Origin of the sequence: Aurantimonas sp. DM33-3, from assembly GCF_014334315.1 — a bacterium.
Lineage (GTDB): Bacteria > Pseudomonadota > Alphaproteobacteria > Rhizobiales > Rhizobiaceae > Aurantimonas > Aurantimonas coralicida.
Map to the genome: position 1 here is coordinate 165,034 of NZ_JACSGS010000002.1, position 113,280 is coordinate 278,313.

Annotated in this window: 105 protein-coding genes (2 of these 105 cut by a window edge); 46 read left to right on the top strand and 59 right to left on the bottom strand. The window is 68.1% G+C overall.

All coding sequences use genetic code 11. The features are described 5' to 3' along the window. The 18 genes from metK to mutS all read right to left on the bottom strand — a co-directional run. Nucleotides 1-230 carry the start of a methionine adenosyltransferase gene (gene metK, locus H9Q09_RS03545; protein WP_024349509.1) on the bottom strand. The gene continues 1,027 nt to the left of window position 1, outside the view, so only the first 230 of its 1,257 coding nucleotides appear in the window; the start codon lies at nucleotides 228-230; the stop codon falls past the left edge of the window. Between the two features lie 184 nt (nucleotides 231-414). Continuing rightward, on the bottom strand, nucleotides 415-834 hold the full coding sequence (locus tag H9Q09_RS03550; protein ID WP_009211039.1) for a helix-turn-helix domain-containing protein: 420 nt from the start codon (nucleotides 832-834) through the stop codon (nucleotides 415-417). Nucleotides 835-983: 149 nt separating this feature from the next. Continuing rightward, a complete protein-coding gene (lnt, locus tag H9Q09_RS03555) occupies nucleotides 984-2,579 on the bottom strand; it encodes an apolipoprotein N-acyltransferase (RefSeq protein WP_187390136.1) in 1,596 nt (531 codons plus the stop codon). 209 nt (nucleotides 2,580-2,788) lie between these two features. Then, complete coding sequence (locus H9Q09_RS03560; RefSeq protein ID WP_228239303.1) at nucleotides 2,789-3,685, bottom strand: hemolysin family protein; 897 nt, start codon at nucleotides 3,683-3,685, stop codon at nucleotides 2,789-2,791. Between the two features lie 139 nt (nucleotides 3,686-3,824). After that, a complete protein-coding gene (gene ybeY, locus H9Q09_RS03565; protein ID WP_187389919.1) occupies nucleotides 3,825-4,436 on the bottom strand; it encodes an rRNA maturation RNase YbeY in 612 nt (203 codons plus the stop codon). Then, the gene (locus H9Q09_RS03570; RefSeq protein ID WP_024349505.1) at nucleotides 4,436-5,434 is read right to left on the bottom strand and encodes a PhoH family protein; all 999 of its coding nucleotides are present in this window, start codon (nucleotides 5,432-5,434) and stop codon (nucleotides 4,436-4,438) included. Before H9Q09_RS03570 ends, ybeY begins: the two co-directional genes overlap by 1 nt. A gap of 44 nt (nucleotides 5,435-5,478) precedes the next feature. Then, nucleotides 5,479-6,930, bottom strand: a complete 1,452-nt coding sequence (gene miaB / locus H9Q09_RS03575; RefSeq protein ID WP_024349504.1) for a tRNA (N6-isopentenyl adenosine(37)-C2)-methylthiotransferase MiaB — start codon at nucleotides 6,928-6,930, stop codon at nucleotides 5,479-5,481. Between the two features lie 57 nt (nucleotides 6,931-6,987). Then, complete coding sequence (locus H9Q09_RS03580; protein ID WP_187390137.1) at nucleotides 6,988-7,860, bottom strand: lysophospholipid acyltransferase family protein; 873 nt, start codon at nucleotides 7,858-7,860, stop codon at nucleotides 6,988-6,990. Nucleotides 7,861-7,917: 57 nt separating this feature from the next. After that, nucleotides 7,918-8,376 carry a GNAT family N-acetyltransferase gene (locus H9Q09_RS03585; RefSeq protein WP_348646269.1) on the bottom strand — a complete coding sequence of 153 codons (459 nt, stop codon included), beginning with the start codon at nucleotides 8,374-8,376 and terminating at the stop codon, nucleotides 7,918-7,920. Nucleotides 8,377-8,534: 158 nt separating this feature from the next. Continuing rightward, entirely contained in the window at nucleotides 8,535-9,245 is a 711-nt protein-coding gene (gene tsaB, locus H9Q09_RS03590; protein ID WP_187389920.1) for a tRNA (adenosine(37)-N6)-threonylcarbamoyltransferase complex dimerization subunit type 1 TsaB, read from the bottom strand. Nucleotides 9,246-9,275: 30 nt separating this feature from the next. Further along, nucleotides 9,276-9,851, bottom strand: a complete 576-nt coding sequence (locus H9Q09_RS03595) for a NifU family protein (RefSeq protein ID WP_024349500.1) — start codon at nucleotides 9,849-9,851, stop codon at nucleotides 9,276-9,278. Between the two features lie 138 nt (nucleotides 9,852-9,989). Next, complete coding sequence (locus H9Q09_RS03600) at nucleotides 9,990-10,481, bottom strand: universal stress protein (RefSeq protein WP_024349499.1); 492 nt, start codon at nucleotides 10,479-10,481, stop codon at nucleotides 9,990-9,992. 84 nt (nucleotides 10,482-10,565) lie between these two features. Beyond that, nucleotides 10,566-11,633, bottom strand: coding sequence for a tryptophan--tRNA ligase (trpS, locus tag H9Q09_RS03605; RefSeq protein ID WP_187389921.1), 1,068 nt, complete (start codon nucleotides 11,631-11,633; stop codon nucleotides 10,566-10,568). Between the two features lie 89 nt (nucleotides 11,634-11,722). Then, entirely contained in the window at nucleotides 11,723-13,348 is a 1,626-nt protein-coding gene (gene murJ / locus H9Q09_RS03610) for a murein biosynthesis integral membrane protein MurJ (protein ID WP_187389922.1), read from the bottom strand. Then, the gene (locus tag H9Q09_RS03615) at nucleotides 13,345-16,203 is read right to left on the bottom strand and encodes a [protein-PII] uridylyltransferase (protein WP_246715985.1); all 2,859 of its coding nucleotides are present in this window, start codon (nucleotides 16,201-16,203) and stop codon (nucleotides 13,345-13,347) included. Before H9Q09_RS03615 ends, murJ begins: the two co-directional genes overlap by 4 nt. A 187-nt stretch (nucleotides 16,204-16,390) precedes the next feature. Continuing rightward, complete coding sequence (locus H9Q09_RS03620; RefSeq protein WP_187389923.1) at nucleotides 16,391-16,687, bottom strand: hypothetical protein; 297 nt, start codon at nucleotides 16,685-16,687, stop codon at nucleotides 16,391-16,393. A 281-nt stretch (nucleotides 16,688-16,968) separates the two neighbouring features. Then, nucleotides 16,969-17,388, bottom strand: a complete 420-nt coding sequence (locus H9Q09_RS03625) for a hypothetical protein (RefSeq protein WP_024349494.1) — start codon at nucleotides 17,386-17,388, stop codon at nucleotides 16,969-16,971. A gap of 292 nt (nucleotides 17,389-17,680) precedes the next feature. Next, on the bottom strand, nucleotides 17,681-20,380 hold the full coding sequence (gene mutS, locus H9Q09_RS03630; protein WP_187389924.1) for a DNA mismatch repair protein MutS: 2,700 nt from the start codon (nucleotides 20,378-20,380) through the stop codon (nucleotides 17,681-17,683). 166 nt (nucleotides 20,381-20,546) lie between these two features. Between mutS and H9Q09_RS03635 the strand changes: the two genes are divergently transcribed. Beyond that, nucleotides 20,547-22,826 carry an NADP-dependent malic enzyme gene (locus tag H9Q09_RS03635; protein WP_187389925.1) on the top strand — a complete coding sequence of 760 codons (2,280 nt, stop codon included), beginning with the start codon at nucleotides 20,547-20,549 and terminating at the stop codon, nucleotides 22,824-22,826. Nucleotides 22,827-23,108: 282 nt separating this feature from the next. Then, nucleotides 23,109-23,390: a hypothetical protein gene (locus H9Q09_RS03640; protein WP_024349491.1), complete on the top strand. Its 282-nt coding sequence runs from the start codon at nucleotides 23,109-23,111 to the stop codon at nucleotides 23,388-23,390. Between the two features lie 54 nt (nucleotides 23,391-23,444). Here the strand turns inward: H9Q09_RS03640 and H9Q09_RS03645 are convergent, their stop codons facing one another. The 5 genes from H9Q09_RS03645 to H9Q09_RS03665 all read right to left on the bottom strand — a co-directional run bounded on the left by H9Q09_RS03645 (nucleotide 23,445) and on the right by H9Q09_RS03665 (nucleotide 28,110). Further along, nucleotides 23,445-24,275, bottom strand: coding sequence for a GNAT family N-acetyltransferase (locus H9Q09_RS03645; protein ID WP_246716002.1), 831 nt, complete (start codon nucleotides 24,273-24,275; stop codon nucleotides 23,445-23,447). A 316-nt stretch (nucleotides 24,276-24,591) separates the two neighbouring features. Continuing rightward, nucleotides 24,592-25,584: an MDR family oxidoreductase gene (locus tag H9Q09_RS03650; RefSeq protein WP_187389927.1), complete on the bottom strand. Its 993-nt coding sequence runs from the start codon at nucleotides 25,582-25,584 to the stop codon at nucleotides 24,592-24,594. 69 nt (nucleotides 25,585-25,653) lie between these two features. Then, the gene (gene lspA, locus H9Q09_RS03655) at nucleotides 25,654-26,160 is read right to left on the bottom strand and encodes a signal peptidase II (protein ID WP_024349488.1); all 507 of its coding nucleotides are present in this window, start codon (nucleotides 26,158-26,160) and stop codon (nucleotides 25,654-25,656) included. Next, nucleotides 26,157-27,032, bottom strand: coding sequence for an RNA methyltransferase (locus H9Q09_RS03660; protein ID WP_187389928.1), 876 nt, complete (start codon nucleotides 27,030-27,032; stop codon nucleotides 26,157-26,159). The genes lspA and H9Q09_RS03660 overlap by 4 nt, the downstream gene beginning before the upstream one ends. Beyond that, nucleotides 27,025-28,110 carry a class I SAM-dependent methyltransferase gene (locus H9Q09_RS03665; RefSeq protein WP_187390139.1) on the bottom strand — a complete coding sequence of 362 codons (1,086 nt, stop codon included), beginning with the start codon at nucleotides 28,108-28,110 and terminating at the stop codon, nucleotides 27,025-27,027. The genes H9Q09_RS03660 and H9Q09_RS03665 overlap by 8 nt, the downstream gene beginning before the upstream one ends. Before the next feature lie 162 nt (nucleotides 28,111-28,272). Between H9Q09_RS03665 and H9Q09_RS03670 the strand changes: the two genes are divergently transcribed. Beyond that, complete coding sequence (locus H9Q09_RS03670) at nucleotides 28,273-28,749, top strand: carbon monoxide dehydrogenase subunit G (RefSeq protein WP_187390140.1); 477 nt, start codon at nucleotides 28,273-28,275, stop codon at nucleotides 28,747-28,749. 83 nt (nucleotides 28,750-28,832) lie between these two features. Here the strand turns inward: H9Q09_RS03670 and H9Q09_RS03675 are convergent, their stop codons facing one another. The 3 genes from H9Q09_RS03675 to sppA all read right to left on the bottom strand — a co-directional run bounded on the left by H9Q09_RS03675 (nucleotide 28,833) and on the right by sppA (nucleotide 30,819). Next, nucleotides 28,833-29,201: a LapA family protein gene (locus H9Q09_RS03675; protein WP_187389929.1), complete on the bottom strand. Its 369-nt coding sequence runs from the start codon at nucleotides 29,199-29,201 to the stop codon at nucleotides 28,833-28,835. 261 nt (nucleotides 29,202-29,462) lie between these two features. Beyond that, nucleotides 29,463-29,744, bottom strand: coding sequence for an integration host factor subunit beta (locus tag H9Q09_RS03680; RefSeq protein ID WP_009211062.1), 282 nt, complete (start codon nucleotides 29,742-29,744; stop codon nucleotides 29,463-29,465). Nucleotides 29,745-29,841: 97 nt separating this feature from the next. Next, nucleotides 29,842-30,819 carry a signal peptide peptidase SppA gene (sppA, locus tag H9Q09_RS03685; protein ID WP_187389930.1) on the bottom strand — a complete coding sequence of 326 codons (978 nt, stop codon included), beginning with the start codon at nucleotides 30,817-30,819 and terminating at the stop codon, nucleotides 29,842-29,844. A 66-nt stretch (nucleotides 30,820-30,885) separates the two neighbouring features. On the opposite strand from sppA, the gene lptC reads away from it, so the two are divergent. The 6 genes from lptC (at nucleotide 30,886) to ptsN (ending at nucleotide 36,438) form a co-directional block, all read left to right on the top strand. Further along, complete coding sequence (gene lptC / locus H9Q09_RS03690) at nucleotides 30,886-31,839, top strand: LPS export ABC transporter periplasmic protein LptC (protein ID WP_246715986.1); 954 nt, start codon at nucleotides 30,886-30,888, stop codon at nucleotides 31,837-31,839. A gap of 3 nt (nucleotides 31,840-31,842) precedes the next feature. Then, the gene (locus H9Q09_RS03695; RefSeq protein WP_187389931.1) at nucleotides 31,843-32,460 is read left to right on the top strand and encodes an LptA/OstA family protein; all 618 of its coding nucleotides are present in this window, start codon (nucleotides 31,843-31,845) and stop codon (nucleotides 32,458-32,460) included. Between the two features lie 95 nt (nucleotides 32,461-32,555). Further along, complete coding sequence (gene lptB / locus H9Q09_RS03700; protein WP_024349481.1) at nucleotides 32,556-33,314, top strand: LPS export ABC transporter ATP-binding protein; 759 nt, start codon at nucleotides 32,556-32,558, stop codon at nucleotides 33,312-33,314. Nucleotides 33,315-33,576: 262 nt separating this feature from the next. Next, nucleotides 33,577-35,088, top strand: coding sequence for an RNA polymerase factor sigma-54 (rpoN, locus tag H9Q09_RS03705; RefSeq protein ID WP_187389932.1), 1,512 nt, complete (start codon nucleotides 33,577-33,579; stop codon nucleotides 35,086-35,088). Nucleotides 35,089-35,338: 250 nt separating this feature from the next. Then, nucleotides 35,339-35,914, top strand: coding sequence for a ribosome-associated translation inhibitor RaiA (gene raiA / locus H9Q09_RS03710; RefSeq protein ID WP_024349479.1), 576 nt, complete (start codon nucleotides 35,339-35,341; stop codon nucleotides 35,912-35,914). 59 nt (nucleotides 35,915-35,973) lie between these two features. Next, nucleotides 35,974-36,438 (top strand): PTS IIA-like nitrogen regulatory protein PtsN, encoded by a 465-nt coding sequence (gene ptsN, locus H9Q09_RS03715; protein WP_009211069.1) that lies wholly within the window; start codon nucleotides 35,974-35,976, stop codon nucleotides 36,436-36,438. 92 nt (nucleotides 36,439-36,530) lie between these two features. On the opposite strand, the gene H9Q09_RS03720 is transcribed toward ptsN, so the two are convergent. The 6 genes from H9Q09_RS03720 to H9Q09_RS03745 form a co-directional block, all read right to left on the bottom strand. Continuing rightward, on the bottom strand, nucleotides 36,531-36,785 hold the full coding sequence (locus H9Q09_RS03720) for a DUF1150 domain-containing protein (protein WP_024349478.1): 255 nt from the start codon (nucleotides 36,783-36,785) through the stop codon (nucleotides 36,531-36,533). A gap of 38 nt (nucleotides 36,786-36,823) precedes the next feature. Then, nucleotides 36,824-37,258, bottom strand: coding sequence for an Hsp20 family protein (locus H9Q09_RS03725; protein ID WP_024349477.1), 435 nt, complete (start codon nucleotides 37,256-37,258; stop codon nucleotides 36,824-36,826). Nucleotides 37,259-37,482: 224 nt separating this feature from the next. Next, entirely contained in the window at nucleotides 37,483-37,989 is a 507-nt protein-coding gene (gene msrB, locus H9Q09_RS03730) for a peptide-methionine (R)-S-oxide reductase MsrB (RefSeq protein WP_024349476.1), read from the bottom strand. A 225-nt stretch (nucleotides 37,990-38,214) separates the two neighbouring features. Beyond that, on the bottom strand, nucleotides 38,215-38,787 hold the full coding sequence (locus H9Q09_RS03735; RefSeq protein WP_009211072.1) for a fasciclin domain-containing protein: 573 nt from the start codon (nucleotides 38,785-38,787) through the stop codon (nucleotides 38,215-38,217). A 171-nt stretch (nucleotides 38,788-38,958) separates the two neighbouring features. Continuing rightward, nucleotides 38,959-39,393, bottom strand: a complete 435-nt coding sequence (gene arfB / locus H9Q09_RS03740) for an alternative ribosome rescue aminoacyl-tRNA hydrolase ArfB (protein WP_009211073.1) — start codon at nucleotides 39,391-39,393, stop codon at nucleotides 38,959-38,961. 157 nt (nucleotides 39,394-39,550) lie between these two features. Continuing rightward, entirely contained in the window at nucleotides 39,551-41,161 is a 1,611-nt protein-coding gene (locus tag H9Q09_RS03745; RefSeq protein WP_187389933.1) for a phosphoenolpyruvate carboxykinase, read from the bottom strand. Between the two features lie 363 nt (nucleotides 41,162-41,524). On the opposite strand from H9Q09_RS03745, the gene H9Q09_RS03750 reads away from it, so the two are divergent. The 6 genes from H9Q09_RS03750 (at nucleotide 41,525) to H9Q09_RS03775 (ending at nucleotide 46,245) form a co-directional block, all read left to right on the top strand. Continuing rightward, nucleotides 41,525-42,004, top strand: coding sequence for a pyridoxamine 5'-phosphate oxidase family protein (locus H9Q09_RS03750; RefSeq protein WP_228239135.1), 480 nt, complete (start codon nucleotides 41,525-41,527; stop codon nucleotides 42,002-42,004). A 296-nt stretch (nucleotides 42,005-42,300) separates the two neighbouring features. Continuing rightward, nucleotides 42,301-43,002 (top strand): response regulator transcription factor, encoded by a 702-nt coding sequence (locus H9Q09_RS03755; RefSeq protein ID WP_009211076.1) that lies wholly within the window; start codon nucleotides 42,301-42,303, stop codon nucleotides 43,000-43,002. Nucleotides 43,003-43,021: 19 nt separating this feature from the next. Further along, the gene (locus H9Q09_RS03760) at nucleotides 43,022-44,845 is read left to right on the top strand and encodes a sensor histidine kinase (RefSeq protein ID WP_187389935.1); all 1,824 of its coding nucleotides are present in this window, start codon (nucleotides 43,022-43,024) and stop codon (nucleotides 44,843-44,845) included. Beyond that, nucleotides 44,842-45,300, top strand: coding sequence for an HPr kinase/phosphatase C-terminal domain-containing protein (locus H9Q09_RS03765; RefSeq protein ID WP_187389936.1), 459 nt, complete (start codon nucleotides 44,842-44,844; stop codon nucleotides 45,298-45,300). Before H9Q09_RS03760 ends, H9Q09_RS03765 begins: the two co-directional genes overlap by 4 nt. 187 nt (nucleotides 45,301-45,487) lie before the next feature. Then, nucleotides 45,488-45,889, top strand: coding sequence for a PTS sugar transporter subunit IIA (locus H9Q09_RS03770; RefSeq protein ID WP_009211079.1), 402 nt, complete (start codon nucleotides 45,488-45,490; stop codon nucleotides 45,887-45,889). 68 nt (nucleotides 45,890-45,957) lie between these two features. After that, complete coding sequence (locus H9Q09_RS03775; protein WP_187389937.1) at nucleotides 45,958-46,245, top strand: HPr family phosphocarrier protein; 288 nt, start codon at nucleotides 45,958-45,960, stop codon at nucleotides 46,243-46,245. Between the two features lie 21 nt (nucleotides 46,246-46,266). Here H9Q09_RS03775 and H9Q09_RS03780 read toward each other — a convergent pair whose 3' ends face one another. Beyond that, nucleotides 46,267-48,090: a hypothetical protein gene (locus H9Q09_RS03780; RefSeq protein WP_187389938.1), complete on the bottom strand. Its 1,824-nt coding sequence runs from the start codon at nucleotides 48,088-48,090 to the stop codon at nucleotides 46,267-46,269. A 201-nt stretch (nucleotides 48,091-48,291) separates the two neighbouring features. Between H9Q09_RS03780 and ahcY the strand changes: the two genes are divergently transcribed. From ahcY to trxA, 8 genes are all read left to right on the top strand, one after another. Then, on the top strand, nucleotides 48,292-49,692 hold the full coding sequence (gene ahcY / locus H9Q09_RS03785; RefSeq protein WP_024349467.1) for an adenosylhomocysteinase: 1,401 nt from the start codon (nucleotides 48,292-48,294) through the stop codon (nucleotides 49,690-49,692). 393 nt (nucleotides 49,693-50,085) lie between these two features. Beyond that, nucleotides 50,086-52,680 carry a PAS domain-containing sensor histidine kinase gene (locus H9Q09_RS03790; RefSeq protein ID WP_246715987.1) on the top strand — a complete coding sequence of 865 codons (2,595 nt, stop codon included), beginning with the start codon at nucleotides 50,086-50,088 and terminating at the stop codon, nucleotides 52,678-52,680. Next, a complete protein-coding gene (gene tsaE / locus H9Q09_RS03795; protein WP_187389939.1) occupies nucleotides 52,677-54,245 on the top strand; it encodes a tRNA (adenosine(37)-N6)-threonylcarbamoyltransferase complex ATPase subunit type 1 TsaE in 1,569 nt (522 codons plus the stop codon). The genes H9Q09_RS03790 and tsaE overlap by 4 nt, the downstream gene beginning before the upstream one ends. Nucleotides 54,246-54,262: 17 nt before the next feature. Then, nucleotides 54,263-55,006, top strand: a complete 744-nt coding sequence (locus H9Q09_RS03800) for a nucleotidyltransferase family protein (RefSeq protein WP_187389940.1) — start codon at nucleotides 54,263-54,265, stop codon at nucleotides 55,004-55,006. Between the two features lie 153 nt (nucleotides 55,007-55,159). Next, nucleotides 55,160-57,025 carry an EAL domain-containing protein gene (locus H9Q09_RS03805; RefSeq protein ID WP_187389941.1) on the top strand — a complete coding sequence of 622 codons (1,866 nt, stop codon included), beginning with the start codon at nucleotides 55,160-55,162 and terminating at the stop codon, nucleotides 57,023-57,025. Between the two features lie 129 nt (nucleotides 57,026-57,154). Then, the gene (addB, locus tag H9Q09_RS03810; RefSeq protein ID WP_187389942.1) at nucleotides 57,155-60,286 is read left to right on the top strand and encodes a double-strand break repair protein AddB; all 3,132 of its coding nucleotides are present in this window, start codon (nucleotides 57,155-57,157) and stop codon (nucleotides 60,284-60,286) included. Then, on the top strand, nucleotides 60,283-63,912 hold the full coding sequence (addA, locus tag H9Q09_RS03815) for a double-strand break repair helicase AddA (RefSeq protein ID WP_187389943.1): 3,630 nt from the start codon (nucleotides 60,283-60,285) through the stop codon (nucleotides 63,910-63,912). The genes addB and addA overlap by 4 nt, the downstream gene beginning before the upstream one ends. A 54-nt stretch (nucleotides 63,913-63,966) precedes the next feature. Continuing rightward, nucleotides 63,967-64,287: a thioredoxin gene (gene trxA / locus H9Q09_RS03820; protein ID WP_009211089.1), complete on the top strand. Its 321-nt coding sequence runs from the start codon at nucleotides 63,967-63,969 to the stop codon at nucleotides 64,285-64,287. Nucleotides 64,288-64,384: 97 nt separating this feature from the next. Here trxA and H9Q09_RS03825 read toward each other — a convergent pair whose 3' ends face one another. The 8 genes from H9Q09_RS03825 to H9Q09_RS03860 form a co-directional block, all read right to left on the bottom strand. Beyond that, complete coding sequence (locus H9Q09_RS03825; protein ID WP_187389944.1) at nucleotides 64,385-65,719, bottom strand: folylpolyglutamate synthase/dihydrofolate synthase family protein; 1,335 nt, start codon at nucleotides 65,717-65,719, stop codon at nucleotides 64,385-64,387. Between the two features lie 44 nt (nucleotides 65,720-65,763). Then, nucleotides 65,764-66,708 carry an acetyl-CoA carboxylase, carboxyltransferase subunit beta gene (gene accD, locus H9Q09_RS03830; protein ID WP_187389945.1) on the bottom strand — a complete coding sequence of 315 codons (945 nt, stop codon included), beginning with the start codon at nucleotides 66,706-66,708 and terminating at the stop codon, nucleotides 65,764-65,766. A 135-nt stretch (nucleotides 66,709-66,843) separates the two neighbouring features. After that, on the bottom strand, nucleotides 66,844-67,677 hold the full coding sequence (trpA, locus tag H9Q09_RS03835) for a tryptophan synthase subunit alpha (RefSeq protein ID WP_187389946.1): 834 nt from the start codon (nucleotides 67,675-67,677) through the stop codon (nucleotides 66,844-66,846). Between the two features lies 1 nt (nucleotide 67,678). Then, nucleotides 67,679-67,999, bottom strand: a complete 321-nt coding sequence (cutA, locus tag H9Q09_RS03840; protein WP_187389947.1) for a divalent-cation tolerance protein CutA — start codon at nucleotides 67,997-67,999, stop codon at nucleotides 67,679-67,681. Between the two features lie 99 nt (nucleotides 68,000-68,098). After that, complete coding sequence (trpB, locus tag H9Q09_RS03845) at nucleotides 68,099-69,319, bottom strand: tryptophan synthase subunit beta (RefSeq protein WP_187389948.1); 1,221 nt, start codon at nucleotides 69,317-69,319, stop codon at nucleotides 68,099-68,101. Continuing rightward, nucleotides 69,316-70,002, bottom strand: a complete 687-nt coding sequence (locus tag H9Q09_RS03850; RefSeq protein WP_187389949.1) for a phosphoribosylanthranilate isomerase — start codon at nucleotides 70,000-70,002, stop codon at nucleotides 69,316-69,318. The genes trpB and H9Q09_RS03850 overlap by 4 nt, the downstream gene beginning before the upstream one ends. Nucleotides 70,003-70,091: 89 nt before the next feature. Continuing rightward, nucleotides 70,092-70,844, bottom strand: a complete 753-nt coding sequence (locus H9Q09_RS03855) for a SprT family zinc-dependent metalloprotease (RefSeq protein ID WP_187389950.1) — start codon at nucleotides 70,842-70,844, stop codon at nucleotides 70,092-70,094. Between the two features lie 142 nt (nucleotides 70,845-70,986). Continuing rightward, the gene (locus H9Q09_RS03860) at nucleotides 70,987-71,418 is read right to left on the bottom strand and encodes a DUF2852 domain-containing protein (protein ID WP_187389951.1); all 432 of its coding nucleotides are present in this window, start codon (nucleotides 71,416-71,418) and stop codon (nucleotides 70,987-70,989) included. Here H9Q09_RS03860 and H9Q09_RS03865 point away from each other — a divergent pair. The 4 genes from H9Q09_RS03865 to H9Q09_RS03880 all read left to right on the top strand — a co-directional run bounded on the left by H9Q09_RS03865 (nucleotide 71,348) and on the right by H9Q09_RS03880 (nucleotide 73,238). Beyond that, nucleotides 71,348-71,590, top strand: coding sequence for a hypothetical protein (locus H9Q09_RS03865; RefSeq protein ID WP_187390159.1), 243 nt, complete (start codon nucleotides 71,348-71,350; stop codon nucleotides 71,588-71,590). The genes H9Q09_RS03860 and H9Q09_RS03865 overlap by 71 nt on opposite strands. Then, a complete protein-coding gene (locus tag H9Q09_RS03870; RefSeq protein WP_187389952.1) occupies nucleotides 71,587-72,030 on the top strand; it encodes a YqaA family protein in 444 nt (147 codons plus the stop codon). Before H9Q09_RS03865 ends, H9Q09_RS03870 begins: the two co-directional genes overlap by 4 nt. A 106-nt stretch (nucleotides 72,031-72,136) precedes the next feature. Next, complete coding sequence (locus H9Q09_RS03875; protein ID WP_024349451.1) at nucleotides 72,137-72,547, top strand: VOC family protein; 411 nt, start codon at nucleotides 72,137-72,139, stop codon at nucleotides 72,545-72,547. 22 nt (nucleotides 72,548-72,569) lie between these two features. Next, complete coding sequence (locus tag H9Q09_RS03880) at nucleotides 72,570-73,238, top strand: ceramidase domain-containing protein (RefSeq protein ID WP_187389953.1); 669 nt, start codon at nucleotides 72,570-72,572, stop codon at nucleotides 73,236-73,238. A gap of 139 nt (nucleotides 73,239-73,377) precedes the next feature. Here the strand turns inward: H9Q09_RS03880 and H9Q09_RS03885 are convergent, their stop codons facing one another. After that, nucleotides 73,378-74,115 carry a L,D-transpeptidase gene (locus tag H9Q09_RS03885; RefSeq protein WP_187389954.1) on the bottom strand — a complete coding sequence of 246 codons (738 nt, stop codon included), beginning with the start codon at nucleotides 74,113-74,115 and terminating at the stop codon, nucleotides 73,378-73,380. Between the two features lie 234 nt (nucleotides 74,116-74,349). On the opposite strand from H9Q09_RS03885, the gene cueR reads away from it, so the two are divergent. Beyond that, entirely contained in the window at nucleotides 74,350-74,748 is a 399-nt protein-coding gene (gene cueR / locus H9Q09_RS03890) for a Cu(I)-responsive transcriptional regulator (protein WP_187390143.1), read from the top strand. Nucleotides 74,749-74,870: 122 nt separating this feature from the next. After that, a complete protein-coding gene (locus H9Q09_RS03895) occupies nucleotides 74,871-75,380 on the top strand; it encodes an MmcB family DNA repair protein (RefSeq protein ID WP_187389955.1) in 510 nt (169 codons plus the stop codon). A gap of 22 nt (nucleotides 75,381-75,402) precedes the next feature. On the opposite strand, the gene H9Q09_RS03900 is transcribed toward H9Q09_RS03895, so the two are convergent. Together H9Q09_RS03900 and H9Q09_RS03905 are read right to left on the bottom strand one after the other, a co-directional pair. After that, complete coding sequence (locus tag H9Q09_RS03900) at nucleotides 75,403-75,978, bottom strand: ActR/PrrA/RegA family redox response regulator transcription factor (RefSeq protein ID WP_187389956.1); 576 nt, start codon at nucleotides 75,976-75,978, stop codon at nucleotides 75,403-75,405. A 134-nt stretch (nucleotides 75,979-76,112) separates the two neighbouring features. After that, the gene (locus tag H9Q09_RS03905; RefSeq protein ID WP_187390144.1) at nucleotides 76,113-77,468 is read right to left on the bottom strand and encodes an ActS/PrrB/RegB family redox-sensitive histidine kinase; all 1,356 of its coding nucleotides are present in this window, start codon (nucleotides 77,466-77,468) and stop codon (nucleotides 76,113-76,115) included. 210 nt (nucleotides 77,469-77,678) lie between these two features. Here H9Q09_RS03905 and H9Q09_RS03910 point away from each other — a divergent pair, with 210 nt between their 5' ends. Beyond that, a complete protein-coding gene (locus H9Q09_RS03910) occupies nucleotides 77,679-78,173 on the top strand; it encodes a DUF892 family protein (protein ID WP_024349445.1) in 495 nt (164 codons plus the stop codon). Between the two features lie 73 nt (nucleotides 78,174-78,246). On the opposite strand, the gene H9Q09_RS03915 is transcribed toward H9Q09_RS03910, so the two are convergent. The 3 genes from H9Q09_RS03915 to H9Q09_RS03925 form a co-directional block, all read right to left on the bottom strand. Further along, a complete protein-coding gene (locus tag H9Q09_RS03915) occupies nucleotides 78,247-79,248 on the bottom strand; it encodes a 4-hydroxyproline epimerase (protein WP_187389957.1) in 1,002 nt (333 codons plus the stop codon). Nucleotides 79,249-79,267: 19 nt separating this feature from the next. Then, the gene (locus H9Q09_RS03920; protein WP_187389958.1) at nucleotides 79,268-80,536 is read right to left on the bottom strand and encodes an FAD-binding oxidoreductase; all 1,269 of its coding nucleotides are present in this window, start codon (nucleotides 80,534-80,536) and stop codon (nucleotides 79,268-79,270) included. Nucleotides 80,537-80,651: 115 nt separating this feature from the next. Next, nucleotides 80,652-80,945, bottom strand: coding sequence for a hypothetical protein (locus H9Q09_RS03925; RefSeq protein ID WP_187389959.1), 294 nt, complete (start codon nucleotides 80,943-80,945; stop codon nucleotides 80,652-80,654). 160 nt (nucleotides 80,946-81,105) lie between these two features. On the opposite strand from H9Q09_RS03925, the gene pabB reads away from it, so the two are divergent. From pabB to H9Q09_RS03940, 3 genes are read left to right on the top strand one after another with little or no spacing between them, the layout of a single operon-like run. Continuing rightward, nucleotides 81,106-82,509 carry an aminodeoxychorismate synthase component I gene (gene pabB, locus H9Q09_RS03930; protein WP_187389960.1) on the top strand — a complete coding sequence of 468 codons (1,404 nt, stop codon included), beginning with the start codon at nucleotides 81,106-81,108 and terminating at the stop codon, nucleotides 82,507-82,509. Beyond that, nucleotides 82,506-83,102, top strand: a complete 597-nt coding sequence (locus H9Q09_RS03935) for an aminodeoxychorismate/anthranilate synthase component II (protein WP_187389961.1) — start codon at nucleotides 82,506-82,508, stop codon at nucleotides 83,100-83,102. The genes pabB and H9Q09_RS03935 overlap by 4 nt, the downstream gene beginning before the upstream one ends. Continuing rightward, nucleotides 83,083-83,943 carry an aminotransferase class IV gene (locus H9Q09_RS03940; protein WP_348646270.1) on the top strand — a complete coding sequence of 287 codons (861 nt, stop codon included), beginning with the start codon at nucleotides 83,083-83,085 and terminating at the stop codon, nucleotides 83,941-83,943. The genes H9Q09_RS03935 and H9Q09_RS03940 overlap by 20 nt, the downstream gene beginning before the upstream one ends. A gap of 15 nt (nucleotides 83,944-83,958) precedes the next feature. Here the strand turns inward: H9Q09_RS03940 and H9Q09_RS03945 are convergent, their stop codons facing one another. Then, entirely contained in the window at nucleotides 83,959-84,369 is a 411-nt protein-coding gene (locus H9Q09_RS03945; RefSeq protein WP_187389962.1) for a dihydrofolate reductase, read from the bottom strand. Nucleotides 84,370-84,649: 280 nt separating this feature from the next. On the opposite strand from H9Q09_RS03945, the gene H9Q09_RS03950 reads away from it, so the two are divergent. The 6 genes from H9Q09_RS03950 to H9Q09_RS03975 all read left to right on the top strand — a co-directional run bounded on the left by H9Q09_RS03950 (nucleotide 84,650) and on the right by H9Q09_RS03975 (nucleotide 91,336). Then, the gene (locus H9Q09_RS03950) at nucleotides 84,650-85,138 is read left to right on the top strand and encodes a MarR family winged helix-turn-helix transcriptional regulator (RefSeq protein WP_029702777.1); all 489 of its coding nucleotides are present in this window, start codon (nucleotides 84,650-84,652) and stop codon (nucleotides 85,136-85,138) included. A gap of 94 nt (nucleotides 85,139-85,232) precedes the next feature. Next, a complete protein-coding gene (locus H9Q09_RS03955; RefSeq protein ID WP_187389963.1) occupies nucleotides 85,233-86,195 on the top strand; it encodes an aldose epimerase family protein in 963 nt (320 codons plus the stop codon). 178 nt (nucleotides 86,196-86,373) lie between these two features. Next, the gene (locus tag H9Q09_RS03960; protein WP_348646271.1) at nucleotides 86,374-87,936 is read left to right on the top strand and encodes a glucan biosynthesis protein G; all 1,563 of its coding nucleotides are present in this window, start codon (nucleotides 86,374-86,376) and stop codon (nucleotides 87,934-87,936) included. After that, the gene (locus H9Q09_RS03965; RefSeq protein ID WP_187389965.1) at nucleotides 87,933-88,250 is read left to right on the top strand and encodes a hypothetical protein; all 318 of its coding nucleotides are present in this window, start codon (nucleotides 87,933-87,935) and stop codon (nucleotides 88,248-88,250) included. Before H9Q09_RS03960 ends, H9Q09_RS03965 begins: the two co-directional genes overlap by 4 nt. Before the next feature lie 64 nt (nucleotides 88,251-88,314). Next, complete coding sequence (gene mdoH, locus H9Q09_RS03970) at nucleotides 88,315-90,108, top strand: glucans biosynthesis glucosyltransferase MdoH (protein WP_187389966.1); 1,794 nt, start codon at nucleotides 88,315-88,317, stop codon at nucleotides 90,106-90,108. Nucleotides 90,109-90,148: 40 nt separating this feature from the next. Then, a complete protein-coding gene (locus H9Q09_RS03975; RefSeq protein ID WP_246715988.1) occupies nucleotides 90,149-91,336 on the top strand; it encodes an OpgC domain-containing protein in 1,188 nt (395 codons plus the stop codon). Nucleotides 91,337-91,406: 70 nt separating this feature from the next. Here H9Q09_RS03975 and H9Q09_RS03980 read toward each other — a convergent pair whose 3' ends face one another. Beyond that, on the bottom strand, nucleotides 91,407-92,906 hold the full coding sequence (locus H9Q09_RS03980) for a CoA-acylating methylmalonate-semialdehyde dehydrogenase (protein WP_024349431.1): 1,500 nt from the start codon (nucleotides 92,904-92,906) through the stop codon (nucleotides 91,407-91,409). Nucleotides 92,907-93,033: 127 nt separating this feature from the next. Here H9Q09_RS03980 and H9Q09_RS03985 point away from each other — a divergent pair, with 127 nt between their 5' ends. The 3 genes from H9Q09_RS03985 (at nucleotide 93,034) to H9Q09_RS03995 (ending at nucleotide 97,204) form a co-directional block, all read left to right on the top strand. Beyond that, the gene (locus H9Q09_RS03985; RefSeq protein ID WP_187389968.1) at nucleotides 93,034-93,921 is read left to right on the top strand and encodes a LysR family transcriptional regulator; all 888 of its coding nucleotides are present in this window, start codon (nucleotides 93,034-93,036) and stop codon (nucleotides 93,919-93,921) included. Nucleotides 93,922-94,098: 177 nt separating this feature from the next. After that, complete coding sequence (locus H9Q09_RS03990; RefSeq protein ID WP_187389969.1) at nucleotides 94,099-94,512, top strand: universal stress protein; 414 nt, start codon at nucleotides 94,099-94,101, stop codon at nucleotides 94,510-94,512. 265 nt (nucleotides 94,513-94,777) lie between these two features. Then, on the top strand, nucleotides 94,778-97,204 hold the full coding sequence (locus H9Q09_RS03995) for an EAL domain-containing protein (protein WP_187389970.1): 2,427 nt from the start codon (nucleotides 94,778-94,780) through the stop codon (nucleotides 97,202-97,204). Here H9Q09_RS03995 and cobT read toward each other — a convergent pair. After that, entirely contained in the window at nucleotides 97,201-98,217 is a 1,017-nt protein-coding gene (gene cobT / locus H9Q09_RS04000) for a nicotinate-nucleotide--dimethylbenzimidazole phosphoribosyltransferase (protein ID WP_187389971.1), read from the bottom strand. The two genes, H9Q09_RS03995 and cobT, sit on opposite strands and share 4 nt — an antisense overlap. Nucleotides 98,218-98,325: 108 nt before the next feature. On the opposite strand from cobT, the gene H9Q09_RS04005 reads away from it, so the two are divergent. Continuing rightward, nucleotides 98,326-99,102, top strand: coding sequence for an adenosylcobinamide-GDP ribazoletransferase (locus tag H9Q09_RS04005; protein WP_187389972.1), 777 nt, complete (start codon nucleotides 98,326-98,328; stop codon nucleotides 99,100-99,102). Between the two features lie 5 nt (nucleotides 99,103-99,107). Here the strand turns inward: H9Q09_RS04005 and cbiB are convergent, their stop codons facing one another. Genes cbiB through H9Q09_RS04020 form a run of 3 tightly spaced genes read right to left on the bottom strand, consistent with a single transcriptional unit; the run spans nucleotide 99,108 to nucleotide 102,423 of the window. Beyond that, complete coding sequence (gene cbiB / locus H9Q09_RS04010) at nucleotides 99,108-100,097, bottom strand: adenosylcobinamide-phosphate synthase CbiB (protein WP_187389973.1); 990 nt, start codon at nucleotides 100,095-100,097, stop codon at nucleotides 99,108-99,110. Next, entirely contained in the window at nucleotides 100,094-101,128 is a 1,035-nt protein-coding gene (gene cobD, locus H9Q09_RS04015) for a threonine-phosphate decarboxylase CobD (protein WP_187389974.1), read from the bottom strand. Before cobD ends, cbiB begins: the two co-directional genes overlap by 4 nt. Further along, nucleotides 101,128-102,423 carry a cobyrinate a,c-diamide synthase gene (locus H9Q09_RS04020; RefSeq protein ID WP_187389975.1) on the bottom strand — a complete coding sequence of 432 codons (1,296 nt, stop codon included), beginning with the start codon at nucleotides 102,421-102,423 and terminating at the stop codon, nucleotides 101,128-101,130. Before H9Q09_RS04020 ends, cobD begins: the two co-directional genes overlap by 1 nt. 71 nt (nucleotides 102,424-102,494) lie before the next feature. Here H9Q09_RS04020 and H9Q09_RS04025 point away from each other — a divergent pair, with 71 nt between their 5' ends. Next, nucleotides 102,495-103,622: a cobalt-precorrin-5B (C(1))-methyltransferase gene (locus H9Q09_RS04025; RefSeq protein WP_187389976.1), complete on the top strand. Its 1,128-nt coding sequence runs from the start codon at nucleotides 102,495-102,497 to the stop codon at nucleotides 103,620-103,622. Beyond that, nucleotides 103,606-104,358 (top strand): cobalt-precorrin-6A reductase, encoded by a 753-nt coding sequence (locus H9Q09_RS04030; protein ID WP_187389977.1) that lies wholly within the window; start codon nucleotides 103,606-103,608, stop codon nucleotides 104,356-104,358. Before H9Q09_RS04025 ends, H9Q09_RS04030 begins: the two co-directional genes overlap by 17 nt. Here H9Q09_RS04030 and cobM read toward each other — a convergent pair. From cobM to H9Q09_RS04060, 6 genes are read right to left on the bottom strand one after another with little or no spacing between them, the layout of a single operon-like run. Then, nucleotides 104,355-105,134, bottom strand: a complete 780-nt coding sequence (gene cobM, locus H9Q09_RS04035; protein WP_024349420.1) for a precorrin-4 C(11)-methyltransferase — start codon at nucleotides 105,132-105,134, stop codon at nucleotides 104,355-104,357. The genes H9Q09_RS04030 and cobM overlap by 4 nt on opposite strands. Next, complete coding sequence (gene cobJ / locus H9Q09_RS04040) at nucleotides 105,131-106,975, bottom strand: precorrin-3B C(17)-methyltransferase (protein WP_187389978.1); 1,845 nt, start codon at nucleotides 106,973-106,975, stop codon at nucleotides 105,131-105,133. Before cobJ ends, cobM begins: the two co-directional genes overlap by 4 nt. Then, nucleotides 106,972-107,715 (bottom strand): precorrin-2 C(20)-methyltransferase, encoded by a 744-nt coding sequence (gene cobI, locus H9Q09_RS04045; protein WP_187389979.1) that lies wholly within the window; start codon nucleotides 107,713-107,715, stop codon nucleotides 106,972-106,974. Before cobI ends, cobJ begins: the two co-directional genes overlap by 4 nt. Then, entirely contained in the window at nucleotides 107,712-108,935 is a 1,224-nt protein-coding gene (gene cbiE / locus H9Q09_RS04050; RefSeq protein WP_187389980.1) for a precorrin-6y C5,15-methyltransferase (decarboxylating) subunit CbiE, read from the bottom strand. The genes cobI and cbiE overlap by 4 nt, the downstream gene beginning before the upstream one ends. Nucleotides 108,936-108,938: 3 nt before the next feature. After that, a complete protein-coding gene (locus H9Q09_RS22740) occupies nucleotides 108,939-110,501 on the bottom strand; it encodes a precorrin-8X methylmutase (protein WP_348646272.1) in 1,563 nt (520 codons plus the stop codon). Nucleotides 110,502-110,534: 33 nt separating this feature from the next. After that, nucleotides 110,535-111,728 (bottom strand): sirohydrochlorin chelatase, encoded by a 1,194-nt coding sequence (locus tag H9Q09_RS04060; RefSeq protein WP_246715989.1) that lies wholly within the window; start codon nucleotides 111,726-111,728, stop codon nucleotides 110,535-110,537. Nucleotides 111,729-112,042: 314 nt separating this feature from the next. Between H9Q09_RS04060 and H9Q09_RS04065 the strand changes: the two genes are divergently transcribed. Further along, on the top strand, nucleotides 112,043-113,280 hold the 5' portion of the coding sequence (locus tag H9Q09_RS04065) for a cobyric acid synthase (RefSeq protein WP_187389982.1). 247 nt of this gene lie beyond the right edge of the window; only the first 1,238 of its 1,485 coding nucleotides appear in the window; it begins with the start codon at nucleotides 112,043-112,045; its stop codon lies off the right edge, out of view.

Below are 113,280 nucleotides of genomic sequence, written 5' to 3' on the forward strand. Positions count from 1 at the left end.
TTGTCGGTCTTCATCAGGCTGGCCGGCAGGCGAACCTCGCCGGCGATGACGACGCGATTCGTGGTCGCCAGGGTCTCGCAGGCGATGCGAACCGACCAAGGGTCAACGCCAGTCTTCTTGGCCTCTCGATAGATCAGATCGACGATCTCATCTGAGATCCGGTCGCAGACCTTGTCGGGATGGCCCTCCGACACGCTTTCGCTGGTGAAGACATAGTCAGAACGCGCCATCGATTCCTCTTTCCGTTTCTGGAGAATCCCGCTCGGGGCAGTCAGACGCGAGAGCTTGTCGTGCCGTTGAGCACCACAACAGGAACTTACGCCCGGCTTGAATCTTGCGGAATGCGGTTTGGGGCAATGGCAGCGCGGCGTCAAGTGCGCCCGGGGCTCACGTGTGACGCGAGTCGCTCAGGACCTAGCTGTCGGTCTCGCCGGAGTCGGCCAGGGTGCGGACCAGATCGATGACGCGGCGGCGGACCTTCGGATCGGAGATGCGCACGAAGGCCCGGTTGAGTTGCAGGCCCTCGGAAGAAGAAAGGAAGTCGACGACATAGTCCGGGCTCGACGGCTCCTGCAGACTTTCGCTGCCGGTCATGCCGGTGGGCGCGTCCTCGAAGAAGAAGGACACAGGAACGGTCATCACTTCGGAAATTCGCTGCAACCGGCTGGCGCCGATCCGGTTGGTGCCCTTCTCGTATTTCTGGATCTGCTGAAAGGTGATCCCGAGGCTTTCGCCCAATTTTTCCTGGCTCATGCCGAGCATGGTCCGACGAAGACGAACCCGCGACCCGACGTGGATATCCACCGGATTGGGCTTCTTCTTGTTGTCGACCATGGCGGGTGCCTCTTCTCTCAGCATCATCGACATCGCAACTTCCATCCGATGCGGCGGGCCGTCATCCCCATCGGCGGTGCGCCTCCGGGCCCCAGAAAATTGTCGCAATCAATTTCGGCCTTCGGGTTAGGCAGTGCGTGTCGCGCATGTCAATCAATCAGAGCGCGCATCTTTAACCGCATTGCTATCGGGATCATCCATATTATGAAAAATGCAATCCAGAATGGGGTGTTGCCCCAGCTTGCGTAGATCGTGGCGGGGGCGGCCATGGGCAGCGGCGTTTCGATGCTTCCCGTCGCGCCGAGCGCCAGCCCGTCGAGCTGCCGCCCATAGGCGTCCGTGACGACCGAGATGCCGGTGTTGGCGCTGCGCACGAGCGGCAGTCCGAAGGCGACCGAGGTCAGTTCGGCCAGCCGCAGATGCTGGTAGGGGCCGGGCGTATCGCCATACCATGCGTCATTGGTATCGTTCACGAAAAAGCCCGGACGATCGTCGGGCGCGCCGGCCTCGATCTCGGAAGGAAAGATGATCTCGTAGCAGATCAGCGGCAGGAAAGAGGGCGCGCCTTCGAGAGGAACCGGACTGCGCACGGTACCCGCCGAAAAGCCGCCCGGCATTTCGGCGAGTTGCGACAGACCGAACCCTTCGAGGAATTCCTGGAACGGCAGATATTCGCCGAAGGGGACCAGATGCGTCTTGTCCCGCGCATCCACGATCTGGCCCGCGTCGTCGATGACGTAGACCGAGTTATACACACGAGAAGAGGTGATATCGGCGCCTTCGAGCCGTGCTGCGCCGGCAATCAGCGTTTCGCCGGGCTGCAGCGCCTCAGCGATTCGCGCGATGGCGTCGGGCCGCTCGGTCAACAGGAATGGAAAGGCGGATTCGGGCCAGACGACAAGGGTGCGCGTAGAAGGGTCGGCGGGCCCATCCGAGGCAGCGCCTCCGGCCGCGGCGGGATCGACACTGGCCGCGACAGCGTCGGCTCCGGTCAGCGACAGGTGGCGCTCGAAGATCCGCTCCGCTTCGTTCTCGTCCCATTTCAGCGATTGCAGGATATTGGGCTGCACCACCCGGACCCGAACATTCTCGACCAGTTCGGTCGGATGGGCCTGCAGCCGCCAGGCCCCGTATCCCACATGCAGGACGAGCAGGGTCGCCGCGGCCGCCAGCATCGCGGCCCGGCCCCGCCGGTCGACGATGACGGCCGGGCTGGCAAAGACGACGACGGCCAGGAGGGTCAGCCCGTGCACGCCGACGAGGCTGCTCGTCTGCATCAACAGCGGCAGCGGCGCGGCCATGACGCCGATCTCGTTCCAGGGAAAGCCCGTGAACAGGATTTCGCGCAGATATTCGAACAGCGCCAGCGAGCCGGCCAGCGCCAGGATTCGATACGCGCTGTCGGTCCACACGCAACGCGCCAGCGCGGCCGCCAGCCCGAAATAGATGGCGAGGATCGCCGGCAGGCCGAGCACCGCGAGCGGGATGAAGATCGCAAAGCTCGCCGCGTCGACCATCATGGCGGCGCCCAGCCACCACAGGCCGGCGACGAAATAGCCGAAGCCGAACAGCCAGCCCGTGACGAAGGCCGGCGCCATGCGGCGCAGGGCCGAGCGGCCCGGCTCGGCGGCCGCGCCGTCAAGGAGCCAGACGAGCAGCGGGAAACCGATGAAGCCGACGGCGGGGAAATTGTAGGGCGGCAGGGCGAAGGTACAGATCGCCCCCGCCGACAGCGCCAGCACCATGCGGCGCCAGCCTTCGGCGAGCGACACCCAACCAGCAATCCGGTCGAGAATATTGTCGTCGCGGATGCGGTCGTCGCCGCGGGAAATAACGCTCACAGGGCCCCCTGCAGGATTCGGTCGGGCCGGCATCCTACGCCGGGCGCCGATGATATGCAGAACATTCCCGCGACTGCGGCTGCCGAAGACGGCCAGCGGTCACCGACGCCCCCTCAGGCGTCGGCCAGTCCTTCCACGAAGCGGCGGCGCTTCTCGCCCTGGCGGAAGCGGACAATCCGGACACGGCGAACCCGGCGCGGGTCGGCATCCAGTACCTGGAACTCGAAGCCGGGAACAGCCTGCACCACCTCGCCGCGCGCGGGTACACGGCCCAGCTCGGAGAACAGGAGACCGCCGATCGTGTCGGCCTCGTCCTCGTATTCGCTGATGTCGAAATCCTCGCCGACCAGCTTGCGGACCTCGTCGAGGTCGGCGCGGGCGTCGGCGTAATAGATGCCGTCGCCGCTTTCGGTGATCATCGGGGCGTCGTCGTCGTGCTCGTCCTCGATGTTGCCGACGACCATCTCGATGATGTCCTCCAGCGACACCAGTCCGTCGGTGCCGCCGTATTCGTCGATCACCAGCGCCATCTGGGTGCGGGTGGCCTGCATGCGCGCCATCAGATCGGTCGCGAGCATCGAGGGCGGCACAAAGAGAACCTTTCGGATGATACCGAGGTCGGAAACCTTCCGCGCCAGGTTGATCTGGCGCAGGTCGAGGCCGGCCCGGGTCCGCGCGGCCGGCTCCTTGGCGCCCTGCCCGTTGGCCGGTCGCGCGACGCGGGTGATGTGGCCGACGACGTCGCGGATGTGGATCATGCCGCGCGGGTCGTCGAGGCTTTCGCCATAGACCGGCATGCGCGAATGGCCGCTCGATTCGAACTGCTTCATCAGTTCGCCGAGGGTGGTGGTGATGTCGACGGCCTGGATGTCGGCGCGTGGCACCATCACATCCTCGACGCGCAGTTCGCGCAGCCGCAGGATGTTGTTGAGCATCGCGCGTTCCTCGGGCGAGAAGGCCCCCTCGCCGGGATCGTGATGCAGGAGGGCCTGGGTCAGGTCCTCGCGCATCAGGCGGGGCATGCGCGGACGCACCCGCTGGATCAGGCCGCCAAAGAAGCCGTCACTGCGGTTTGCGCCGCGCCGACTTCGGTCGTCGCCGGCTGCGTGGTCGTCGCCATTCTCGGCGCCGGCCGGTCCGCGGTTGCCGTCAGCCGCCGCGTCTGTGTCGAAGGTCATCGTCTCGCTCTTGGTTCGCCGGAACATCCTGTTCGGCTTCGTTCAAGGGACCGGGTTCGTCGCCATAGGGATCGGCGATACCAAACTCGGCAAGAATGGCGATCTCCGCCGCCTCCATGTCGTCGGCCTCGGTGTCGACCATGTGATCGAGGCCCATCAGATGCAGGAAGCCGTGCACGAGAAGATGGCGGAAATGGTCCGCAAAGGCCTTGGCCTCCTCATCCGCCTCGCGCGCGACCGTTTCGAAGGCGACCAGGAGATCGCCCAGAAGCGGGCCCGGCCGTTCGCCCGGCGCCAGATCGGCCATGGGGAAGGACAGAATGTTGGTCGGCTTGTCCTTGTTCCGCCATTCGGCGTTGACGGCGCGTACCGTCTCGTCGTCGGCCAGCGTCAGGGATATCTCGCTGACGAGATCGCCGGGCAGGCCCAGCCGCGCCGCCGCGACCGAAAAGGTCTCCACCGCCATCGCCGGAATGTCGCCAAGGCCGGCATCGTCCCAGCGCGGATCCTCGACGGTCAGGGCGACGGTCAGGCCATCATAGGTCGGCATGCCGAAGGCGGCACGCGGTTGCGATCCAGACATTACCGGGCCGCGGGGATGCCCGGCGCACGGGCGCGCGTCGCATCCTCCTCATAGGCCTCGACGATCGCCTGGACCAGCGGATGGCGGACGACGTCCTTGGCGGCAAAGCGAACCGTCACGGCCTGCGGCACCGTCTCCAGAATGCGCATCGCCTCGACGAGACCGGATTTCTGACCGGGCGGCAGATCGACTTGGGACGGGTCCCCGGTCACCACCATCCGGGCATTCTCGCCCAGGCGGGTCAGGAACATCTTCATCTGCATGGTGGTGGTGTTCTGCGCCTCGTCGAGGATCACCGCCGCATTCGCCAGCGTCCGGCCACGCATGAAGGCCAGCGGCGCGATCTCGATGGCGCCCGCGGCCAGCGCCCGTTCGACCTTCTCGGCCGGGATCATGTCGTAGAGCGCGTCGTAGAGCGGCCGCAGATAGGGATCGACCTTTTCCTTCATGTCGCCGGGCAGGAAGCCGAGCCGCTCGCCCGCCTCGACGGCCGGGCGCGACAGGATGATCCGCTCGACCTGCCCGCGCTCCAGCAGCATCGCGGCATGGGCAACGGCGAGATAGGTCTTGCCGGTGCCGGCCGGCCCGACGCCGAAGACGAGCTCGGAGCGCTCCAGCGCCCGCATATAGGCGTCCTGCGTCGGCGTGCGGGCATGGATGGTCCGGCGCCGCGTCGAAATCTGCGCGAGCGACATGCGGCCCTTCTTTTCCAGCGTCGGCAGATAGAGCTGGTCGTCCGCCGCGATCGCCATGCGGATGGCGCCCTCGACATCCTTGATGCCGATCTCGGTGCCGGCCTGCAGCCGCTCGTACAGATAGTCCAGCGCCCGCCGGGCCTGCTCGCAGCTCGCCGAATCGCCGCGGATCTCGACTTTGTTGCCGCGCGCCCGCGCGTCGACTTTCAGCTTCTGCTCGAGCAGCGCGAGATGTTCGTCGAACTGGCCGAAGAGCGAGCCGGCCAGGCGGTTATCCTCGAAGGTCAGGACGATATGAGCCATGTCGGATGCACCCGACGCGGGGGCTGCGGTACTGCGCTCCGTCCTCAAGCGATCTTCCTTATCGGTTCGGCAGGCACTGCGTTGCGATGCCGCGCCTCGGCGGCCGGAACGGCACCGCCGGTCGCCAGCAGCGAATTCGGCAGGGTAGATTCGATCCGCACTGTCACGATATCGCCGATCTCACCGGCGGCCGCGTCCAACACAACGGGCTGCAGGAACGGCGAGCGGCCGACCCGCTGGTGGGGATAGCGCCCCGGCTTTTCGACCAGAACGTCGATGTCACGGCCGACGAGACTCTCGGCGAAATCGACCTGATGCTCGCGAAGCAAGGCCTGCAGCCGCTGCAGGCGCTCGGACTTCACCGCTTCGTCCACGTGATCGTCCATCGTCGCGCCCGGCGTGCCCGGACGGGCCGAATACTTGAAGCTGAAGGCCGAAGCGTAGCGCACCTCGGAGACCAGCTTCATCGTGTCCTCGAAATCGGCGTCGGTCTCGCCGGGAAAGCCGACGATGAAGTCGCCGGACAGGGCGATATCGGGGCGTGCCTGACGAATGCGGTCGAGAAGCCGCAGATAGTCAGCTCCCGTGTGGCGACGGTTCATCGCCTTCAGAATGCGGTCGGAGCCCGACTGCACCGGAAGATGCAGATAGGGCATCAGCGCCGGCAGATCGCGATGGGCGGCGATCAGGTCGTCGTCCATGTCGCGGGGATGAGAGGTGGTGTAGCGCAGGCGCGCGAAGCCCGGGATCTCGGCCAGCGCCCGCAACAATCCACCAAGGCCGATGTCGCGGCCCGCCTCGTCCTGCCCCGACCAGGCATTGACGTTCTGGCCGAGCAGGGTGACCTCGCGCACGCCGGCTGCCGCCAGCGCGCGGGCCTCGCCCATGATCTGGGCCAGCGGACGCGAGACTTCGGAGCCGCGCGTATAGGGCACCACGCAGAACGTGCAGAACTTGTCGCAGCCTTCCTGCACGGTGAGGAAGGCGGTCACGCCGCGCGTGCGGATCTGCGGCGCCGTCACCTTCGGCAGATGCCGGAACTTGTCCTCGACGGCGTAGTCCGTCTCCACGACCTTGTCGCCGCGCGCGACCCGGGCCAGCGCCTCGGGCAGCCGGTGATAGGTCTGCGGTCCGATGACGAGATCGACGACCGGCGCGCGGTCGATGATCTCCTGGCCCTCTGCCTGGGCGACGCAGCCGGCCACGGCAACGCGCATCTCAACGCCCCGCTCGGCCTTTTCGGCCTTCAGCAGCTTGATGCGGCCCAGCTCGGAATAAATCTTCTCGGCGGCCCGCTCGCGGATATGGCAGGTGTTGAGCAGAACGAGATCGGCGTCCTCGATCACTTCGGTCGGCTCGTAGCCATCGCGCGCCAAGGCATCGCCCATACGCTGCGAATCGTAGACGTTCATCTGGCAGCCATAGGTCTTGATGAAGACCTTGCGGGTATTGATGCCGGTCTCGTCCGGTCGTGTTGCTGCAGTCGTGTCGGTCATGCGCCCTTCTGATCGGCCCTCGTGTGCTGCCGGCGCGCGCCGCCGGAAACGAGTGACCTATCCCCCTATATCGACAGCATCGTGACGCGGTGCAAGCGTCGGCTCGCGTCGCGATACCACAGCCGCCTGCTTTGCAGGCAGATTGTGGCCGCAAAGGCTCGCCGCCAGCATCGCCCGAACGCTGTTCTCGGCGGCCCGCGCGACATGCTTGCGGTTGGAATCGGCGGCGAAGACGATCGGCTCGCCGAACGAGATCTCGACGTCGATGGCCCCTTCCTTCAGGACGCCGAGCAGATGCGGCCCCAGCGCCACGTCCCCCGGCCAGGCCACCAACGGGCGGAACCGCCGGCCCAGCGGCACGCCGTTGGCATGGGTATAGGCGATCGCCACCGGCTGAACCCGGACCTGCGCCGTATGCGAGGAGACCAGCGCCGCCTGGGCCGCGCCGAACAGTGCCGTCTTGAACGGCAACACCTCGTTACCGTCCGAGGTCGTACCTTCCGCAAACAGCACCATGGCGTCGCCTTCGCTCAACCGACGGGCGATGGCCCCCGCCTGATGACCGGTGCGGTGGCGCGCCCCGCGTTCGACGAAGACCGTGCGCTGCAGCTTTGCCAGAAGCCCGAAAGCAGGCCAGCCCTCGACCTCCGACTTGGCGATGAAGGACAGGGGCATGACCCGGCCGAGCACCATGATGTCCGACCAGGACTGGTGGTTGGCGGCGATCAGCAAGGGGTGGTCGGAGCATGGCTGGCCGACGATGCGGACCCGCAGGCCCGCCACCCGGCAGGCGATCCGGTGCCACAGCACCGGCAAGGTCCTCGCCAGCGACCATCCACGGGCGATGGCGACAGCCTGGACCGGCCACAGGATCAGGGTCAGTGCGACGAGAATGACGCTGACGGCTGCGACGCGCAGCGTTCCGATCATGGCCGCGCCGCGTGCGCCGGGCACGCCTGAGTCTGCTTGCTCTGCATGATCATGCGCCTAGCGGAGCGCCCGCTTCAGCGTCAATGCGCTCGTCCGATGGCCTTCGGGGTGGCGGTAATAGGCCGGCCGCCGGCCGACTTCCTCGAACCGCAGGCGCCCATAGAGCTTGCGCGCCGCCGTGTTCTCCTCATCGACTTCAAGAAAGAGCGACTCGGCCCGGGCTGCGTGAAGGAGTTGCAGGATCTCGTCCATCAGAAGACGGCCGACGCCGGCGCCGCGGGCGCGCTTGGCGACCGCAATGGTCAGGATCTCCGCCTCGCCTTCGGTGTTTCGCGCCAGCACGAAGCCCAGCGGCGGATCATCGGGCAAGCCGATCCGGCGGGCGACCACGCCGAAGGTGCCATCCTGTGCGAGAATCGCGGCCAGTTCGTCGCCCGTCCATGCCTGATCGAAGGCCTGGCTGTGAATCTCGGCCGCGGCGTCGATGTCCCCCTCGGACAACGGCGCAGCGACCACTTCCTGGCCACCGAAGAGGCCTTCGAGAAATGAGACGGTCCAGACCCAGGGCAGAAACCAGTACATGAGCCCTCACTCGCTCCAGCGTGCCGACGATCGGTGTATTCGGCCCTGCGGGAAGACCAGAGCCGACCACCCTCGATCCTAACCCTATTCCGCTAGGCTTGCGGAGCGCTTTCGCCGGGAATGGCAAATAGTCCGGTCGCGGTTGCCGGTTTGGCGTCGGCGCCCCGCAGATAGAGCGGACGCGGAGCCTCGCCGGTCGCGCGGCCGGCGGCCAGACGACACAGCGTCGCAATATCGGGTTCGGCCGTCTCGGACAGGATGGCGACATCGCGCCCCGCCAGCGCCTGGTGGGCGATCCGGGCACCGGTTCCCACGACTGCGAGTGACGCGCCTTCCGGCGCGTGCGCAGCGACGCCGACGAGGTCTTCGGGCGCCAGTGCCGCTGGCTCCTTCAGCGCGGTGCCGTCGGCACCGTAGAGGGCCGCATAGACCTCCCCGCGCTTGGCGTCGAGAACACTGAGGACGGCCCGGTCGGCGGCAAGATGCGGGGCTGCGAGCACCTCCAGCGTCGTGACGCCGATGGCGGGCACCCCGAGCGTCAGCGCCAGACCGCGCACCGCCGACACACCGACCCGGAGGCCGGTGAACGAGCCCGGCCCGACCGTGACGGCGATCCTGCGCAGCGAGCCGTAATCGGCACCGGCTGCGTTCAGGACGTCGTCGATGATGCCGAACAGCTGCTCGGCATGGCCCTTGCCGATCTCCGGCTCGTCCCGCGCCAGCATGACGCCGGCATCCATGTCGAAGAGCCCCACCGAGCATCGCGCAAAGGCGGTGTCGACGGCCAGAAGCAGTGAGGCCATCGGCTCAGACAGGCCCGGCGCTCAGCGGCATCAGGCGGCCTCGACCGCTTCCACCGCCTCGACCTCGGGCACGAAATGGCGCAGCAGGTTCTGGATGCCGTGCTTCAGGGTCGCCGTGGACGACGGGCAACCCGCGCAGGCGCCGCGCATGTTCAGATAGACGGTACCGTCGCGATAGCCGCGGAAGGTGATGTCGCCACCGTCCTGGGCCACGGCCGGGCGGACGCGGGTCTCGAGCAGTTCCTTGATGGTGGCGACAGTGCCCTCATCGCCGGCCTCGAAGAACTCTTCGCCGTCGGGCATCGCGGCGTTGGAGCCCTGCGCCGTCATCACCGGCTCATTGCCCATGAAGTGCTCCATCAGGCCGGCAAGGATCGCCGGCTTGAGGTGCTGCCAGTCCGGGCCGTCCTTGCTGACGGTGACGAAATCATAGCCGAAGAAGACGCCGGTCACGCCCGGCACGTCCATCAGCCGTGCGGCCAGCGGCGAACGGTTGGCGGCGTCTTCCTTGGACAGGAACTCTTCGGTGCCACTCTCCAGCACGACACGGCCGGGCAGAAACTTCAGCGTGGCGGGGTTCGGGGTGACTTCGGTCTGGATGAACATCTCGCATCCTCTCTTGCGACCTCAAGGTCGCGCATAATCTGGAATCGTTCTAAACTTATCTCAGAACGACGATCGGGGCAACATAAGGGGTCTGCCGCCGGGGCGACAGGGCCTGCCATGACGGTCGGTCGTCGCGCGTCAGCAGAGGCTCTGGATATCCTCGTCGGTGAGGGTCGCCGGGACGATGGTCACCGGGATCGGAAAGGCCGCGCCCTTGCCCGCCACCGCGGAGACCAGCGGACCCGGACCTTCATTGGCCTCGCCCGCCGCCAGCACCAGGATCGCGATCTCGCGGTCCGCCTCGATCAGGGCATGGATCTGCTCGATGACAGTACCCTCGCGGACGACGCCCTCGGGCTCGATGCCGACCGCCTCACGCAATTCGTCGGCGACCTTGCCGAGCCGCGCCTCGGCTTCCTCGTTGGCCTCGGCGCGCATGATCTTCTCGACGCCGAGCCAGTGCTGGAAGTCGCCGGGCTCGATGACGTACAAAAGCACGGCGCCGCCGCCGCTCGCCTTGGCGCGCTGCGCCGCATAGGCCGCAGCGCGCATGCACTCCGGCGTGTCGTCGATAATGGCGAGGAACTTGCGTTTGCCGCCGGCGTCCCGACCGATGCGTTTCGATACCATGGCGGCAAGATGGCAGCGGCGATGCCCCGCGACAAGGTGACGGGACGCACTGTCACCGCCGCTTCGCCACAAACCGCTGCAGAATCAGTCCCGCAGCAGGCCGATGATGTCCTTGACGTCGCTCATCGTCGTCGCGGCGATGGCGCCGGCGCGCTCGCCGCCATCCTTCAGAACCGCATCGATGTGATCGGGCGCCGCCAGCAGGCGCCGCATCTCGCCGCTGACCGGGGCCAGCTTCTCCACGGCCAGTTCGGCCATGGCCGGCTTGAACTCGGAGAACTGCCGGCCACCGAACTCGGCGAGGATCTCGGCCTTGGACCGCTCGGCGAGCGCGGCGTAGATGCCGATCAGATTGTCCGCCTCGGGCCGGCCCGTCAGCCCCTCGACCTCGGACGGCAGGGCGTCCGGGTCGGTGCGCGCCTTGCGGATCTTGCGCGAGATCGCGTCGGCGTCGTCGGTCAGATTGATGCGCGACAGGTCCGACGGATCGGATTTCGACATCTTCTTGGAGCCGTCCTTCAGGCTCATCACCCGGGTCGCCGGCCCCTCGATCAGCGGCTCGGTGATCGGGAAATAGCCGTTCACCGTCTCGTCGCCCATCTGGATCGGCTGCCCCAGCCCGGCGGCGGCGATCTTGTCGGAGAAGTCGTTGTTGAACTTGGCGGCGATGTCGCGGGTCAGTTCCAGATGCTGCTTCTGGTCGTCGCCGACGGGGACGTGGGTCGCCCGGTAGAGCAGGATGTCGGCCGCCATGAGGCTCGGATAGGCGAGCAGGCCCAGCGAGGCGTTCTCGCGGTCCTTGCCGGCCTTTTCCTTGAACTGCGTCATGCGGTTCATCCAGCCGATACGCGCGACGCAGTTGAAGACCCAGGCCAGTTCGGCGTGGCCCGACACGCGGCTCTGGTTAAAGACGATGTGCTGCTTCGGGTCGATGCCGGCGGCGAGGAACGCGGCGGTGATCGACCGGGTCTGGCCGCGCAGGTCGTCATGGACGAGCTGCGCCGTGATCGAGTGCAGGTCGACGACGCAGTAGATGCAGTCGTGGCTCTCCTGCAGGGCGACGAACTTGCGGATCGCGCCGAGATAATTGCCCAGATGCAGATTGCCCGTGGGCTGCACGCCGGAAAAGACGCGGGGGGTGATGTCGCTCATGGTCGGCGGCTCCGGAATTGGCAGCGCGGGCGGGAATTGCCGCGCGTTATGACCGAGGGCACGGGCACGATCAAGCGCCCTGCCCCGGCTCAGGATGCAGCGGGTGGTGGCGGCGGTCGCTTGCGCTTCAGGACGGCGAGGAACAGCCTGCGGTCAGCGGCCCCGGTGGCCAGCGCCAAGGCGAAATAGATCGCCATGGCGGAGGCGACGAGGATGCCGATCGCCAGGATCTGCGTCGTCAACGCGCTCGACGGCTGCAGCCAGTCGCCGAGCTCGATCATCTCGAGGATCAGGACGCCGCCCATCAGGAGCGAGCAGACGAGCACCAGCGCGGTCCGCTTCAACAGTTCGCGGTCGATCTGCCACTGGCCCTTGCGATAGAGGCCGGCAAACAGCAGCCCGGCATTCAGCCAGCCGGCCAGCGTCGTCGCCAGCGCGATTCCCCGCTCGGCGATCAGCCAGAACAGGATCAGCGACAGGACGATGTTCGCCCCGGCGGAGGCGAGCGTCGCCTTCATCGGCGTCTTGGTGTCCTCGCGGGCGAAATAGCCGGGCGAGAACACCTTGATCATCACGAAGGCCGGCAGCCCGAGGGCGTAGAGGCCGAGGACGGAGGCGACGACGGGCGTCACCGACGGATCGAAGGCGCCGCGCTCGTAGATCACCCGGATGATCGGCTCGGGGATGATGAACAGGGCGACCGCGGCGGGCAGCGTCAGGAACAGGGCAAATTCCAGGCTGCGGTTCTGGGTGTGCTGGGCCTCGCGCAGATGGCCCGCCTTCAGGGCGCGGGCGAGTTCGGGCAGGAGCACGACGCCGATCGCCACGCCGATCATGCCGAGCGGCAGCTGATAGGGCCGGTCGGCATATTGCAGGATCGACACCGCCCCCGGCTTGAAGGAGGCGATGGCCTGGCCGACGAAGAGGTTGATCTGGGTGATGCCGCCGATCAGGGCGGCAGGCCCGGCCAGCACCAGAAGCCGCTTCAGGCCCTTGGTCCAGCGCGGACGCCTGAGCGCGACGCCGAAGCCGGCCATGCGCATGGCGACGACCACCATGGCGAGCTGCGCCAGCCCGGCGATCATCACGCCCCAGCTCATCAGGAAGCCGATGGTCGGCTTGTCGGCCTCGGTCCACAGGCACCAGGACAGGACGCCGATGAGGATGAAGTTCAGCAGCGTCGGCGCGGCAGCCGCCACGAAGAAGCGGCGGAAGGCGTTGAGGATGCCGCAGACCATCGCCATCAGCGACATGCAGGCGAGATAGGGGAACATGATGCGCGAGAAGGTGACGGTGATGTCGTAGCGCGCCGCGCAGGAGATCACGTCACCGCCCGCCGACGGGTCGTCGACGCACACGGCAAGGCCGGGCGCGATGATCGTCTTGACCAGCACCGGCATGAACACCAGCGCCAGCACCGTCAGGACGACGAGCGCGGTGAACAGCGTCGAGAAGATCTCGTTGGCGAAACGCCGCGCGCCCTCCTCACCCTCCTCTTCCAGCGAGCGCGAGAACAGCGGAATGAAGGCGGCGTTGAAGGCGCCCTCGGCAAAGAGCCGGCGGAACAGGTTCGGAAAGCGGAACGCCAGGTTGAAGGCATCGGCCACCGGTCCGACGCCCAGCGCCGAGGCCATCATCATTTCGCGGCCGAAGCCGAAGATGCGGGAGACCAGCGTCGCCCCGCCGACCGTGGCGAACTTGGACAGAAGGCTCATCGATGGGGAATGCCGAATGCGCGCTGCGAGGACATGACGACAGGTGAGGACATCTCGCCCTCCGGGCTCTCGAAGACGCGCTTCAGCCGGACCTCGATCCGCTCGATGCGGGTCTCGCTGGTGATCTTCGTGCCGATCAGGTCGGTCACGTAGAAGACGTCGACGACCTTCTCGCCATAGGTCGAGATGTGGGCCGAGCGGATGTCGAGATTGAGGTCCGAGATCGCACCGGTGACGTCCGACAAGAGGCCGGGCCGGTCAAGCCCCTCCACCTCGATGACGGTCAGCTGGTTCGACAGGGTGTTGTCGACGCTGACCCGCGGCTTGACGGCGAAGAGTTCGGTACTGCGTGGCGGCCGGCGATTGGCCAGAAGGCTGGCCGGCATCTCGCGGCCCTGCAGCAGCTTGCCGATATTGGCGCAGATGCGCTCGGCGCGGCGGATCTCGTCCTCGTCGGATTCGAACTCGCGGTTGAGCAGCATCACGTCCAGCGCCCGGCCGTCCGACATGGTGAAGATCTGCGCGTCGGCGATGTTGGCGCCGGTGCCGGCGCAGGCCCCGGCGATCAGCGACAGAAGCCGCGGATGGTCGGGCGCCAGCACCATGATCTCCGTCACTTCGCGGAAGCGATCGGTGCGCGTCTGCGTCGCCAGGGCGCCGGCATCGCGCGACTCGCGGATGAACTCGGCATGGCGAAGCTGGTCGTCGAGCGGCGCGGTGAGGAAATAGTTCGGATAATGGAGATCGAGATAGCCCGTGCGTTCCGCCTCCGGCCATGCGCCCAGCCGCTCGGCGAGACGCTCGCGCGCCTGCCCGATCCGCTCGCTGCGCGAGGTCTGGGTGAAGCCGCCGGTCAGGGTCGGCTCGGTCTCCATGTAGAGGGTCCGGATGAGCTGGCCCTTCCAGCCGTTCCAGACGCCGGGGCCGACCGCGCGGATGTCGCAGACGGTCAGGATCGTCAGGAGCTTCAGGCGATCGAGCGTGCGCACGCGTTCAGCGAAGTCGAGAATGGTCTTGCGGTCGGTGAGGTCACGCTGCTGCGCGGTCATCGACATGACGAGATGGTCCTCGACCAGCCATGCGACGAGATCGGTCTCGCGCTCGTCGAGTCCGAAGCGCGGGCACAGTTCGCGGGCGATCTCGGCCCCGGCGATGGAATGGTCCACCGGCCGCCCCTTGGCGATGTCGTGCAGGAGCAGCGCCAGGTAGAGCGGCACCCGGTCCTTCTGAAGCGGCATGAAGCCGCTCGACAGGGGCACCTCCTCGACCAGCTCGCCGTGCTCGATGCGCGACAGGGTCGAGATCGACCGCAGCAGGTGCTCGTCCACCGTGTAGTGGTGGTACATGTTGAACTGCATCATCGCGACGATCCGGCCGAAATCGGGGATGAAGCGACCGAGGACGCCGGCCTCGTTCATCCGCCGCAGATGCAGCTCGGGGTCCTTGCGATCGGTCAGAACGTCGATGAAGAGGCTGTTGGCCTCCGGATTGTCCCGCAATTCGGCATCGACCAGGCGCAGGGACCGGCGGATCAGCTTCAGCGCATCGGGGTGGTATTCCAGCTCGTGCAGCGCGGCGAGGCGGAAGATGCGGATCAGATTGACCGGATCGTCGCGGAAGACGGTGGCACGACTGATATTGATGCGGTTGTTGTCGATGTGGAAATCGAGGGTGCCGGGAATCTTCTTGGCCCGGGCGCGCAGGGTGCGCACGAAGCCGCGGATGCCGGGAGCGTCCTTGGCGTGCTGCTCTTCCAGCGCCGCGCAGAAGATGCGCGTCAGATCGCCGACATCCTTGGCGATCAGGAAGTAGTGCTTCATGAAGCGCTCGACGTCCTTCAGGCCCGGATGGGCATTGTAGCCGAGCCGCTTGGCGATCTCCGGTTGCAGGTCGAAGGACAGCCGCTCCTCGGCCTTGCCGGTGGCGAAATGCATGTGACAGCGCACGGCCCAGAGGAAATCCTCGGCCTTGGCGAAGAGCTTGGCCTCACGCCTGGAGAACACGCCGGCCTCGACCAGCGCCTCGGTCGTGTTCACCCGGTAATGGTACTTGGCGATCCAGAACAGGGTGTTGAGGTCGCGCAGACCGCCCTTGCCTTCCTTGATGTTGGGCTCGACGAGATAGCGCGTGTTGCCGGTCTTGGCGTGGCGCGCGGACCGCTCCTCGAGCTTGGCGGCGATGAAGGCCTCGCTCGTCCCGGCCACAACTTCGGCCTCGAAGCGCGTGTCCAGCTCGGCCAGAAGCTCTTCGTCACCGGCAATGAGCCAGCGTTCGAGAATCGCGGTGCGGATGGTGAAGTCGGCGCGCGCCAGCTTGATGCATTCGTCGACGGTACGGGACGCGTGACCGACCTTGAAGCCCAGATCCCACAGGAGATACAGAAGATATTCCACCACCTGCTCGCCGAGTGCCGACTGCTTGTAGGGGAGGAGAAACAGGAGATCGATGTCGGAGCCGGGCGCCAGCGTGCCGCGGCCATAGCCTCCAACCGCCAGGACTGTCATCCGCTCGCCGGCCGACAGGTTGGCGGCATTGAAAACGAAGCGCAGGGCGTAATCGTGGATCGCGTGGATCACCGCGTCCTGCAGCCGGGCGAGACGACGCGCGCACAGGCTGCCGCTGCCATCCTCGAACAGCATTTCCTCGATGGTGGTGCGGCCGTCGCGGATCACGTCCCGCACCAGCGCCAGAACCTCGCTGCGCGCCGTGTTCGACGCCCCGCCGGCGCTGTCTTTCTCGGCGATCGCGGCCAGCCTCGCGCGCAGGCCATCCACGTCGAGAATGCCGACAAGGCTTTCCCCCTTGGGCAGGGAAGCGGGGCTCGACAAGGCGGCGGAGGCCTCCAGCATCGTCATCGGCAATCCTGATCGATCGAATTCGCGTTCGGCGGCAGGCTATATCCCATTCGCCAGCGCGAAGCGAGAAAGCCCGCAGATCATCACGTCCAGGAAGCGTGCGAGGGGCCAGGCGCACAAAAAAGGGCCGCCCCGCGGGACGACCCTTGATCGGCGGAAGGTGAATTCCGCCCCGTGCAATACCGGATTAGCGCTGGGTGGCGCCACGCTCGGCTTCGTTTGCCTCGGTGCGATAGAAGTCGCTGCCCGGAACAACCGAGGTCTCGTTGGTCGCGGCGGTCGTGTTGCCCTGGGCATAGCCATAGGCACGCGCGTCGGCCTGCTTGGTGGCAGCGGCGACGCCGCCGTCAGCGGTGACCTGGCGCTGGGCTTCCTCGTTGCGGGTCTCGTAGAATTCCGAACCCGGGATGATCGACTGTGCGACAGCCGGAGCGGCGATCGAAAGACCGATGACTGCTGCCGAAATAGCGATTACATTCTTCATTGTATTACCGTTCACTTAGATGATTTCAATTCTCTGCGTCGCCGGATACATGAAATATCCCGTGGCGCCGATTGATCCCGATTTAAGCACTGTATCGCTCGACAAAAGTGCCGGATTGTGAACAGTCCGTGGTCGAAATTCATTCTGGCTGAAATGGAACCCGATTGATGTCACGCCGGTGTGAACGAATGACCCGACGAGCCTGCAGAACGCAGAAAAGGGCCGCCCCTTTCGGGACGACCCTTTCAATGTGCTGCCCGCTAGAGTGCGGACGAAGCAGATTACTTGATGACGTTGGTGTTCGAGCCGTCCTGCAGCGCCTCACCCTTCTGGGTCTTGGCACCTTCCTCGGGCGAGAAGGTCGCGCCCGAACCCGGGATCAGCACGTCATCGCCGTTCTCCGGCGTGGTGGACGACGTGGTCATGCCGTTGTCCTCGGCGACATCGTTGCGCTCCTGCGCTTCGGCCGTCTCGGACTGCGTCTCGCTACCCGGCACGATGGTGGCCTGGGTGTCGTTGGCTTCCGGCGCCATGCCGGTCATGCCGTCGCTCTCGGCGACGTCGTTGCGCTCGGCAGCGTTGTTCTGCTCGATCACGGTTTCCGAACCGGGGATCTTCGGCGTGGCGTCCTGCGCCAGTGCACCAAAGCTGAACACCGAGGTACCAAGAAGGGCGGCGGTAAAGATAGCAGTCGTCTTCATAAGAAATGCCTTTCGTATGAGTATCAGTGTGAACACATCCGACGATGGCGTCGGTAAATTCACGATCGGCACAACAACGGCGCCCATCCCTGCCGGTTCCACACAAATCGACAGACCCGCCCGGGCCCGGATCACGAAGATGAGATGAGGCTGTCATGAGCGACGGGTGCGTGCAGCGGGCCGAACGCCCGCTGGGTCGGGGCGCACGGGGTCTCCCGCAGCTCTGCACCCGAAGGCACGGGAGCTGCCCAAGCCACCGCCCCATGCGTCAATCTGTCATGCAGCGGCGAATTCAGCCTTGCGGCTTCGCCAATCCCTTCAGCCGGTAAAGCTCTTCCAGCGCCTCGCGGGGCGACAGGCTGTCCGGATCGACCTCGGCCAGGGCGTCACGCAGGGCCGTATCGGCCGGCCGCTCCGGCGGCTCGCTCCGGCGCACGACCGCCGAGAACAGCGGCAGGTCGTCGACGAAGGCACTGCGCTTCTCGCCCTGCTCGCCGCGTTCGAGCTGGATCAGCACCTGTCGTGCCCGCTCCACCGCCTGCGTCGGCAGCCCGGCGAGCTTGGCCACCTGGATGCCGTAGGAGCGGTCGGCAACGCCGGGCTTCACCTCGTGCAGGAAGATGACCTCCCCTTCCCACTCCTTCACCCGCATGGTGGCATTCTTCATCCGGCCAAGCCGGGCCGCGAGAGCCGTCATCTCGTGGAAATGGGTGGCGAAGAGCGCCCGGCAGCGATTGACTTCGTGCAGGTGCTCGACGGCGGCAAATGCGATGGACAGGCCGTCATAGGTTGCCGTGCCACGGCCGATCTCGTCGAGGATGACCAGCGCCCGCTCGCCGGACTGGTTGAGGATCGCCGCCGTCTCGACCATCTCGACCATGAAGGTCGAGCGCCCTTCGGCGAGATCGTCGGAAGCCCCCACCCGGCTGAACAGACGGTCGACGATCCCGATATGGGCGCGGGTCGCCGGCACGTAGGAGCCGATCTGGGCGAGAACGGCCACGAGGGCGTTCTGGCGCAGGAAGGTCGACTTGCCGCCCATGTTCGGCCCGGTCAGCAGCCAGATCGCGCCGGCGTCGGCATCGTCGGGCGGCGACAGATCGCAGTCATTGGCGACGAACGGGTCGCCGCTTCCCGCCTTCAGCGCAGCCTCGACCACCGGATGCCGGCCGCATTCGACGTGAAACGCCAGGCTGTCGTCGACGAGCGGCGCGGTCCAGTCTTCGGCCACCGCAAGCTCCGCGAGAGCCGCGGAGACGTCGAGCACCGCCAGCGCCTCGGCGCCGCGCTGGATCGCCTCGGCGCAGCCGACGACGGTGTCGGCCAGACGGTCGAAGGTCGCCAGTTCGATGCGCAGCGCCTCGGAGGCCGCGCCCGCGATCCGGCTTTCGAGTTCGGACAGCTCGGTCGTCGTGAAGCGCATGGCGGAAGCCATGGTCTGGCGATGGATGAAGCGGGCGACGCCCTCGCCTTCGGTGAGGGCCTTCGCCTGTCCGTCGCTGACCTCGACGAAATAGCCGAGCACGTTGTTGTGCTTGATCCGCAGATTGCGAACCCCGGTCTCGGCGGCGTAGCGCCCCTGCAGTTCGGCGATCACCCGGCGGGAATTCTCGCGCAGGGCGCGGGCCTCGTCGAGTTCGGCGATGGCGCCCTCGCGCACGAAGCCACCGTCGCGCTTGAGCAGCGGCATGTCGTCGGCCAGCGTCGCGGCCAGCGGCTCCAGGCAGTGGCGCGGCAGCGCCGCCAGAGCGGCGGTGGCACGGGCGAGTTCGGCCGGCAGATCGCCGTCGAGGCTGGCGGCGATCGCCAGCCCCGCCTGCAGCCCGTCGCGGATCGCGGCAAGGTCGCGCGGACCGCCGCGGCCCAGCGACAGCCGCGACAGCGCCCGCTCCGTGTCCGGCAGTCCGCCCAATGTCGCGCGCAGGCGCTGGCGGGCGGTCATGTCGGCGATGAAATGCGCCACCGAGGCCTGGCGCTCGCGGATCGCCGCCGGATCGGTCAGCGGCCCGGCAAGGCGCCCGGCGAGGAGCCGGCCGCCGGCCCCGGTCACCGTCCGGTCGATGGTGGCGAGGAGACTGCCCTGCCGCTTGCCGGAAATGGTGCGGGTGAGCTCCAGCGAGGCGCGGGTCGCCGGATCGATCTGCATGAGCGAGCCGGGCGCGATGCGCTCGGGCCGCTGCAGGGCGGGGCGCGCCGCCAACTGGGTCTTGCCGAGATAGGCGATCAGTGCCGCGCCGGCGGCCAGCTCGACCCGCGAGAAACCACCGAAGCCTTCCAGCGTCGCCACGCCGAAGAACCGGCACAGTCGCTCTTCAGCGGTGGCGCCGTCGAACAGCGCCTGGGGCTCGGGCCGGGCCGTGCGGCCGAAGCGGCGCAGCAGCGGCTGCAGGGCCTCGTCGTGGAACACGGGATCGGCGACGACCAGTTCGCTCGGCTCGATGGCGGCGATGTCCGTGGACAGCCGCGCCATGTCGGTCTCGGCCAGGCGAAAGCTGCCGGTGGAGAGATCCGCCCAGGCCAGGGCGAAGGTCGCGCCCGGTCCGGAGCCGCCGAGCCGGGCCAGTGCCATCAGGTAATTCGGCCGGCCGGGCTCGAGCAGGGTCTCCTCGGTGATGGTGCCGGGGGTGACCAGCCGCACGACATCGCGCCGGACGACGGACTTGGCGCCGCGCTTGCGCGCCTCGGCCGGGTCCTCGACCTGTTCGCAGACGGCGACCCGGTGGCCGAGGGCAATCAGCTTGTGGAGATAGTCGTCGGCCGAGACCACCGGGACGCCGGCCATCGGAATGTCGTCGCCCAGATGCTTGCCGCGCTTGGTCAGCGTGATGCCGAGGGCGCGCGAGGCCTCGACGGCGTCGTCGAAAAACAGCTCGTAGAAATCGCCCATCCGGTAGAACAGGAGACAGTCGGGATTGGCCGACTTGATCTCGATGTACTGCGCCATCATCGGCGTCGGAGGCGGGGTCGCCGCGGCGTCCGTTTGCGCTGTCATCGCTTCGATCGTTCTCTTGCGTCCTTGTCGTCCGGTCGGTGGCAGAGGGGCCGTATGGGGCGTGGGAACACGTCCCGCGCCGGCCGCCAAGCTTCCCTTGGCATAGCTTTGCGGGTATCGCGATGGAAGAGGAGACACCAACAATCCCAAAGGGAGGGGCACCAGCATGCTTGATAAACCGGGCCAGCGTCCGCCATCCGTGACCGACCAGGAAGCCCTGGACTTCCACTCGCAAGGCCGTCCCGGCAAGCTCGAGATCAACCCGACCAAGCCGATGGCGACCCAGCGTGACCTGTCGCTGGCCTATTCACCGGGCGTCGCGGTTCCGGTCCGCAAGATCGCCGAGGACCCGGAAACGGCCTTCGACTACACCGCCCGCGGCAACATGGTCGCCGTCATCTCCAACGGCACGGCGATTCTCGGCCTCGGCAATCTCGGCGCGCTGGCCTCCAAGCCGGTGATGGAAGGCAAGGCCGTGCTGTTCAAGCGCTTCGCCGACGTCGATTCCATCGACCTGGAGGTCGACACGGAGAATGTCGAGGAGTTCATCAACTGCGTGCGGCTTTTGGGGCCGTCCTTCGGCGGCATCAATCTGGAAGACATCCGGGCGCCCGACTGCTTCGTCATCGAGGAGCGGCTGCGCGAGCTCATGGACATCCCGGTGTTCCATGACGACCAGCACGGTACCGCGATCATCGCCGCCGCCGGCCTGATCAACGCGCTGCACCTGACCGGCCGCGACCTGACCTCGACACGGCTGGTGGTCAACGGCGCCGGCTCGGCGGCGATCGCCTGCGTCGACCTTTTGAAGGCGATGGGCTTTGCCGCCCGCAACATCATCGTCTGCGACACCAAGGGCGTCATCCATCGCGGCCGCGAAAGCGGCATGAACCAGTGGAAATCGGCTCATGCGGTGGACACCGACCTGCGCACCCTCGCCGAGGCGATGGACGGCGCCGACGTGGTTTTCGGCCTGTCGGCCAAGGGCGCGCTGACGCCGGCGATGGTCGCCTCGATGGCCAAGAACCCGGTGATCTTTGCCATGGCCAACCCCGATCCGGAGATCACCCCCGAGGAGGTCGCCGAGATCCGCTCCGACGCGATCATGGCGACGGGCCGGTCGGACTATCCCAACCAGGTCAACAACGTCCTCGGCTTTCCCTACATCTTCCGCGGCGCGCTGGACGTGCGGGCCACGACCATCAACGAGGAGATGAAGGTCGCGGCGGCCGAAGCGCTGGCGGCGCTCGCCCGCGAGGACGTGCCCGACGACGTCGTGGCCGCCTATCGCGGCCAGCGCCCGCAATTCGGGCCGCGCTACATCATCCCGGTGCCGTTCGATCCGCGGCTGATCTCGGCGATCCCGCAGGCCGTGGCGAAGGCCGCCATGGACACCGGCGTCGCCCGCCGCGCGATCGGCGATTTCGAGGCCTATGACAAGGAGCTGCGCTCGCGCCGCGACCCGATCGTCTCGACCCTGCAGCGCATCTATGACGGCGTGCGCCGGGAACCCAAGCGCGTCGTCTTCGCCGAGGGTGAGGAGCCGCAGGTGATGCGGGCTGCCCTCGCCTATGTGAACCAGAATCTGGGCACCGCGATCCTGCTCGGCCGCGAGGCCGAGATGCGCGAGACCGCCCGCGAGGCCGGCATCGACCTCGAACGGCCGGGGCTGGAGATCATCAATGCGCGGCTGTCCAACCGGGTGGAGGCCTATACCGACCTTCTCTACAGCCGGCTACAGCGCAAGGGCTATCTGCATCGCGACTGCGTGCGGATGATGCGCAACGACCGCAACCATTTCGCCAGCGCCATGGTCGCCACCGGCGATGCCGACGCGATGGTGTCGGGCGTGACGCGCAACTACCAGACGGTGCTTGCGGACGTGACCCGCGTTCTCGATGTCGAGCCGGGCCATTGCATGATCGGCGTCTCCATCGCCCTGTGCCGCGGGCGCACCGTGCTGGTCGCCGACACGGCGGTGCACGACATGCCGAATGCCGAGGAACTGGCCGACATCGCGGTGGAGGCCGCGGCCATGGCCCGTAAGATGGGCTACGAGCCGCGGGTGGCGATGCTGGCCTATTCGACCTTCGGCAATCCGCCGGGAGACCGGGCGCAGAAGGTGCAGGATGCGGTCCGCATCCTCGACAGCCGGAATGTCGATTTCGAGTATGATGGCGAAATGAACGCCGACGTGGCGCTGAATGCCGAGATCATGGAGCAGTACCCGTTCTGCCGCCTGTCCGGCCCGGCCAACGTCCTGGTCATGCCGGCCTTCCACTCGGCCTCGATCGCCACCAAGATGCTGCAGGAGCTCGGCGGATCCAAGGTGATCGGACCGCTGCTGGTCGGGCTCGAGCGGCCGGTGCAGATCGTCTCGCTCGGTGCCCGGGATTCCGACATCGTCAACATGGCGGCCATCGCCGCCTATGACGCGATCGGCTGATCGACACGACGGGCCGGGGCGGATCGGATGCGCCCCCGGCACCAATGCGTTCACCCCTCGGTGCGTTGTAGCGCCGACCGGTTCGGGCCATTTGCGGATTGTCAGCCTGCGTTCATCGAAGGCATGCTAGTTCGGGCATCTTGCAGGCGGAGATCACTCGGCCGAAGATGTCACCGTCGGCTGACGGGGCACGGATCGGCGTCTGCGGGCGCTGCCGCTCCGTGACAATGCCGTTCACCTGCCGATCGTACCCGGCAGGCCATCGCCTGAGGAAGTCGAGTCATGCCGAACACCATGCAGATCGCAGTCGCAGCTCTCCTGGCGATGACGCTGGGCGCCGCCGCGCAGGGCAGCGACGAAAAGGTCAATGTGCTGCAATACGCGCTGTCGCATCCGTCGGACAACGCCCAGATGCAGCGCCCCCCGGCGCTCGGCGATTCGGTGCCGGCAAGCGTCAACCTGCAGCAGGCCAACGGCAATACGAGCTTTGCCTATTTCTACTATGCCGGCCAGCCGGTCATCGTCGACCTGAAGACCCGCAGCATCGTGCGGATCGGCGAGTAGCAGCCTCCCGCCGCCGGAACGCGGCGGCAAGACACGAGGGCCCGGGGCCGCCGCTCAGGCGGCGAAGCGGCCCGCATCGGCGCCGTAATGGCCGATATAGCGCGGATTGATCCGTTCGCGCGGCAGCACGACGAGAACGTCGGTGGTGCCGAACTGGTGGTCGACCACTGCCCCTTCCCCGATATAGCCGCCGAGGCGGAGATAGCCCTTCAGGAGCGGCGGCATCTGCGCCAGCGCCGATCGCATGTCGGCGATCTCGCCCATGTCCGGGAAGAACGTGCCGCGATGGGCATGGGCGCGCACGGCCCATTCGGCCGGGGCCGGGGCGTTCTGCTTCAGGAAGGCCAGCGGGAGCGCCAGCGCCTTGGTGTCGGTTCCGGCCAGCGAGGCGCAGCCGAACAACACGTCGATGTCGTGGGCGAGGACATAGCTCCAGATCCCCTGCCAGAGCAGTTCGACGGTGCGCTTGCCGCGATAGTCCTTGAGGACGCAGGAGCGTCCGAGTTCGAGAAAGCGCTTGCCGGAATGGCGGGCAATCATCGGCGCGATGTCGAATTCCTGCGCCGTATAGAATCCACCGGCCAGTTCCGCCATCTCCGCCCGCATCAGGCGGTAGGTGCCGACGATCCGATTGGTCGTCGAGCCGCCGCGCTTGTGATCGATCACCAGAAGATGGTCGCAATAGCGATCGAAACCGTCGCTGTCGCGCCGCGTCATCTTCTGGAATTTCGACGGCTGGGCGCTCATCTCCTCGTAGAAGACGCGATAGCGCAGCTGCTGCGCCGCCTTGACCTCGGCCGAGCTGCGCGCGAGCCGCACCTCGAGTTCGCCGATGCGGCCGAGGATCGGGGTCGCGGGGTCGAAGCTGATCGGCACCCGGCGCATCTTGGCGGGTACGAAGCGAAGGGCGACATTGCCGAAATCGAACGCCGCAGGACGCGGGGTCACGGCGGATACATGTCGGGTCCCGTCCACGGTCATCGCAACTCTCCCTCGATCCCCATGCCATCCACGCGGTACAAAGCTTCGGCGACGTTTTGATGACCGGCGCCCTCGCCCGTCACCTCTCTCGCGCCTTGAGGATACGCCCGAAGGCATCCTCCCGGGACAAACTGCGCGGTTTTGACCACCCGTCGCCTCTGCCGTCGGACCGTCCAACGGCGCGGCGATCCGCCGAAAATGGCGTCGCCGCGGCCCCTTATCAACTCATGTCGACGACGACACGCCCGCGGATCTGGCCGTCGATGATCTTACCCGCGGCCTCCACGATACCATCAAAGTCGATATCGGTCGCGATCGCTCGCAGCTTGGCCGGATCGAGATCCTCGGCCAGCCGCTTCCAGGCCTGCATCCGCCGCAGTTTCGGCGCCATGACGGAATCGATGCCGAGCAGCGAAACCCCGCGCAGGATGAAAGGCGCCACCGATGCCGGCAGATCCATTCCCTGGGCGAGGCCGCAACAGGTGACGACACCGCCGTAACGGGTCGCCGCCAGGACGTTGGCGAGGGTGTGGCTGCCGACCGCATCGACGCCGCCGGCCCAGCGCTCCTTGGCCAGCGGCTTGCCCGGCTCCGACAGTTCGGCACGGTCGATGATCTCGCTCGCGCCCAGATCACGCAACCAGCCGGCTTCCGCCGGGCGACCGGTCGAGGCGATGACGGTCCAGCCAAGCTTCGACAGCAGCGCGACCGCGACCGAGCCGACACCCCCGGAGGCACCGGTGACGACCACCGGTCCGGCCTGGGGGCGCAGGCCAGCATCTTCCAGCGCCATAACCGACAGCATGGCGGTGTAGCCGGCGGTGCCGATCGCCATGGCGTCCTTGGCCGAGAAGTTCTCCGGCAGCGGCACCAGCCAGTCGCCGTTCAGCCGTGCCCGCCCGGCAAAGGCGCCGTGATGGGTTTCTCCGACACCCCAGCCGTTGAGGACGACCTTGTCGCCCTCCTTCCAGTCGGCATGGGTGGAGCGCAGCACAGTCCCGGCGAGGTCGATCCCGGGGATCAGGGGCCAGCGGCGGACCACCGGGCCCCGGCCGGTGATTGCCAGCCCGTCCTTGTAATTGACCGTCGTGGCCTCGACCGCGACGTCCACGTCGCCGTCCATCAGCTCGTCCACCGACATCTCGACGATATCGACCGACTGCTTCTTTGCCTCGTCCCGCGATACGCGGATCGCCCGGAATGTCTCGCTCATCCTGCGCTCTTTCCGTTCCCTGTGATCGCTCGCCCTGCCTTATCTGACAAAGGGCGCACGTCGGGGTTGTCAATCGGCGGCGCCGTCCGTCCCGGCCTTCGCCCGATCGCGGCGCGGCTGCAGCACGAACTCGTCGAAGAGGATCACCATCGCCCCGACGGTGATGCAGGCATCGGCCAGGTTGAAGATGGCGAAGGCCCAGACCGGCGTGTGGAAATAGACGTAGTCGACCACATAGCCGAGCAGGACGCGGTCGATGAGATTGCCGATCGCGCCGCCGACGATGATGGCGAGGCCGAAATGGGTCAGCCGCCGGTCCGCCGGGGTTTTGATCCAGAGGATCATCACCACGACCAGAACCACGCCGGCCAGAGCGGCGAGCCCGACATCGCCCACCCCGGAGAACATCGAGAAGGCGATGCCATCGTTGCGGGCGTGGTAGATCGCCAGGAACGGCAGCAACTCGATCGCCTCGCCGAGGGCCATATTGGCGACCACGAGCGCCTTGATCATCTGGTCCGCCATGACGGCCAGCACGACGATCAGGATGTTGAACAGAACGAGGTTGCGGCTCACAGCGTCAGCGCTCCACGCCGCGCCTCGAACAGCATCACGCCCGTCGCGACCGCCAGATTGAGGCTGTCGGCGCGGCCGGACTGGGGAATGCGCACCAGCACGTCGCAGCTGCGCGCGAGCGACGGCGTCAGGCCGGCCTGCTCGTTGCCCATCAGCAGGATCGTCGGCTGGGCGCCGTATTCGGGTTTGCGGTAGTCGACGACGCCTTCCATGTGGGTGCCGGCGACGAGGCCGGAAAAGCCCTTGCGCCATTCCAGGAACTCGGCCTCGCTCGCCTTGGCCAGCGGCACGGCGAAGATCGAGCCCATGGTCGCCCGCACGGTTTCCAGCGAGAACGGATCGACCGTCTCGCCGATCAGGACGACGCCCGACGCCCCCGCGGCATCGGCAGTTCTGAGGACCGTGCCGAGATTGCCCGGATCGCGGACGCGGTCGAGCGCGACGATGACATTGCGGCCCGACACGTCGAGCTTGGCCAGCGGCGTCAGCCGGCGACGGAACACGCCGACGGCATTCTGCGGATTGTCGCGGCGGGTGATCGCCTCCAGCACCTTGGCGTTGGCTTCAAGGACGTCGCCGCCCAGCGATACGGTCCGCGCGGCGGTCTTCTCCAGGAATTCGTGCCCGGCGGCGGCACGGGCGATGACCAGCGTCTGGATCTCCCAGCCCGCGTCGAGCGCGTCGCCGACGAGCTTCAGCCCTTCCGCGAGGAACAGGCCAGTCTCGTCGCGATGGCGCTTCTGGGCCAGCGCTCGGATGTCCTTGACGATGGGGTTGGAGACGCTGGACACCTCCTTGACCCGACCGGGGGCGCGGGTCGGGGCAAAATGCCGGCCGTCACCGGTCTCGGGCGGGCGCGAGCGGTCAGACATCGGGGGCACTCCAGCGGGAAAACAGGGATGTGGACAGGACCCGCGGCTCGGCGCCGTCCTCGCGAATGACGAGTTCGCCGGATGCGAGGTCGCCGCCGAGACCGCGCATGGTCTCCCCCATCAGCGCCGACAGGGAATAGAACGAGGCGCGGATGGAATAAGCGGTGAGGATCACGAAGAGCGGCTTATCGGACAGCAGCGCCCGGGTCAGCGACAACAGATACGGCAGATCCTCGAAGAGCTGCCAGACCTCGCCCTTGGGACCGCGGCCGAATTTCGGCGGATCGAGCAGGATCGCGTCGTACTGGCTGCCGCGCTTGATCTCGCGCTCGGCATAGCGGACGGCGTCCTCGCAGATCCAGCGGACCGGCCTGTCGCCGAGCCCGGCCATCTCCTGGTTCTCGCGCGCCCAGCCGATCGCCTTCTTGGAGGCGTCGACATGGGTCACATCGGCTCCGGCCCGGGCCGCCACCAGCGAGGCGACACCGGTATAGCCGAACATGTTGAGCAGCCGGACCGGCGTCTGGCGCGCGCGGTTGGCCTTGCGGATCGCGTCCTCGGCGAAGGACCAGTGGGCCGCCTGCTCGGGAAACACGCCGACATGGCGGAACGAGGTGAAGCGACCCTGATAGGACAGCCCGTCATAGGTCAGCGGCCATGTCTCGCCGAGCGGCTCCTTCGGGAAACGCCAGCGGCCGGTGCCTTCCTCGTCCGTGTCGCCGGTGAACTCGGCGTCGGCATCCTGCCACCGGGCCGGATCGCGCGGCTCCCATATCGCCTGGTTCTCCGGACGGCGCACCAGCAGCGGTCCGTAGCGCTCGAGCTTCTCGCCGCGCCCTGAATCCAGCAGCGCATAGTCAGGCGTCGCCGCCACCGTCAGGATCAGCGGGCCGGATTCCGGCGGCCGTTCGCCCGTCGGCGCCGGCAGGTCCAGCCGGGTCACCGCAGGCGGCTCGACGCGCGGGGCCTTAGCCTCGGCCGTCTGACCGGCGGGCGATGGCGCGCGCGTGCGCTGCCGTCCGGCGCCGGTGTCCTTGACCTGCGCGGAGCCCGATTTTGCCGCGGCCTTGCGGCCCATCCGCCGTGCTCGCGCCAAGACGAGCCTCCCTGCCTGTTTGTGTAAACGCGCTCCTTAGCGGTTCCGCCCCATCTTGGCAAAGCGATGCAAAACGTGGTCGTTAAGGACGGCATCAAGCTGACGGGGCCTTCGCACGCCCCACCCACCAGGGAGGAACTGTCGATGGATCTCAAGGGCGAATACCGGCTCCCGGCCCGGCGCGAAGCAGTGTGGGCGGCGCTGAACGACACCGACGTTCTGCGCGACTGCATTCCCGGCTGCCAGAGCCTGGAGATGACCGGCGAGAACGAGATGGCCGCGACGGTGGTGACCAAGATCGGCCCGGTGAAGGCGAAGTTCGAGGGTCAGGTCCGGCTGGAGAACATCGAGGCTCCGCAGAGCTATTCGATCGTCGGCGAAGGCAAGGGCGGGATCGCCGGCTTCGCCAAGGGCGGCGCCGACGTGCATCTCGCCGAAGACGGCGACGAGACGATCCTCACCTACGACGTCAAGGCGCAGGTCGGCGGCAAGATCGCCCAGCTCGGCGGCCGGCTGATCGATTCCACCGCCAAGAAGCTGGCCGGCCAGTTCTTCGACTGCTTCGCCGAGAAGGTGTCGGGGCGAGCCAGTTCCGCGGAAGGCACGACCGAGGCCGTCTGAGGGGCGATCAGGCCCGACTTCGCACGGGACAATGGCGAGGCTGATTTCGATCGGCCTCGCATGCGCCGACGGTCGCCGCCCGATCAGGCGGCGCGGGAGGTGACCAGCGTGGTCGACGTGCCGGAGGCCTTGGCGCGCTCTTCCTGAAGATGACGCAGCTTGGCCTCGTTCTCGCTCGCCTCGCGGCGCAAGCGCTCGACCTCGTATTTCCGCTTCCAGGATTTGCGCCGGTAATGGGACTGGGTCAGCCAGGTGCCGATGCCGCCGAGCACCACGCCGAGGATCACCGCGCCCAGAAGCAGGATGAAGAGCGGCGCCGAGAAGGCGAGCTGCGGCAGGGTGCCGATCGGGTCGAGCGAGACCGGAACCGCCTGCCGGTTGGCCACGCAGAAGACGATCAGCACGATCGCGATCGGCACGAGAATGATGAAGGACAGGATTTTCGAGATCATCAGACGTCGCCCCAGATGCTGTTTTGTCGTGCGCCCGGATCGAACGGAATCGATCTCCCGGTCGATGCAGGCCATTGCCAGTGACTGAAGATGGGCCACCGCCGGTTCGCGTCAATCACCCGGCAGCCTCGGCGCGCGCCGACCGGAGGCGCCGCCCGGCCAGTCGCGGCAGCGAGACACGGATCGCCCCGGTCTAACCTGTACGGTTTCTGTCAGCGGATCGCCCTCGCCCCCACGAGGTTCCGCCGACCGAACGCCGCATCAGTCGGCGTTGAGGCGCTCGCGCAGTTCCTTGCCGGCCTTGAAGAACGGCACCCATTTCTCTTCGACGGCGACCGCCTCGCCGGTGCGCGGATTGCGGCCCGAGCGCGGCGGGCGATGCTTGACCGAGAAGGCGCCGAAGCCGCGCAGCTCGACCCGGTTGGATTCGCACAGCGCGCCGGTGATCTCGTCGAAGATCGCGTTGACGATCGTTTCCACGTCGCGCTGGTAGAGATGTGGATTACGCGTGGCGATGGCCTGCACGAGTTCCGACTTGATCAAGCGACTGCTCCCCCTGAGCACGGTTTGAGATGCCCGTCTCCGCTCGACCCCAATCGGAACGGTGGGCAGTGCGCGACAATCCAGTTGTTTCCGCCACTTAACGCAGCGAGGACGCACCGCCCAAAGGCTGCCAGAGCGACACGAGACCGTCAAGGTGACCGGCCTTGCGAAGCACGGCGGTGGTCAGCGAGCCCGACCGGGGATCGAGGCCGAAAACGCCGTAGATCGCCGCCCGGGCACCGGCGAACATCGAGAAGTCGAAGCCGTCATCCTTGGGCTCGCGGTCGACGATGACCAGATCCCTGGCAATGCCGCGGTCCTCTTCGAACCAGCGGCGCACCTCGTTCTCGCCGCCCAGTGCGTCGACCAGCCGGTTCTTCAGGCCCTGCTGGCCGCTGAAGATCGAACCGTCGGCAAGGGCTTTTGCCTCCGCCATGCTCATGTCGCGACGCTCGGCGACCAGCGCGACGAACCATTCGTAGGTGTCCATCACCAGCCGGTTGATCATCTCCTTGGCCGCCTCCGGGGCGGGTGCGAAGGGCGACGGCTCCGCCTTCAGCGGCGCCGACTTGATGGCATTGACCTCGACCCCGACCGTCTCGAGAAGCTGCGAGGCATCGACATACTGGAAGATGACGCCGATCGAGCCGACGATGGAGGTGCGACGGGCCACGATGTGATCGGCGCCCGAGGCGATCATGTAGCCGGCCGAGGCCGCCAGCGTGCCGACTTCGGCCGCCACGGGCTTCACTTCGGCGATAGCCCGCACCGCCTCGTAGATGGATTCGCCGCCGACCGTCGTGCCGCCCGGGGAATCGATGCGCAGGACCACCGCCTTCACGGCGTCCTCGTCCTTCAGCCGATCGAGAAGGTCGAGCAGCTTCTGGTCCTCGAGGATCATCCCCTCGATCGAGACGCGGGCAATCTGGTCCTTGGAAGTCGCCATGCGGTCGGCCGACAGGGCGTAGGCGCCCGCAGCGATGGCAATGGCGACGATCACGATGGCGGCGACGCGCCAGAAACTGAGCTTGCGGCGCAGCCGGCGACGGTCGATCAGATCCTCGATCGCGGACATGGTGCTCTCCGTGCGAGCGGACGCCCAGTCGCCCGCGCCGCGAGGGTTACAGCATCACTTGTGAAGATGGAATCGGTTTTCCGGGCGCAACGCCGCGATCCGGCGGCCGGTATGCCTCGACGGCCCGCCGGACCGTCCCCATATGGCGGCGACCGGCGTCCCGGCATACGAACAATTCACATTTTACGGATACTGCTGGACGCGTATCTCGGCCGGACGCAAAAACCCCGTATTGCTGTGCAGGATGCGCGAACCGCCCTCGCGGCGCCGCAACGGCAGGCAGGGAGCGATGGCACGCAGAGGACGAAATCGATGGTAGACAGCGACCATCCCCAGTTGCGTGCGGCCCAGCTCGGGGATCGCGCCCGCACACCTCCCGCGTCACGGGCCTCGCACGAATTCGCGCGGGCCCGGCGGCATTCGCGGCTCGTGCGCATTCTGAAGATCGGTTTGCCGGCCCTCGCCGCGATCATCGTCGTCGGCGGCATTGCCGTGACCTGGGTGGCGCGCAGCCTGCCGGAGGATTTCTCCGTCACCGGCACCTCCATCGAGGACGGTCGCATCGTGATGCAGGATCCGCGGATGTCGGGAATCGACGGCAAGAACCGCCCCTATGAGCTGGTCGCGGAACGGGCGATCCAGGCACTGGGTGGCGGCGGCGTCGATCTGGAGACGATCGCCGCCAAGATCGCCATCGACGACGAGACATCGGCCAATATCGAGGCCGCCTCCGGCAAATACGATCCGAACGCGGAAACCCTCGCCCTCGACGGCGGCGTGCGGGTCGAGACCACCAACGGGATTACCATCAGCCTGGCGGCGGCCGACATCGACATTGCCAGCGGCGCCTTGCAAGGCAAGGGTCCGGTCCGGATCGAAACCCCGGAACAGACCATCGAGGCGAGCTCCCTGAACCTGACAAATGGCGGCGACGTCATTACCTTCGGCGGACGGGTGAAGATGTTGCTGCGCCCGGACAAGTCGTCGCAAGCCCTGCAACAAGCGTCAACCAGCGAGTAGTTCATGCCAAGCATCATTCCCCGCAGCGCGAACATCGCCGGCGCCGTCCTCCTCGTCGGGCTTGCGCTCGGTGCGCTGGCGCCTGCCAAGGCGCAGCAGACCGAACCCGGCCTCGGCAAGAGTTTCGGAGGCCTGCAGGTCGACGGCGACCAGCCGATCTCCATCGAATCGAACCAGCTGGTCGTCGACGACGCGAAGGCGGTCGCGACCTTCACCGGCAACGTCCAGGTCGAACAGGGCGAGACGGAGCTGCGCACCGGCCGTCTCGTCGTCACCTACAAGAAGGACGAGACCGGCGGCAGCCAGCCCGCCGGTGGCGGCGGCCTGCCGGGCGGCTCGAACCAGATCGAGCGGCTGGAAGCCAGCGAGAAGGTCTATGTGAAGTCGGCCGATCAGGTCGCCACGGCCGACCAGGCCGATTTCGACATGGGGACCCAGATCGTGGTGATGCGCGGCAATGTCGTTCTCACCCAGGGCCAGAACGTCGCCGAGGGTTGCCGGCTCACCATCCAGATGGACACCGGGCTCGCCCGGCTGGAAAGCGCCTGCGACGGCAGTGCCGAGACCGGCGGCCGCGTGCGGCTGATGCTGACGCCCGGCGCCGGGCAGGCAACGAATTGAGGCTGGCGTTGAAACGTCAGCCCGCCACCGCGGCCATGGCCCATGCCGAGCCGGGCCCGCACCCGGCCGCGCCGACCTATGGCCTGCCGCACGGGATGGGCGACCTTGAAGGTCTCCATCCGGATGCGGCCGAGGGCACGCTGGCGGCCGCCGGCCTGACCAAGAGCTATCGCGGCCGACGGGTCGTCGACGATGTCGGCCTGCTGGTCCGGCGCGGCGAGGCGGTCGGCCTGCTCGGCCCGAACGGCGCGGGCAAGACCACCTGCTTCTACATGATCACCGGGCTCGTGCCCGTCGATCAGGGCCGCATCATGCTCGACGGCCACGACATCACGACCGTGCCGATGTATCGGCGCTCGCGGCTCGGCATCGGCTATCTGCCCCAGGAAGCGTCGATCTTTCGCGGCCTGTCGGTCGAGGACAACATCCGCGCCGTGCTCGAGGTGGTGGAGCCGGATCGCGACGTGCGCGAAGAGGAACTGACGGCGCTGCTCAGCGAGTTCCACATCGATCATCTGCGCAAGCAGGCCTCGACCTCGCTGTCGGGCGGCGAGCGGCGGCGCTGCGAGATCGCCCGGGCCCTCGCCTCGAAACCCACCTTCATGCTGCTGGACGAGCCTTTCGCCGGCGTCGATCCGATCGCCGTCTCCGACATCCAGCAACTGGTCCGGCATCTGACCAAACGCGGCATCGGCGTGCTCGTCACCGACCACAATGTGCGCGAGACGCTGGGTCTGATCGACCGCGCCTACATCATGCATGCCGGCGCGGTGCTGACCCACGGCAAGCCGCAGGAAATCGTCGACAATCCGGATGTGCGCCGGTTCTATCTCGGCGACGAATTCAGCTTCTAGCCGGTCCCTGCACAATCTCTGCGCAACCGCCTCCCGGCGATTGCGCCGGTCGACGGGCCGTCGATTCCGGAACCACCGGGACGCGCGCAATCGCACGCCGCAACCGCGCCGCGCGACGCCGTGGCGCGATCGAACTCACATTGACAACGAATGCGGCAAGCCGCTTTGATGGCCGGTAACGGGCCGCGTGATCGATGCGGTCCCGACCGGGGGCGCCAATCGTCCCCACCAGCAGTCCGCACTGGGGAGTGTCTCGGCGTCCATGGCTCTTTCCGCCAAACTGCAGATGCGGCAATCGCAATCGCTGGTGATGACGCCCCAGCTGCTGCAATCGATTCGGCTGCTGCAGTACTCCAATGTCGAGCTGGCGGCCTATGTCGACGGCGAAATGGAGCGAAATCCGCTGCTTGCCGCGGGCACCGCGGAGGCCTCCGGCCGCCCGGGTGCGGAGATGGACACACCGACCGATTCGCCCGTGCTGCTCCAGCCTCGCGAAGAAGCGGCCGCTGGCACGCAGATCACCGGCTCGGAAAGCGACAGCGCGGCCTTCGAGAGCGGCTTTGCCGGGCGCGAGGACGCCGGCGACCGGCCGGAGCGAACCGCCCCTATTGCCCGCGGCGAAGGCCGCATCGCGGCCTCCGATCATGATTTCAGCGTCGAGGATCTGGCCGAGCGGCGGCCGTCGCTCAACGCCCATGCCCTTTCGGAGGTGCGCGACGCAGTGTCGGCCGGCCCCGCCCAGAAGATCGGCGAAGCGATGGTCGAGCATCTCGACGAGAGCGGCTATCTGCGCCTGTCCTGCGACCAGCTTGCCACCGATCTCGGCGTGACGGTCACCGAGGTCGAGGCGGTGCTGACGACCATCCAGAGCGAAGCGACGCCGGCCGGCCTGTTCGCCCGCGACCTTGCCGAATGCCTCGCCATCCAGCTGCGCCGCCGCAACCGCTTCGACCCGGTCATCGCCGCCGTGATCGACAATCTCGACCTTCTCGCGCGACGGGACTTCGCGGCGCTGAGGCGGCTGACCGGCGAGGACGAATCCGGCTTGATGGACATCCTGGCCGAGATCCGGGGCCTCGACCCCAAGCCCGGCCACGCCTTCGACCACGAGGGCTTCGAGTCGATCGTGCCCGACGTCCTCGTCACCGAAGCGCCGGACGGCGGCTGGCAGGTGGAACTCAATCCCGACGCCCTGCCCCGGGTGCTCGTCGACAACAATTATCTGCGCACCGTGCGCAGCGGCGGCTTGTCCGACGACGACCGCGCCTTCATCGGCGAATGCCAGCAATCGGCCAACTGGCTGGTGCGGGCGCTCGACCAGCGGGCCAAGACCATCGTCAAGGTCGCCAGCGAGATCGTGCGGCGGCAGGACGGCTTCCTGACCCACGGCATCGGCGGATTGAAGCCGATGACGCTGATGGCCGTCGCCGAGGCGATCGGCATGCACGAATCGACCGTCAGCCGGGTGACGGCGACCAAGTTCATCGCCACGCCCCGCGGCACCTTCGAGATGCGCTTCTTCTTCACCGTGGCGATCGCCTCGGCCAATGGCGGCGACGCCCATTCGGCCGAAAGCGTGAAGCACCGCATCAAGCTGCTGATCGATGCAGAAAGCCAGGGCAAGGTGATGTCCGACGACGACATCGCCGCCATCTTGAAGAAGGAAGGCATCGATCTGGCACGCCGCACCGTGGCCAAGTATCGCGAGGCGCTCGGCATTCCCTCTTCGATCCAGCGTCGACGCGAGATGAACGCACGGCGGCTGGCCTCCTGATGGCGGTTCGCCCCACGGACTCACCGGCCCGACGAGACCCCTGCGCAGGTGCCTGCGACGGGTCCGTCGGGGCTGCGTTGACACTCCAGGCGATCCTCCCTAGAAGGCGCCACTTCTCGAGCCCGGAGGGCAAGATGCCCGCTCATCCCGCAATTGCGACGACCGGACGGCATCCAACTCCGGCCCGGCGCGTTTCTGTCGACCGGTTCACGAAACCGGGTCAACTGTCATTGCAAGGGAGTTTCCAGCCATGACACTGCGTATTTCGGGAAAGCACATGGACATCGGCGACGCGTTCCGCACGCGGATCGGTGATCGTCTGAACGAAGCGGTCGACAAATATTTCGACGGAAATTTTTCCGGCACGGTCGTCGTGTCGAAGAACGGTTCGCGTTTCTCGACCGACTGCGTGGTGCATCTCGATACCGGTGTCGTCTTCCAGGCGGCGGGCCAGGCCCACGAGCCGGATGTGAGCTTCGCCGAGGCCGCCGAGCGGATCGAGAAGCGGCTGCGCCGCTACAAGCGGCGCCTGAAGGACCACAAGGCGTCCTCGACCGAGCATCGCGACATGGCCTATTCGGTGATGGCGGCGATCCCGGAAGAGGAAGAGGAACTTCCCGAGGACTTCTCCCCGGCGATCATCGCCGAAACCACGCTGAAGGTCGGCACCCTGTCGGTCGCCGGCGCGGTGATGGAACTCGACCGCCAGGACAGCCCGGTGGTGGTGTTCCGCAATGCCAAGTCCGGCGACCTGAATCTCGTGTTCAGGCGTGCGGACGGCAATTACGGCTGGGTTGATCCGTCGACCTACGCAGAGCGGGCGTGAGCGCCACACAAGGTTCGGCGCTCACATTCACGCGCTACGCAGGATAAGGCATCGCAGCGATGGACTTCGAAACGCTCATCGAACCGGCGGCGATTCTGCCCGGCTTGCGAGCCAATTCCAAGAAGCAGGTGCTTCAGGAATTGGCCGAGAAGGCCGCGGAGATCACCGGACTCACCGAGCGCGAGATCTTCGAGACGATCCTGCAGCGCGAGAAGCTGGGCTCGACGGGCGTCGGCAACGGCATCGCCATCCCGCATGGCAAGCTGCCGACGCTCGACCGGATCGTGGGGGTGTTCGCGCGCCTCAGCCGTCCGGTGGAGTTCGACGCTCTCGACGATCAGCCGGTGGATCTCGTCTTCCTGCTTCTGGCGCCCGAAGGTTCGGGCGCCGACCATCTGAAGGCCCTGTCCAAGGTGGCCCGGCTGCTGCGCAATCCGGACACCGTGGCCAATATCCGCGGCTCGCGGGATGCCGGCTCGATCTATTCGCTGATGACGGCGGCCGCGACCCAGAACGCCGCCTGAACCGGGCAGCTCCGGCTTTTATCCTCGACAACAAAAAGGCGGGCCTGCACATGCAGACCCGCCTTCTTGGTTTTCAGCGTGACGCGCTGCTGTCAGTGGGTGCTGACGGTCTGCAGCTCGTTCTCGTCGGCGCTCGCCAGGATGCTGCCGCGGTCGTCGGAGACTGCCAGCGGCGTGCCGTCGGCGGAGAACAGCGCCCACAGGTTCAGGCCCGGCTCGATCGACTTGGCAGCCGGGAAACGGGCGCGCATGTCGTCGGAGGACATGCGGCGCAGATAGGCGAGGTGTCCCTCGCCAACGGCCGCGAGGTCGGTCTCGCTCATGGTCGAAGCGATGTCATGGGTCATGGGACGTCTCCTTTCTAGGCAAACGTAGGCAGTTCGGGTCAGTCGGCGACCGCGATCTGGATCTTCTTGACGACTCGCTCGGGTTCCGGCTTGGCCAGATCCACGAGCAGGAGGCCGTTCTTCAGGGTTGCGCCGGTGATCCGCATGCCGTCCGCGAGCAGGAAGCATTTCTGGAATTGCCGCGCCGCGATGCCGCGATGCAGATATTCGCGCTCCGCATCGTCGGTCTGGCGACCACGGATCATCAACTGGTTCTCTTCCGTCGTGACCTCCAGATCCTCTGGACTGAACCCCGCCACCGCCAGGGTGATGCGGATCAGGTCCTCGCTCTTGGCGTCGGTCGGCTTCGGACGGATGCGTTCGATGTTGTAGGGCGGATATCCGTCGCCGCCCTTGGCGATCCTCTCCAGCGTCTTTTCGACACTGTCGAAGCCAAGCAGCAACGGGCTGGAAAACGGCGTCATTCGGCTCATCGGTCGTGAAGTCCTTCGGAAAGCGACTTTCGGTGGCAGCGGCCCTGACAGGCACCGCTCCGGCCAATGCACTCCATATGGCGTCGCCCCCCGCTCCATTCAATCGTTCGCCGTTCCGCATCCGGTTCGCCGGTTGATCCGCATCGTCGCACCGCTTCCTTGCCAAACGAAAAACGGCGGCCCGCTCGCGCGAACCGCCGTTCCGTCAATCCGCCACGAACCGGTCAGGAGGCCGTGGTCGGACCGGGTCGGAAGTTCAGCGCCACGCCGTTCAGGCAATGGCGCTTGCCGGTCGGTGCCGGGCCATCGTCGAAGATATGGCCGAAATGGCCGCCGCAGGTGGCGCAATGGACTTCGGTCCGCGTGTAGATCAGCCGGAAATCCTCGCGAGTGCCGATCACGTCGTCCGACAGCGGGGCCCAGAAACTCGGCCAGCCGGTACCGGAATCGAACTTGGTCTCGGACGAATAGGCCGGCGTGTCGCAGCCGGCGCAGGCGTAGAGACCGGACTTCTTGTTGTCGTTCAGCTGGCTGGAGAAGGGCCGTTCGGTCGCCTCCTCGCGCAGCACCGCGAACTGGTCCGGGGTCAGGAGCTTGCGCCACTCCTCCTCGGTCCTGGTAACGGGGAAGGTCTCGTCCTTGGCGTGGGCGCCGGCGCGGAAAAACAGGCTTCCGCCGATCGCCGTCACTGCCAGGGCGGCCGTGCTTGCCAGGAAGTTTCGTCTGCGCATGGGACATCTCCTTCTGTGGGCCGGCTGATGTGATCCGCGCGGCGGGCGCGCCGCGGCGATCCCTTGCCGATCGCCGCCATTCACCGGATATGGCTCGCTTCGCTATCGCATGCCAGCTTGTTACGCAGAAGTGACAGACGACATATCCCGCGCCGGTGACGGCGCGGGAGATCGGGTGGCGGGACCGCCGCAATCGGGGGAAGGTCGGCGGCCCGCCGGAGCCGATTACATGGACGGCATCAGGACCGTGTCGATAACGTGCACGACACCGTTCGACTGCATGACGTCGGCCTGGATCACCGTTGCGGTGTTGCCGGCGGCGTCCATGACGACGATGTTGTCGCCGTCCATGCCGAGCGTGATGTTCTCGCCGGCGACGGTCGGTGCCGGGTGCTTGCCGCCATCATCCTCGATCATCTTCATCGCCGCTTCCGACGACGCCTTGGCCGGGACCACGTGATAGGTCAGGATCTTGGCCAGCTTTTCCTTGTTCTCCGGCTTCAAGAGATCATCGACGGTGCCGTCGGGCAGCTTCTCGAAGGCCTCGTTGGTCGGCGCGAAGACGGTGAACGGGCCTTCGCCGGAGAGCGTCTCGGCCAGACCGGCGGCCTTCACGGCGGCGACCAGCGTCGTCAGGTTGGAGGCGGCGGAAGCGTTCTCGACGATGGTCTTTTCCGGGCTCATCTCGGCGCCGCCGACCATCGGCATGTCCTGCGCGAAGCTGCCGGCGCTGAAGCCGACGGTGCCTGCTGCAACGAGCGAGGCGATGGCGGCCGAACGGATAAGGGTCTTGATCATATCAATAGTCTCCCAGTGAAACTTGGATTTCCGTGGAAATCTCGGTTCCTCCCGGTCAGGAGGATACGGGAGATACGAAGGGTCGGGCCGCGCGGCTTCGAAAGATGCGATCACGGCTGCGTCAGTCGAACTTGACCGGTAAAGTGCCGGCCGGCCCCGGGTTTCGCCGGCTCAGTCGTCGACCCGTCCGCGCAGGTTCTTGATCTGGGAGCGGCCCTTCTTGGCCTTCAGGCGCCGCTCGACCGAGCCCTTGGTGGGGCGGGTCTTGCGCCGCGGCGGCAGGGGCGGCTTCAGCGCTTCGCGGATGAGCGCGGCCAGACGCTCACGCGCATCCTCGCGGTTGCGCTCCTGGCTGCGGAAGCGTGACGCCTCGATCAGGACGTCGCCGTCCTTGGTCGCCCGTTGCCCGGCGAGCCGCAGCAACCGGCGCAACGTATCGGGATAGAGCGCGGCCGACTGGGCGGCGGCAAAGCGCAACTGGACCGCGGTCGAGACCTTGTTGACGTTCTGTCCGCCCGGTCCGCCGGCGCGGATGAACTGCTCCTGCAGGTCCCCGCCGGAAATCGTCACGCGCTCGTTGATGATCAGATCGTGATCGCCGGCCATGCCCTGCCCCGTCTGCGACCGGCGGCCGCGTCCCGATGGGCATCGATAGCGCTGCCGGCTCCGGGCGGCAATGCGGCGGCGCGCGAATGGGTTCCGGAAGATCGCTGGAGTCCCCGCCGGCGCCACGCAGTCTGGCGACGCCGACGGAACGACGATGCTATTCGGCGGCGAGCGCCTGGGCCGGGGCCGCCTGCATCACCTCGACATCGACGTGATCCTCGAACTTGGCGAAGTTCGACCGGAACATCGAGACCAGCCGTGCTGCCTGCGCGTCGTAGGCGGCCTTGTCCGTCCAGGTGGCGCGCGGATCGAGAATGGTCGTATCGACCCCCTCCACCGCGACCGGCACCTGGAAGCCGAAATTCGGATCGGCGCGGAACTCGGCATCCTTCAGGCTGCCGTCAAGCGCCGCCGAGAGCAGCGCGCGGGTCACCTTGATCGGCATGCGGTGGCCGGTGCCGTAGGCGCCGCCGGTCCAGCCGGTGTTGACCAGCCAGCAATCGACCTGATGCTGGGCGATGAGATCGCGGAGGAGATTGCCGTATTCGGCCGGATGGCGCGGCATGAACGGCGCGCCGAAGCAGGTCGAAAAGGTGGCCTCCGGCTCGGTCACGCCCTTTTCGGTGCCCGCCACCTTGGCGGTGTAGCCCGACAGGAAGTGGTACATGGCCTCGGCCGGGGTCAGCCGGGCGATCGGCGGCAGCACGCCGAAGGCGTCGGCCGTCAGCATGATGATGTTGCGCGGATGGCCGTCGACGCCGGTGTCGCTGGCATTGGGGATGAAGTGCAGCGGATAGGCGGCGCGGGTGTTCTCGGTCAGCGATCCGTCGTCGAAATCGGGCACGCGGTTCTCGTCGAGAACGACGTTCTCCAGGACGGTGCCGAAGCGGCGGGTGGTCGCGAAGATTTCCGGCTCGGCCTCGGGCGACAGGCGGATGGTCTTGGCGTAGCAGCCACCCTCGAAGTTGAAGATGCCGTTTTCGCCCCAGCCATGCTCGTCATCGCCGATCAGCGTGCGGCGCGGGTCGGCGGAGAGCGTGGTCTTGCCCGTGCCCGACAGGCCGAAGAACACGGCGCCGTCGCCGTCCGGCCCGACATTGGCCGAGCAGTGCATCGGCATCACGCCCTTCTCGGGCAGGATGAAGTTCAGCGCGGTGAATACCGACTTCTTCATCTCGCCGGCATAGGAGGTGCCACCGATCAACACGATCTTGCGGGACAGATCGACGCCGATGACGGTCTCGGTGCGGCAGCCGTGGCGCTCGGGATCGGCGCGGAAGGACGGCAGGTCGATGATGGTCATCTCCGGCACGAAGTCGCGCAGCTCGTCCTGCGACGGCCGGATCAGGAGATTGCGGATGAACAGCGAGTGCCAGGCATATTCCGTGACGACGCGCACGCGGATGGCGTTCTCGGGGTCCGCGCCGCCGATCAGATCCTGCACGAAGAGATCACGGCCGGCGGCCGCGGCCTGAAAATCCTCACGCAGCCGTTCGAAGGCCTCGGGCTCCATGGCGGCATTGTTGTCCCACCAGACGGCCGGGTCGGTCATCTCGTCGCGGACGATGAACTTGTCCTTGGCCGAGCGGCCGGTGTGCTTGCCGGTGGTCGCCACGAAGGCGCCATGCGCCGTAAGCCGGCCTTCGCCACGGCGGATGGCGGTTTCGATCAGTTCCGCTTCGCCGAGGTTCCAGCGCACGGACGACAGGCCATCGAGGCCGGTCGTCTCGATTCCGCAATCAGGATTTCTCGTGCCGATCTCGTCCACTGTCGTCTCCTTGCCGGAAGCCCGCGTCTGCCAGGCCAGCGCCCACCATGTTTGCCGCGCGTCCACTAACTACCCAGCGACTTCCAACAAGCAAGCCCTCCGGGCGGAAAATCGACAATCAGAACAGTCACTTAATCGATTAAATCCGGGCACCTCCCGATATGATCGATTTAAATCGCGGCGGGAGAGCGGCGACATGGCGTGGTCGCTGCGGCATGGCGGACCTGTCCGTCCGGACGCCTCTTCCGGGCTTGCATGATCAGCGCGACCGCCGCGATCGCGCTGGCACCTTTCCCGGTCCGCTGCATTGTCCCATTCGAGAGCACCGGTTCCGGTGCAGGAAGCATGCGACAGGAGAACCCCATGACCACCAGCGACATCGACAAGTTCTGGGAGACGATCGGCAATTTCGACACCTGCATGGTGGTGACCCGCGACGGCGGCCGGATGCGGGCGCGCCCCATGGCGCTGCGCCTGCGCGGCGACGACCGGAAGCTCTATTTCCTGACCGAGCGCATGACCCACAAGGTCGAGGAGATCGCGCTCGACGACGATGTCGCCTGCACCTTCTCCAAGCACGGGCAGTACATGTCGCTGTCGGGACGTGCGGAAGTGGTGGGCGACCGGTCGCTCGTCGCCGATCTGTGGGATGCCTCCGCCGAAGCATGGCTACCGGAGGGCAAGAACGATCCCGACGTGGTCGTTCTCGTCGTCGATCCGGACTCGGCGGAAATCTGGGACGTGAAAGCCAGCAAGATCACCCAGGCCTGGGAGTTCGCCCGCGCCTATGTCGGCGGCAAGGAGCGGCCGCAGATCGGCGAGCAGCGCAAGGTCGATCTCTAGGGCCGCCGAGCCACCACCCCGCGACCGGCAGGTCCGCGGGGCGGTGCCGGACACAGGACGAAGCCGCCGCGCGGGACGCCGGCCGGCCGAAAACTTCCGCTACGTCTTTGTAATTTTCCAATCCCGCCACATTTATCGCTGATTGGCGCTGCCGATGGCGCGTTCCCGGTTGCGGAACGCATCAGCAGAAGGGACATCTGCTTCGACGGCCGCGACCAGTGATCCTGCCGGGCGCGGCCGAGCCCCTCTTGCGACACGCACGTCGCTGCGAGGGACGGAAACTGGAGAAGATCGCAATGCCAACCATCGCCCTTGTCGACGACGACAGGAACATTCTCGCGTCGGTCTCGATCGCGCTGGAGAATGAGGGCTACCGGGTCGAGACCTACACCGACGGCGCGTCCGCGCTGGAGGGCCTGCAGTCCCGACCGCCGAATCTCGCCATCTTCGACATCAAGATGCCGCGCATGGACGGGATGGAGCTGCTGCGGCGCCTGCGCCAGAAATCCGATATCCCGGTCATCTTCCTCACCTCCAAGGACGAGGAGATCGACGAATTGTTCGGCCTGAAGATGGGCGCCGACGATTATATCCGCAAACCGTTCTCGCAGCGCCTGCTGGTCGAGCGGGTGCGGGCGATCCTGCGGCGCGGCGCGCCGCGCGAGGCGGCCAAGCCCGGCGGCCCGGTGCCCGAATCCTCGCTGGAGCGGGGCCAGCTGGTGATGGATCAGGAACGCCACACCTGCACCTGGACCGGCCATCCGGTGACGCTGACCGTCACCGAATTCCTCATCCTGCACTCCCTCGCCCAGCGGCCCGGCGTGGTGAAGAGCCGCGACGCCCTGATGGACGCGGCCTATGACGAGCAGGTCTATGTCGATGACCGCACCATCGACAGCCACATCAAGCGGCTGCGCAAGAAGTTCAAGGCGATCGACGACGACTTCGACATGATCGAGACCCTCTACGGGGTCGGCTACCGCTTCCGGGAAGCGTGAGCGGGCCCTAGAAAGGTCGATGGTGTCCATCAGCGAAACAGAAGCCGGCGATGGCGGTTCGGAGCGGCGCAACCGACGGCGGCGCGAGGCGATCGTGCGCGGCCGCCTGCGCCGGCTGCCGTTCATCCGCCGGGTGCTCTACCGCACGCGCTGGCTGCTCGGGCACACGATCTTCTCGTCGCTGACGCGGCGCATCGTCTTCCTCAATCTCGTCGCGCTGATCGTCCTCGTTTCGGGCATCCTGTATCTCAACCAGTTCCGTGCCGGGCTGATCGACGCCCGGGTCGAGAGCCTCCTGACCCAGGGCGAGATCATCGCCAGCGCCATCGCCTCGTCGGCGACGGTGGAGACCAACTCGATCACCCTTGACCCCGAGCGTCTTCTGGAACTCCAGGCCGGCGACACGCTGGCGCCGAGTGCCGATTCCACCGACAGCCTCGACTTTCCCATCAATCCGGAACGGGTCGCGCCGCTGCTGCGACGACTGATCTCGCCGACCCGCACCCGGGCGCGTCTCTACGACCGCGACGCCAATCTCATCCTCGATTCCCGGCATCTGTATTCGCGCGGCCAGATCCTGCGCTACGACCTGCCGCCGGTCGCGGTCGACGAGGAGCCCGGCTTCGGCGAGATGCTGGCCGACTGGTTCCAGCAATTGTTCCAGCGCCGCGACCTGCCGGTCTATCGCGAGACGCCGGGCGGCTCGGGCGCCGCCTATCCGGAGGTGATGAACGCCCTGACCGGCGGCCCGGCCACGGTGGTGCGTGCGACCGAGGGCGGCGAGCTCATCGTCTCCGTCGCCGTGCCGATCCAGCGCTTCCGGGCGGTGCTTGGCGTTCTGATGCTGTCCACCCAAGGCGGCGACATCGACAAGATCGTGCAGGCCGAGCGGACCGCCATCGTGCGGACCTTCGCCGTCGCCTCGCTGGTGACCATCGTCCTGTCGATCCTGCTCGCCTCGACCATCGCAACGCCGCTGCGGCGCCTGTCGGCGGCCGCGATCCGGGTGCGACGCGGCGTCAACGAACGGACCGCGATCCCGGATTTCGGCGACCGTGCCGACGAGGTCGGCAATTTGGCCACCGCGCTGCGCGACATGACCAATTCGCTCTATGCCCGCATGGACGCGATCGAGACCTTCGCCGCCGATGTCAGCCACGAGCTCAAGAACCCGCTGACCTCCTTGCGCAGCGCCGTCGAGACGCTGCCGCTGGCCCGCACCGACGCCTCGCGCGAGCGCCTGCTCGACATCATCCAGCACGATGTGCGCCGGCTCGACCGGCTGATCACCGACATTTCGGATGCCTCGCGCCTCGATGCGGAACTGGCCCGCCAGATCGCCAGCAAGGTCGACCTCGCCCAACTCCTGCGCGCCGTGGTCGAAGGCGCCCGCAGCCAGTCCAAGCCCGACCGGCAGGTCTCGATCACATTCGACAAGCAGGCGCTGCCCGGCTCGATCAAGGACGGCTACGTGGTGACCGGCCACGATCTGCGGCTCAGCCAGGTCTTCACCAACCTGATCGAGAACGCCCGCTCCTTCGTGCCCGAAGCCAACGGCCGCATCGACGTCCTCCTGCGCCGTCGCAACAGCCGCGTCGTCATCGTGGTCGAGGACAACGGCCCCGGCATCCAGGCCGAGATCATCGACCGGATCTTCGAGCGCTTCTACACCGACCGGCCCTCGGCCGAGGCCTTCGGCCAGAATTCCGGCCTCGGCCTGTCGATCAGCCGGCAGATCGTCGAAGCCCATGGCGGCACGATCCGGGCGGAGAACATCGCCGACAGCGATGCGCCGAACGGCGTCGCGGGTGCGCGGTTCATCGTCTCCTTCCCGGCCGAATGAGGGAGCCGCTCAATCTCCACGGCTGCGCGATCCGGATCGGCGATCTCGGCATTCTGATCCGCGGCCCGGCGCGCAGCGGCAAATCCTCTCTGGCGCTGTCGACGCTGCGTCGCTGCAGTGCGTTGAACCTCGAAGCACTGCTGGTGGCCGACGACCGCGTCGTCGTCGCCCAGGATGGCGGCAACGCCGTCTCGATGTCGGCGCCGGCAACGCTGGCCGGGCTGATCGAGGTCTCCGGCATCGGTATCCTGCGGGAGCCCTTCGCGGCCTCCGCCCGCCTCGGCCTCGTCGTCGATCTGGTCGATCCGGCCGGCATCGAGCGCCTGCCGGAGCCCCGGACGGCGGAGATTCTCGGACGGGCGATCCGGCGTGTGGAACTGCCGGCACGCGAGGCCGGCTTCGGCGCCGATATCCTTGCCTCGCTGGTGCTTTCACCGCCCGTCAACGACGTCTGAGACAATGGTGACCGGCAAGTACGCAGCGCGTGATCATTTAACTTGCGTATCCGCCGAAGGATGGCGAGGATGCGCGCCCGTGGAGGTCGGCTTTGCCGCATCTCCCGCAGCAGATATGCGGCCGAACGGCCCAGCAGTTCAGGGAGGCCGCCGCGATGCCGGGCCAGACTAGCGTGAGGGACGGCGTATGATCGGTCTGGTACTCGTGACCCATGGCCGGCTTGCCGATGAATTCCGTCACGCGGTCGAGCACGTCGTCGGCCCTCAGGACGCGTTCGAGACGATCTCGATCGGCCCCGAGGACGACATGGAGCAGCGACGCGTCGATATCGTCGAGGCCGTCGCCCGGGCGGAACGCGGCGCCGGCGTAATCATTCTCACCGACATGTTCGGTGGAACGCCCTCCAACCTCGCCATCTCCGTCATGGACGGCAATCGCGTCGACGTCCTGGCCGGCGTCAACCTGCCGATGCTGATCAAGCTGGCCAGCGTGCGCGAGGAAAAACCGCTGGCGGTCGCCCTCGTCGAGGCGCAGGAAGCCGGCCGCAAATACATCAACGTCGCCAGCCGGGTCCTGAGCGGCAAGTGAGCACCAATGCCGGCACTCCGAGCGATACCGATTGCCCCGCCCCGGCCGATGCCGGCAGGCCCAGTTCCATGACCCGGTCCGACACCCCGCCACCCCGCACCCTGACCATCGTCAACAAGCGCGGCCTGCATGCCCGCGCCTCGGCGCGCTTCGTGCAGACGGCCGAGGCGTTCGATGCCGAGCTGACGATCTCGCGCGACGGCATGACCGTCGGCGGGCAGTCGATCATGGGGCTGATGATGCTGGCCGCCAGCAAGGGCACGACCATCGAGGTCGCCGCCACCGGCAATGACGCGGACGCCGCGCTCGATGCGATCGAGAACCTCGTTGCCAACCGTTTCGGCGAGGACAGCTAGCCGCGCTGCCCCTACGCCCGGTCAGTCGGCGGACGGCACCGCGTCGCCGGGCGCGCTTGCGGCTGCATCTTCTTCGCTGATGTCCGGCGTCGGTACGGTGCTCGTGCCCTCTTCGCCCGTGCTGCCTTCTTCAGCCTCTTCGTTTCCGGCCTGCCCCGCCTCCGGGGGAGCAGCGGGAATGTCCGCGCCCTCCGTTCCAGCCGCTTCGCCGCTGTCCGGTTCCGGTTCGGCGCCGGGGGCATCCGGCGCCTCGGCGATCAGCAGCTTCCACAGATCGGCGGTGGCGGCCTTGGCCCGCTCCATCGGCAGGATGAAGCGGCCGCTATTCACCGCTGCTACCAGATCGTCGCGCAGGCCAGCGGCAATGCGGTCGCCGCCGGCCGCGGCGATGGTCGCCCAGCCATAGGCCCGCATGCCGTTGCGCGGCGTCTCGATGCCTTCGTAATAGCCGAAGGCCAGCCGCCGGATCGCCGCCCAGTCGCGCTGGCCGAAGGCCGCGACTTCCGCCGCGTGACGGGCTTCGCCGGCGGGCGTCCGGCGCCAGCGCAGCTGCGCATCGTCCTCGGCGGCCGCCACCTCTTCCGGGCTGAGACGCCCCTGGACCGCCGCGAGACTGTCGTCGGCGATGGCGATCCCGTCGGCCCGCGCCAGCAGCAGCGCCACATAGGCACCGCGCAGGCCGTCCTGCGGGATCGCGACGCGCGGGTTCAGCGCCAGCGCACGGGCGAGAAGCCCGATGGCCGCCCGGTTGTCCTTTTCCACCGCCGGCAGGAGGATCGTCACCGCCCGCACGATGTCCTGCGGCACGCCGCGGCCGGCGATCAGGGCGTCAGCCGTCGTCAGCACCGCGGCAAGGTCCGCATCGGGTCCCGACACGAGGGTATCGGGATCGAGCAGCGCGATAGCCGGCGCCGGCCCGGCGGCAACCGACGGTGCGAGCGCCACGATCTCGGCGGCGCCCACCGGTGCATCGCCGGTCAGGCGGGCGAGATCGAAGGGCGCGGCGGGCTGCAGCCGCAGGCTTAGCCGGTCCGGCTTTGCCAGGAACGCCTGCACGCTTGCAGACCACTCGCGGGCCATGGCCTGCAATCGCGGATCGGGCGCGCCCGGCATGTCGGCAAACACCGCCGCGACGCCGATGCCGGCCATCATACCGGCGGTGCCGCGAGCCTGATCGGCCGTCATGCCCTGCATGGCGCCGACGACATGGTAGAGCGCCTCCACCAGCCCGGCATCGGTAAAGCTCGCCTCCGCCGATTGCAGCCGGCCTGCCAGCACCGGATTGTCGCTTCCCGGCCCCCCCTCGAACTCGTCCAGCGGCAGGAGGATGTGGAAGCCGCGGAGGTCGGCGGACAGGTCGAGGGTTCCCACGCCATCGATCGCGACCGACGCCTGCAGATCGTAGTCGGCGGCCGCGACGTCGGTGCGGCCGGCCACGACGATGTCGCCGGTCAGGACCTCCCGGTCGAGCTGCTGCAGGACGGCCCGCACGGGCGGGTCGAGGGGCAGCGCGCGTGTGCCGACGGCCACGGATTCATAGACCGCCTGCTCGGCGGACAGGCGCATCTGGCCGATCTCCGCGGTGAAATCGTCACGGCGGATCTTCAGACCGGTCACGATCAGCGCCTGTGTCACATCGTCGTAACGGCGCGCGTCGTAGGTGATTTCGGCGACACCACGGCCCGCATAGAGGGCGAGGTCGAACAGATAGGGCGAATAGGGCAGCGCGAACTCGAACAGGCTGCCCGCAAGCGCCCCCTCGCTGCCACCGGCCGCCTCGGCGGGACCGTTCGCGACAAGGAGCCCGCACAGGCCCGCAGCCAGCATGCCAGACCTCAGGCCCATCACCGTCTCCTCCTCCCGCGCATTGCCGCGGCAGGCTATCCCCAAAACCGGCGCGGGCAAAGCGCGGCGCATCCAATCAAGACATAAGCAAATGTTTATGTCCCCTTGTCCGAAAGGCTCAAGACTGGTAGATCGCTGCCAATGCGACCGGGGGAAACCCCGGCCGACCACCCGATTTCCCACCGTACGAATGGATTGCACATGGCCAACGCACAGGATTACGTCGTCAAGGATATCTCCCTCGCCGCCTACGGCCGCAAGGAACTCGACATCGCCGAGACCGAGATGCCGGGCCTGATGGCCTGCCGCGAGGAGTTCGGCAACGACAAGCCGCTCAAGGGCGCGCGCATCACCGGCTCGCTCCACATGACGATCCAGACCGCCGTCCTCATCGAGACGCTGCGCGATCTCGGCGCCGACCTGCGCTGGGCTTCCTGCAACATCTTCTCGACCCAGGACCATGCCGCCGCGGCGATCGCCGAGGCCGGCATCCCGGTCTTCGCCATCAAGGGCGAGAGCCTCGAGGAATACTGGACCTACACCGACGCCATCTTCCAGTGGCCGGATGGTGAGCCGTCCAACATGATCCTCGACGATGGCGGCGACGCCACGATGTACATCCTGCTTGGCGCCCGCGCCGAAGCCGGTGAGGACGTGCTGTCCAACCCGGGCAACGAGGAGGAGCAGATCCTCTTCGCGCAGATCAAGAAGCGCATGGCCGCCACCCCGGGCTTCTTCACCAAGCAGCGCGACGCCATCAAGGGCGTGACCGAAGAGACCACCACGGGCGTCAACCGCCTGTACCAGCTGCAGAAGAAGGGCCTGCTGCCCTTCCCGGCGATCAACGTCAACGACTCGGTCACCAAGTCGAAGTTCGACAACAAGTATGGCTGCAAGGAATCGCTGGTCGACGGCATCCGTCGCGCCACCGACGTGATGATGGCTGGCAAGGTCGCCGTCGTCTGCGGTTACGGTGACGTCGGCAAGGGCTCGGCCGCCTCGCTGCAGGGCGCCGGCGCCCGCGTGAAGGTCACGGAAGTCGACCCGATCTGCGCGCTGCAGGCCGCTATGGACGGCTTCGAGGTCGTTCAGCTCGAGGACGTCGTCTCCAGCGCCGACATCTTCATCACGACGACCGGCAACAAGGACGTCATCCGCATCGAGCACATGCGCGAGATGAAGGACATGGCGATCGTCGGCAACATCGGCCACTTCGACAACGAGATTCAGATCGACGCGCTGAAGAATCTCAAGTGGACGAACATCAAGCCGCAGGTCGACATGATCGAGTTCGCCAAGGGCAACCGCATGCTGCTGCTGTCGGAAGGCCGCCTGCTGAACCTCGGCAACGCCACCGGCCACCCGTCCTTCGTGATGTCGGCATCCTTCACCAACCAGGTGCTGGCGCAGATCGAGCTGTTCACCAAGGGCGAGAAGTACGGCAACGAGGTCTACGTCCTGCCGAAGCATCTCGACGAGCGTGTTGCCCGTCTGCATCTCGCCAAGCTTGGCGCAAGGCTGAGCGAGCTGTCCGCCGAGCAGGCCTCCTACATCGGCGTGGAACAGCAGGGCCCATACAAGCCCGAGCATTACCGCTACTGATCCCACCCGGACACCGGGCCCGAATCAGACGAACCGCCGGGGCGCAAGCCGTCCCGGCGGTTTTTTCTTTTCCGCCGGCCGCGTTGTTGTGGATTGCGCAGGATTCCGCAGTGGCTACTATGTCCGAATCGCGGCTGCCGGTGGGTGGACCGGTCGCTGCGTCAGCGTTTCTTTGCGTCTCGTCAGGGCACTTCCGGTGTTCTGGCTTCGGCCCCGGCTGACTGCGAATCCGACATTCGCATCGCCATTCCGGGCCTCCGGCAGCGGCGGTGCGTGCGGTATGGCGCCTGCGGCCGGGACAAGGACGCCGGGATACGCTGGCTGACACGAACGGGGACTGACGGAATGAACGAGGGGTGTGGATCCGGGCGCGGCGGCGCTTTCCGGACACGAATGGATTCTTGCGACGGTCGCCGTACCGCAACGGCAGACCGGCACGCGCATACACCCGCATCGCCATCCCGGCGGCGGGCCATCGGCTCCGGCCTCGCAATCCTGGCACTGGCTCCCACGCCGGCCTCGGCCCAGCTCCTGTCGCTGGCGGGCGGCGTCGACACCATGCTGGGACCGGCCGACATTCTCTATCTGGCCCTCGTCGCCATGCTGATCGGCGCCTCGATGCTGAGCGCGGTCTTCCTGATCCGCCAGCGCGCCGCGACCGCCACCGAGAACGACATGCTGCGCGCCAGCCTGGCCGAAAGCCGGGCCGAAGCCGAAGCCCGCACCATGCTCCTGACCGCCGGCGAAGAGCGGCTGCTCGTCTATTCCGGCCCCGGCGCGCCGGAAATCCTCGGCGCCCTGCCCGGCCCCGCTGGCGCCCCGGTCGAGGAAAAGCGCTTCCTATCCTTCGGCGACTGGATGGCCGCCGACGTCGCGCTGCGTCTGCAGACCGCGATCACCGCGCTGCGCCATGGCGCCGAGCCCTTCAGCATCGAGATCGACCTGCCCCATGGCCGCCTGATCGAAGCCTCGGGCAAGACCATCGGCGGGCTCGCCGTCGTCCGCTTCGTCGCCCTGGAAGGCCTGCGCGAGCGCGTCCGCGAGGCCGAGATCGCCAGCGCCGATGCGCTCGCGATGATCGAGACGATGCAGAATCTCTTCAACGCCGCGCCGATCCCGGTCTGGCTGCGCGACCGCAACGGCCGCCTCGGCTGGGTGAACAACGCCTATGCCGCCTCGGTCGACGCAAAGGAAGCGGCCGACACGCTGGAGCGGCAGGTGGAGTTCCTGTCGGAGCAGGATCGCCTGACGATCGCCGCGCGCCTGTCCGAACAGGCCGTCTTTTCCGACAAGCTCTCGACCGTGGTCGCGGCCGACCGCCGCAATTTCGCGGTGGTGGAAGCCACCGGCCCGCTCGGCTCGGCCGGCCTTGCCATCGACGTGTCGGAGACCGAGCAGGTCCGCATGGAGCTGCGCCAGACCATCAACAGCCAGTCCGAGACCCTCGACCAGCTCACCACGGCAGTTGCCCGCTTCGACGACAAGACGCGCCTGACCTATCACAACGCCGCCTTCCAGCGCCTGTTCGACCTGACCAATTCCTATCTGGAATCGGAGCCGGACCATCTGGCCCTGCTCGACCATCTGCGCACCCGCGGCATCCTGCCGGTGGAGAAGCTGTTCCGCAGCGAGATCCAGGACCAGGACCTCGCCGCCTACCGGGCGACCGAGCCGACCGAAACGATGTGGCATCTGGCCGACGCCCGCACGCTGCGCGTCATCGCGACGCCGCAGCCCCAGGGCGGCGCCACCTGGATCTTCGAGGACATCACCGAGAAGCTCGATCTGGAAAGCCAGGTGAAGGCCACGGTCCAGCTGCAGCGCGAGACCATCGACTATCTGTCGGAGGCCGTCGCCGTGTTCGGCAGCGACGGCCGCCTGCGGCTGTCCAACCCGTCCTTCGCCGAGCTGTTCGGGCTGAAGCCGGACTACCTCCTGTCGCGGCCGCGCATCCACACCCTGTCCGATCTCGCCAGCGTCGCGATCCGCCGCACGATCTCCGCCGCCGACACCGATGGCACGGCGTCCGCCGTCGGCGGCTGGCCGCTGTTCTGCCAGTCGGTCACCGCCTTCGACGAAACCCGCCGCGACACCGAGACCGGCGAGATGACCCTGTCCTCCGGCCGCACCATCGCCTTCGCCATCGTGCCGCTGCCGAACGGCCAGACCATGCTGACCTTCTCCGACATCTCCGACGCGCGTCAGGCCGAACGGATGCTGCGCGAGAAGAACGAGGCCCTGGAACAGGCCAACCAGATCAAGAACGACTTCGTCCAGCACGTGAACTACGAGTTGCGTTCGCCGCTGACCAACATCATCGGCTTCTCGGCGCTGCTGCGGTCCACCGAGACCGGGCCGCTCAACGAACGCCAGAGCGAGTATCTCGACTACATCGCCGTCTCCACCAGCTCGCTCCTGACCATCGTCAACGACATTCTGGACCTCGCCACGGTCGATGCCGGCATCATGGAGCTCGACCTGTCCGAAGTGGACATCGTCAGCACCGTCGAGCACGCGGCCGACGGCATCAGGGAGCGGCTGGAAGAGGCCGAGGTCACGCTGCGGATCGATCTCGACAAGGCCGGCGAGACCTTCATGGCCGACAGCCACCGTCTCACCCAGATCCTCTTCAACCTCCTCTCGAACGCGGCGAATTTCGCGCCGGCCGGCACCGCCGTCGACGTCGTCGCCACACGCGGCCCGCGCGCCATCTCCTTTGCCGTCACCGATCGCGGTCCTGGCATTCCGGCGGACCAGATCGACCGGGTCTTCGAACGCTTCGAATCCAATCCGGCGGGCGGACGCCATTCCGGCGCCGGGCTGGGCCTGTCCATCGTCAAGAGCTTCGTCGAACTGCATCGCGGCACGATCTGCATCCAGTCCGCACCGGACGAGGGAACGACGGTGATCTGCGACTTCCCGCTCGACCCGGCCGCCCCGCTGCGCCACGATGGCGACGATCAGGCCTTCGAGGACGCCGCCGAATGAGCGCCACACGCCCGGCAACGATCGCGAGCGACGCGCCGGACGCGCTCGTGGAGATCGCCCGCATTCCGCTTGCCGACGAAGCCGCCACGCTGCGGCTCGGCGGCGACCTGGCGCTGGCCCTGGCGGCGGGCGACGTCGTCGCGCTGATCGGTGATCTGGGCGCCGGTAAGTCGACGCTGGCACGCGCCGCGATCCGCACCCTGGCCGACGACCCGGAGCTCGAGGTGCCGTCGCCGACCTACACGCTGGTGCAGCCCTACGAGACGAACCCGCCGGCGGCGCATCTCGACCTCTACCGCCTGTCGGGCGACGACGAACTGGACGAGCTCGGCTTCGAGGAGATGGCGCGGGACAACATCGTCTTCGTCGAATGGCCGCAGAACGCGCCGTCGGCGCTGGCCGCGGCCTCGGTGACGGTCACGCTGGACAATGCCCCCGGCGGCGGCCGGACCGCGCATGTGAGCGCCGACGCCGAGGCGGCGCCCCGCATCCTGCGTTCGCTGGCAATCCGCAGCTTCCTCGCCGAAGCCGGCTGCGCCGAACAGCCCCGCCGCCGCTTCAGCGGCGATGCCTCCAGCCGCCGCTACGAGACGGTGGACAGGGACGGCCGGACGCTGGTGGTCATGGACGCTCCGCGCCAGCCCGACGGCCCGCCCATCCGCGACGGCCTGCCCTACAGCCGCATCGCCCATCTCGCCGAGGACGTGGCGCCCTTCGTGGCCGTGGCCAATGCGCTGTCCGCTGCGGGCTTCGCGGCGCCGCGGATCCACCGCGCCGACCTCGACGCCGGCCTCCTGCTGATCGAGCATCTGGGCAGCGAGACCCTGCTCGACGCCGATGGCCGTCCGGTCCCCGAACGCTACGAGGCAGCGGCAGCCGCGCTCGCCGCCCTGCACGGGAGCCGCTGGGACCCGGTCATGCCGGTGACGGATAGCGTTCGTCACACGTTGCCACCCTATGATCGCCGTGCCATGCGCATGGAAGTCGACCTCCTGCCCGACTGGTATCTGCCCCATGCCCGGCATCGATCGGCCAGTCCCGACGAGACGGCGCGCTTCGCGCAGATCTGGAACGGCCTCTTCGATGCGCTGGACAGCGCCGAGACCAGCCTGGTGCTGCGCGACTTCCATTCGCCCAACATCATCTGGCGCCCGGCTGAAGAGGGGCTGGCCCGGATCGGCCTGATCGATTTCCAGGACGCGCTGATCGGCCCGGCAGCCTACGATCTCGCCTCGCTGGCGCAGGATGCCCGCGTTGACGTGCCGGCCGAACTCGAGGCGCGGCTCACCGCGCACTACGTCTCGCTGCGCGCCAGGGACGCCGGTTTCGACTCCGCCGGTTTCGAGCGCGCCTATGCAATCATGGCGGCCCAGCGGGGATCCAAGATCCTCGGTATTTTCGTGCGATTGCTGGAACGCGACGGCAAGCCGCAATATCTCCGTCACATCCCACGGATTAAAGCCTATCTGGCGCGCACGCTCGACCACCCGTCCCTGACAGCCCTGCGCGATCTGTACCAAGACTGGGGCGTCCTCGACGAGGCACCGACGCAGCGCCCCCTTTGAGCCCGGACAAGAGCCGCATGACCCTGTCGACCACCCCGTCCTTCAAGCCCAAGACCGCCATGGTTCTGGCCGCCGGCCTCGGCAAGCGCATGCGGCCGATCACTTCGACCATTCCCAAGCCCCTCGTCGAGATCCGGGGCAAGGCGCTGATCGATTACGGGCTCGATGCGCTGGCGCGCAACGGCGTCGAGCGCGTCGTCGTCAACGTGCATTACATGGCCGATCTGATGCGGGCGCATCTGCGCAAGCGCAAGGACATGGAGATCATCGTCTCCGACGAGCAGGACGAGTTGCTGGATTCGGGCGGCGGCATCGTCAAGGCGCTGCCGGAGCTCGGATCCGAGCCCTTCTACGTGATCAATTCCGACACGTTCTGGATCGACGGCTACCGCGACAATCTCGACCTGATGGCGCATCTGTGGAACCCGGCGCGCATGGACATGTCGCTGCTGATCGCCGACATGCAGCAGGCCACCGGCTACGACGGCAAGGGCGATTTCGTCATGGATGTCGAGGGCCGGCTGACCCGCGTCGAGGAGCGCGACATGTCGCCCTTCATCTATGCCGGCGTGGCGATCATGAAGCCCGAGATCTTTACCGGCATGAAGCCGGAGAAATTCTCGCTGAACCGCGTTTTCGACGATCTGATCGACGCCGACCGCCTCTATGGCGTGCGGCTTGGCGGCCTGTGGATCACGGTCGGAACGCCCGGCGCCATCCCGCTTGCGGAGGCCGCCTTCATCGCCAGCGCCGCCGCGTGACGAATTGCGCAGTCATCAACGGTTTACCGTTGCAAAACAAACAGATCGCCTCGCTGAACACTTATTTGTGTTTGCATTCCGAGGTCTGCCGTTGAGCCTTTTCTAACGCCCCGGCCCGCAGAGTGCTGGCCGAGCACAGGACGGGTGGACTCGATGCGGACAGACGGTCATTTCGCGCTGCAGCAGTTGCAGACCGAAATCCTCGAGGCGATTGCCCTGGGTTCGCAATTCGACGTCATCGCCAACCTGCTGTGCACGCGCGTCGAGAGCCTGGCGCCCGGCGTGACCTGCTCCATTCTCCTCGTCGATGAGAACCGCCGGCTGCACTCGCTGGCCGCCCCGTCGCTGCCGGCGCATTACTGCGAGGCGCTGAACGGCCTGGAGATCGGGCCCGGCGTCGGCTCTTGCGGCAGCGCGGCGTTCAGGGGCGAGCCGGTCGAGGTCACCGACATCGCCACCGACCCGCTCTGGTCCAGCTTTGCGCGGCTTGCCCTGCCGCTGGGCCTGAGGGCCTGCTGGTCGAGCCCGATCTCCGATTCCTCCGGTCGCGTGGCCGCGACCTTCGCCTTCTATTATCCGGTCCAGCGCGGACCGAGCGCGTTCGAGCGCCAGATCGTCGATGCCTGCGTGCATCTGTGCACGATCTCCATCGCCCACACGCAGATGCAGCAGCACAACCATCACCTTGCCTATTTCGACCAGCTGACGAACCTGCCCAATCGCCGCTGCTTCGACGAGGCGATCACCACGCTAGCGCTCGGCGCCGCGCCGAGCTTCGCGCTGATCCTCGTCGATATCGACCATCTGAAGTCGATCAACGATTCCATGGGCCACATGGTCGGCGATCGGCTGATTCGCGAGGTCGCCCAGCGCCTGCGTGACAGCGACTCCGCGGGCGTCAGTGCCGCCTACCGGCTGAGCGGCGACGAGTTCGCGGTGGTCTGCGATCGCTGCCGGGACCATGACGAACTTGCCCGGATCGCCCACACGATCCGCCAGCGCATGAGCGCGCCCTTCGAGTGCAACGGCAACATGATGGTGCCGCAGGTAACGCTCGGCGGCGTCGTCTACGGTCCGGACGGAAGCGACGCCGAAACGCTGCGGCAGAACGCCGATTTCGCGCTCTACCATGCCAAGGAGACCAACCGCGGCAGCTACGTCGCCTTCGACGCCGGCCTGCGGACGACGATCATGCAGCGGGTCGAAACCATCCGCGAGGTGGACCAGGCGCTGTCTGAAGATCGGATCCTGACCTACTACCAACCCGTGGTCCGGCTCGACACGGCCGAGATCGTCGGTCTCGAAGCGCTGGCGCGCATGGTCATGCCCGATGGCCAGATCGTCGCCGCGGGCGCCTTTTCGGCGGCCTTTTCCGACAACAAGGTCGCCTCGCGCATCAGCGAGCGCATGTTCGCGCAGATCGCCCGCGATCTGGCGACATGGATCGCCCGCGGCCTGCCGATCCAGCATGTCGGCATCAATCTCGCCCCGGCCGATTTCGAATCCGGCGATCTGGAAGCGCGGTTCCTCGCGCCCTTCAAGGCGGCCGGCGTGCCCTATCATCACCTCGTCGTCGAGGTCACCGAGAACGTCTTCCTCGACGGTCTCGGCGAGGATGTCGCCGAGAGCCTGGCGCGGCTTCGCAACCTCGGCATCCTCGTCTCCCTGGACGATTTCGGCACCGGCTTCGCCTCCCTCACCCACCTGCTCAAGCTGCCCGTCGACATCATCAAGATCGACCGCTCCTTCGTCGACCAGATGCTCACCGATGCGCCGAGCAGCGCGATCGTCGAGGGGCTGATGGGCATCGCCGACAAGCTAGGAATGCGGGTTGTGGCCGAGGGGATCGAGAATGCCGGGCAGGCCGAACGGTTGAACGAGCTCGGCTATGTTCTCGGCCAGGGCTACCATTTCGCCCGCCCCGCTGATTTCAACAGCACCACCGACCTCCTGCAGCTCTTCGCCCAGCGCCAGTCGCAATCGCCGGTCGTCGCGAAGGGCTGGGCCGAGGCGTCCTGAAGCCAGCAACACGCGCCGCAAGGAACCGCCGCGAACGCCGCTAGACCCCGCTGCGAACCCCCACGCGCAATCGGGCCGCGCCGGCAACTGACCCGTGCGAATCGTCAGGGCTTGGCCTAGACTCGGTTCATGACCGCCAACCTGTTTTCGATCCCGCCGGGACGGCCCTTCCTTGCCACGCTTGCCGAAGGCCTGCTCGACGGTCGCATCGTGCCGTCCTTCCGCTACACGGGCGATCCGCTGGCCCTGGCCGGCACGACGATCTACGTGCCGACCCGCCGTGCCGCCCGCGCGCTGGCCGGCGAATTCGCCCGGCTTCTGGGCACCGGCAGCGCCATTCTTCCGGCCATTCGGCCGATCGGCGAAAGCGACGAGGCCAGCCAGTTCGCGCCCGAGGGCGAGCGGCCGTCGCTGGAACCGACCATGGGCGAACTGGAACGGCGTCTGCAACTCGCACGCCTCGCCCGGCAATGGCGCTCGGTCACGCGCGGCCGTGAATTCGAGGCGCTGATCGGCGAAGAGGCCGTTTTGCCGGCCTCCGCCGCCGACGCCCTGTGGCTCGCGGCCGATCTCGGCGCGTTGCTCGACGAGGTCGAGACCGAAGGCACCAGCCTCGGCAAGCTCGCCGGCCTCGCCCCCGATGCCCTGTCCGACTGGTGGCAGCTCACCGTCACCTTCCTGTCGATCGTCACGGAGACCTGGCCAAAGGCGCTGGCCGAGGCCGGCCGGGTCAGCGAGGCGACGGCCAAGAATGTCTGGTTGCGGGCCGAGGCCGAGCGGCTGCGGCGCGATCCCGGCACCGGCCCGGTGATCCTCGCCGGTTCCACCGCCACCGCCCCCGCCACCATCGAACTGATGCACGCCATCGCCCATCTCGAGCAGGGCGCCCTGGTGCTGCCCGGTCTTGACCGGCATCTCGATCCGGAGGCCTTCGCCGCGATCTCGCGCGAGGGCGCGATCTCGGCGCCCGGCCATCCGCAATACGGCCTGAAGACCATCCTTGCCCGCTTCGCCCTGCCGCCGGAGGCGGTGACGCATCTCGCCCCGAACGAAGAGCCTGCCCTCACCGCCCGCGAGGCCTTCGTCGCCGATGCGTTGCGCCCGGCCGAAACCACCCATCGCTGGCGCGAGACGGCGCGCGATCACGGCGCAGAGGCCCTGGACGGTCTCGCTCTCGTCGAGGCGAATGACGAACGCGAGGAGGCCCTCGCGATCGCCTGCGCGATGCGTGCGGCGCTGGCCGATCCGGATGCGACGACGGCGCTGATCACCCCGGACCGCAACCTCGCCCGCCGGGTCGTCTCGGAGCTCGCGCGCTTCGGCATCGCCGCCAATGATTCCGGCGGCCGGCCGCTGGCGGCCACGCCGCCCGGCACGCTGCTGACCACCCTCGCCGCCGTTGCCCTGCAGCCGGGCGACCCGATCGCGCTGATCGCGCTGCTGAAGCATCCGCTGACCCGGCTCGGCATGTCGGCTGCCGAGGCCCGCCGCGCCGCCCGCGCCATCGAGATGCTGGCCCTGCGCGGTTCGGTCGGCATTCCCGACGGCGCCCGCCTCGGGACCATCGTCGCCGAGCGGCGCAGGATGCTGGAAACCGCGATCCACATGCCGCGGCCGGTCCGCATCCTGCCCGAGGCCGAGCGCGAACTGGCCCAGACCATGGCCGACCGCCTGGAGGTCGCATTGGAGCCGCTGTCCGCCCTGCGCGACGGGACCGAACGCGAGATCGCGGCCTATGCGACCGCGCTGACACGCTGCCTCGAAGCCGTGGCGGCGGATGCCGACGGGGACGCCTCCGAGGTCTATGCCGAGGAGGCCGGCCGGGCGATGATCGAGTTCCTGAGCGACATCGTGCGAGCGCCCGACACCGGCTTTGGTTTCGCGTCCCGCGAACTCGGCGACGTCATCGATGCGCTGATCGCCGGCGTCACGGTCAAGCCGCGCGGCGGCCTCTCCGCCCGGGCCTTCGTCTGGGGCACGCTGGAGGCGCGGCTGCAGAGCGTCGACATGGCGATCCTCGGCGGCCTCAACGAGGGCACCTGGCCCGGCGGCACCAAGAGCGGCGCCTTCCTGTCGCGGCTGATGCGCCGCGAGATCGCCCTCGACCCGCCGGAGCGGCGCATCGGCCTGGCCGCCCACGATTTCTGGATGGCGATGGGCGCCCGCAAGGTCGTCATCACCCGTTCGCGGCGTGCCGGCGGCGCCCCGGCGATCGCCTCGCGCTGGCTGCAGCGGCTGACGACGCTGGCCGGCGAGGACGGCACCGCGCGCCTGCGGGCCGCCGGCCAGACCTATCTCGACCATGCCCGCCGGCTCGACGACGCGCCGGCCGAAGCCGGACCGGACATCCGCGCGGCCCGCCCCGAGCCGCGCCCACCGCTGGAGCGCCGGCCGACCTCCTATTCGATCACCGACGTCGAAACGCTGATCCGCGATCCCTATGCGATCCATGCCCGCAAGATCATGAATCTCGAACCGCTGCCCGAGCTGATGCGCGATCCGCACGCCGCCGAACGCGGCAATCTCTTCCACGACATCCTCGGCCGCTTCGTACAGCGCGGCCACGATCCCGACGCGGGCGATGCCGAAGCGGAGATCCTCGCCATCGCCCGCGAGCGCTTCGACGAGGAAATGCTGCCGCCGGACATCAAGGCGGTGTGGTGGCCGCGCGCCGAAGCGCTGTGCGCCAACTTCATTGCCTGGGAGCGCGAGCGCGGGCCCCGTGTGGCGAGGCGTCATGCCGAGATCGGCGGCGCTTACGACTTCACCGACCTGGCGACGACGCTGCGCGGCCGGGCCGACCGCGTCGACGTCATGACCGACGGCTCGACCGAGATCCTCGACTTCAAGACCGGAACGACGCCCTCGGTCTCGCAGGCCCGCGCGCTGCTGGCCCCGCAGCTGCCGCTGGAAGGCGCCATGGCCAAGCTCGGCGCCTTTGCCGACGCCGGCACCGCCTCGGCGATTTCCGACCTCGTCTATGTCCGCCTGCGCGAACGCACTCTCTATGAGGACCATCTCGCCAGCGATGGCGGCCGCAAGGGCGAGCCGGTCGATCCCGACGCGCTCAGCGACGAGGCCCTGGCGAAGTTCCGCGGCCTGGTGGCGAATTTCCGCAACGCGGCGACCCCGTTCCGCTCGCGCACGCGGCCCTTCATCGCGGGCGATTTCTCCGGCGCCTACGATCATCTGGCGCGGGCGCAGGAATGGTCGATCGGCGCCGACGAGGGCGGCGACGGCGGCGAAGGGAGCGCGACATGAGCGGCTTTACCGGCATTGCCGAAACGACGCGGCTGCAGGCCATCGCCGCGGACCCCGAACGCTCGGTCTTCGTGTCGGCCAATGCCGGCTCCGGCAAGACCCATGTCCTGACCGAACGCGTCGTGCGGCTTCTCCTGTCGAAGGTCGAGCCGTCGAAGATCCTCTGCCTGACATACACCAAGGCGGCTGCGGCCGAGATGTCGGGCCGCGTCTTTGCACGGCTGGCGAAATGGGCGACAGCCGAGGATGCCGATCTCGCCGCGGAGATTGCCCGGCTCGACGGCAGGCCGCCCACGCCGGAGCGGATGATCGTCGCGCGCCGGCTCTTCGCCGAGGCGCTGGAGACGCCGGGCGGGCTGAAGATCCAGACCATCCACGCCTTCTGCGAGGCGATCCTCCATCAGTTTCCGCTCGAAGCGAACGTTCCGGGGCATTTCGAGGTGCTGGACGACGCCGAGAGCATGGCGCTGCTGGCCGAAGCGCGCCGCCTGCTGATTACCGGCGCGGCGCGGAAGGCACCGGGCGAAGCCGCCTCGGCGCTGGCGGACGCCTTTGCCTCGGCTCTCACGCTGGCCGGCGAATGGGGCCTCGATCAGCTCATCGGCGAAATCGTCAACCGGCGCGACGCCATCCGGCGGCATCTCGACGAGGCCGGCGGGATCGATGCGGCGGTCGCGCTTCTGCGCCATGCACTCGGGCTGGAGCCCGGCGAGGACGAGGCCGCGATCCTTGCGGCGGCAGACGATGCGCCCGGCTTCGACGCGGCCTTCTGCGACAGCGCCATGAGCCTTGCCGCCGCCAGTTCCAAGCCGACCGACGCCAAGTTCCACGACCGCCTGCAGGCGCTCCGGGACGCCGGCACGCCCGACGCGCGGCTCGCCGCGCTGAAGGCGCTGTGCCTGACGGCCAAGGGCACGCCCTACAAGCCGTCGAGCGTCGCCACCAAGGCGGTGGCCGACGCCCTGCCCGACTTCCCCGAGCGGCTGCAGCAGCTAGCCGACCACGTCCAGGCGATCGACGAGCGCCTCGCCAGCCTGCGGCTGTTTCGCGCCAGCGCCGCAGCGCTGGTGATCGCCGACGCCTTCGAGCGCGACTATGCCATCCTCAAGCGCCGCCGCGGGCGGCTGGATTTCGAGGATCTGATCGTGCGGACCGCCGAGCTCCTGACCCGCTCGGCCGCCTCCGCGTGGGTCCATTACAAGCTCGACCAGGGCATCGACCATGTGCTGATCGACGAGGCGCAGGACACCAGTCCGCGCCAGTGGCAGGTGATGCGCCAGCTGGTGGAGGAGTTCTTCGCCGGCGCCGGGGCCCGCGAGGTCACCCGCACGGTCTTCGCCGTCGGCGACGAAAAGCAGTCGATCTACTCCTTCCAGGGCGCCTCGCCGCGCATGTTCGCCGATGAACAGCGGGCCATGCGGCAGCGTGCCGAGGCCGCCGAGGCCCGCTTCGAAGAGGTGCGGCTGACCCAGTCCTTCCGCACCGCCGCCGACGTCCTGCGGGCGGTGGACACCGTCTTTGCCGACGCTGAGAACCGCAAGGGCCTGTCGTCGGGGGACGAGCCGCCGGCGCATCAGACGGCGCGGGGCGAGGCGCCGGGCCTCGTGGAAATCTGGCCGGTCTATCAGGCCGAGGAACAGCCGCAGTCGCGCGACTGGCTGCAGGCGATCGACTACGAGCCGGCCAATTCCCCGGCCAACCGGCTAGCACGGCGGATCGCCGCCCAGATCGGCGACTGGATCGGCGATCCCATCGCCCACAAGGGCGTGGTGCGCCCGCTGGCGGCGGGTGACGTCATCGTCCTGGTGCGCAAGCGCTCCGGTTTCGTCGCCGCCATGGCCAAGGCGCTGCGCGACGCCGGCATTCCGGTCGCCGGCGCCGACCGTCTGGTCATCACCGACCATATCGCGGTGAAGGATCTGATGGCGCTCGGCCGGACGGTGGCCAATTTCGAGGACGATCTGTCCTTCGCCGCCGTCCTGAAGTCGCCCTTCTTCGATTTCACCGACGACGACCTCATGGGACTGGCCCTGTCCCGCGAACGCCATGAGCCGCTGTCGCTCGGCCTGCGGTGGATCTGCGGGCCGGAGGGTCTCGCCCGCGTGCCGGAATTCGTGCCCGACGAAACGACCGAGGCGTTTCTGGCCAAATGCCGCTACGCACTGACGCGGCTCGACGAATTGCGGGCCCGTTCGGGCTTCGAGACCATCTTCGCCTTCTATGCCCGCATTCTCGGCCCCGAGGGGGGCCGGGCCCGGCTGACGCGCCGGCTCGGCTCGGATTCGGGCGAGGTGATCGATGCCTTCCTCGATCTGGCGCTGGCCGACGAGGAAGCGGGCGAACCCGGCCTCGATGCCTTCCTCGCACGGCTGGCCGCCGCCCCGCCCTCGATCAAGCGCGAGATGGAGCAGGGCCGCGGCGAGGTGCGGATCATGACCACCCACGCCTCCAAGGGGCTGGAGGCGCCCGTCGTCTTCCTCGTCGATCCCGGTTCGGCCCCGTTCAGCCACGCCCATGGCGCCCGACTGATGGAATGGCCCGACATGCCCGGTCTCGTGCCCGGCATGTCGCCGGGCTTCCTGTGGCGTGCCGCCAAGGATCTGGAGAACGACGCCATCGCTGCCCTGAAGGAGGCCGAGAAGGCGCGGGCCGAGGAGGAGTATCGCCGGCTGCTCTATGTCGGCATGACCCGCGCCGCCGACCGGCTGGTCGTCTGCGGCGTCTCGGGCGTGCGCGGCCCGAACGAGAATTCCTGGCTGCAACGGGCCCAGCTCGCCCTGTCGGCGGAGTGCCAGCCGGTGACCGACGCCGACGGCGCGACCATCGCCTGGCGCTTCGGCGCGGCCGGGACGGGCGACAAGCTGGCTGCCGCAATCCCCTTACAGCCCGACGCGCCCGCCCCGCTCGACCTGTCGCCGCTGCCGCCGGAAATCCTGCCGCCGCGGCCGCTGTCGCCGTCCTCCGCCGGCGAGGGCACCGAGATCGCCGAAGACGACGCGATCCCGCCCGAGGCCGCGCCGGCCTTCGTCTCACCGGTGCTCAGCCAGACGGGCGATCCATCCTTCGCCATCCGGCGCGGCCTTGCGGTCCACAAGCTCCTGCAGGTCTTGCCGGAGATGGCCACGGACGCACGAGAGGCGGCCGCCCGGCGCTATCTGGCGACCGCGGCGCCGGAGATGCGTCCGGGTGATCACGACGCACTGGTGGCCTCGGCGCTGGCCGTCATGGACGATCCGGAATTCGCCCCGATCTTCGCCGCCGGCAGCCGGGCCGAGGTGCCGGTCGCCGGCGAGATCACGCTCGCCGGCCGCAGCTACCGCGTCAACGGCACGATCGACCGTCTCGCGGTCACCGCAACGCGGGTGCTGATCGTCGACTACAAGACCAACCGACCGCCGCCCGCCTCGCTGGCAGAGGTCTCGCCGGCCTACATCATGCAGCTGGCGCTCTACCGCGAGATGCTGAAGCCGCTTTATCCGGACCGGCCGATCGAGGCGGCGCTGCTCTTTACCGAAGCGCCACGGCTGATCGCCCTGTCGGAAGCGGTGATGGAGCAGGCGGTCGCGCGCCGACGGGCGTCCACCCAATCGGCAACGGAGCGTCAAGAGAACGGCGCCGTCGCTTGATTTGGCGCCAAGCGACTTCTACGTAACGAGACGAACAGGATTTAGGAGCCGACCATGGCCACGACAAAGATCGACACCAGCAATTTCCAGACCGACGTCCTCGGCAGCGACAAGCCCGTCGTCGTCGATTTCTGGGCCGAGTGGTGCGGGCCCTGCAAGATGATCGCGCCGAGCCTCGAGGAAATCTCCAACGAGATGGACAATGTCCGAATCGCCAAGGTGAACATCGACGAGAACCCGGACATCGCCGCCCAGTTCGGCGTGCGTTCGATCCCGACGCTGATGATCTTCAAGAATGGCGAGCATGCCGACACGATGGTCGGCGCGCAGTCCAAGTCGAAGCTCGTCGACTGGATCAACAAGGGCGCCGCCTGAACGGCTCAGCGTCCAGCGCCATCGCAGTGAATTGAAAAAGGCCCGGGTCGATCGCCCGGGCCTTTTTTCGTGTGATGGGCTCAGCGCACGCGGGAGTTCAACGCGGGGCGAGACCGCTGCTGGAGAGCACGTCGCCGACCAGATAGAGCGAACCGCAGATCAGGAAGCGCGGCGCGCGGCTGTCGTCCCAGCTGCTGGAGACCAGCCGGATCGCCTCCTCGACACTGTCGCAGGGCTCGGCGTCGAGGCCGGCGTCGATCGCCGCCTCGGCCAGATCGTCGGGGTCGATACCCGCATCCGACGAGCCGACGGGCACGGTGAAGACATGCCGCGCGATGCCGGCGAAGGACGCGAAGAAGCCGGTCGGATCCTTGGTGTTGATCATCCCGACGATCAGGAACAGCGGCCGCGAGACCCGCTCCTCCAGATCGGCCAGCGTCTCGGCGATAGCCGCCCCCGCACCGGGATTGTGGCCGCCGTCGAGCCACAGCTCCGAGCCCGGAAAGGCCGCCCGGTAGAGCGGACCCGAGGCGATCTGCTGCATCCGTCCCGGCCATTCGACATGGGAAAGCCCCGCCTCGATCGCCTTGTCGGCCGGTGCGAAACCGCCATGGCGCAACGCGGCGATGGCGGTCGCGGCATTGGTCAGCTGATGGCGTCCCGGCAGTCGTGGCATCGGCAGGTCGAGCAGGCCGGATTCGTCCTGATAGACCAGCCGTCCGTGTTCCTCATAGGCGAAGAAGTCCTGGCCGTAGACGAGCAGCGGCGCCCCGGCGCGGTCGGCCATGGAGGTCAGCACTTCCAGCGCGATCGACTCGTTCTGCTGGCCCAGCACCACCGGCACGCCGCGCTTGATGATGCCGCCCTTCTCCGCCGCGATCAGTTCGACGCGGTCGCCGAGATAGGACTGATGATCGAGCGAGATCGCGGTGATGACCGTGACGGCCGGCTTCTCGATGACGTTGGTGGCGTCGAAGCGGCCGCCGAGACCGACTTCCAGAAGCACTGCGTCGGCGGGATTTTCCGAAAACAGCAGGAATGTCACCGCGGTGAGGATCTCGAACACGGTGATCGGCGCACCGGCATTGGCCTTCGCCGCGCGGGCCACGGCCTCGGCCAGCATCGCGTCGTCGACCAGTGCCCCGGGCTCGCCCTTGCGGCCGATGCGGTAGCGCTCGTGCCAGTTGACGAGATGCGGCGAGGTGTGGGCGTGCACCGCCTGCCCGTCGGCCTCCAGAATGGCCCGGCAGAACGCCGTGACGGAGCCCTTGCCGTTGGTGCCGGCGATGTGGATCTGCGGCGGCAGCTTGCGCTGCGGCTCACCGAGTTCGGTCAGAAGCCGGCGGATGCGGTCGAGCGACAGGTCGAAGCCCTTCGGATGCTTCAGCATCAGGGCGTCGATTTCGGCGGCGGCCAGCGAGGTCGTTGTCATCGGAAAGAATTACGCCAGTGCGGGGAGCGATGCAAAAAGGTCGCTCAGCCCGCGGCCTGCGATTCCGGCGCCTGGACTGGCTCGGACCCCATGGCCTCGACGGGCTCGGCCACGATCGCTTCCTCCTCGACGGCCTCGGCCGGCTGCCGGGTCAGCAGCTTCAGCAGATTGGCGATGGTCGGGCGCAATTCGTGGCGATGCACGACCATGTCGACCATGCCGTGGGCCATCAGATACTCGGCGCGCTGGAACCCCTCGGGCAGTTTCTCGCGGATCGTCTGCTCGATGACGCGGGCGCCGGCAAAGCCGATCACCGCGCCCGGCTCGGCAATGTGAACGTCGCCCAGCATCGCATAGGAAGCCGACACGCCACCGGCCGTCGGATTGGTCAGGACGACCATGTAGGGAAGCCCCGCCTCCTTGAGCATCTCAACCGCCACCGTCGTGCGCGGCAGCTGCATCAGCGACAGGATGCCCTCCTGCATGCGCGCGCCGCCGGAGGCGGCGAACAGCACCACCGGGCGCCGCTCGGCGATGGCGGTCTCGAAGCCCTTGATGATCGCCTCGCCGGCGGCCATGCCGAGCGAGCCGCCCATGAAGGCGAAGTCCTGGACGATGGCCATCACCGGCACGCCCTCGAGGCTGCCGCGCGCCGCCAGCACGGCATCGTCCATCTCGGCCTTCGCCTTGTATTCCTTCAGCCGGTCGACATAGCGCTTGGAGTCGCGGAACTTCAGCGGGTCGACCGCGACCTTCGGCAGTTCGATCGTCTCGAAGGCGCCGTCGTCGAAGAACGCCTTCAGCCGGTCGCGGGCCCGGATGCGCATGTGGAAGCCCGAGGACGGCACCACCCACTGATTGGCTTCCAGGTCCTTGTGGAAGACCATCTCGCCGGTCTCGGGACATTTGATCCAGAGGTTTTCGGGCACTTCGCGCGTGGCGAGGAGGCTCGAGATCTTCGGGCGAACGTAGTTGGTGATCCAGTTCAAGGCACTTGTCCCGTGGCAAAATCGGTCCGGCAGCCGGTGCCGGCGAGGGGCGGCAGCGCAATCGCTGCCGCAGGAATTAGGCGGTCACGCATCCCCGTCGACGGGACGCGTCACGCCCCGGACATGGTCGCCCGCTCAGGACTTGGCAAGATGGGCGGCACGCACGCCGCCGGCGATCTCGCCGACGAGGTCGCGCACGTCGCTCACCGTGCGGTCGGTGGCGCGGCCGTTCTCCAGCGACTGCTCGATCGCCTTGACGATCGCCGAGCCGACGACGACGCCGTCGGCGCCCTTGCCAATCTCGCGAGCCTGGTCGGCGGAGGTCACGCCGAAGCCGACGCAGACCGGCAGGTCGGTGTGCTTCTTGATGCGGCCGACGGCGGCGGCGACCTTGTCTGCATCGGGAGCGGCCGAGCCGGTGATGCCGGTGATCGAGACGTAATAGACGAAGCCGGAGGTGTTCTTCAGCACCGCCGGCAGGCGCTTGTCGTCAGTCGTCGGGGTGGCGAGGCGGATGAAGTTCAGCCCCTTAGCGAGGGCCGGCAGGCAGAGCTCGTCATCCATCTCCGGCGGCAGATCGACGACGATCAGCCCGTCGACGCCGGCCTCCAGCGCATCGGCGACGAAGGCATCGACGCCGTAGATGTAGATCGGGTTGAAATAGCCCATCAGCACGATCGGCGTCGTCTGGTCGCCCTCGCGGAAGGCGCGGACCAGCGCCAGGGTCTTCTTCAGGCTGGCGCCCGCCTGCAGCGCCCGCAGACCGGCCTTCTGGATCGCCGGCCCGTCGGCCATGGGATCGGAGAAGGGCATGCCGAGTTCGATGATGTCGGCGCCGGCCGCCGGCAGCGCCCGGGCGATCTCCAGCGCCGTCTCGTGGTCGGGATCGCCGGCCATGACGAAGGTCACGAAGGCCGGACGACCCTCTTCCTTCAGCGCGCGGAACCGGTCTTCGATGCGTGTCGTCATGTCAGGCTTTCGTCACCTCGGCGACCCAATCTGCGGTCGCCGCGTCCACGTGATCAACCTTGAAGCCGAAGATCGCGGGCGTGTCATAGGGATGGTGTTCGCGGATCGCCGCCGCGCAGGCGTCGAACCGGTCCGCCGTGGTCTTGATCGTCAGCGGCCACTCGTCGTGGCGCTCCTTGCTGCCCTGCCAGACATAGCGGCTGTCGACTTCCTTGCCGATATTGACGCAGGCCGCGAAGCGGCCGTCGATCAGGACATGCGACAGTTCCCGCGCGTCTTCCAGCGAGGGACAGGTGACGTGGATTTCGACGATGTCGGTCATGCAGGCTCGCTTCGCTCGCTGGCTTCTCCAGCGTTGTCAGCTTGGTTTTTCGGACATTCCGCTTTCCGGGCCGCCCATCGCGGCGGCCCGTCCGGCAGTCTAGAGATCGACCCCGAGATGTTTGGCGGCGGTGAAGACGTCCTTGTCGCCGCGTCCGCAAAGATTCATCACGATGATCTGGTCCTTGCCCATGGTCGGGGCGCGCTTGACCACTTCGGCCAGCGCATGGGCCGGCTCCAGCGCCGGGATGATGCCCTCGGTGCGGGTCAGGAGCTGGAAGGCCTCGAGCGCTTCGGTATCCATGATCGGCACATATTCCACCCGGCCGGAATCCTTCAGCCAGGAATGCTCCGGCCCGATGCCCGGATAGTCGAGGCCGGCCGAGATCGAATGGCCTTCCTTGATCTGGCCGTCGTCGTCCTGGAGCAGATAGGTGCGGTTGCCGTGGAGAACGCCAGGGGAGCCTGCGGTCAGCGAAGCACAATGCTCCTCGCCCTCAAGGCCCTTGCCGCCCGCCTCGACGCCGACGATGGCGACATCCTTGTCGTCGAGGAAGGGATGGAACAGGCCGATGGCGTTGGAGCCGCCGCCGACGGCCGCCACCAGCATGTCCGGCAGGCGCCCTTCGGCGGCCATCATCTGCTCGCGGGTCTCCTTGCCGATCACCGACTGGAACTCGCGCACCAGCTCCGGATAGGGATGCGGGCCGGCGGCGGTGCCGATCAGGTAATAGGTGGAATCGACATTCGTCACCCAGTCGCGGAGCGCCTCGTTCATGGCGTCCTTCAGCGTGCCGTGGCCGGCGGTGACCGGCACGATCTCGGCACCCAGCAGCTTCATGCGGAAGACGTTGGGCGACTGCCGCTCGACGTCGGTCGCGCCCATGTAGATGACGCAGGGCAGGCCGAAGCGGGCGCAGACCGTGGCGGTCGCGACGCCATGCTGGCCGGCGCCGGTCTCGGCGATGATCCGGGTCTTGCCCATCTTGCGGGCGAGCAGGATCTGGCCGAGGCAGTTGTTGATCTTGTGCGAACCGGTGTGATTCAGCTCGTCGCGCTTGAAATAGATCTTGGCGCCGCCGAGCTTCTCGGTCAGCCGCTCGGCAAAATAGAGCGGTGACGGCCGGCCGGTGTAATGGGTGTTCAGCCCGTCGAGCTCGGCCTTGAACGCCGGATCGACGCGGGCCGTCTCCCACGCTTCCTGCAGATCGAGGATCAGCGGCATCAGCGTTTCGGCGACGAAGCGGCCGCCGAAGATGCCGAAGCGGCCTTCCTCGTCGGGGCCGGCGCGGAAGGAATTCGGGGTCAGCGGCTGGTTCACGAGACTCGTGCCTTTCTCGCCAGCTCGCCCAGGCGATCCAGCGCATCGAAGAAGCTGTGCATGCGGCCGGCATCCTTGACGCCGGGGGCGCTTTCGACGCCGGACGACACGTCGATGCCGGACGGATCGGCGATCCTGACGGCCTCGGCGACGTTGTCGGCGTCGATCCCTCCGGAGAGCATATAGGCCATTTGCGGGTCAAGGCCCGACCCGGCGGCCGAAAGCAGCGTCCAGTCGAAGGAGACGCCGTTGCCGCCCGGCAGATTGGAGCCCTTGGGGCGCTTGGAATCGAGCAGGATACGGTCGGCGACGCCGGCATAGGGCGCGACCGCGGCGAGATCCTCGGCGGCAGAAATCGGCAGCGCCTTCATCACCTTCAGCCCGGTGCGCGCCTTGATGTCGCGCACCCGCTCCGGCGTCTCGCGGCCATGCAGCTGCAGCCAGTCCGGCTTCACGTCGCGGGCGAAACGGTCGAGCAGCGCATCGTCGGGATCGACGGTGACGATCACGGTCTCGGCGCGGCCGCCGACCTTTGCGACGAGCTCGGCCATCGGCCCCACGTCCATATGCCGCGGGCTTTTCGCGAAATGCACGAAGCCGACATGGCTTGCGCCACGCTCCAGCGCCACCGCGAGGGTCTCGGGTGTGGACAGTCCGCAGATCTTGACGTCGAAGGCTCGCAAAAGCCGCACTCCCGAAGGTCGGATCGCACTCTTGGCGCCCTTATCGCGCCTCTCGCCCCGGCCTGTAAAGGACGCCTCGGCGCCGCAGGTCAGGCGCCGGAACAATCGATGGCGTGCAGGCCCGCCCCGTGGCGCTTCAGCCAGTCGCGGCCGTGGTCCATGCCCGGGCAAAGCTCGCGGCAGAGCGCCCAGAACGACGCGCCGTGGTTCATCTCGCGAAAATGCGCCACCTCATGGGCGGCGAGATAGTCGAGCACCTCCGGCGGCGCCATGACGATGCGCCAGGAAAAGGCCAGCCGCCGGTCGATGGTGCAGGAGCCCCAGCGGCTGCGGGTGTCCTTCAGCGCCATCGAACGCGGACGCAGGCCGACGGTCGCCGCATGGCGATCCACCGCCGCCTGCAGATCCTGCCGCGCCTCGCGCTTCAGCGTATCGACGACACGGCGCACGAAGTGTTCCGGCGCGCCGCCGACCATCAGGCACGCCTCCCCGTCGACCGTCTCGAAGCGCGATGCCCGGCGCTCCGGCGCCGACACGAGCCGCAACGTGCCGCCGCGAAACGGAATGGTCGCGCCGTCGGCGACGACCACCTGCCCCGGCGCCCGGGCTACACGTTCCTCGACCCAGCCGCGATGACGCTCCAGGAATTCGGCGATCGCCCGGCCCGACACCTGGCGCGGCGCGGTCACGACCACGCCGGACGCGCCGGGGGCAAGCCGCAGGATCATGCGCTTGGCGCGGGGGTTGCGCCGGATGGTCACGGCGACCGGGCCGCCGGCGAGATCGAGCCGTTCGGGGATCGCCGAGACGCGCGGCTTGGCATGGGGAAAGAGGAAGGACATCGGCAGCCGGACAGGGATGGGCGGCGATACGCCGCCGTTCGAATCGCAGTCTACACCCTCACGACATGAAAAACGGCGACGCCCGGGGGACGCCGCCGCCTTTTTCGTGGACGCCCGGCCGGGCCGGGCGCCATCGTTTCGGTCAGGCCGGCTGGCCGTCGACCACCGGGCCGTCGTCACGGCGCTTGCCGCGCTCGGCCATGAAGCGGTCGAACTCCTGCTGGTCCTTGGCCCGGCGCAGTTCGCGCGCATAGGCGGCGAATTCGGCCTCGGCCTCGTGCAGGCGGCGACGCTCCTCGTCGAGGCGGTTAAGTTCCTTCTCCCGCCAGTCGTCGAAGGCGACATTGCCGGTCCGCGGGGCGCTGAAGGGGCTGCCCCCGCCGGCGCGCTTCAGGCTGCCGAACAGGCGGTCCGTCGTCTCATTGACGTCCCGCTTGAAGCCGTCCAAACGGTCACCCCAGAGGATGTAGGCCAGCATCGCCAGGCCGAGAGGCCAGAAGATCATGAAACCGCCAACCATCAGGGCAATCGTGGCCGGCGTCCATGCCGGACGAATCAAAGCTCGCGAAGTCATCGCAGTCACGTTCCTTTCGAAAATGGCCGCGACGCTGAGGCACCGCGGGGGCTTCGACATGTCTCGCTGCAGTATCCACAACATGGTGACTGGCGAAACGGCGTTCAATCTCCCGCGCGCGAAAATTGGCCGGTGCGAGCGTTTTTCGGTCCGCCCGGCGGCCCTGCGATGACGCTGTTCGCCGCCTGCGCGGGCCTGTTCTGGAGTGCCTTCCTCGCCGCGACGCTGCTGCCCGGCGCCTCGGAGATCGTGCTGGTCGCGCTGCTTGCTGAAGGCGTCGGCGAGCCCTGGCTGCTTGTCGTCGTCGCCGGTGTCGGCAACACGCTCGGCTCGGTGGTCAACTGGGTCTGCGGCCGCTTCCTTCTGCACTATGCCGACCGCCGATGGTTTCCGGTGCCGCCGCGCCATCTCGACAGGGCCACGGGGTTCTTCAACCGCTACGGCGTCTGGACCCTGCTGCTTGCGTGGTGGCCGCTCGGCGGCGATGCGCTGACGGTGATCGCCGGCGTGCTGCGGGTGCCGCTCCTGCGCTTCACGATCCTCGTCGCGATCGGCAAGTTCGCCCGCTACGCGGTGGTCGCCGGCGCGACGCTCGCCTGGCCTGGGCTTTGACGCCGGCGCTCGGGCCGCGACATCGCGTCGAGGGGTGTGAAGTTTTGATGACCCGGATCGCGAAACGCGATTACGATGCTATCCTCGTCGCAAGGGAGGAGCCGCGATGCCATCGACCGTCATTCCCACCATTCGCTACGAGAATTGCCGCAAGATGATCACCTGGCTCTGCGATACACTCGGCTTCAGCCGCCACGCCGTCCACGAGGATACCGACGGCAGTATCCTGCATGCCGAACTCGTCCACGGCGACGGCATGGTGATGGTTGGCGACGCCCGGGACGACGCGTTCGGCGCCTTGCAGACGACGGCGAAGGCCGGCGCGCCCGTGTCCCAGAGCCCCTACCTGGTGGTCAAGGATGTCGACCATCTCTACGAGGCGGTGCAGGCGGCCGGCGCGACCATCGTCGTGGATCTGCAGGAGAAGAGCTACGGCTCGAAGGAATTCGCCTGCCGCGATCCCGAGGGCCAACTCTGGAACTTCGGCACCTACGATCCCTGGCGCACCGGACAGTAGGGCCTGACGCGACGGCGCGGCCATGGACTGGACGCAACCAATCGACGCCTATTGCGAGCGCCTGGGAGCCGGCTTCTGGGCCGAGCCACTGAATGCGGTCTCCAATCTCGCCTTCCTCGTCGCGGCCGCAGCCGGCCTTGCGCTGTGGCAGCGGACCGGCGGACGGGATCGGCCGGTGTGCCTGCTCGCCGGCCTCGTCGCGATCATCGGCATCGGCTCGTTCCTGTTCCACACTTTCGCCAACCGCTGGTCGAGCCTTGCCGACGTCCTGCCGATCGCGCTGTTCATCTACGCCTATTTCTTCCTGGCGCTGCATCGCCTCGTCGGCCTCGGCCGCTGGGCCGCGGGCCTCGGCACCGCCGCCTTTCTGGGCGCCTCGATCCTCTCGGAGCCGCTCTTCGCAGGAATGGTCGGATCCTCGGCGGGCTACGTGCCCGCGCTTCTCGCCATGCTCGGCATCGGCGGTTACCTGGTCGCGACCGGCCACCGGGCAGGCCCCCCGATTCTTGCGGCCGGAACGGTCTTTGCCGTCTCGCTCGGCCTGCGCATGGCCGACGCCCCGCTCTGCGCGGACTGGCCCCTCGGCACACACTTCCTCTGGCATGTGCTTAACGCGGTGACCCTGGGACTGCTGCTGGCCGCGGCAGGCCGCCAACCGGAGACCGAGGCCGCAAGAGCGAGCGCACGCTGAGGCGCGTCGGGTCGATCATCCAGTTCGATAGCGCAGGACAAAAAAAGGCCGGACGCCTCCCCCGAAGCATCCGGCCCTGGCGGTCCCCCGCCCTGTAAACTGGTGTCCGGCGACAGATCGCCGGAGACAGCGCCTCTGCTCAGCGAGCGGCGAGGCGCTCCTTGCCCTGCTTGACCACGACACGCGCATCCATCGGAACGCGGTCGTACAGGTCGATGATGTCCTGGTTCATCAGACGGATGCAGCCCGACGAGGCGGCCGTGCCGATGGTCCACCATTCCGGCGTGCCGTGCAGGCGGAACAGCGTGTCCTTGCCGTTCTGGTAGAGATACAGCGCGCGGGCGCCGAGCGGGTTGGTCAGGCCGGGCTCCATGCCGTCGCGATAGGGCTCGAGATCCGGCTTGCGGTCGATCATCTCGGCCGGCGGAAACCATTTCGGCCAGGAGCGCTTGGCGCGGATGTTGGCGTCGCCAGCCCAGGAGAAGCCAGCGCGGCCGACACCGATGCCGTAGCGCATGGCCATGCCGTCGGCTTCGACCACGTAGAGGAAGCGGTTCGGCGTATCGACCACGACCGTGCCCAGCTCGTATTCGCGGCCTTCCGGGAAGGACACGCGCTGGCGCAGATACTGCGGATCGATCTTCTCGGTCGGAATCGCCGGCAGCGCGTAGCCGTCATCGACGACGGCCGAATAGCCGAGCGCCGAGGTGGCACCGAGGCTGCCCTCGTTCGGCAGGTTGGTCGGTGCGGTGTAGGCGGAGACCCCGGACGGCGCCAACGATGCGCGCTGGTTGCTCGCGCAACCGGCAGCCACGGCCAGCGAAAGGACCGCAGCACCAAGGAGAAGGGAACGTTTGCTCGTCATCGAAAATGCCATGTTCGGGGTGGGATGGGATCAGTTCGCCGAACGAACCGCGCACCGGAGGAGCGCCGACCATCTGTAGCCGTCTCCTCGTTAGTCCGCGTCCATCCGTCAGGCAATACGGGATGGAAGCACGGCGTTGGTTAACGAAGGCTTTGTTGCCGCTTGGTGACAGTTGACGGCGGCGGTCGCCGCGACATCTCAGGCGCACTCTGGGACGTTCGCAACCTGAGCTACGAGGGCTTTTTGATGAACATCGGAGAGGCGGCCCGGCTGTCCGGCCTCCCCCCCAAGACGATCCGCTATTACGAGGAAGTCGGGCTGGTCAAACCCTCCCGGGCCATCAACGGCTATCGCAATTACGGCGATCGCGATGTGCATCTCCTGCGGTTCCTCCAGCGCTCGCGCTCGCTCGGCTTCACCATCGAGGAAGCGCGGCGGCTGATTTCGCTCTACGAAGACGGGGGGCGGCGCAGCGAGGACGTGAAGTCCATGGCCAGCTCCCGCATGGCCGAGATCGACCGCAAGATCGCCGAGCTGCAATCATTGAAACGCGCCCTCGCCGATCTCAGCGAGCGCTGCCACGGCGACGACGGCCCGGACTGCCCGATCCTCGAGGAGATCTCCGGGGACCGCACCGGCCGCTGAGCCACGCCTTCGTATCGTCGGCGTATCGGCACCGCGGGGCGTGGCTGCGACGTCCCGCCGCGTTTCTGGTTTGTTCGCGTTTTTGCTTGCCGTAAGCGTCGCGGCTCGGCTAGGTCTCGATCATGCCGATCATATCCCCCTTCCGCGTCGACCCGCTGGTCGACGGTCGCCAGTCCGAGCGTGCCATGATGGTGCGCCGGGGCGTGCAGCGCCTGATGCTGGCGCGCAAGGTGTCGCTGCTGCCGGAAATGGCGCTGGCGTCCGGCCGCCGGGCCGACCTCGTCTGCCTGTCGGAAAAGGGCGAGATCACCATTATCGAGATCAAGACCTCGATCGAGGATTTCCGGGTGGACCGGAAATGGCCGGACTATCTGCAGCATTGCGACCGGCTGTTCTTCGCCACCCATCCCGGCGTGCCGGCGGACATCTTTCCCGAAAGCTGCGGGCTGATCGTGTCGGATGGCTACGGCGCGGAAATCCTGCGCGAGGCGCCGGAAGACCGGATCGCGCCGGCGACGCGCAAGGCGATGACGCTGCGTTTCGCGCGGCTGGCCGCCGACCGCCTGGTACAGGCGGAATGGGCGGCCAATCCGTTCATGACCGGGATGGCGGGCGAGACGGAGGCGGACTGACCGCCGCCGCTGGGTGCCGTGCTCAGCGCGGCGCGCGCTTGGCGAGGATCCGCTGCAGGGTCCGGCGGTGCATCGACAGCCGGCGGGCGGTCTCGGAGACGTTCCGGTCGCACAATTCATAGACGCGCTGGATATGCTCCCAGCGGACCCGGTCGGCCGACATCGGGTTCTCCGGCGGCGCGGCGCGGTCGCCCGCCTTGCGGCTGAGCGCGGCGATCACTTCGTCGGCATCGGCGGGCTTGGCGAGATAGTCGATGGCGCCGAGCTTCACGGCGGTGACGGCGGTGGCGATGTTGCCATAGCCGGTCAACACCACGACCCGGGCATCCTCGCGGGCCCGCTGCAGCGCCTCGATCACGTCGAGCCCGTTGCCGTCGGCCAGCCGCATGTCGACGACGGCGCAGGCCGGTGCCGAGCGTTTCAGGGCGGCAAGCCCTTCCTCGACGCTCTCGGCGGTCACCACATCGAAGCCGCGCTGCTCCAGCGCCCGGCTCATGCGCTGCAGGAACGGGCGGTCGTCATCGACCAGAAGCAGCGATCGGTCACCCTGCGGCAGAAACGACCGCTCAGGAGCAGCCCCTACAGTTTCGGTCAACATCGGCGTTCCTTTCCTTTGTCCGGGAAATGGAGCGCCGGGCACACGCCTTCAACGGCTTGCACCCGCCAGAACCGGCAATCGGCATGCGACCGAAGTACGCATCCGGCGTGCGCCGCCTCGGCTCTGCCGCTGCGTCAGTCGCGGGTCACCGGCCGGTTCGACAGGAAGACGTCCCGCGGCCAGGAGATCACCACGACGGCGCCGTTGGCGACGCGGCCGCGGCTTGCCCGGTTGGCGAAGGTGATCGAGGCGCCGGAGCGTTCGAGCAGCGTCTTGGCGATGAACACGCCGAGGCCGAGACCGCCGCCGGTGTTGCGCTCCGTCGAGTCGCGGTCCGACATGTAGGGGTCTCCGATCCGATCAAGGATCTCCGGGGCAAAGCCCGGCCCGTCGTCCAGCACCTCGATATAGACCTGGCTCTCGCTCCAGCCGGCGCGGATGATCACCTCGCCATCGGCAAAGTCCACCGCGTTCTCGACGATGTTGCCGAGGCCGTAGACGATGCCGGCATTGCGGCGGGCGACCGGCTCGGCGCCATCGCGCTCGACCGTCTCGACCTTCAGCGCGACGCCGAAATTGCGGTGCGGCTCGGCCACCTCGTCGATCAGCGACATCACCGACAGGCGCGCCAGATGGGTCTCGCTGGACGAGGACAGGGAGCTGAGCTGGCGCAGGATCGTGCGGCAGCGCTCCGACTGCTCGACCAGCAGATCCACGTCCTCGCGCTGCGGGTCGTCGGCCGGCACCGAACGACCCATCTCCTTGGCGACGAGGGCGATGGTGGCGAGCGGGGTGCCGAGCTCATGGGCGGCGGCGGCGGCCAGCCCGTCGAGCGCCGACAGGTGCTGCTCGCGCTGCAGGACGAGTTCGGTGGCGCTCAGCGCATCGGCGAGCGCCCGCGATTCCGCCGCCACGCGGTAGATGTAGATCGAGGAGAAGACGAGGGTGGTGACGATCGCGAACCACAGGCCGCCGACATAGGAGATCGGCAGTTCCAGCGACATGCCGTGGGGCCAGGGCACCGGCATGTGGAAGAAGGCCAGCGCCGTCGTGCAGATCACCGCCAGAAGCCCCACCCCCACGGTCGTCAGCGGCGGCTGCGTCGCCGAGGCGATGATCGAGGGCACCACGAGGAACACCGTGAACGGGTTCTCGATGCCGCCGGTAAGGAACAGGAGGCCCGTCGGCTGCAGGATGTCGAAGGTCAGCACGCCGGCCGCCGCCGTCGAGGACAGCCGCCGGCTCGCCGGGAAGCTGATCGACAGATAGATGTTCAGCGCCACCGAGGCGGCGATCAGCGCAAGGCAGGTGCCGATCGGAAACGGCCACCACAGCCCCCAGGCCACGAAGACGCAGGCCGCGGTCTGGCCGGCGACGGAAAGCCAGCGCAGCCGCACCAGCGTCGCCAGGCGCAGCCGCTGGCTCTCGCGCATCATGGTCACGAAGGCCGGCAGGCGGAGGTCGAAACTGGAACGGGTCGCCTGGTCCATGATCGGCTTCAACTATTCTTGAAAGGAAATCGGAGACTTACCGTCTAGCCCGTCATCCGCATCGCCGAAAGTGGTCAAAGCCGCGCGGGGTGTCCGGGCAGCCGGGACCAAGTGCCGCGCCGGCTCCCATCATGGAACACCCGGCCGTCCTTTGCCCTTTACCGTCCCGAAGCGCCAAGGCGCACAGGATCAAGACGGAAGGGACGCATCATGGCTCTCGCCAATCTCAAGGACATCTATATCGACCAGCTGCAGGACATTCACAGCGCCTGCAACCAGTCCGCCAAGGTCACCCGCGAGCTCGCCGGCGTCGCCACCGACGGCGACCTGAAGAGCGCGCTGGACGCCGGCGTTGCCGGCATCGAGGACGGCATCGCCACGCTGAAGGAGATCATCACCGCCCATGGCGCCGATCCCTCGGGCGAATTCTGCAAGGGCATGGAAGGCCTCGTCAAGGAAGCCCGCTCGCACGGCATCGAGGAGGACATCACCGATCCCGACGCCCGCGACGCGATGATCATCACCCAGTATCAGCGCATGGCCCATTACGCGATCGCCGGCTATGGCTGCCTGGAAGCCTTCGCCAAGCGTCTCGACCTGAAGGATGACGCCCAGAAGCTGCAGAAATGCCTGGACGCCACCTATCACGGCGACAAGACGATGACGCAGATCGCCACCGGTGGCATCAACAAGGCCGCCGCGTAAGCACCGCGACAGAGCCAATATCAGGGCCGTCGGCGCATCCGCGCCGGCGGCCTTTCTCGTGCGGCGCTTGAGCCTACAGCACCTGGAAACCGTGCCGGAACGGGTCGCGGTCGTCGATGAAGATCGTGTTGATGCCGGTCAGCCGGGCCCAGCCGGCGATGGACGGCACGATCGCCGGCTTGCCGCCAACCTCGGCCGCGGCCTCGACCCGGCCGTGGAACAGCGAGCCGATGATGCTCTCGTGGACGAAATCGTCGCCGGGCGCGAGGCGCCCCTTGGCCGCCCACTGCGCCATGCGCGCCGAGGTACCGGTGCCGCAGGGGCTGCGGTCGATCGCCTTGTCGCCGTAGAACACCGCGTTGCGGGCCGTGGCGCCCTCCATCGTCGGCTCGCCGGCCCACAAGACATGGCGCAGGCCGCGGATCGCCGGGGTGTCCGGGTGCACGAACTCATGGGCGTCGTTCAGCGCCGCGCGTAAAGGGCCGGACAGGGCGACAAGCTGGGAGGCGGTGAAGTCGGCCATGTCGCGGAAATTCGGCTGCGGATCGACGATGGCGTAGAAATTCCCGCCATAAGCGATGTCGACCGTCAGCGGGCCGAGACCGGGGCAGTCCACCGCGATGCCTTCGGCGTGCAGGAAGGCCGGTACATTGGTCAGCCGGACCTCCTCGACGAAGCCGTTCTCCTCGCGGTGGCGGCAGGTGACCACGCCGGCCGGCGTGTCGAGCCGCAGGATCCCGGGCTCCTTCGGCCGGACGAGCCCGTGCTCCAGCGCCATGGTCACCGTGCCGATGGTGCCGTGGCCGCACATGGGCAGGCAACCGGAGGTCTCGATATAGAGCACGGCCACGTCGCAATCGTCGCGGGTCGGCGGGTAGAGGATCGCGCCGGACATCATGTCGTGGCCGCGCGGCTCGAACATCAGCCCGGTGCGGATCCAGTCATATTCGGCCATGAAATGCGCCCGCTTCTCGATCATCGTCGCCCCGTCGAGGAATGGGCCGCCGCCGGCAACGAGGCGGACGGGATTTCCGCAGGTGTGACCGTCGAGGCAGAAGAAGCTGTGGCGTGCCATGAGGATCTCCGGTGGCAGGTCAGGCGAAGCGGCGCGGCGAGAAGGCCGCAAGGTTGATCGGCGCCGGCGTGCCGGTGACGAGATCGGCGAGAATGCGCGCCGTCGCCGCCGACTGGGTCAGGCCGAGATGGCCGTGGCCGAAGGCATAGAATACGCGGTCGGTCGCGGACGCGGGCCCGATGACCGGAAGCGAGTCCGGCATGGACGGTCGAAACCCCATCCATTGCCGGCCACCCGTAGTGTCGAGTGCGGGCAGGAAGCGCTTCGCCTTCTCCAGCATGGTCGCCGACCGACGATAGTCCGGCGGGCGGTGCAGGCCGCCGAGCTCGACGGCGCCGCCCACCCGGATGCCGGATGTCAGCCGGCTTACCACGAAGCCATGGCCGGGAAAGGTCAGTTGCCGCTTCAGGTCGAAGGCGCCCGGCGGCAGGGTGGTGTTGTAGCCGCGCTCGGTCTCCAGCGGCGGCCTGTCGCCGAGGGCGGCCGCCAGCGGCTTCGACCATGCGCCGCCCGCAACGATTGCGTGTCGTGCTTGGAGGTCCGACCCGTCCGCCAGCTTCAAGCACACCGTGTCGCGGGCCGGCGCAAGGCCGCGCACCTCGGCGCGGACGATCCGCCCGCCCCGTTCGATGACGCGGTCGGCCAGCGCCCTGGCATAATCATAGGGATCGGCGATCGACTGCCATCCGGGCACGAAGGTCCCGTGGGTGAAGCGCGGCGACAGGCCCGGCTGCAATTGCGCGATGCCGGCGGTGTCCAGATGGCGACAGGCGATGCCGGCGGCCTCGCGCGCCTGCCAGGCCCCCAGCGACGCCTCGAACTCGGCGCGGCTTTCGTAGAGTTCCAGCGCCCCGTCGGAGCGCAGCATCGCGTCGAGCCCGGCCGCCGCGATCAGCCGGCGGGTCTCGGTGCTCGCCAGCTCCATCATCGCCACCTGGGCGGCGAAGCTGGTCGCGAAGGCGGCGGGCCGGCTGGCGCGCCAGAACCGGAACAGCCACGGCGCAATGGTCGGCAGGTAGGCCGGCGGCACGCTCAACGGGCCCAGCGGATCGAGCAGCCAGCGCGGTGCCTTGCGCAGGATGCCCGGCGAGGCCAGCGGCATGACATCGCTGAACGCGAAGGCCCCGGCATTGCCGAAACTGGCGCCGTGGGCGACCTCGCCCCGCTCGATCAGGACGACGCTTTGCCCGCGCTCCTGCAGGGCGAAGGCGGCGGTGATGCCGACGATGCCCGCGCCGACGATCGCGACATCCGCATCGGTTGTCCTGCCATCACTGGTAGACGCCATCGCCTGTCCCCGCCACTGGTTCCTCGCAGCGATGCCGCAAGAACGACCGATGCACAAGGGGCGCGGCGGAAGGCCTTCCACACGCCGTTCCGTCGGGACGGCGGCGCGACCGTTGTCAGTCCGTGCGGCCGGCCCGGCAGCGGCGATAGGCGGCCTCGCCCTGGTCGAGCGCACGCTGGCGGGTCAGCGCGCGCACGCCGAACCCGTCCTCCCCGCGGTCGATGCGGTTCTCGTAGCTGTTGCCGGCAGTCTGGCGGGCATACTGGCGGCAGAAGGCATCGGAACCGCGGGGGTTTTCGTTGGCCGACACCCGCGCGCCGACGATGGGCGAGCCGTTGGGATAGGGGGCGGTGCTGTTGCAGCCGGCGACGCCAGCAAGGACGGCAACCAGAAGAAGGGCGGATCGCATCCTGGATCTCCGAATCAGAGGCAAGCTGGCCGGATAGATGGCGCTGATGGGCCGCCGCGCCAGTGGCCGGTCCGAAGTCGGACGGGCTGCGACAGGGCGGCCGGGCCGAGGCGGCGAAACCGGTTTGACGGGGCCCCGGAGATCAGGGCATCTGCCGGGGATGGTGTATGACGAGATCGCTCCCCTTGCGCCGCAGATCGCGGCGGCCCGGCTGAGGCCCCTCGGCGGCCTGGCGTTTCTCGATAGCGCCATGCGTCACGCGACGCTGGGGCGCTATTCCTATGTCGCCGCCGCCCCCTTCGCCGCCTTCACGGTGGACGCCGAAGGTGCGATGCTCGATGGACACCGCCTCGACGGCCCGCCGCTGGCGGCGCTCGACGCCATCCTCGCCGCCCATCGCCAGGAAGCGCATCCCGATCTGCCGCCCTTTCAGGGCGGCGCCGTCGGCTTCATCGGCTACGAATTCGCCCGGCATCTGGAAACGCTCGCCGCGCCGGCCGATCTCGATCCGGCAAAGCCCAGCCTGCGCTTCGATCTCTACGACACGGTTCTCGCCTTCGATCACGAAGCCGACCGCGCCTTCGTGATCGGCGTGCGCCGGGCCGGCGAAAGCGACGACGCCCCCGCCCGGGCGCGTATCGCCCGCTTCCGGGCCGCGCTGGAAACGGAGGCGCCGGCTCCTGGCACAGGCGCACGGCCGGGCGGCCTCGACTGGCGCTCCAATTTCTTTGCCGACGACTACCGCGCGGCGATCCAGAAGGTGCGCGACTACATATTGGCCGGCGACATCTACCAGGCCAATGTCGCCCAGACCTTCACCGCCAGGCTCCCCGACGCCTTCGACCCCTTCGCGCTCTATCTGCGGCTGCGCCGGACCAATGCCGCGCCCTTCGGCGCCTATCTGGAGCATGAGGGCCTCGCCATCGCGTCCTCCTCGCCGGAGCGCTTCCTGAAACGCGACGGCGACACGGTGGAAACCCGCCCGATCAAGGGCACGGCGAAGCGCTCCGCCGACCCGGAGGAAGACCGCGCGCTGGCCGAGGCACTGCTGGCCTCGGAGAAGGACCGGGCCGAGAACGTCATGATCGTCGATCTCCTGCGCAACGACATCTCCCGCGTCTGCACGGCCGAAGCCGTGGAGGTGCCGGTGCTGTGCGGCCTCGAAAGCTACGCCTCGGTCCATCACCTCGTCTCGGTGGTGACCGGAACACTTCGGCCCGGCCGGACCGCCGGCGACCTCATCGCCGCGACATTTCCGGGCGGCTCGATCACCGGCGCGCCGAAGATCCGGGCCATGGACATCATCACCGAGATCGAGAACACCGCCCGTGGCCCCTATTGCGGCGCCATCGGCTATCTCGGCTTCGACGGGGCGATGGACCTCAACATCGCCATCCGCACCGTCAGCTTCGAGGCCGGCACGGCGCGGCTGTCGGCCGGCGGCGGCATCACCGTCCTGTCGGACCCGGCGGCCGAATACGAGGAGACCTTCACCAAGGCGACCCGCGTCTTCGCGGCCTTCGATGCGGACGACAGGAATGGTGCGAAGGACGGTTCGCGATGATCCTCGTCGTCGACAATTACGACAGCTTCGTCTTCAACGTCGCCCGCTATCTCGAACGGCTGGGCGGCACGATCGAGGTCGTGCGCAACGATGCCGTCAAATGGCAGGAGATCGACGCGCTCGCACCATCGGCCGTGATCATCTCGCCGGGTCCCTGTTCGCCGCGCGAGGCCGGCATCTCGCTCGACCTGGTGCGGCAATTGTCCGGCCGCGTGCCGATCCTCGGCGTCTGCCTCGGCCATCAGGTCATCGGCGAGGCCTTTGGCGGCACCGTGACCCGGGCCCTCAAGCCCATGCATGGCCGTGCCTCGCGGATCGCCCATGACGCGGCGAACCTCTTCGACGGATTGCCGCGACCGACAATGGTCGGGCGCTATCATTCGCTGATCGTCGAGGAAACGCCGGCGATGCGCGATCACCTCGCCATCGACGCCCGTTCGGACGAGGGCGAGATCATGGCCCTGTCGCACCACACGCACCCGACCTGGGGTATCCAGTTCCACCCCGAATCCGTTTTGACCGATCGCGGCGAGCGTATCTTCGAGAATTTCCTGTCCCTTGCGGAGCGTTGGCGTGGACGAGATCTGGATTGACGGCGGCTTTGCGGCGGCGCCCGGCGCCGTTGCCGCGAACGACCGCGGCCTGACCCTTGCCGACGGGGTCTTCGACACGTCGCTGGTTCTGGGCGGCAGGGTGTTTCGCCAGGAGGCCCATCTCGATCGGCTGATGGCCGCCGCGGCCAGTCTTGCCATTCCGGCGGACCGCGCGGCGCTGGAACTGGCGATGACGGCGTTGGCCGAGCGACGCGGCGACGGGGCGATCCGCCTGACGCTGACCCGCGGCCCCGGCGCACGCGGCCTCGCCTTTCCCGCCGATCCGCAGCCGACGCTGATCGGCACTGCGGCGCCGCTCGCCCCCGCGATGATGTTCGCGCCGCTGCGGCTTCAGGTCTCTGAGATCCGCCGCAACGAGACCTCGCCGACGGCGCGGGTGAAGTCGCTGGCCTATCTCGACAGTGTCCTCGCCAACCATGCCGCAAGGCAGGCCGGCGCCGACGAGGCGCTGTTCCTCAACGGGGCGGGTCGCGCCGCCTGTTCGGCGCTGGCGAATGTCTTCGTCCTGGCGGGGACCGAGATCGTCACGCCGCCACGCGACGACGGCGTCCTCGACGGCATCGTGCGCGGCTGGATCCTCGACAATGCCGGTGCCTTCGGTCTGTTGGCGGTCGAAAGGCCCCTGACGCTCCCCGATCTCGCGGCGGGTCAGATCGTCCTGACCAACAGCCTGCGCCTGATCGCGCCGGCCAGCCTCGATGCGCCGGCGCCGGCCATGCCGGCCCCGCCCTTGCGGGCGCTGATGGAAGGGCTCTGCGCCGCCATCGCGGAGGAATGCGGGGTCGATCCGCGCGAACGCGGAGCGGTGCTGCCCGGCTGAGCCGAGCCGCTCGCCTCAGCGCTGCGTCGTGCCGCCTGCCAGAAGCCAGGCCGGATCGAACCAGGTATCGGCCGCACCGTCATAGGGCAGCGTGTTGATGTCCCAGTGGCGCACATAGCGCGCATAGACGTCCCAGACCGCCGGGCCGCCGCCGATATAGACAACCCGTTCGCCGAAACTCTCGAGCACCGCCTGCGGATCGTCGGACGAGCGGATTTCCACGATGGTGCGGTCCTTGCGGGCGAAATCCGGGAAGGACGCGACGGTCTTGGGCCCGGCGATCAGCACATGACCGCGGGTGATCTCGAAAAAGCGCTCGACATCCTCGGTGTAGACGCGTTCGGGACGCCCCTCCCACGGCATGCCGCCATCGAGGCCGAGTTGTCCGCTCCGGCCGATCGCGCAGATGACCCTGACGTCGGGCATGCGTCCCGCTCCTCTTTGCCGCACGTCGACCGACGACGCGCTCCGGTTGTGGACTGATGCCCGATTCGGCGTGGCGAGACCATTGTTCACCGGGAACCGATCGCGGAATTTCTCGTTCGAGAAACACCGCGGACCCCGCGTCAGCAACGTTCGGGCCGTGCCGGCCGCCCGTCGCGCGCCACGAACTGCCAGCCTTGCGGATACTATGTATGGCTGTCTTTTTCGTGCGAAGAATATAGCAGTTTAAGGACCGGCCCTCGGCTAACGGTTAACCGGGATCATGGATACGAACACACAGACAACAGCATCGGTCCACACCGATCCTTCGACGATGATGACGCCGGTGATCGTGCCGTCGCTCCTGTCGATCGCCAAGTCCACCCGGGCCTTTCTCGCCCTGCTTCTTGCCGATATCGGACTGCACCCCGGCCAGGACCAGCTCCTCGACCGTCTCGATCCCCTTGCCCCGGTCAGCGTGTCGGCGCTGGCCGAACAGCTCTCGGTGCGGCCCTCGACGGTGTCCAAGATGCTGGACCGGCTGATCGAGAAGGGGCTGGTCGCCCGCTCGGCCAACAGTGCCGATGCGCGCCGCACGATGGTGCAGCTGACCCCGGATGGCGAGCGGGTGCAGGCGACCGTACGAAACGTCTGGCAGCGGCTCGAGATCGACCTTGCCCAGTCCCTGACGCAGGACGAGCTGCAGGTGCTGCAGAGTTCCCTGACGCGCACCGGCGATATCCTCACCCAGAAGCTGCGACGCCTGCGCTAGGCGCGCGGCTGCCACGCGGGCGCTCGATTGACGCGCGCCCCGGCACTGCCTATTCCGCGATCGCCGGCTTGCGGCAGCGGAGGGGACAATGCCGATGAGCGAGTTCGTGACGATTGCCGGCGGCGGCCTCAGTGCCGAGATCGCGACAGCCGGTGCAGCAGTCCGGGCCGTTCACCTCGACGGATTTGCCCATTCGCTGGTCGTCGGCGCCGCCGACCCCGAGCATTACACGGCCGGCAACCGCGAATATCTCGGCGCCACCATCGGCCGCTTCGCCAACCGGATCGGCGAAGGTCGCTTCACCATCGACGGTCGAGGCTCCCAGCTTGCCCGCAACGACCCGCCCAATCATCTGCATGGCGGTCCGAAGGGCTTCTCGACGCGCATCTGGACCATCGTCGAGCGCGCCCCGGACGCGCTGACCCTGAGCCTCGTGTCGGCCGATGGCGACGAGGGCTATCCCGGGACCGTCGACATCACCGCCCGCTTCGCGATCCTGCCGGACCAGACGCTGTCGGTGAGCTACGCGGCGACCAGCGATCGCCCGACCCCGGTGAACCTGACGACGCATTTCTACTTCGATCTCGACGGCAGCGACGACATTCGCGGCCACCGGCTGACCCTGGCGGCGGATCGCTATTTGCCGATCGATGCGGCGGCGCTTCCGACGGGGGCGATCGCACCGGTGGCGGGCACGGCGTTCGACTTCGGCGAGGGCCGGCTGGTGGGCGAGGCTCCCGATCCGCTCGACCACAATTTCTGCCTGGCCGATGCGCCGGCACCGGAGCCGCGTTTTGCCGCCCGGCTCGAGGGCGAGACGAGCGGCATCACGCTGACGCTCTCCACCACAGAGCCCGGCCTGCAGGTCTATGACGGCGCCAAGCTGGACGGCTCGATTATGGGCCATGGCAGGGTACCGATCGGCAGCCGCTCGGCCCTGGCGCTGGAGCCCCAGGGCTGGCCGGATTCGCCCAATCGGCCGGAGTTTCCCCAGGCGATCCTGCGGCCGGGCGAAACCTATCGCCATCACAGCCTGTACCGTTTTTCCGCCGGCTGACACACGCCCTGCCCCCGTCAGGAAGCGTTCATCATCCGGGCCTACAAGCCTGTGCGCGGCGGCTATGTAATCGCCGCAATTGTGCCTATGCTCACGCCTTCGTGTCTGTTCTCAAACTCACAAGCAGCCCGTGAATCACAAGAGTTTTGCGTCCCGCCGTACCGCGCTGAAGACAGGTGTGGCCCTCACCCTCGCAGCGCTTCTGCCCCGTCCCGGCTTTGCCCAGGAGACGGAGGCTCCCACGCCGCCGGCCCAACAGCCGGCAACCGTCGGCGCGCCCGATGCGCCGTTCACCTTCGATGAACTGGCCGCGCGCATGCAGCAGCGCGCCGGGGAATCCTACAGCGCGCCGGCCAACGACCTGCCGCAGGAAATCCTCGACCTCAATTACGACGAGCACCGGGCGATCCGCTTCCGGCCGGACCACGCCCTGTGGCGCGCCGAGCCGGTGGAGTTCCACCTGCAGGCCTTCTATCCCGGCTGGGTGTTCAAGGAGACAACCAAGGTCTTCGTCGGGCAGAACGGCGTCTACAATCGCCACGATTTCGCGCCCTCGGATTTCGAATACCGCCCGCCGCTGGATCCGTCGAAATTCCAGGACCTGCCGCTGGACGGCGTCGCCGGCTTCCGAATCCACGCGCCGATCGAACGGCCGGACTATTTCGACGAGCTGGTGACCTTCCTGGGCGCGAGCTATTTCCGCGCGCTGGGCACCGGCACCCGCTACGGGCTGTCGGCCCGCGGCCTCGCCATCAACACCGCGACCAGCGAGACCGAGGAATTCCCGCGTTTCAGCGCCTTCTACATCGACGCGCCGAAGCCGGGCGATTCACGCATCCGGCTGATGGCGGAGCTCGACAGCCCGAGCCTCACCGGCGCCTATTCCTTCCTGATCACGCCGGGCCCGCAGACCACGATCGACGTGACCACCCGGCTGTTCTTCCGTACCGACGTCAACCGCATCGGCATCGCGCCGCTGACCTCCATGTACACTTTCGGCGAGAACGACCGCTTCGGCCGCGACGACTTCCGTCCCGAGGTCCATGACAGCGACGGCCTGTGCATTCGCCGGGCCGATGGCGAGAAGCTGTGGCGGCCGCTGAAGAACCCCGAAAACCTGGCGATGTCCTATTTCCAGGAGACCAGCCCGCGCGGCTTCGGCCTCCTGCAGCGTGACCGCGACTTCTCCCATTACGAGGACATCGAGGCCCGGTACGAACTGCGGCCGTCGCTGATGATCGAGCCGCTGGGCGACTGGGGCAAGGGCACCGTCGAGCTCGTCGAGATCCCGACGGATTCGGAAGCCAACGACAACATCGTCGCCTTCTGGGTGCCCGAGGCCAAGGCCGAGGCCGGCGGCGCGATGGAGTTCAGCTACCGGATGCACTGGGGCCTCGACGTCGAGCCCGAGGACAACCAGGCCAAGGTCACCGGCACCTTCATCGGCGTCGGCGGCAACGCCGCGGATGCTGACCTTTCGACCCATCGCATCGCCATCAATTTCGAGGGCGGCAGCATTGCCAAGCTGCCCGCCGATGCCCAGATCGAGCCCCTGATCGACGTGCCGGACAACACCCGGCTGATCCATTCAGGAATCGCGCGGCTGCCCAATGGCGGCTGGCGCGTCGCCCTGGAACTCGAGAAGACCGATTCACAGCCTGCTGAACTTCGCGTGAAACTTTCGATGCTGCAGCGCATTGTCAGTGAGACGTGGCTCTATCAATGGACGAACAGGACATGACCGTTTTTGCAACGGAAGACCGCCGCTCCATGCAGGAGACCAATGCCGGCCGGCTTATCGGCCGCGCCGATCTGGACGACGATGTCGTACTGGACGCCGTCCGTACGCGCCTTGCCGCGAGCGGACGTTCCGATGACGCCGAACGCGTGCTGGCCGCCGCCATGCGGGGCGATGCGGCGTCGCTGGCCTTCGTGCGCACGGTCGCCGTGCCGCCGCCCGTGGCCCGGCTGACCATGCCGATCCAGCCGCTGACCGGCCGGCCGCTGCGCTTCCCGACGATCTCGCTCGGCCGCCTTTCCGCCGACCGCAATTGATCACCATGCCTGAACGGCCCTGTGTGATCCGGGCCGTGGCACCATCTCACCGACGGACACCGCGTTGATCACGGCTCAGCGTCTTCTCTTCGCCTTGGCCTCCGTCGTGCTGGCGGCGATCGCAGCTTCGCTGTTCTTCATCGTCGTGACGGTGAACGGGGTGACCTATCTGCACATCGTGCAGATCAGCCTGCTCGTGCTGTGCTGCCTCTGGCTCGCCTGGGGCTTCAACATGGCGCTGGCCGGCATCATGTCGTCCGGCGCGCCGCCGCGCCGCCGGGCGCTGCCCGGCCATGTCAGCCGCACCGCCATCCTCGTCCCCGTCTACAACGAGGACGCCGAAGCGGTGCTGGCGCGCGTCGGTGCCATGTATGAAGGCCTGCGCAGCATTGGCGGGCTCGACGCCTTCGACTTCTACATCCTCAGCGATTCCACCAAGGCCGAGAACGTCGCCGCCGAACGGCGCGGCGTCGATATGCTGCTCGCCGAACTCGGCGCAGCCGGCCGGCTCTACTACCGCAACCGCGAGAAGAATGTCGGCCGCAAGGCCGGCAACATCGCCGACTTCGTGACCACCAGCGGCGGTGCCTACGACTACATGCTGGTGCTCGACGCCGACAGCCTGATGCGGCCGGAGACCATGGTGGAGATGGTCGCCCGGATGGATGGCGACCCCGAACTCGGCCTGTTGCAGACCCAGCCGCTGATCATCGGCCGGCGCACCCTGTTCGGGCGTGCCTTGCAGTTTTCCGCAGCCCTGTTCTCGCCGGTCTTCTCGCGCGGAATCGCGGTGCTGCAGGGCCGCGAGGGGCCGTTCTGGGGCCACAACGCCATCCTGCGCGTGCGCGCCTTCGCGGCGTCCTGCGGCCTGCCCGACCTGCACGGCCGCCCGCCCTTCGGCGGCCATATCCTCAGCCATGATTCCGTCGAGGCGGCGCTCTTGGCGCGGGCCGGCTACAAGGTGCAGGTCGATCCGGACCTCGAAGGCTCCTACGAGGAAGCCCCGGCCAACATCATCGAATATGCCAAGCGCGACCGCCGCTGGTGCCAGGGCAATCTGCAGCACGGCAAGCTCCTCGCCGCGCCCGGGCTGAAGCTGTGGAGCCGCGTCTCGCTCGCCAGCGGGATCATGGCCTATGCCGCCTCGCCGATCTGGCTGATGTTCCTGATCGTCAGCCTGCTGGACCCGATCCTGGCGCCGGAGCCGAACTATTTCCCGGCCGATTCCCTGTTCCCGGTGTTCCCGCGCCCCGAAACCGGCAAGGCGCTGCTCCTGCTCTTCGGCATCTTCGTGCTGCTGCTTCTGCCCAAGACGCTGATCGCGGTCGGCAGCGCCTTCACCGCCCGGCGTCGGCGGTTCGGCGGGACCCTGGCAGTGCTGGCCGGCGCGACGGCGGAGCTGGTGATGACCAGCATCCTCGCCCCGGTGATGATGATGTTCCAGTCGAAGGCCGTGGCCGAGATCCTGATCGGCGCCGATGCCGGCTGGCCGTCGACCGAGCGCGCCGACGGCAGCCTGCCGCTCGACGCCGCCTTCAAGGCGAGCTGGTGGATGGTGCTGGCGGGCGGCCTCGTGCTGTTCGCCACGATCAACTACGCCCCGAACCTCGTCCTGTGGACCCTGCCGATCGCGCTGCCCCTCGTTGCGGCGCCGGTCCTGATCAGCGCCACCGGCAACCCGGCGCTGGGCGACTGGGTGCGTCGCCAGCGCCTGTTCGAGACCCCCTTCGAGTCCGATCCGGAGCCGGTGATCCGCAGCTATGCCCTCTGGCAGGAGCGGCTGGCCCGTCTTTCGGCCGGCGCCGACCTTGAGAAAGCCACAGTGTCGGTGGCACCGGTGCTGCCCGATCCCGCATGAGGCTGCCCCCGAGACGATGACCGCTGTCACCCGTACTGCCTTGAAATCACCCCGCGATTACCGGGTGGACTTCTGGCGCGGCATCGCGCTCGCGATGATCTTCGTCAACCACATCCCGGGCAATGTCTGGGAGAACTTCACCTCCCGCAATTTCGGCTTCTCCGACGCGGCCGAACTGTTCGTCTTCCTGGCGGGCTTTGCCTCGGCCTATGCCTATGCCCCGCTGTTCCTGGCGGGCGAACGGGTCGCGGCGACGCTGAAGGCGTGGCGCCGGGCGGGCGTGCTCTACCTCGTCCACATCACCCTGACGGTGGCCGCCATCGGCATCTTCTCCTGGGCGGCGCTGGCGCTCGGCTATGGCGACATGATGCGCACGATCGGGCTGCGCTCCTTCATCACCATGCCGATGGAAACGATGATCGGCGTTGCCGGCCTCGGCCACCAGCTCGGCTATGTGAACATCCTGCCGATGTATTGCGTGCTCCTGTTGATGCTGCCGCTGCATCTGGCGCTGGCGCAGATCAGCCGCGGCGCGATGCTCGCCGGCGCCGTCCTGCTGTGGGTCGTCGCCTATGTCTGGGCGATCGACGTGCCGGCCTTCCCGCTGCCGGGCGGCTGGTTCTTCAATCCGTTCTCCTGGCAGCTGATCTTCGCCGTCGGCCTTTATTGCGGCCTGAACCGCCGCGAGACGGGCGTCGCCGTGCCGTACCGGCCGTGGCTCTACGCGCTGGCGCTCGCCTATGCGCTGCTGGCCTTCCTGACCATCCGCTTCGGCCTGTGGTGGTTCTGGGGCCAGAGCCCGCTGCCGGTGCTGATCACCGGCTTCGACAAGACCTATGTCAGCCTGACCCGGCTGCTGCACGTGATGGCGATCTGCTACCTCTTCGCCAATGCCGCGGCGACCTCGCCCTTCGCCAACATCTCGCGCGACAACATCTTCACCATGTTGGGTCGCCATTCGCTGCCGGTCTTCGCGGTCGGTACCGTTCTGTCACTGTGCGGCCAGGTGCTGAAGCATGGTTCGGAACCGTCGATCTGGTTCGACACGCCGATGGTGCTGGCCGGCCTCGCGATCCTCTTCGGCCTCGCGCGTTATCTCGACTGGTGGCGCGTTGCCCAGAAGGTCACGGTCCGCAGCAGCGACGCGGCGGCCGACAGCGCGCGCGGCGCCATGGCCACGCCGGACGAGCCGCTGACGCCGATCCTGAAGACCCGCCGCCCGGTCTGACGGTCTCGTCCGGTCATGCGAAAACGGGCGCCGATGGCGCCCGTTCTGCATTCTGTCCTGTGGGTCACCCCTACCGCATGACCGGCATGGCGAACTCGGCACCGTCCTTGATCCCCGACGGCCAGCGGCTCGTGACCGTCTTGGTGCGGGTGTAGAAGCGGAAGGCGTCCGGTCCGTGCTGGTTGAGGTCGCCGAAGCCCGAGGCCTTCCAGCCGCCGAAGGTGTAGTAGGCCAGCGGCACGGGGATCGGCACGTTGACGCCGACCATGCCGATATTGATGCGGCTGGCGAAGTCGCGGGCGGCGTCGCCGTCACGGGTGTAGATCGAGACGCCATTGCCGTATTCGTGGCTCATCGGCAGGTCGATCGCTTCCTCGTAGTCCTTGGCGCGCACCACCGACAGGACCGGACCGAAGATCTCGGTCTTGTAGATGTCCATGTCCTTGGTGACGTCGTCGAACAGGCAGGCGCCGACGAAGAAGCCGTTCTCGTAGCCCTGCATCTTGAAGCCGCGGCCGTCGACGGCGAGCTTGGCGCCCTCTTCGACACCCCGGTCGATCAGACCCAGCACGCGCTGTTGCGCCTCGCGGGTGACCAGCGGTCCCATGTCGACGTCGTCGCCGGCCGTATAGGGCGCGATCTTCAGCGCCTCGACCCGCGGGATCAGCTTCTCCATCAGGCGATCGGCGGTCTCCTTGCCGACCGGGACGGCCACGGATACTGCCATGCAGCGCTCGCCGGCTGCGCCGTAGCCGGCACCGATCAGGGCGTCCGCCGCCTTGTCGATGTCGGCGTCCGGCATGATGATCATGTGGTTCTTGGCGCCGCCGAAGCACTGGACGCGCTTGCCGTTCGCGCAACCGCGCGAATAGATGTACTGGGCGATCGGCGTCGAGCCGACGAAGCCGATGGCCTGGATGTCGGGATCGTCGAGGATCGCGTCCACCGCGCCCTTGTCGCCGTTGACGACATTGAGGATGCCCTCGGGCAGGCCGGCCTCGATCATCAGCTCGGCCAGCATGATCGGCACCGACGGGTCGCGCTCGGACGGCTTCAGGATGAAGGCGTTGCCGGCGGCGATCGCCGGAGCGAACTTCCACATCGGGATCATCGCCGGGAAGTTGAACGGCGTGATGCCGGCCACGACGCCCAGCGCCTGGCGGATCGAATAAAGGTCGATGCCGGGGCCGGCGCCTTCGGAGAACTCGCCCTTCAGGAGATGCGGCGCGCCGATGCAGAACTCGGCGACCTCGAGGCCGCGCTGCACGTCGCCCTTGGCGTCGGGAATGGTCTTGCCATGCTCGCGCGACAGCACCTCGGCCAGCTTGTCCATGTCGCGGTTCAGAAGCTCGACGAACTTCATCATCACGCGGGCGCGGCGCTGCGGGTTGGTCGCCGCCCAGGCCGGCTGCGCCGCCTTGGCATTCGCGACCGCCGCGGTCAGCTCGTCGGCGCTTGCCAGCGCAACCTGGGCCTGGACCTCGCCGGTAGCCGGATTGAAGACGTCGGCCGTGCGGCCGCTCGTGCCGGCGACGCGTTTGCCGCCGATGAAATGTCCGATCTGTTCCATCCGGTTTCCTCCTGTTGCGGGTGTTGCCCTCAGTCTTCGCGCAGCCAGCGATGAAAGCCAATCCTTCGCTTTGCGCATCCGTTGTGCGTAGATTGATGTCCTTGGCAACGATTGAAGAAGATCGGACGTGAACTGGGACGATGTCAGGCTGTTTCTCGCGGTGGCACGGGCCGGCCAGATCCTGGCGGCGGCGCGGCGGCTGGAACTCAATCACGCAACCGTCGGCCGGCGGCTGACGGCGCTCGAAACGGCCCTCGGCGCCCGGCTTCTCGACCGGCGCCCGAATGGCTGCGAGCTGACGCCCACCGGCCGCGACTTCCTCGAACAGGCCGAGCGCATGGAAGCGGCCATGCTGGCGGCCCGCGCCGATATCGGCGCCACCGAACTGGCGCTCTCGGGCACGGTGCGGGTGGGAACGCCCGACGGTTTCGGCACGGCGTTCCTCGCCCCCCGCCTCTGGCGGCTGACCGAACGCCACCCCGACCTCACCGTCCAGCTCGTGCCGGTGCCGCGCGCCTTCTCGATCTCGCGCCGCGAGGCCGACATCGCGATCACCGTCGCCCGTCCCGAAGCCGGACGGCTCGTCGCCGGCAAGCTCACCGACTATGCGCTCGGCCTCTACGCCTCACGCGGCTACATCGCCGCCCATGGCGCCCCGGCCTCGCTCGCCGAGCTCGGCCGGCACCGTCTCGTCGGCGCGGTGGAGGACCTCCTCTACAGCCCGCGGCTCGCCTACCACACCGACATCGTCGCCCACTGGCCGGCGCATTACGAGGTCTCGAGCGCGATCGGCCAGACCGAGGCCGTGGCGGCCGGCGCGGGGATCGGCATCCTGCATGGCTTCATGGCCGCCGATCGCCCCCAGCTCACGCGTATCCTGCCGGAAGAGACGATCCATCGCAGCTATTGGCTGGTCTATCACGAGAGCGTCCGCGACATCCGCCGGATCGCCGCCGTCGCCGACTTCATCCGCGACTGCGTCAGCGCCGAGCGTGCGGTCTTCGCCGCCGGCTGACAGGGGCCTCTGTCGCCGCGGGTTCGACGTGAAGACCGAGGGTCTTATGTGACCTCAGACCAGCGGACGCACGTCCGGGTCATCGCGAGCATCCGGACGGACACTTGATCGCCGTCAATCCTTCGGCCGCCGCGCCATGCGCATATCGGTCGAAGCCCGAACGCGAAGGAGACCGCCATGTATGCCAGGATCATGATCCCCGTGGACCTCACCCATGCCGACAAGCTCGACAAGGCGCTGAAGACGGCCGCCGGTCTCGCCAGCCTCTACAATATCCCCGTTCACTATGTCGGCGTGACCTCCAACGCGCCGTCCGGCGTCGCCCATACGCCGGAGGAATATGCCGGCAAGCTGGAGGCCTTCGCGGCGGGCCAGGCCCGCGACCACGGCGTCGAGCAGACGTCGAAGGCCTATGTCCGCCACGATCCGAGCGTCGAGCTGGGCCGCACCCTTCTGGACGCGATCGACGAATGCGGCGCGGACCTCGTGGTCATGGCCTCGCATGTGCCGGGGCTGCCGGACCATCTCTTCACATCCCATGCGGGCCATCTGGCCACGCACACCTCCGCATCCGTCTTCGTGGTGCGCTGACCGGAGACGGCCCGCGCGCCGCATCCGCTGCAAGCCGCCGCCGCAGTTTTGTGCAGTGGCGGCGCGTCGCATCGCCGATGCCGACACGTTCAGGGAAGAGCTCCGGGCGCCGGCCGGCACGACGGCCATCGCGCCTGACCACCTGTCATTACTGTCAATTTTACATTTCCTTCACGGAAGGGAGGGCAAAGTCCGGCCGTCTTAGTTTCAGCGTCGCGATCGGTTTGCCGATCCAAACGGCCGGATATCGGCGACAGGTGTTTCCTTGGCCGCATTTGGGCAGAACTTTCTCGTCGACCATTCCCTTGGTTTCGTGGCGACGGCACTCGTCGTCTGCGCCATCATGGCCGCGATCGTCCTGACCGTTCTCGACCGCGCCAGCTCGGTCGAAGGCGGCCGGCGCTACAAATGGATGGCGGTCAGCGCCGCGGTCGCCGGCCTCGGCGTCTGGACGACCCATTTCGTGGCGATGCTCGGCTTCCGGCCCGACGTCATTCTCGGCTACGATCCCATGGTCACGATCGTGTCGGTGTTCGTCGGCATCCTGTTCGTCGGCCTGCCCCTGGCAGCAACCGTCCTGGTGCATTCCCGGGCTGCGCGGATGGCGCTCGGCGCGATCGCCGGCCTCGGGGTCGGTGCCATGCACTTCACCGGCATGAGCGCGTTGCAGGGGTGCCTCGCCGCCTACGATCCACTGGTCACGCTGATCTCGCTCTTCGCCGGCGCCGGGTTCTTCGCCGCGGCCATGTCGATGAAGCCACGTGGCAAGCAGCGCCTCGCCGTCGCCACGCTGATGGTGCTGGGTGTCTGCTTCCTGCATTTCATCGCGATTGCGGGCCTGACCCTCAGCGCCGCCCCGGCCGCCGAGGTCTGGATCGTCGAACCGGTGACCCTGTCGGCCTTCGTCGCCCTCGCCGCGCTGATGATCTTCATCACCGCCTTCATCCTGGCCGTGAACGGCGAGAAGCTGGACGCCTCGTCGCGGGCGGCGGCCGCTGACGCGGCGGAGCATCTGCGCGTCCTGTCGGCGGCGCTCCAGAACATGTCGAACGGCCTCGTCATGGTCGGGCCGGACGGGATCATCACGCTGCATAACGAGCGCGCCTACGAGCTGCTCGGCATCGGCCCGAACGAATTGCGCTCGGGGCTGGCGCTGTCGTCCTTCCTCGACAATTTCGGCCACAAGGCGGGCTGGGACGCCGCGCGGATCGACCGGGTGATCGACAATCACACCGTCTGGATGCGCCGCTCCACCATCACCCGGGTCGAACACCACCTCGCCGACGGCCGGGTCATCGGGGTGGCCTGCTGCCCGATGGCCGACGGCGGCGCGATCCTGACCTATGACGACATGACCGAGGCCCGGCAGGTTCAGGCCACGATCACGCACATGGCCTATCACGACGCGCTGACCGGACTGCCGAACCGCCGCAGCTTCCAGGACGAGCTGAAGGCGCGCTTCGATTCGGCCAAGCCGACCACCATCGTGATGATCGACCTCGATCGCTTCAAGGCGGTCAACGACACACTCGGCCATCCGGTCGGCGACGCGCTGCTCATCCAGGTCGCGGACCGGCTGCGGGCCTGCTGCGATCCGAACGATCTGATCTTCCGCCTCGGTGGCGACGAGCTGGCGATCCTGCCGGGCGACGACGAACACAGCGATACGCTGGCGCGCCGCGTGGTCGAAGGCTTCGAGCGCCCCTTCACGGCCGACAAGCACCGCATCAGCATCGGCTGCAGCGTCGGCCTCGCCACGGCCGACGACGTGGACGACCCGGACCTGGTCGTCCGTCAGGCGGACCTTGCCCTCTACAAGGCCAAGAAGAACGGCCGCAACCGCATCGAGCGCTACGAAAGCGGCATGATGGAGGATGCGGTCAAGCGCCGGGACCTGGAAATGGACATGGTCCGGGCGTTGAAGGAGGGCCAGTTCTCGCTGAATTATCAGCCGCTGTTCAACCTGCCGACGCGCGAACTCGTCGGCTTCGAAGCGCTGATCCGCTGGACCCATCCGACCCTTGGCCTGATCTCGCCCGTCGACTTCATCCCCTTGGCCGAGGAGACCGGGCTGATCACCGAGATCGGCGAATGGGTGCTGAACGAAGCCTGCCGCGAGGCCAGCAACTGGCCCGGCGAACTCTACGTGTCCGTCAACGTCTCGCCGGTCCAGCTGCACAAGACCGACATGCTGCGGCAGGTGACGAGGGCGCTGGCCGAGCATGGGCTGACAGCGCAACGCTTGGAGCTGGAGCTGACCGAAACGGCCATGGTCGACGACGGCCGCCGGATCAACGCGACCCTGACCGCCCTGCGCAGCCTTGGCGTGCGCATCGCGATGGACGATTTCGGCACTGGCTATTCGTCGCTGGCGCATCTGCGCGAATTCGATCTCGACCGGATCAAGATCGACCGCAGCTTCATCGATTCCGCGCCCGACGATGTCAGTTCGCTGGCGGTGCTGCGGGCCGTCACCATGATGGCCAAGGACCTGTCGATCGCCACCACCGGCGAAGGCGTGGAAAGCGAGGAGCAGCTGGCTCGCCTGCTCGACCTCGGCTGCGGAACGGCCCAGGGCTATCTCCTCGGCCGCCCCATGACGGCCGAGGCCGCCCGGGCTCTCATGCAAACGAGCGACGCCATGCAGCAGGCCGTCGCCGGGATCGCCCCCGGCGAGCTGGCGCGGGCCTAGACCCGGTTCGAGACCGCCGCCTGTTCGAAGGTCGCCATGCCGGAATGGCATTCGGCCGCCGCCTTGACGATGCCGGCGGCCAGCGCCGCACCGGTGCCCTCTCCGAGCCGCATGCCGAGGGCGAGCAGCGGCACCTTGTTCATCGTCTCCAGCGCCCGGATATGTCCCGGCTCGGCCGAGACATGGCCGAACAGGCAATGATCGAGGGCCTGCGGGTCCATGGCGTGGAGCACCGCCGCCGCCGCGGTCGAGACGAACCCGTCGACGATCACCGGCACCTTCTGCATGCGCGCGGCGAGGATCGCACCGGCCATCGCAGCGATCTCGCGTCCGCCGAGGCGCCGCAGCACCTCCAGCGGATCCGACAGATGCCCCGCGTGGCATGCCAGGGCCCGGGCCACGACCTCGGCCTTCTTTTCCACCCCGGCGGAATCCTGTCCCGCGCCGGGGCCCACCCAGTCGCCCGGTTCGCCGCCGAACAGCGCCGTGAAGATCGCCGCCGCGACGGTGGTGTTGCCAATCCCCATCTCACCGATGCACAAGAGGTCGGGCTCGCCGGCCAGCACCTCCATGCCGAAGGCCATGGTGGCCGCGCAGGTGCGCTCGTCCATCGCCGCTTCTTCGGTGATGTCCTTCGTCGGCACTTCCAGCGCCAGGTCGAACACCTTCAGGCCGAGATCGTAGGCCGCGCAGATCTGGTTGATCGCCGCGCCGCCGGCCGCGAAGTTCGACACCATCTGTGCCGTCACCTCGGGCGGAAAGGGTGAGACTCCCTGCCGGGTGACGCCGTGATTTCCGGCAAAGACCGCGACCAGCGGGCGCCGCACGGCCGGCTGGCGCCCCTGCCAGGCGGCCAGCCACTCCGACAGTTCCTCCATGCGGCCGAGGGCGCCGGCCGGCTTGGTCAATTGCGCCTCGCGCTCGCGCTTGGCGTTCACCGCGGCCACGTCGGGGCCGGGCATGCGGCGCACCAGATCGCGAATGTCGTCGAAGGGCAGTCCGGTGGTGGACATGGAGCGAATCCTCTAGGTTCCGGAACGTTGACGGCGCGCGGCGCCGCTCGGGAATGGAAAGCGTTGCGGCCGCAATGGCGCAGCCGCGCGCGGGGAGCAAGGGCCGCCATGGAACGATATGTCGCCGCGACGCTGCGCAGCCTCGCTTTCCTCACCCGGATGCCGCCGGTCCCGTGGGCCTTCACCGGCCATCACCCCCTCGGTGACGATACCCACGCCTTTCCGGTGGCGGGCGTCATCGCCGCGCTGCCGGCGGCGCTGGTTTTGCTGATGGCCGCCGCGCTCGGCCTGTCGCCGCTGGTCGCCGCAACGCTTGCCGTCGCCGCGCTGGTGTTCACCACCGGTGCCCTGCACGAGGACGGGCTGGGCGACGTCGCCGACGGCCTCGGCGGCCATCACGAGCGCGAACGCGCGCTGGCGATCATGAAGGACAGCCGGGTCGGCAGCTATGGCGCGCTGGCGCTCGTCCTGTCGGTTGTCCTGCGCATCGCCCTCGTCGCCGAACTCGCGGGCAGCCATGGAGCCCCCAGCGCCGCGCTTGCGCTGGTTGCCGTCGCGGCGGCCAGTCGCGGCGCCATGGCCTGGCTGTGGTCGTCGCTCGTCTCGGCCGATCCCGGCGGCCTCGCCGACCGCGTCGGCCGGCCCGACACCCGCACCGGTCGGCTTTCGCTCACGATCGGCACGATCCTCTATCTCGCCGGCGGTCTCTTTGCCTGCGGCATCGGGACGACACTGGCCGGCTACGCCTTCGGGGCGCTGACCCTTTTCGGCTTCCGTCGCTTCATCATGCGCCGGCTCGGCGGCCAGACCGGCGATTGCCTCGGTGCCGCGCAGCAGCTCGTCGAGCTGGCGGCTCTCACCGGCCTTGCCATCTCCATCGGCTGAGACGTTCACAGGCCGAGGGTCCAGGCTGAGAGCGCGAGGAGCGCCGCGATCGACAGGAGAAGATTGGCCATCCCGCCGAACAGGCCGATCGCCGCCGCGATGTCCGCAACATTCGCGCCGCGCCGTCCCGCCGGATTGAGCATCGGCGCATCGACCACAAGCTCGCCGTAGCGCCGCGGGCCGCCCAGCGACAGATCGAGGGCGGCAGCGACCGCCGCCTCGGGCCAGCCGGCATTGGGCGAGCGGTGCCGCGGCGCATCGCGCCGGGCAATCGCCATGATTGATCCGATGAGAGACAGGCGGCGGGCGCGAAACGCGGCGGCGAGGGCGAAGAGCAGTGCGGTGAGCCGCGCCGCCGGCCAGTTCATGACGTCGTCGAGCTTGGCCGAGGCAAAGCCGAAGGCGCGGTAGCGGGCATTCATGTGGCCGATCATCGAATCGGCGGTGTTGACCGCCTTGTAGGCCAGCAGCCCCGGCAGGCCGAAGACCAGATACCAGAGGAACGGTGCCACCACCCCGTCCGAAGCGTTCTCGGCCAGACTCTCGATGGCCGCCCGGCAGACGCCGGCCTCGTCCAGCGCATCTGGATCGCGGCCGACGATCATCGCCACTGCCCGCCGTCCCCCGGCCAGCCCCTCGCCCTCCAGCGCGTCGGCGACGGCGCGCACATGGTCGACGAGGCTCTTCTGGGCGAGGAAAACCGCCAGAACGAGGATCTCCAGCACCCAGCCGAGCGGTCCCGCCATGGCGAAGACGCGCGACAGGACAAGGCCGATCGCGGCCGCTCCGCCGACGAGGATCGCGGCGGCGAAAAAGCCGTTCCGTCGCCGGCGGGCCTGGGAATAGCCCTCGCGGTTGAGCCTCGCATCCAGCGCATCGACGGCCTTGCCGAACAGGACCACCGGATGCGGCAGGCGGCGCCAGAGCCAATCCGGGTCGCCCACCAGCCGGTCCAGCCCCGTCCCGGCAAGAAGCAGGGCGAAATGCAGGCTCATCGCGCGCCGTCGACTTCGGCGAGCGCCGCGCGCAATGCCGTTTCGAGACGCGCGGCCTCTGCCCCATCCGCCGGGTTGCCGAAGCGCAGCCAGTCGCCGGGCGTCCGGAACGGACGGGTGAGGATGCGGCGCCGACAGAGTGCAGCAAAGAGATCGTGGGCGCCCGGGTGCGCGACGGTGGCGAACAGGCCGGTGCCGCCCACCAGCGGCAGGCCGACGGCGCCGAGCGTGGCCCTCAGACGCCTTTGCTGCCGCAGGATGCCGGCCCGCGTTTTTGCCACGAGAGCCTTATCGCCCAGCAGCGCCGCGCCGATAGCAAGCGCCGGTCCGGAGACCGCCCAGGTGCCGAGCCTCTCCCCGAGCTGCTCGGCGAGGGCCGGCGTCGTCAGTGCGAAACCGAGGCGCAGCCCCGCCAGACCGAAGAACTTGCCGAAGGAGCGATAGACCAGCAGCCCGTCGCGCCCCGTGCAGGGCGCGAGCGAGCAGGACCCATCGACATCGGCAAAGGCTTCGTCGACGACCAGCAGGCCATCCCGCGCGGCCAGCCGATCGGCGAGGGCAAGCAGTTCCGCTGGCTCGAAGACGCGGCCATCGGGATTGTTCGGGTTCACGACCACCACGATCCGCGCCGTGCCAGCTACCTCTTCCAGCCGCGCGAAGCGGGTGACCAGGTGGCCAGCGACGGCGAAGGTCAGGGCGTGCTCGGAATAGGTCGGCGCGAGGATCGCGACATCTGTCGGTGCGAAGAGATGCGGAAGCGCCGCAATCAGCGCCTGCGTTCCGGGCGCGGCGACGATGCCGGCCATGTCGGGCGCGCCGTAGCAGCGTCGTGCCGCCGCCAGCGCCTCGCGCTCCAGCCCGGCCTCGGGGAGCCGCTGCCAGAGCGTCCGATCGAGTTCCGGCAGAGGGGGCGGCGACGGATTGATGCCGGTCGACAGGTCGAGCCAGTCGGCCCGCGCCCCGCCATGGCGGGCGATCGCCGCATCCAGTGCCCCGCCATGCTGGAGCGCTTTGGGATCGGGCGACGCCATCACGCCTCCGCGTCGATGAGATGAAGGAAGGAGCCGAAGACGCTTCCCCGTCGCTGGCCGTAATCGCCCAGTGCCGCGCCGCGTGCATCCTCGGCGGTGAACAGCGGCGCGCCCGGCCCTTCCGAGACGATGGCCGTGTAGTGAAACTCATGCGCCCGCAGCGAACCGGCCCAGGGGCCGGGGCCGCAGGGCGTCAGGCGACGATAGCCGAGATGCAGCCGGCGCTCGCGAAAGCTCGTGCGCAGCGGCAAGAGGCCGAGCATCGGATGGGTGTCGCCCTCCGCATCGGTCAGCGCCTCGCCCAGCACCATGTAGCCGCCGCACTCGCCGTAGATCGCAACGCCCCTCGCCGCCGCGGCCAGCATGGCTGCCTTGAAGCGGCCGGCCCCGGCGATCCGCCCCGCATGGAGCTCCGGATAGCCGCCCGGCAGATAGATCGCGTCGGCGCGGCCGTCGGGCGCCTCGTCGGCCAGCGGCGAGAAGAAGGACAGTTCGGCCCCGGCCCGGCGCCAGCCATCCATGAGATGCGGATAGGCAAAGGCGAAGGCCGCGTCGCGGGCGAGCGCGATGTGGCGGCCGAGCGGGGCGAGCGGTGTTGCCGCAACAAGGCTGCGCTCCGAATCCTCGCCGCTGGCCAGAGCGGCAAGGGCCGGCACGTCGCAGCCGGCGTCAATCCAGTCGGCGGCCCGGTCGAGGAAGGCGTCGAGATCGGCGTGCTCGCCGGCCTGCACCAGCCCCAGATGGCGCTCGGGCAGGGCGAGATCACCCTGTCTCGGCAGCACGCCCAGAACCGGAATGCCAAGCGGTGCCAGCGCCTCGGTGAGCAGCGCGGTATGGCGCGGCGAGCCGACACGGTTGAGGATCAGGCCCGCGATCCGGATATCCCCGCGATGGCTGGCGAAGCCCCGCACCAGCGCCGCCACCGAATGGGACTGGCGGGCGCAGTCGACGACCAGCACGATCTTCAGGCCGAGCTCGGCCGCGAGATCGGCGGCCGAACCGCTGCCATCGGCCGCGCCGTCGAACAGGCCCATCATCGCCTCGACGACAAGGCCATCCCTCTGGCGGGCTTCTGCCGCCAGCCCATCAAGCAGCGCCGGCCGCATCGCCCAGGGATCGAGATTGACGCAGGGCGCGCCGCTGGCGGCGGCATGGAAGGCGGGGTCGATATAGTCCGGCCCGGCCTTGGCCGATCCGACCGCGATGGCGCGGCGACGCAGGGCCCGCAGGAGCCCGAGGGTCACGCTGGTCTTGCCGGCGCTCGAATGGGGCGCAGCGATCATCAGTCCGCTCATCGTCCGGCCTCCGGCCCCGCATCGGCAACCGGACGCTTTCCGCCGGCCACCGCCCCGCCTATAAGGCGCCGATGGGCTTCAATCTCGGCGACGACAGGACGGACGGGTCCCGCGACAAGGGCGAAAGCCTGCGCCGCGGCTGGACCACGGGCGCCTGCGCCACCGCAGCCACCAAGGCGGCCCTCACCGCGCTTGTGACCGGCGATTTTCCCGATCCGGTGACGATCACCCTGCCCAAGGGCGAGACGCCGGCCTTCGCGCTGAACCGAACCGAACTGGCCGGCAACGGCGCCATGGCGGCGATCATCAAGGATGCCGGCGACGATCCCGACGTCACCCATCTCGCCGAGATCGTCGCGACGATCCGTTTTGGCGCGCACGGCTCCGGCGTGGTCTTTCGCGCCGGGTCCGGCGTAGGCACGGTGACCCGCGAGGGCCTGCCCATCGCGGTCGGCGAACCGGCGATCAATCCGGTGCCGCGTCAGATGATGCGCGACGTCGTCGCGGCACTCTGCGGCGAACATGGACGCTCGGCGGATGTCGAGATCAGCCTGTCGGTCACCGATGGCGAGGCGCTGGCGGCGAAAACCTGGAACCCGCGCCTCGGTATTCTCGGCGGCCTGTCGATCCTCGGCACGACCGGGATCGTCCACCCCTTCTCCTGCTCGGCCTGGATCCACTCCATCCACCGCGGCATCGACGTGGCGCGGGCGGCCGGGCTTGACCATGTGGTCGGCGCCACCGGCTCGGCCAGCGAGGACGCCGCGCGGGCGTTGCATCCGGAGCTGCCGGAGATTGCCTATCTCGACATGGGCGACTTTGCCGGCGGGCTGCTCAAATATCTGCGCGCCCATCCGGTGCCCCGCGTCACCATCGCCGGCGGCTTCGCCAAGCTGACCAAGCTGGCCCAGGGCGCGATGGATTTGCATTCGGGTCGCAGCCAGGTGGACTTCGCCTTCCTCGCCAGCTTGGCCGAGACGATCGCGCCCGAACGCGGCGCCGCGCTGCGAGAGACGATCCTCGGCGCCAACACGGCCAAGGCCGTGCTCGATCTGTGCGCAGCCGAGAACATCGATCTGGCGGCCGCGATCGCGGTGCGGGCGCAGGGCAGCGCCGCTGCCATCCTGCGCGGTGCCCCCGTCACGCCCCACATCATCGTCGTCGACCGGGCCGGAGGCGTGGTTGCCCGCACCGGCTGAGACGATCCTGATCCTCGGCGGCACCGCAGAGGCGAACGCGCTGGTAAGCCGGCTCTGCGCGAGCGAGCCCGCGCTGCGGATCCTGCTGTCGCTCGCCGGCTGCACGGCCCGGCCGATCCTTCCTGCGGGCTGCGAGATCCGCATCGGCGGCTTCGGCGGCGCCGAGGGGCTGGCGGCCTTCCTGCGGGAGGCGGGCGCAAGCTGGCTGGTGGATGCCACCCACCCCTTCGCCGCCGGCATCTCGCGCAACGCCGCCAGGGCCGCGACGCTTGCCGGCGTCCGACGGATCGCGTTCGTCCGCCCGGCCTGGGACACGCGCCCCGGCGACAACTGGATCGACGTCGATTGCCTTGGCTCTGCGCGGGACGCCCTGCCCATGGGCGCAAGGCCGTTCCTCGCGCTCGGTCGGCAGCATCTCGCGCCCTTCGCCCATCGCCCGGACCTGACGCCCGTCGTGCGGATGATCGATCCACCGGAGCCGCCCTTGGCGTTTGCCGCCGAGATCGTCCTCGGCCGGCCATCCTCAGACGCTGAGACCGAAGCCGCGCTGCTGCGCCGGCTCGGCGTCACGCATCTCGTCTGCCGCAATTCCGGTGGCGCGAGGTCATACGCCAAGGTCGCCGCGGCGCGCCGGCTGGGCCTGCCGGTGGTGATGATCGCGCGGCCCCCGGCCCCGTCGCCGCCGCTGGCCGGCTCGCTCGACGCGGTTCTCGCGCTCCTCGACATCGCCGCCTAGACCGCGGCCTGCTTGCGCCTCGGCCGCAGCACATGGACGTGGCCCGCGTCGTAGAGCTTGGAATCGATGAAGTCCTCGGCGCCCAGCGCCCGGCCGACGAAGATCAGTGCGGTGCGGGTCAACTTGGCCTCGCGCGCCTTGCGGTGAATGTCGCCCAGCGTGCCGTGGATGAACGCCTCGTCGGGCCAGCCGACGCGATAGGCGATCACCGCCGGGCAATCCTCGCCATAGGCCGGCAGCGGCAGGAGCTCGCGCTGGATATGGGGGATATTGCGCACCGACAGGTGGATCGCCAGCGTCGCGCCGCTCTGGCCCAGCGTCGACAGTTCCTCGCCCTCCGGCATCTTCGACGATTTCATCGCCGTGCGCGTCAGGATCACCGTCTGGCAGATTTCCGGAACCGTGAGCTCCGTCTGCAGCGCTGCCGCGGCGGCGGCGAAGGCCGGCACGCCGGGGGTGATGTCGAAGGGGATGTCGAGCGCCTTCAGGCGACGGATCTGCTCGGCGATGGCGCCGTAGAGCGAGGGATCGCCGGAATGCACCCGCGCCACGTCCTCGCCGCGTTCATGCGCCGCCGCCATCTCGTCGACGATCTCGTCCAGCGTCATCGGCGCGGTGTCGAGCACCTTCGCCCCCTCGGGCGCTGCCTTCACCACCGCCTCGGGCACCAGCGAGCCGGCATAGAGGCAGACCGGGCAGGATTCGATCAGGCGCAGGCCGCGCACGGTGATCAGGTCGGGCGCGCCGGGTCCGGCGCCGATGAAATGGACGGTCATGCCGCGTTGTCCTTTCGAGGGCTCTCCGCCATGCCGGTGCCGGCCTTCCCGGCATAGCCGCGGGGCGTATAGACCCATTCCCGCCCGTCGCCGGTGGTGACGGTGCGCGTGTCGGACGAGCCGACGATCACCACGGTCAGCATGTCGACATCATCGACGTCGAGGGCGTTCAGCGGCACGACACGCAGGCGTTCGCCGGTGCGGCCGAGATTGGTGGCGAGGATCACGGGGGTGTCGGCCGGCCGATGCTTGAGCAGTTCGTCGCGGGCGAAGGCGAGCTGGGTGCGGCGCTTGCGCGAGACGGGATTGTAGAAGGCGATGACGAAATCGCCCTCGCCCGCCGCGCGCACCCGTCGCTGGATGTCGTCCCAGGGCGTCAGCAGATCGGAGAGGGAGATGGTGCAGAAATCGTGGCCGAGCGGCGCCCCGGCGCGGGCAGCGGCGCCCTGCAACGCCGAGATGCCCGGCGAGCATTCGATGGCGATGCGCCTGGCATCGGCGGACACGCCGTCCTTGTCGAGGAGCTCGAAGACCAATGTCGCCATGGCGTAGATGCCGGCATCGCCCGAGCAGACCAGCGCCACGTCGCGGCCCTTGCCGGCCAGCTCCATGGCGTGGCGCACCCGCGCCTCCTCCTCGCCGAGGTCGAAATCGTGACGCGTCTTGCCGTCGGCCAGCGGACCGAGCAGGTCAAGATAGAGCGAATAGCCGACGAGATCGCTGGCGGCGGCGACCATGTCGCTGACCTCCGGCGAGCGCCATTCGGCGCCGCCCGGGCCGATGCCGACCACCGAGAGCCTGCCCCGTGCCCGGCCGATGCGGCCTGCGTCCAGCGGCCGAGGCGCCTCGGCGAGCGCAGCGGTGACGCGGCGGCTCTTGCGCTTGGCGAGGCGCAGGCGGCCATCCGCCCCGACGGATGCCAGCGCCGCACCCTCGGCAACGCCGTGGCAGCCGGTCTCGGCAAAGACAATCTCCGAGGGCGTGGCGAGGCGAGGCGCCTCGGCCTCCAGCTCGGCGGCGGCAAAGAACAGCGCCGGCACGCCGAAATGCGCGGCCACCGCATGAACCGCCGGTTCGTCCGCCTTCAGGTCGATGGAGGCAATGGCCGCCAGCGCCAGCGGGCTGACGCCGGCTTCGGCAAGCGTCGCCTCGGCCAGTGCGATGGCCTCCTCGGCCGGCGCATGGCGCTCGCTGCCGATGCCGAGAACGAGGCTCTGCGGCCGGTAGAGCAATTCGCCGGCGTTCGGTCCCCCTGCTTCCATGCTGGCGCGCAGGCGTACCGCGCCATCCGCGGCAAAGGGAATCCGCGAGGCGGTCAGCCAGTCGGCGGCAGGCGCGGCTTCGCCGTCCAGCTTGGCATGGGCACCGGCGACGAGCGCCGCCATGGCGGGCTTGGCATCCTGCGGGTTGTTCAGACGCCAGCCGGCCGGCGGCGCATCGAGCGCAACGCCGAAGCGCAGGTCGCCGGCGGTGGTGACGGCGGCGACGCCGCCGAGTTCGTCCGCGATGGTCCGGGCGAGATCATTGGCGCCGTGATGGCCGCCGAGCAGCGGCACGGCGGCGGAGCCGTCCTCGGCGACGGCGACGACGGGCGGCTCGGCGGATTTGTCCGACAGCAGCGGCGCGAGGATGCGGATCAGCGCCCCCGCCGCCATCAGCGCGACGATCGGCCGGCCCTCCCGGAACAGCGCCTGCAGATGCGGACCGGCGGCCTCGAAGCGAACCGGCGCGTCAAGGCAGCGACCGGCAGCGCCGTGGATCTCGCCGGCAAGACATGCCGCAAGACGATCCGCGAGCGGCCGCGCGGCGTCGGACAGGATTATGATGGCCGGGCTCGTCATTGCGCGGTCTCCCGACGCTGGATGACCGCGTCCCGAATGCCGGGCTCGGCACCGCGATAGCCGAGGATCATCGAGAAATAGGGGGCGTCGCCCGTCACGTCGGCCAGCGGCATGATGCGCTCCTCGGGCAGGGTCACGCGCTCGCAATAGGCGCAGGCGTCGGTCAGCTTCATCGCGCCGAGCAGCGCCTTCACGCGGCCGAAATGCCGCCCGAGCTTCATGATCGCGAAGGCCTCGGACGCTTCGATCCGTTGGCGCAGGACGTCGTCGTCGAGGGGCCCGGGGATCACCGTCAGGATGTCGTTGCGGGCGGCCAGCGGGCGGCGCGACGCGGCTGTGGCGGCCATCACCGAGGAGACGCCGGGCACGATCTCGACCGGAAAGCGGCCCGACAGGCGCTCGAACAGATACATGAAGGAGCCGTAGAAGAACGGATCGCCCTCGCAGAACACCGCGACATCCTGGCCGGCGGCCAGCCGGTCGCCGATCCGTGCCGCGGCCTCGTCGTAGATGGCGGCGGCGGGAAAGCGCTCGGTGCGCATCGGCACCACGATGGCGATCTCCTCTTGCGCGCCGGTCAGATAGCCTTCGACGATGGCGCGGGCAAAGCTCGTGCCGTGGTCCGGCGCGGGATAGGCGATCACCGGCGCGGCCTTTAGGATGCGCAGCGCCTTCAGCGTCAGGAGTTCCGGATCGCCCGGCCCGACGCCCAGCCCGTAGAGGGTACCGGGCGCGCTCACGGGCGGTCGCTCTTGGTCACATGCCAGTGGATGACCGGCATGGCCGGCCGGAAGCCGCGATAGGGCCCGACCTTTTCGGCCCGGTCGACCTGGATGCGCATCAGCTCGCCGCCGAGCCGCGCATGGAGGTCGAGCAGGATCGCTTCGGATTCCAGCGTGACCGCGTGGGCGACCATCCGCCCGCCCGGTTTCAGCGCTTCCCAGGCGGCGTCGAACACGCCGTCGGTCAGGCCGCCGCCGATGAAGATTGCGTCCGGGGCCGGCAGATCAGCGTAGGCGTCCGGGGCGGTCCCCTCGACGATGTGAAGTTCCGGCACGCCCAGCGCCTCCGCATTCTCGCGGACCATGGCCAGACGCTCCGCGACCGGCTCGATGGCGATTGCCGCCATGCCCGGCGCCGTGCGCAGCCATTCCACCGAAATCGAGCCCGAGCCCGCACCGACATCCCACAGGAGATGGCCCGGCAGCGGCTGCAATGCCGAGATGGCGAGGCCGCGCAGGACCCGCTTGGTCATCTTGCCGTCATTGACGAAGGCGTCGTCGGCAAGCCCCGGCACCAGCGGCCGCGGTTCGGCGGCCCGGCCGGCGACGCATTCCACCGCCACGGTGTTGAGGTCGGCGATGCCCGTCAGGTCGAAATCGGCCGCGACCGTCGCGCGAATGCGCTCGCGGGTGCCGCCCAGATGCTCGCAGACGACGATCCGGCTGGGTCCGTAGCCGCGCCCGGTGAGGAGCCGCGCGAGAGCCTGCGGCGAGCTCCCGTCCGCCGAATAGATCAGCAGCCGGGCGCCCGGCGTCAGATGCCGCGATACCGTCTCGAGCGGGCGTCCGTGCACGGTCAGGCACTGGCAGTCGGCCAGCGGCCAGCAGAGGGCGGCGGCGGTCAGCTGGAAGGCCGAGGGCGACGGCAGCACCCGCATTTCGGCCGGGTCGACATGGCGCGTCAGCGTCGCGCCGACGCCGAACCACATCGGATCACCGGTCGCCAGCACCACGGTCGGCGAGCCGGCACAGGCCTGCAGCGCGATCATGGAATCGCCGAAGGGCTTTTCCCAGGTGATCTGCTGGGCGCTGAAATCGTCGAGCATCGCCAGATGGCGTTCGCCGCCGAAGATCGTCCGGGCGGCACGCAGCGCGTCCAGCGCTTCCGACGACAGCGAGTCGAGCCCGCCATCGCCGATCCCCACCACCGTCAGCCAGGGCTGGGCCGCGTCGGTCATGGCCTATTCGAGCCCCTGTGCCAGTGCGTTGACCGCCGCGGCTGCCATGGCGCTGCCGCCGCGCCGGCCGGTCAGGGTCACGAAGGGAATGCCGCGCGGGTCGCGCACCAGCTCGGCCTTGGATTCGGCCGCGCCGACAAAGCCGACCGGCAGGCCGACGATCAGCGCCGGCCGTGCCGCGCCCTCGTCGATGCGCTCCAGCAGGCGGAACAGCGCCGTCGGCGCGTTGCCGATGGCGACGATGGCGCCGTCCATGACGTCGTTCCACAGATCGACCTGCGCCGCCGACCGGGTCGTGCTCTCGCGCTCGGCGATGCGGCGGGTGCGTGGATCGTTCAGCCGGCAAACAATCTTGTTCTGCTGGCGCAGCCGCGATGAGATGATGCCGTGGGACACCATCTCGGCATCACAGAGGATCGGCGCGCCCCGGTCGAGCGCGACGCGTCCGGCCTCGATCGCGTCCTCCGACAGGACGAGGTCGGAGACGATGTCGGGCATGCCGCAGGCGTGGATCAGCCGGATGGCGAGGTCGTGGGCGTTTTCCGGCAGGTTCGACAGGTCGGTCTCGGCGCGGATCTGCCGGAAGCTCTCTGCATAGATCGCGGCGGGATCGCGCAGGTAGTTGAGCCGCGAGCCCGGCGCGACATAGGCGTCCGGCTCCTCGGCCGCCGTCTCGGCCAGCCGGTGCCCAAGCCCGGCGATCCAGCCTTCCTCGGTCAGGACGCGGCCGCGCTCGGCCTCGGAGAGGTCGGTCGGCGCCGCCAGAAGCTCGCCGAAGCGGCCCTCGGCGTCGAAGCGGGCGAAGATGTCCGCCAGCCCTTCTACCTGCGCCTCGTCGAGACAGGATTTCTCGCCCTTCTCGATCGCCGCGAGGCTCGGATAGATCTCTGCGAGCACGATCGGCGCGCCGAGATCGTCGGCAAAGCGCGTCTCGAAGGGCCAGACCGACACGTGTTCGGCAAATTCGGGATCGCGGCGCAGATGCTCGAGCCGGGCAATGCCGGTGATGGCCTGGCTGCCGACGCTGCCGGCGAATGCGAGCTTCCAGACCGGCTGCGCCTTGGCGGTGCGCTGTTCGGCGAGACGCTTTTCGGGCAGCGCCGTCGGATAGGGCTCGGGTCGCGCGACCGGCAGGCCCGGCACTTCCTGGTGCATCGGGCGGCCCCAGTACATCGGCGCGAAGGCCAGCGCCTCGCGGTTCAGCCGGCCAGTGACCTCGAAGCGGTTGGAGAAATTGTCGTCGCGGTCCTGCATCGCCTCGGCGAGGAAATGCCACAGAGCGCGCCAGTCCGGCGTCCCGGCAATCGCCGCGGCCGCCCCGGCGGGATAGCCGAAGGGGAAGTCGAAGCCGGCAAAGACGCGCTTGTTCTCGGCCAGCGAGTCCCGGAAGAACTGCCGCAGCATCGCCATGGCCGCCGAGCGGGTCGACGGGTTGGCCGTTTCAAGGAGACGCGTCTCGGCACCCTCGCGCTCGGCAAAGGCGATCCAGATGGAATCCTTGCCGGTGGTCGGCGTGTTCGATGCGGACCAGTCGACGATCGCGTAGCGGTCGAACAGCGGCGTCATCCGATCCTCGTGAAGCTGGAGTGCGGCACCCCGTCAGCCCTTGCGCATGGAGCGCGGGCCGAGCGGGTGGTCGGCATGGGGATAGGGGTGGTGATGGTGGTCGGCACCGCCATGACCATGCGAATGGCCGTGACCGTGCCCGTGAGCATGATCGTGCGCCGCGTGGTGATGGTGGCCGTGGGAATCGGCGTGGGAATGGTCATGCCCATGGCCGTGCCCGTGATCGGCGGCTGTTTTATGGTCATGCGCGTGGTCATGGCCATGATCGTGGCCGTGGGCATGCGCTGCCCCCGAAGCTGCCGCGGCGGTCCGGCAGGCCCCGGTGCAGACCGTGTCGCAGAGCGTGCAGTCGGCCGACGAGCCGACGCCCTCGACGTGATGGTGATGGCTCTCCTGCGCCAGGCCCACTTCCGCCTCGAAGCCCAGCACCTGCTCGCGGTACTTGCACATCTGGCAGTTCATGTTGTTGGTGCCCTCGAGGATCTCGCCGAGGCGGTCGACGAAGGTCTCCACCACCAGATCATGGGCGCCGAGATAGGGTGCCTTCAGGAAGCGGATCTCGGGATGGGCGGCGGCGACGATGTCGGTCTGGTCGTAGATCCGCCGCACCAGGACGCCGGTGAACAGGAAATACGGGAAGACGACCATGCGGCTGTAGCCGAGGCGGCTGGCATGTTCGAGGCCCGGCTCGACCAGCGGGAAGGTGACGCCCGAATAGACCGTCTCGCCCCAGCCGAAGCCGAGGCCCTCCCACAGCATCCGCATGACCTTGGCGACGTTGGAATTGGCGTCGGGGTCCGAGGCGCCGCGGCCGACCACCACCAGCATGGTGTCGTGCAGCGGCTCGCCATCCTGCCAGCCATCGGCGCGCAGGCATTCCTTGATGCGCTCGCCGGCGGCGCGGATCATCTTGAGATCGACGCCCAGCTCGCGGCCATATTCGATGCGCAGGCCATTGGCCGCGGCATAGGTGTTGAGGACGGAAGGGATGTCGTTCTTGGCGTGGCCGGCGGCAAACAGCATGCCCGGCAGCGCCAGCACCGTCTCGGCGCCGGATGCCTTGAGCTTGTCGAGGCCGTCGCGGATGACCGGCTTGGCAAATTCCAGATAGCCGTGCTCGACCGACCAGTCGGGCAGCCTTGTGCGCAGCTTCTCGGCGAGCCCGCCGAACTCGATCATGGCGCCCTGGTCGCGGCTGCCATGGCCGCACAGCATCAAAGCCTTCATCGCCCCCGTTCCTCTCATCTCGAAGCCGGAGGAGCCGCGGCGGCCGGAGCCGGTCTGCGGTTCGGTCCGACAGCTCCGTCTTGGCCCCCTGCTTGGGTCGGCCGCACCGGAATGATTTCAGCCCGTCACGCGGGCACCGTCAGTTCAAGCCATGGCCTAGACCGCAAGCCGCCCCGCCGTCAAACGAAGTGTTCGCGAGCCCGGTCGAAGCGCCCGGCAACGGTGCTTGGGTCGGCGGTCGCAGCAATGCTATTGCGGGGCAGAGACGCCGCATCCGTTCCTGCCGCCTGCCCGCCCCGCCAAGGATCTGCCGCATGCCCCGGACCCCCGCCATCATGCTCCAGGGCACCGGATCGGATGTCGGCAAGACCGTGCTGGTCGCCGGCCTCTGCCGGCTGTTTGCCCGGCGCGGCCTCTCGGTGCGGCCGTTCAAGCCGCAGAACATGTCGAACAATGCCGCCGTGGCGCTGATTCCCGAGACCGACGGCTTCGGCGAGATCGGCCGTGGGCAATGGCTGCAGGCCCTGGCCTGCGGCACGCCGCCGACGGTCGACATGAACCCGGTGCTCCTCAAGCCGCAATCGGAGACCGGCAGCCAGATCGTCCTGCGCGGCCGGGTCGCCGGCGAGGCGAAGGGCCGCGACTACCAGCGGCTGAAGGCCGGCTTTCTCGACACGGTGCTCGACAGCTTCGCACGGCTTTCCGCCGACGCCGACCTCGTCATCGTCGAGGGCGCCGGGTCGCCGGCCGAGATCAACCTGCGCGCCAACGACATCGCGAATATGGGCTTTGCCACCGCCGCCGACGTGCCGGTGATCCTCGTCGGCGACATCGATCGCGGCGGTGTCATCGCCTCGCTGGTCGGCACCCATGCCATTCTGCCCGAGGCCGACCGGCGGCAGATCGCCGGCTATCTGATCAACAAGTTTCGCGGCGACGTCTCGCTGTTCGACGACGGGCTCGCCGCCATCACCGACTTCACCGGCTGGCCAAGCCTCGGCGTCGTGCCGCATCTTGCCGCCGCGGCGAAGCTGCCGGCCGAGGATTCGGTCGCGCTGGAACGATTGTCGGCGCCAGGCGCCGGGCGCAAGCTCACCGTCGCCGTGCCGCTGCTCGGCCGGATCGCCAATTTCGATGATCTGGACCCGCTGAAAGCCGAGCCGGATGTCGAAGTCGTCTTCGTGCGGCCCGGCGACCGGCTGCCGGATCATGCCGCGCTGGTGCTGATCCCCGGGTCGAAATCCACCATCGGCGATCTGGCCGCCTTCCGGGCCAATGGCTGGGACCGGGATCTTGCGGCCCATCACGCCCGCGGCGGCCATGTCGTGGGCCTGTGCGGCGGCTACCAGATGCTCGGCCGCACGGTGCGCGATCCGCATGGCATCGAGGGGCCGGTGCGCGAGGCCGAGGGGCTGGGGCTGCTGGATGTCGAAACGGTCATGGAGCCGGAAAAGACCGTGCGCGAGGCGCGGGTCACCGCCCCCGACGGGGCGCCGCTCGACGGCTACGAGATCCATCTCGGCCGCACCGCAGGTCCCGACTGCGCCCGGCC

Coding starts and splice junctions, on each gene's coding strand:
- H9Q09_RS03550 (WP_009211039.1), bottom strand. CDS start 834: ATGGTCGACAACAAGAAGAAGCCCAATCCGGTGGATATCCACGTCGGG.
- lnt (WP_187390136.1), bottom strand. CDS start 2,579: ATGGTGCTGGCGCTGTCGGCGGGGGCGATCTGTACCTTCGCCCTGCCG.
- H9Q09_RS03560 (WP_228239303.1), bottom strand. CDS start 3,685: ATGCGCGAGGACCTGACCCAGGCCCTCCTGCATCACGATCCCGGCGAG.
- ybeY (WP_187389919.1), bottom strand. CDS start 4,436: ATGTCTGGATCGCAACCGCGTGCCGCCTTCGGCATGCCGACCTATGAT.
- H9Q09_RS03570 (WP_024349505.1), bottom strand. CDS start 5,434: ATGGCTCATATCGTCCTGACCTTCGAGGATAACCGCCTGGCCGGCTCG.
- miaB (WP_024349504.1), bottom strand. CDS start 6,930: ATGACCGACACGACTGCAGCAACACGACCGGACGAGACCGGCATCAAT.
- H9Q09_RS03580 (WP_187390137.1), bottom strand. CDS start 7,860: ATGATCGGAACGCTGCGCGTCGCAGCCGTCAGCGTCATTCTCGTCGCA.
- tsaB (WP_187389920.1), bottom strand. CDS start 9,245: ATGGCCTCACTGCTTCTGGCCGTCGACACCGCCTTTGCGCGATGCTCG.
- H9Q09_RS03595 (WP_024349500.1), bottom strand. CDS start 9,851: ATGTTCATCCAGACCGAAGTCACCCCGAACCCCGCCACGCTGAAGTTT.
- H9Q09_RS03600 (WP_024349499.1), bottom strand. CDS start 10,481: ATGGTATCGAAACGCATCGGTCGGGACGCCGGCGGCAAACGCAAGTTC.
- trpS (WP_187389921.1), bottom strand. CDS start 11,633: ATGAGCGACATCACCCCCCGCGTCTTTTCCGGCGTGCAGCCCACGGGC.
- murJ (WP_187389922.1), bottom strand. CDS start 13,348: ATGAGCCTTCTGTCCAAGTTCGCCACGGTCGGCGGGGCGACGCTGGTC.
- H9Q09_RS03615 (WP_246715985.1), bottom strand. CDS start 16,203: ATGACGATGCTGGAGGCCTCCGCCGCCTTGTCGAGCCCCGCTTCCCTG.
- H9Q09_RS03620 (WP_187389923.1), bottom strand. CDS start 16,687: ATGAAGAATGTAATCGCTATTTCGGCAGCAGTCATCGGTCTTTCGATC.
- H9Q09_RS03625 (WP_024349494.1), bottom strand. CDS start 17,388: ATGAAGACGACTGCTATCTTTACCGCCGCCCTTCTTGGTACCTCGGTG.
- mutS (WP_187389924.1), bottom strand. CDS start 20,380: ATGACAGCGCAAACGGACGCCGCGGCGACCCCGCCTCCGACGCCGATG.
- H9Q09_RS03635 (WP_187389925.1), top strand. CDS start 20,547: ATGCTTGATAAACCGGGCCAGCGTCCGCCATCCGTGACCGACCAGGAA.
- H9Q09_RS03640 (WP_024349491.1), top strand. CDS start 23,109: ATGCCGAACACCATGCAGATCGCAGTCGCAGCTCTCCTGGCGATGACG.
- H9Q09_RS03645 (WP_246716002.1), bottom strand. CDS start 24,275: ATGCGCCGGGTGCCGATCAGCTTCGACCCCGCGACCCCGATCCTCGGC.
- H9Q09_RS03650 (WP_187389927.1), bottom strand. CDS start 25,584: ATGAGCGAGACATTCCGGGCGATCCGCGTATCGCGGGACGAGGCAAAG.
- H9Q09_RS03660 (WP_187389928.1), bottom strand. CDS start 27,032: ATGTCTGACCGCTCGCGCCCGCCCGAGACCGGTGACGGCCGGCATTTT.
- H9Q09_RS03665 (WP_187390139.1), bottom strand. CDS start 28,110: ATGGGCCGCAAGGCCGCGGCAAAATCGGGCTCCGCGCAGGTCAAGGAC.
- H9Q09_RS03670 (WP_187390140.1), top strand. CDS start 28,273: ATGGATCTCAAGGGCGAATACCGGCTCCCGGCCCGGCGCGAAGCAGTG.
- H9Q09_RS03675 (WP_187389929.1), bottom strand. CDS start 29,201: ATGATCTCGAAAATCCTGTCCTTCATCATTCTCGTGCCGATCGCGATC.
- sppA (WP_187389930.1), bottom strand. CDS start 30,819: ATGTCCGCGATCGAGGATCTGATCGACCGTCGCCGGCTGCGCCGCAAG.
- lptC (WP_246715986.1), top strand. CDS start 30,886: ATGGAATCGGTTTTCCGGGCGCAACGCCGCGATCCGGCGGCCGGTATG.
- H9Q09_RS03695 (WP_187389931.1), top strand. CDS start 31,843: ATGCCAAGCATCATTCCCCGCAGCGCGAACATCGCCGGCGCCGTCCTC.
- lptB (WP_024349481.1), top strand. CDS start 32,556: ATGGGCGACCTTGAAGGTCTCCATCCGGATGCGGCCGAGGGCACGCTG.
- rpoN (WP_187389932.1), top strand. CDS start 33,577: ATGGCTCTTTCCGCCAAACTGCAGATGCGGCAATCGCAATCGCTGGTG.
- raiA (WP_024349479.1), top strand. CDS start 35,339: ATGACACTGCGTATTTCGGGAAAGCACATGGACATCGGCGACGCGTTC.
- ptsN (WP_009211069.1), top strand. CDS start 35,974: ATGGACTTCGAAACGCTCATCGAACCGGCGGCGATTCTGCCCGGCTTG.
- H9Q09_RS03720 (WP_024349478.1), bottom strand. CDS start 36,785: ATGACCCATGACATCGCTTCGACCATGAGCGAGACCGACCTCGCGGCC.
- H9Q09_RS03725 (WP_024349477.1), bottom strand. CDS start 37,258: ATGAGCCGAATGACGCCGTTTTCCAGCCCGTTGCTGCTTGGCTTCGAC.
- msrB (WP_024349476.1), bottom strand. CDS start 37,989: ATGCGCAGACGAAACTTCCTGGCAAGCACGGCCGCCCTGGCAGTGACG.
- H9Q09_RS03735 (WP_009211072.1), bottom strand. CDS start 38,787: ATGATCAAGACCCTTATCCGTTCGGCCGCCATCGCCTCGCTCGTTGCA.
- arfB (WP_009211073.1), bottom strand. CDS start 39,393: ATGGCCGGCGATCACGATCTGATCATCAACGAGCGCGTGACGATTTCC.
- H9Q09_RS03750 (WP_228239135.1), top strand. CDS start 41,525: ATGACCACCAGCGACATCGACAAGTTCTGGGAGACGATCGGCAATTTC.
- H9Q09_RS03755 (WP_009211076.1), top strand. CDS start 42,301: ATGCCAACCATCGCCCTTGTCGACGACGACAGGAACATTCTCGCGTCG.
- H9Q09_RS03760 (WP_187389935.1), top strand. CDS start 43,022: ATGGTGTCCATCAGCGAAACAGAAGCCGGCGATGGCGGTTCGGAGCGG.
- H9Q09_RS03765 (WP_187389936.1), top strand. CDS start 44,842: ATGAGGGAGCCGCTCAATCTCCACGGCTGCGCGATCCGGATCGGCGAT.
- H9Q09_RS03770 (WP_009211079.1), top strand. CDS start 45,488: ATGATCGGTCTGGTACTCGTGACCCATGGCCGGCTTGCCGATGAATTC.
- H9Q09_RS03775 (WP_187389937.1), top strand. CDS start 45,958: ATGACCCGGTCCGACACCCCGCCACCCCGCACCCTGACCATCGTCAAC.
- H9Q09_RS03780 (WP_187389938.1), bottom strand. CDS start 48,090: ATGGGCCTGAGGTCTGGCATGCTGGCTGCGGGCCTGTGCGGGCTCCTT.
- ahcY (WP_024349467.1), top strand. CDS start 48,292: ATGGCCAACGCACAGGATTACGTCGTCAAGGATATCTCCCTCGCCGCC.
- H9Q09_RS03790 (WP_246715987.1), top strand. CDS start 50,086: ATGGATTCTTGCGACGGTCGCCGTACCGCAACGGCAGACCGGCACGCG.
- tsaE (WP_187389939.1), top strand. CDS start 52,677: ATGAGCGCCACACGCCCGGCAACGATCGCGAGCGACGCGCCGGACGCG.
- H9Q09_RS03800 (WP_187389940.1), top strand. CDS start 54,263: ATGACCCTGTCGACCACCCCGTCCTTCAAGCCCAAGACCGCCATGGTT.
- H9Q09_RS03805 (WP_187389941.1), top strand. CDS start 55,160: ATGCGGACAGACGGTCATTTCGCGCTGCAGCAGTTGCAGACCGAAATC.
- addB (WP_187389942.1), top strand. CDS start 57,155: ATGACCGCCAACCTGTTTTCGATCCCGCCGGGACGGCCCTTCCTTGCC.
- addA (WP_187389943.1), top strand. CDS start 60,283: ATGAGCGGCTTTACCGGCATTGCCGAAACGACGCGGCTGCAGGCCATC.
- trxA (WP_009211089.1), top strand. CDS start 63,967: ATGGCCACGACAAAGATCGACACCAGCAATTTCCAGACCGACGTCCTC.
- H9Q09_RS03825 (WP_187389944.1), bottom strand. CDS start 65,719: ATGACAACGACCTCGCTGGCCGCCGCCGAAATCGACGCCCTGATGCTG.
- trpA (WP_187389946.1), bottom strand. CDS start 67,677: ATGACGACACGCATCGAAGACCGGTTCCGCGCGCTGAAGGAAGAGGGT.
- cutA (WP_187389947.1), bottom strand. CDS start 67,999: ATGACCGACATCGTCGAAATCCACGTCACCTGTCCCTCGCTGGAAGAC.
- H9Q09_RS03855 (WP_187389950.1), bottom strand. CDS start 70,844: ATGTCCTTCCTCTTTCCCCATGCCAAGCCGCGCGTCTCGGCGATCCCC.
- H9Q09_RS03865 (WP_187390159.1), top strand. CDS start 71,348: ATGAAACCGCCAACCATCAGGGCAATCGTGGCCGGCGTCCATGCCGGA.
- H9Q09_RS03860 (WP_187389951.1), bottom strand. CDS start 71,418: ATGACTTCGCGAGCTTTGATTCGTCCGGCATGGACGCCGGCCACGATT.
- H9Q09_RS03870 (WP_187389952.1), top strand. CDS start 71,587: ATGACGCTGTTCGCCGCCTGCGCGGGCCTGTTCTGGAGTGCCTTCCTC.
- H9Q09_RS03875 (WP_024349451.1), top strand. CDS start 72,137: ATGCCATCGACCGTCATTCCCACCATTCGCTACGAGAATTGCCGCAAG.
- H9Q09_RS03880 (WP_187389953.1), top strand. CDS start 72,570: ATGGACTGGACGCAACCAATCGACGCCTATTGCGAGCGCCTGGGAGCC.
- H9Q09_RS03885 (WP_187389954.1), bottom strand. CDS start 74,115: ATGGCATTTTCGATGACGAGCAAACGTTCCCTTCTCCTTGGTGCTGCG.
- cueR (WP_187390143.1), top strand. CDS start 74,350: ATGAACATCGGAGAGGCGGCCCGGCTGTCCGGCCTCCCCCCCAAGACG.
- H9Q09_RS03895 (WP_187389955.1), top strand. CDS start 74,871: ATGCCGATCATATCCCCCTTCCGCGTCGACCCGCTGGTCGACGGTCGC.
- H9Q09_RS03900 (WP_187389956.1), bottom strand. CDS start 75,978: ATGTTGACCGAAACTGTAGGGGCTGCTCCTGAGCGGTCGTTTCTGCCG.
- H9Q09_RS03905 (WP_187390144.1), bottom strand. CDS start 77,468: ATGGACCAGGCGACCCGTTCCAGTTTCGACCTCCGCCTGCCGGCCTTC.
- H9Q09_RS03910 (WP_024349445.1), top strand. CDS start 77,679: ATGGCTCTCGCCAATCTCAAGGACATCTATATCGACCAGCTGCAGGAC.
- H9Q09_RS03915 (WP_187389957.1), bottom strand. CDS start 79,248: ATGGCACGCCACAGCTTCTTCTGCCTCGACGGTCACACCTGCGGAAAT.
- H9Q09_RS03920 (WP_187389958.1), bottom strand. CDS start 80,536: ATGGCGTCTACCAGTGATGGCAGGACAACCGATGCGGATGTCGCGATC.
- H9Q09_RS03925 (WP_187389959.1), bottom strand. CDS start 80,945: ATGCGATCCGCCCTTCTTCTGGTTGCCGTCCTTGCTGGCGTCGCCGGC.
- pabB (WP_187389960.1), top strand. CDS start 81,106: ATGGTGTATGACGAGATCGCTCCCCTTGCGCCGCAGATCGCGGCGGCC.
- H9Q09_RS03935 (WP_187389961.1), top strand. CDS start 82,506: ATGATCCTCGTCGTCGACAATTACGACAGCTTCGTCTTCAACGTCGCC.
- H9Q09_RS03945 (WP_187389962.1), bottom strand. CDS start 84,369: ATGCCCGACGTCAGGGTCATCTGCGCGATCGGCCGGAGCGGACAACTC.
- H9Q09_RS03950 (WP_029702777.1), top strand. CDS start 84,650: ATGGATACGAACACACAGACAACAGCATCGGTCCACACCGATCCTTCG.
- H9Q09_RS03955 (WP_187389963.1), top strand. CDS start 85,233: ATGAGCGAGTTCGTGACGATTGCCGGCGGCGGCCTCAGTGCCGAGATC.
- H9Q09_RS03965 (WP_187389965.1), top strand. CDS start 87,933: ATGACCGTTTTTGCAACGGAAGACCGCCGCTCCATGCAGGAGACCAAT.
- H9Q09_RS03980 (WP_024349431.1), bottom strand. CDS start 92,906: ATGGAACAGATCGGACATTTCATCGGCGGCAAACGCGTCGCCGGCACG.
- H9Q09_RS03990 (WP_187389969.1), top strand. CDS start 94,099: ATGTATGCCAGGATCATGATCCCCGTGGACCTCACCCATGCCGACAAG.
- cobT (WP_187389971.1), bottom strand. CDS start 98,217: ATGTCCACCACCGGACTGCCCTTCGACGACATTCGCGATCTGGTGCGC.
- H9Q09_RS04005 (WP_187389972.1), top strand. CDS start 98,326: ATGGAACGATATGTCGCCGCGACGCTGCGCAGCCTCGCTTTCCTCACC.
- cbiB (WP_187389973.1), bottom strand. CDS start 100,097: ATGAGCCTGCATTTCGCCCTGCTTCTTGCCGGGACGGGGCTGGACCGG.
- cobD (WP_187389974.1), bottom strand. CDS start 101,128: ATGGCGTCGCCCGATCCCAAAGCGCTCCAGCATGGCGGGGCACTGGAT.
- H9Q09_RS04020 (WP_187389975.1), bottom strand. CDS start 102,423: ATGAGCGGACTGATGATCGCTGCGCCCCATTCGAGCGCCGGCAAGACC.
- H9Q09_RS04025 (WP_187389976.1), top strand. CDS start 102,495: ATGGGCTTCAATCTCGGCGACGACAGGACGGACGGGTCCCGCGACAAG.
- cobM (WP_024349420.1), bottom strand. CDS start 105,134: ATGACCGTCCATTTCATCGGCGCCGGACCCGGCGCGCCCGACCTGATC.
- cobJ (WP_187389978.1), bottom strand. CDS start 106,975: ATGACGAGCCCGGCCATCATAATCCTGTCCGACGCCGCGCGGCCGCTC.
- cbiE (WP_187389980.1), bottom strand. CDS start 108,935: ATGACCGACGCGGCCCAGCCCTGGCTGACGGTGGTGGGGATCGGCGAT.
- H9Q09_RS22740 (WP_348646272.1), bottom strand. CDS start 110,501: ATGACGCCGCTGTTCGACCGCTACGCGATCGTCGACTGGTCCGCATCG.
- H9Q09_RS04060 (WP_246715989.1), bottom strand. CDS start 111,728: ATGAAGGCTTTGATGCTGTGCGGCCATGGCAGCCGCGACCAGGGCGCC.